A 113,351-nucleotide genomic window follows, 5' to 3' on the forward strand; every position below is an offset into this window, starting at 1 on the left:
GTGCCGCTGATGGTGGACGCCAACCAGCAGTGGTCGCGGGCCGACGCCCAGCGCATGTGCCGGGCCTTCGAGGAGTTCGGGCTGGTCTGGATCGAGGAGCCGCTGGACGCCTACGACTTCGAGGGCCACGGGCGCCTGGCCGCGACCTTCGACACCTCCATCGCCACCGGGGAGATGCTCACCAGCGTCGCCGAGCACGCCGAGCTGATCCGCCACGGGGGCGCGGACATCATCCAGCCCGACGCGCCCCGGATCGGCGGCATCACGCAGTTCCTCCAGGTCATGGCGATGGCCGACCGGCGCCACCTCCAGCTGGCCCCGCACTTCGCGATGGAGGTCCACATCCACCTGGCCGCCGCCTACCGGCACGAGCCGTGGGTGGAGCACTTCGAGTGGCTCGACCCCCTCTTCAACGAGCACCTGGAGATCTCGGGCGGGCGCATGCACCTCTCCGACCGGCCCGGCCTGGGGGTGACCCTGAGCGACCAGGCGCGCGCGTGGACGGTCGACACCCACCGCGTCAAGGCCTGACCGCAGCGGTGTCCGGGCCGGGGCGAGCCCCGCCCCGGACACCGGTCCGCGGGTGCCGGTCCGATGGTGTGAGGGCCGGGAACAGTTCGACCGCCGCCGAAGTGTCGGCCTCCTAGAGTCCCGGTCATGACCACCGACCAGCGAACGGCCCCGGGGCACGCCGCCGCGCCCCTCTCCCACCGCACCATCCGACCGCGCATCCTCTACTTCGGCACCCCCGTGGTGCTGCTCTCCACCGTCAACGAGGACGGCACCCCCAACCTCGCCCCGATCTCCTCGGCCTGGGCCCTGGGGTACCTGCTGGTGCTGGGTCTGGGGGCCACCGGGCAGACCGCGCGCAACCTGGCGGCGCGCCCCGAACTCGTGGCCAGCTTCCCCGCCGCCGAGGACTGGGCCAGCGTCGAGCGGCTGGCCCCGCTCACCGGGCGCTCGCCCGTGCCCCCGGGCAAGCCGCCGGGCTGCCGCTTCGAGGCAGACAAGTTCGCCGCCGCGGGCCTGACCCCGCAGGAGTCGCAGCGGGTCGCGCCGCCCCGCGTGGCCGAGTGCCCTTTGCAGCTGGAGGCCCGGGCGGTGCGCGTGGACGCCGACGCCTCGGGCGACTTCACCGTGGTCCAGGCCGAGGTGCTGCGGGTGCACGCGGACGAGCGCCTGGTGGTGCCCGGCACCGACCACGTCGATCCCGCGCGCTGGAACCCGATGATCTACAACTTCCGCCACTACTTCGGGCTGGGGCGCCAGTACGGGCACTCCCACCGCTCCGAGACGCCCGGCTCCTGACGGCCACGAACATGTCGGCGCCCCGTCCCGCCCCTTCGGCAACGAGGAACGGCTCTTCGACGCGGTCTTCCTCGCCTCGCTGGAGCGCGTCACCAACGTCGCCCCCATCGACGCCGACGACCTGGCCGACTGGGCCGTGCGCCTCTACGACGAGTACCTCGCCCGCCCCGACCTCATCCGCCTCGCCGCCTGGGCCCGTCTGGAGCGGTGTCCGGAAGGACACCTCGTCGCGGAGCACGAGCGCCACGACGACCACAAGCTCCGCGCCATCGCCGAGGCCCAGGCCGCCGGGCGGGTCAGGCGGGGCGACCCCCTCGACGTGATGGCCGTGGTCATCGCCATGTCGATGGCCTGGTCGCCGGTGAGCAACGTCTACGCCGCCACCGCGACGGAGCCCCCGGACGTGCACGACCGGCGGCGGGCCCTGCTGCGGGACTGCGTCCGCCGCGCCGTCGCTCGGAACAGGCGGCGACCGAGGGAACGTGAGCCGGGGCCGACCGCCCACGGCGTGGTTCCCCGCCCCGCCCCGCACCCGGTTCGGCTCTCCGCCCCCGCGCCACTACCCCCGCAGGTCCCCGAGGCCGCGGCCGACACGGACGCAGGCCAGGGCGCCCGCCACCGCCCCGACCGCGGTCAGGACCAGGGCGGCGCGGACCGCGCCCGCGGTGTCCCCGGCGACGGCGGCCCCGAACAGGGCCATCGCCCAGTAGCCGGGGGAGAACGGGGCTGCGGCCTGCGCCCAGGCGGGCATCATGGAGAGCGGTGCGAGGGCCCCGCCGAGGGCGCTCACGGCCAGGGCGCCGACGGCGCAGACGGCGGCAGCCACCACTCGCCTGCCCACTCCCCGACCGCGCACGCCGCCAGGGCCTCGTCCACCCCGGGCCGGTCGCCCGGCTTCTTGGCCAGGCAGGCTGCCAGGAGGTTCCGCAGTCGGTCGGGGACGGCCGACCGCGACCGGCGACGCTCCCGGGCGTGCGGGTGACACGGGGCGGGGAGCAAGGTAGAACAGCACGAGCGCCCCGAGCACCGGAGCCCGCCCGGCCGAGAACCCTGACGCCGCGGAGTCCGGCGCGTGTTCCACAGCTCCGCCGCGCACCACCGCGGGGGAGCGGGGCCGGTAACGACGAACGAGGAGCACGATCCTTGACCGACAACCCGTTCCTGTCCCCGAGCGAGCTTCCCTACCGGCTCCCCGACTTCGCGGCCATCCGCGAGGAGCACTTCCTGCCCGCGTTCGACAAGGGCGTGGCCGAGCACCTCGCCGAGGTGGACGCGATCGTCCGCGACCCGCGGCCCCCGACCTTCGACAACACCATCGCGGCACTGGAGCGCTCCGGCGCGCTCCTGGCCAGGGTGGAGACCGTCCTGCACACCCTGGCCGGTTCCGACGCCACCGACGGCATCGAGGAGATCGAGCGGGAGATCGCCCCGAGGGCCGCACAGCACCGGGACGCCATCTCGCTGAACCGGGACCTGTGGGAGCGCGTGCGGCAGGTCACCGCCTCCGACCCGCAGGAGGCCTGGCTGCTGGAGCGGTACCGCCTCGACTTCGTCAAGGCGGGCGCCGACCTGGACGACGACCAGCAGGCCCGGCTGCGCGAGCTCAACACCGAACTCGCCGGACTGAGCACCGAGTTCTCCCGCAACGTGGTCCGGGCCACCCGCGAGGCCTCCCTCGTCACCGGCGACGTCTCCGACCTCGACGGCCTGGACGAGGCGCACATCAGCGCGATCGAGCGGGACGGGGAGTACGTCCTGCCCCTGCTCAACACCACCGTGCAGCCCGCGCTGGCCCAGCTCACCAACCGCGCCACCCGTGAGCGGCTCTACACCCTGAGCGCCGAGCGCGCCCCCGAGAACCTCGACATCGCCGCGCGCATGGCCGTCCTGCGCGCCGAGCGGGCCGCGCTGCTCGGCTACCCCGACCACGCGGCCTACACGGTCGCGGACCAGACCGCCAAGACCGTCGACGCGGTCGAGGAGCGGCTCGGCCAGCTCGTCGGACCCGCCCGGCGCAACGTCGAGAAGGAGGCCCGGGCCCTGGCCGAGCACGCCGGGCACGACATCGAGCCCTGGGACTGGCCCTTCTACGCCGAGCAGGTGCGCAGGGAGCGCTACGACTTCGACGACAGCGTCCTGCGCCCCTACTTCGAACTCGGCAGGGTGGTCCGGGACGGCGTCTTCCACGCCGCGACGCTGCTGTACGGGATCACCTTCGCCGAGCGGCCCGACCTGCGCGGCTACCACGAGGACGTGCGGGTGTGGGAGGTGTTCGACCGGGACGGCTCGCCCCTGGGGCTGTTCCTGCTGGACCCCTACGCCAGACCGACCAAGCGCGGCGGCGCGTGGATGCACAACCTGGTCGACCAGTCCTTCCTGCTGGACGAGCGGCCGGTGGTGGTGAACAACCTCAACATCACCAAGCCTGCCTCGGGCCCCACCCTGCTCACCTTCGACGAGGTCGAGACGGCCTTCCACGAGTTCGGCCACGCCCTGCACGGGCTGCTGTCGGCCGTGCGGTTCCCGCGCGTGCAGGGCACGAGCGTGCCGCGCGACTTCGTGGAGTTCCCCTCCCAGGTGAACGAGATGTGGGCGACCTGGCCGGAGGTCCTGTCCCACTACGCCCGCCACCACGAGACCGGTGAGCCGGTGCCCGCCGAACTCGTGGAGCGCCTGACGGCCGCCCGCCAGTTCAACCAGGGCTTCGCGACCTTCGAGTACCTGGCCGCGGCGCTCCTGGACTGGTCGTGGCACCGCCTGGCCCCGGGCGAGGCCGTGGGGGACCCGGCCTCCTTCGAGGCGCGCGCCCTGGAGGCGGCGGGGGCCCTGCACCCCCTGGTCCGTCCGCGCTACCGGTCGGCGTACTTCATGCACGTGTTCGCCAACGGCTACAGCGCGGGCTACTACTCCTACGTGTGGAGCGAGGTCCTGGACGCCGAGAGCGTGGAGTGGTTCACCGAGAACGGCGGCCTCACCCGGGAGGGCGGGGACCGCTTCCGGGAGAGGGTGCTGTCCGTGGGCGGCGGTGTGGACCCCATGGAGGCGGTCCGCGACTTCCTGGGCCGTGAGCCCCGGATGGAGCCCCTGCTGGTCCGCCGCGGGCTGGTCTGACCCGGGGCCGGGCGCACCGGGAGGCGGTGCGCCCGGCCCCTGCGGTCCGTGTCCCGCGGGCCCGGCCGCCGACCGCGCGGCCGGGCCCCGGCAGGGGCGGGCCGCCGACCGGCGGGGCCTTCGACGGGCCCGCGGAGGAGAGGATGCGGGCCCGCCGACGAGCCCTACTCCTCGGCCTCCTCCCGGAGCAGCTCCGCGTAGGCCTCGGCGTCGAGCAGCCCGTCCACCGCCCCCGGGTCCGAGGGCCGGGCCCGGTAGAGCCAGCAGTCGTAGGGGTCGTCGTTGACCTGCTCGGGTTCCTCCGCGAGTTCGGTGTTGACCTCGACCACCTCGCATCCGAACGGCGCGTAGAACTCCGACACGGCCTTGACCGACTCCACCGTGCCCACCGCCTCCTCGGCGTCGAAGCTGTCCCCGGCTCCGGGCAGCTCCAGGAAGACCACGTCGCCCAGTTGCCGCTGGGCGAAGTCGGTCAGTCCGACGGAGACCGTGCCGCCGGGCTCCCGGCGGACCCATTCGTGGGTCGTGGTGTAGAGCAGGTCGCCCGGAATGCTGGCCATGGCAGAACCCTTCGTGTCTTCGCGTCTTCGAAGCGCGATCGCCGCTGCTGGGCGACCGGCAAGGCCAGTGTGCTGGACCGGCGGGCGCGCGTGGGCGCCTTTGGCGCAACCGGGGGAGGGGAGTCGGCCGTCGGCTTCGGCCGCACGCCGCGCGCGTGGTGCGGGTGAATCCCAGTGCCCGGTTCGTCCGTTTCGCGTCGCACGCGCGTTCGGGAGGGGGCGGTCGCCCGCGGTTGTCCTACTCGGCGGTAACATCGTGGCCGGTCACACCGAACGCACGGGAAGGCGTCCGATGAGCGAGGAACTGTCCGTCCGCCTCGACGGCCATGTCGCCGTCCTGGAGATCCACCGACCGCCCAACAACCACTTCGACCACGCCCTCCTCAAGGAGCTGGCGGACACCGCCGAGGAACTGGTCGCCACCGGGGACCGCCGCGCCCTCGTGGTGTGCTCGGAGGGCAAGAACTTCTGCGCCGGGGTGGACTTCGCGGCGGGCGGGGTCGGCGACACCCCGGTCCGGACCCTCAGCGCCATCTACGGTGAGGCGCTGCGCCTGTTCGCCCTGCCGGTGCCCGTGGTCGCCGCCGTCCAGGGCGCGGCGGTGGGCGGCGGCCTGGGCCTGGCCTGCGCGGCGGACTTCCGGGTGGCCGCGCCCTCCACCCGCTTCCACGCCAACTTCGGTCTCCTGGGCCTGCACCAGGGCTTCGGGCTGAGCGTGTCCCTGCCCGCGATCGTCGGCCGCCAGAAGGCCGCCGACATGTTCTACACCGCCCGCCGGGTCACCGGCACCGAGGCCCACGCCATCGGCCTGGCCGACCTGCTGGTGGACGAGGCCGCCCTGCGGTCGGCGGCCGTGGACCACGCCCACCGTATCGCCGCCTCCGCCCCGCTGACCGTGCGCTCGATGAAGGCCACGCTCCGCGCCGACCTGCTCGCCGCGCTGCCCGCCGCCCTGGACCGGGAGATCGTCGAGCAGAACAAGCAGCTCGGCACCAAGGACCACGAGGCCGGGGTCAGCGCCTCCCTGGCCCGGGTCAGGCCCTCCTTCACCGGCGAGTAGCCGCGGCGGCCACGCGGACACGGCAGGGGCACCGACGACCGTGGCTGGACTGTCGCTGGCCGGGGACACACTCGGTGCCATGAGTTCTCGGATCGGAGCCAACGAGCCCCGTAGCTCCCTTACGTGGATCGAGTCCATGGGCGGCCCGCTGCTCGCCATCCCCGTCTCCCTGCTGCCCGCGTGGGAGGGCTGTACCGAGACGGGGATGATCTGGGGGGAGACGGACACCCCTGACGACTACGACCGGGCCTGCACCGTGGACGGCCTGGCCGGGGTGATCGCCGTGGGAGACGGCGACGGGCGGGCACTGGTCCTGGGGGACGGCCCCGACCCCGGCTGTTACCTGCCTGAGCACCGTGCTTTCCTGCGCTGGATCGCCGCCGACTCCGAGGCCGACCTGAGAGCCGCGGCCGAGGCGGTCCTGGCCGATTCCGCCGTGGAATGGGAGGAGTGCGGTGTCTGGGTGACGGACGGCCCCGTCGTCCTCATGGACTCCGTCACTCCGGGGTCCTCTCCAGACACCGTCCACCCCGGAGAAGGGTCGCCCGAGCGTGCTCCTGTCCCGCTGCCCGCCGGTCGGTGGAGAGTGAGCGCCGCCCACGCCCGGACCGACGAGGGGACTCAGGTCAGCCTGGTGCGGCTCCTGCCTGCCGGGGACCTTTGAGGCCGGGCCCGGTCACGGGCCCGCGGCCGATGGTGCGTGCGGCGTCTGGGAGCGCGGACTCCGGATTCCCGGTCCCACGGCGGCCGCCGGTCACTACACTGTTCGGACTCGGATCAGTGTGCGGACAGGGGGTCGCGATGGGCGCACCCGATGTGACGGCGTCCACCCAGTGGTGGCAGGGGCTCAACGCGGCCAAGGCCACCTCCACCCCCGCCGACCGGGTCCGGGCCCTGGTCAGGGAACACCAGCGCTGGTACCCCAGGGCCGACGTGGCGCTGCTGAGCCGGGCCTACGCCGTGGCCGAGCACCTGCACAAGGAGCAGAAGCGCAAGAGCGGCGAGCCGTTCATCATCCACCCGGTCGCCGTGGCCACCATCCTCGCCGAGATGGGCCTGGACACCGCGACGCTGGTCGCCGCCCTCCTGCACGACACGGTGGAGGACACCCCGTTCAGCCTGGCCCACCTCGCGGCGGAGTTCGGCACCGAGGTCGGGGTCATGGTGGACGGCGTCACCAAGGTGGACCGGTCCATGTACGGCAGCGCGGCGGCGGGGGAGACCTTCCGCAAGATGGTGGTGGCCGCCCGCGACGACCTGCGCGTGCTGCTGATCAAGCTCGCCGACCGGCTCCACAACCTGCGCACCCTCCAGTTCCAGCCCCCGCACAAGCGCGTCAAGATCGCCCAGGGCACCCGGGAGCTCCTCATCCCCCTCGCGGAGCGGCTGGGGGTGTACCGGCTCAAGCGCGACCTGGAGGACCTGTGCTTCGAGTACCTGGAGGGTGAGGACTTCGAACGGGTCAGCACGCGGGTGGCCCGGGTCCGCGAGGGCTGCGCCCACGAGATCGACGCGCTGCGCGTCTCCCTGCGCGACGGCCTGGCCTCCTTCCGCGTCAAGGCGCGGGTGGAGGTGCGCTCCCGCCACCCGTACTCGGTGTTCACCTCCGGAACCGGCCTGACCGGCGACCCCGACCCGCTGGACACCGTCCGGTACGTGGTCGTCGTCAAGGGCGACGAGCGCAACGCCTACCTGGCCCTGGGGGCGGTCCACGGCAGGTGGAAGCCCTACCCGGCCAAGTTCCGCGACTTCATCGCCACCCCCCGGTACAACCTGTACCGGGCGCTGCACACCACCGTCCTCACCGAGTCCGGCCGCCGCGTGCAGATCATCATCTGCGACTCCCACGCCCAGCAGGTCTCCGAGTACGGCATCATCGCCGACATCCGCCAGGCCACCGGCAGGGACGGCCGCCTGACCACCGAGCGCACCACCGACCCGGAGTGGCTGACCCGGCTGCTCGGGTGGCAGGAGCAGGCCTCGGCCGAGGAACTCCTGGAGGGCGTGCGCACCGACCTCGCCGACAGCATCACCGTGCTCACCGGGCAGGGCCAGGTCCTCACCCTCCCCGAGGGCGCCACACCGGTCGACGTGGCCTACGCGCTCGGCGCCGACACCGGCGACCGCTACTCGGCGGCGGCCATCGACGGCCGCCTGGTCAGCCCCGCGACCCGGGTCCGCGAAGGGGAGACGGTGCACATCATCACCAAGTCCGTGCCCGCCCCCGACCGCGGGTGGCTGGACTCGGTCAGGACCGGCAGGGCGCGGGTCGCGATCGCCGCCTGGCACCGCACGCGCGCCCACGAGCAGGCGGAGCACACCGGCCGGGAGCGGATGATCGCCCTGGTGGGGGCGGACCGGCTCATCGAGGCCGAGTCGTCGGGGGCGATGACCGGGGTGGCGCGCCGTTCGGGGTACCCGTCCCTGGAGGAGCTGTACGTGGCCCTGGGCTACGAGCAGGTCAGCTCCGAGGACGTGGCCGCCCTCCTTCCGGCGTCGGCCTGAGTACGGCCGTCCTGATGGCGGTCGGGCCGGGACGGCGCTCCGGGCGTCCCGGGGGTCCCGGGACGCCCGGAGCGGTTACGGCTGACGCGTTCGTGGGCGGCGCCCGTCACGGGCGCCGCCCACGAACGGGTTCCCCGGTGCCGGGAGCGCAGGGGAAGTCCGCTCCCGGCACCGGTCACGCCGGAGCCCGCGCGGGGCCTTCGGCGCTTCCGACGGGTTCCTCCTGTGCGGCGGACCCGGAGCCGTGTGGTCCGGGCCGCGCGGCCCGGACCCGCCCGGTTCAGGCCCCGCTGGCGACGCGCGGGCGGCCGACCGCGTAGCCGTACTGCTCGGGCCAGTGCGAGTCGGCGCCCAGCTCCTCCGCGGCGCGGTGGGCCCAGTAGGGCTCGCGCAGCAGCTGCCGTCCCAGGAACACCGCGTCGGCGCGGCCCGAGGCGACGATCTCCTCGGCCTGGGCGGGTTCGGTGATCGCTCCGACCGCGCCGGTGGGCAGGCCGGTGGCACCGCGGACCCGCTCGGCGAAGGGCACCTGGTAGTTCGGGCCCACGGGGATGAGGGCGTCGGCGACCAGGCCTCCGGTGGACACGTCGAGGAGGTCCACGCCCCGGGCCTGGAGCTCCTTGGCGAGCAGGACGGTGTCCTCGCCGGTCCAGCCCTCGCGCTCGTCGGCCTCGTTCTCCGTCAGCCAGTCGGTGGCCGAGGTGCGGAAGAACACGGGCAGGTGCTCGGGCCACACCTCGCGCACGGCCTCGACGACCTCCAGCGCGAAGCGCATCCGGTTCTCGGGGCTGCCGCCGTACTCGTCGGTGCGGTGGTTGGTGGCGGGCGACAGGAAGGAGTGCAGCAGGTAACCGTGCGCGCCGTGCACCTCGGCCACCTGGAACCCGGCGGCCAGCGCCCGCTCGGCCGAAGCCGCGAAGTCTCGGACCAGCTGCCGGATCCCGTCGGCGGTCAGCTCGACCGGCGCGGGGTAGCCGGGGAAGGCCTCAGTGCCGGGACCCACCGTCGGCCAGCCGCCCTCGGACTCGGGGACGTACTGTCCGCCCAGCCAGGGCTTGTCCGTCGAGGCCTTGCGCCCGGCGTGCGCGAGCTGGATGGCCGGTACCGCGCCGTGGGCGCTGATCGCGGAGGTCACGCGTTTGAAGGCCTCCTGCTGGCGGCTGTTCCACAGGCCGAGGTCCCAGGGGCTGATCCGCCCGTCGGGCCGCACGCCGGTGGCCTCGACCATGACCAGACCGGCCCCGCCCGCGGCCCGGTCGGCCAGGTGCGCGAGGTGGAAGTCGGTCGGGGCGCCGGCGTCGGGCCCTTCGGAGGCGGCCGAGTACATGCACATCGGGGACATCCACACGCGGTTGGGGATCTCCAGCGACCTCAGCTTCAAGGGGGTGAACAGCGTGCTCAAGGGGTGTCCTTCCGTCTGCGGCAAGTGGTCGGTGTCCATCGGGGAGCGGGTCCGGCGCACGGAGGCCGAACTCTAATACGATGGATGTCGTACTACGGTAAGCAACGTACTACGAGGATTGTCAAACTACGACCGTCCTCGTACTTTGTGGTGGAAGTCGCACGGCGCACGGCAGCGGAGGTCATGGCATGCCCGGCAGGGAACGAAGGGTCCGAAGCGGTCGGCAACTGGAACACCCGCCCGCCGAGGAGATCCGGGTGGAGACGGTCATGCACGCCCTGGCCGACCCCGTGCGCCTGCGCATCGTGCGCGAACTGGCCCGGGGCCACGACGACATGGCCTGCATCGCCTTCGAACTGCCGGTGAGCAAGTCCACCTCCACCCACCACTTCCGCGTGCTGCGCGAGGCGGGGGTCATCCGCCAGTACTACGAGGGCACCTCGCGCATGAGCTGTCTGCGTACGGAGGACCTCGGTGCGCGCATGCCCGGACTCCTGGAGGCGGTCCTGCGGGCCGCGCACATCGCCGAGGGCGACGCCGCCGGTGGGTCCGCCGCCAGCGATTCCGCCGGGGGAAGCCCTGACGGGGCCGCCGCCGGGGTGAGCCCCTCCGGCCCGGCTTCCTGAGCGGAAGGGGCAGGGCGGGCGGCCACGGTCGGCGGGCCACGGGCCCGCCCGGCTGATCCCTCCTTCGAAGCAGTGGCGCCGTCTCCTGGGCAGCGGTGCCGTGAGCGTGTTCTGGCCGGGTGAGGGCCCCGCCCTCCGGGGGCGCCGGAGGACGGTCCGGCGCCCCCGGTCGGGCGGGGAGGGTTCAGTCCGCGACGCGCCCCCGCGCCTCCGTGGTGCCGAGGGCGGCGCGCGCCGCCGCGGCCGCCCCCGCGTCGGCGGCGATCAGATCCGCGTTGAGCGCTGCCCCCGCCTGCGTCCCCGACGCCGCCGCGACCGGGACGTTCGCCGTCACGTCGGCGACGTTGCCCGCGGCCCACACCCCCTCGACGCCGGTGAACCCGCCCGCCTCCACGGCCAGCTGCGCGCCCATCCCGGTCGGGTGCTCCGTCAACGCCAGTCCCAGGTCGGAGAGGAAGTCCGCGCGGGCGGTGAACCGCGGCGCCACCGCCAGCGTGTCCACCGCGATCTCCTTGCCGGAGGCCAGACGCACGCCCGCCAGCCGGTCCCGGTCGTCGACCTCCAGGCCGCGGACCCCGCCCTCGACCACGCCGACGCCCAGCGCGGCCAGCTGCTCCCACTGCTCGTCGCCCAGGTCCACGCCGTTGTGCAGGAACAGCGTCACCCGCGACGACAGCTGCCGGAACATCAGCGCCTGGTGGAACGACCCCGGCCCGGTCCCCAGCACCCCGACGGCCGTGTCGCGCACCTCCCAGCCGTGGCAGTACACGCAGTGCACCACGTCCCGACCCCACAGCCGGGCGAGGCCGGGGACGTCGGGCAGCTCGTCCACCAGCCCCGTGGTCAACAGCAGCCGCCGGGCCGCCGCGCGGCCCCCGTCCTCGGTGCTCACCACCAGGTTCCCGTCCTCCCGGCGCACGCCCGCGACGCGGCCGGACACGATCCGCCCGCCGTAGGAGGCGACCTCCTCGCGCCCCAGCCGGAGCAGTTCCAGCGGCGGGATCCCGTCCCGGGACAGCAGGCCGTGCGCCCCGGCCGCCGGGGCGTTGCGCGGTTCCCCGGCGTCGACGACCAGCACCGAACGGCGGACCCGGGCCAGCGTCAGCGCGGCCGACAGTCCCGCCGCACCGCCCCCGACCACCACGACGTCCCACGCCTCACCGGATGCCGGTACCAACTCGTTCTCGCTCATACCGCCACGATGCGGCCGCGGCGCCGCGTTGCCAAAGTCCTTTGCCGAACCGGCAAAAACGGGGTGGTCCAGAGGACCGCGGGCCCCCGGGCCACGGCCGCGGACCGCCGCGCGCCGGTGGTGTTCTCCCGGGAAAAACGGCATCCTGGCGCGATGACGGATACGTGGTACCGCGGTTCGGGGCCCTACTGCTACTCCAACTGCCTGGTCATGATGCTGGGTGGGGACGCGCCCGACGCCGCGGTGGTCGAGACGGTCACCGGCAGCCCCTTCGGCGTCCAACTGGAGGACGGGCTCGCCTTCTTCGACCCGTGCGGCTGGAACCCCGGCATCGGTGTGGACGAGGCGCTGACCGCCCTGGGCTGGACGGCGCGGACCACCAGCGGCGGCGACGCCGACACCGCGTTCGGCCGTCTCATCGCGGCCCTGGACGAGGGGCCGGTCATGGTCGGCCCCGTCGAGATGGGCCACCTGCGCCACCAGCCCGGCATGACCGGGCCGATCGGGGCGGACCACTACGTCGTCGTGCTCGGCGCCGACGACACCCACGTGACGCTGCACGACCCGCAGGGCCACCCCTACGCGCGGCTGCCGCGGGCCGCCTTCGCCGCCGCCTGGCGGGCCGAGAGCGTCGCCTACGCCGAGCCGTACACCATGCGCACCGAGTTCACCCGGGTCGGACGGGTCGACGCGGCCCGGGCGGTCGGCGCGGCCGTCCCCCGGGCGGTCGACTGGCTCGGCGGAGCCAACGGCGACGCGGCACTGGCCCTCGCGGACCTGGTCGGGCGCGGCTGCGACCCTGAGCTGCGCGGCCACCTGGTCGGCTTCGCGGTCCGGGTCGGCGCCCGGCGCCTGGCGGACGCGGCGGCCTGCCTGCGCGGCGTCGGCCACGCGGACGCGGCCGCGACCCTGACCGGGCAGGCCCGCCTGGTCGGATCGTTGCAGTACCCACTCGTCACCGGCGACGACGGCGCGGCCGCCGCGGTTCTACGGGACCTGGCCCCCACCTACGGGGTCCTGCGCGACCAGCTGGCCGGGTTCCGGAACCGGGAGGGCGCGTCTACCGCCGCCCCGGGCGGGTCCGGCGGTAGATGAGCCGACGGAGCAGATACTCGGCCGGGCCGGGGCGGCCGGCGCGCTCCAGGGCGTAGGCCGCCACGACCGTGACCAGCCACACGGCCAGCGCGAACGCCGCCATGGACGCGCTGTTGAGGTGGGCGCCCAGCCCCAGGCCCCAGGCGGCGAGCAGCGGGGAGAAGAGCAGCGAGTGGGCCATGTAACCCGACATGGAGCGCCTGCCCAGCGCCGCGACCGCGGTCACCGCCCGGCCCGCGCCGGTCCGGCCGACGCCGCCCCGTCGCGACAGTCCATGCGCGGCCAGGGCGAACAGCGCGACGTAGCCCAGCCCGCAGGCCAGCCCCGTGGCGGCCTGGACCGCGGGCAGCGGTCCCCCGTCCCCGACCGCGCCCGGGGCGGCCCCCACCAGCCCCGCGTGGACCAGCGCCGACGGCAGCCCGCCCAGCCAGCCGACCGGTATCCCCACCGCCGCCGTCCAGCCCAGCAGCCGCAGGTGGCGGTGCGGCTCCTCCAGGACGCGCCGCCGCGCCGCCCAGAAGCCCAGCAGGATCATGGCGAACCCGCCGAAGGACAGCAGGCCGCCCGCCAGGGTGACGAACGCCCAGGTGAGCAGCCGTGTGCCCGCCGCCGCCAGCGGGTCCTCCTCCTGGGCGGCGTAGGCCAGGTAGGACGGCTCGGCCCCCGCGCCGCCGACGCCCTCCAGCCCGTGCGCCGCCAGGCTCCACGCCGCCTGTGCGGCGGGAACCGCGATGAGCAGGGCGAACACCGCCGCCCCCGCCAGCAGGACCCGGTCCCCGCGCCGGATGAACAGCCACACCAGCACTAGGCTCGCCACCCCGTAGGAGCCGATGATGTCGCCCGCCATGAGCAGGGCGGCGTGCGCGAACCCGAACACGACCAGCCACAGACCGCGTCGGCGCAGCAGCGCCACGGCCGTGCGTTCGGAGGTCCCGTGCGCCCTCTGGCGCAGGAACAGCTGCATCATCCCGTAGCCGAACAGGAAGGCGAACAGGGGATAGGCGCGCAGGTCCAGGCCGACGATCATGGCGAACCGGACCGCCCGGTCCAGCCACGAGCCGTCCACCGGGTGCCAGCCGGAGGGTCCGTGCTGGGCCGCCCACAGGTGGAACGCGGTGTTGGACAGCACGATGAGCAGCAGCATCATCCCGCGCGCCAGGTCCGGGGCCAGCGCGCGCTCACCCGGCAGGACGCCGCCGCGCGGGGCGCGTCCCGCGCCGCCGGGGCCGTCGCCGTCCTGTCGCCTCCGGTACCGTGCCGCGCCCCCGGCGCCGCCGTGTTCCTCTTCGTCCGTGGATCCGCGCATACCGCGACCCTAGGAACCGGGCCCGGTCCGCGGCCTCGGCCGATCGGCCCGGTCGCGTCGCCGTTCGGCCGCTTCCCCGGTCCGGGAGACGGAGGCGGCCGGTCCCCGGACCCCGACGTCCGGCCACCGCCGGCGCGACGGGCGCGGGGACGCCCCCTCTTTGCCCTCCGGTGGTATTCCCGCGCGCGCCGTCCGGGTAGCCGACGGGAGTCCGCCGCACGAGCACGCGAACCCGGGAGGAACCCATGGCCGACCTCAACCCCATCGAACTGCAGAAGGCGCTCAAGGGCGCCGACTACCCCGCCAGCCGCGACGACCTGGTGTCGCTGGCGAAGGGCAACGGTGCGGGCGACGACCTGGTCCAGAAGCTGTCCGACGCCGGTACGAGCCGGTTCGACGGCCCCGACGACGTGCAGAAGGCCCTCTTCGGCGAGTAGCGGCGCCGCCGGCCGGGGCAGCCGGGAAGCCGCCGACCCGCGCGGCTCCCCGGCACCCCCGCCGACAGCCACCGGGCCCCGTGCCCGCACCCGACGGCCTCGCCCCGCGCCCCGCGCCCCCGCCTTCGCCCCCGCCGCTCAGGCGTGGGAGAGCGCGAAGGAGACCAGGAACCCGCAGACGGTGATGACGCCGATGGCCAGGTGGGTGTCCTCGAAGGCCTCGGGGATCATCGTGTCGGCGATCATGGCCAGGATGGCCCCGGCCGCCACGGCCGTCACCGTCGCCACCACGAACGCGGGCAGCCCGCCCACCACGGCGTAGCCCACCATGGCGGAGACCATGCTGGCGGCGGCGATGGCCCCCCACACGCCGAAGACGTACCCCTTGCCGCGACCCGCCCGCCGCATCCCCGCCGAGCTGGACAGCCCCTCGGGGATGTTGCTGATGAACACCGCCGCCACGGTCACCATGCTGACCGCGCCGCCCTGGGCCAGGCCGACGCCGATGACCGCCGACTCCGGAACGCCATCCAGCAGCGCCCCCAGCGCCAGCGCGAGGCCCGACCCGGCCTGCTGGCCCTCCGAAGGCTGCTTCCCGGGCTGGTCGGAACGCTTGCGGTGCCGCGCCCCCCGCCGGGCCAGCGCGATGTTGCCCACGGTGTAGGCGCCCGCGCCCGCGAGGGTGCCGACCACCGCCGGGACCAGCCCGGCCTCCGCGTGCGCCTCGGCGATCAGCTCGAACGAGACCGCCGACAGCAGCACCCCGGCGCCGAAGGCCATCACCGAGGCGACCACCGGGCGCGGAATCCGCAGGGCGTACCCCAGCACCGCGCCCACCAGCAGCGCAGACCCGGCCAGCAGCCCCCAGGCGCCCGCCTCCACCACTCCCGACATTCCCAGCCCCTCCCGCTACCGGCGCACAGCCGAACAGCACGCCTTCCCTCACGGGTGGTAGCAGGAAGGGGCGCCGGGTGCCGCGCGGCGCGCCCCTCAGGTCCGCGAACGCCCGCGCGCCAGGGAAGACGGCCCGTCCGCACCCGGGGGCGCGGGCGCGAAACTGTACCGGACGTAAGGTAAATTTCGGCCCATGGGCTCACATCAGACGCACGCGACGGCCATGACGGCGACACGCCGGTGGCTGCTGCTGGTGACCGTGGCGGCCGGACTGCTGCTCGTCACCGTGGACAACACGATCCTGTACACCGCCCTGCCGACCCTGACCGCTCAACTGGGGGCGACGGGCGCGCAGAGCCTGTGGATCATCAACGCCTACCCGGTGGTCATGGCTGGTCTGCTGCTGGGCAGCGGCACGCTGGGCGACCGGATCGGCCACGTGCGCATGTTCGTGGTCGGGCTGGTGGTCTTCGGCCTGGCCTCGCTGGTCGCCGCGTTCTCCCCCACGGCCTGGGTCCTCATCGCCTCGCGCGCGCTGCTGGCGGTGGGCGCGGCGGCGATGATGCCCGCCACCCTGGCGCTGATCAGGATCGCCTTCCCCATCGAGCGCGAACGCAACATCGCCATCGCGGTCTGGGGCAGCGTCTCGGTGGTCGGCGGCGCGCTGGGGCCGATCGTGGGCGGGGTCCTGCTGGAGTTCTTCTGGTGGGGGTCGGTCTTCCTCCTCAACGTGCCCGTGGTCATCGCGGCGCTGGTGGCGACCGCGCTGATCGCGCCGCCCAACGTCCCCGACCCCGGCAAGCACTGGGACCTGGTCTCCTCGCTCCAGGCCATGGCCGGGCTGGTCGCCTCGGTGCTGGCGATCAAGGAGCTGGCGCACACGCCGCCGCGCTGGCCGCTCTTCGCCGCCGCCGTGGTCGTGGCCGTGGTGGCCTTCGTCCTGTTCACGCGCCGCCAGCGCCGTCTGGAGGACCCGCTGCTGGACTTCGGGGTCTTCCGCAACCCCGCCTTCACCTCCGGTGTGCTGGCCGCGGCGTTCTCGATGTTCGCCATCGGCGGCATCCAGCTCGTCACCACCCAGCGCTTCCAGCTGGTCGTGGGCTTCACGCCGCTGGAGGCCGGGCTGCTGGTGGCCGCCGTGGCGGCGGGTTCGCTGCCGACCGCGCTGCTGGGCGGGGCGTTCCTGCACCGGACCGGCCTGCTGCCCCTGATCGCGGGAGGTCTCGCCGCGGGCGTGGCGGGTGTGGTCGTCTCGCTCCTGGGCTTCCAGACGGGCATCGGCTGGCTCGTCGCGGGGCTGCTGCTGACCGGCGCCGGACTGGGTGCGGCGATGTCGGTGGCCTCCACGGCGATCATCGGCAACGCGCCCGCCAGCCGCGCCGGGATGGCCTCCTCGGTGGAGGAGGTCTCCTACGAGTTCGGCAACCTGACCGCGGTGGCCCTGATGGGCAGCCTGGTCACCTTCGTCTACGCGGCCGCCGTCCAGCTGCCGCAGGGCGCCCCGGAAGCCGCCGGGAGGAGCCTGGCCGACGCCCTGGCCTCGGCCGGGGGCGACGACGCGGTGGTCGCCGCGGCCCACGCCGCCTTCGACACCGGCTACCTGGTGGTCATGGTCGTGGTCGCGGCGGTCCTGGCGTGCGGCGCGGCCCTCACCTGGCGGCTGCTGCGCCACCATGGTCCCGGCACGTCCTCGTCGGCGTACGCGGACCACTGACACCGGGGGAGAGCATGCGCAAGAGCAACCGGACACAGATCCTGGACGCGGCCTTCCGCGTCGTCCAGCGCGACGGCGTCAGGGCCCTGACCTACGAGTCGGTGGCGGCCGAGACGGGTCTGACCAAGGGAGGGCTGCTCTACCACTTCCCCTCGCGCGAGTCCCTGCTCCAGGCCCTGCACGAACACCTGGCCCAGGGCTGGGACGACCACCTGGCGGAGGCCGCGGGGAGGAGCGCGGACCGGGCCACGCCCCGCGAGCGCCTGGCGGCCTACGCCCGCGTGGCCGCGCACAGCTCCACGCGCGCCGAGCTGCTGCTCCTGCTGGAGACCGCGAACGAACCGGCCACGCGCGCCCCCTGGGACGAGGTGATGGGGCGCTGGACGTCCGAACCGTCCGCCGGGCCGCTGACGCCGGAGGAGATGGAGCTGTTCGTGCTGCGCCTGGCGGCGGACGGCCTGTGGCTGTACGAGTCGCTGTCCAGCGGCACGCTCCCGCCCCCGCTGCGCCGGCAGGTCGCCGAGCACCTGGCCAGCGCCATCGCGCCCGGACAGGACCGGGACGCGGAGCCGGACCGGGAAGCACCGGTTCCCGGTCCGGACGCTTCGCACGCCCCGGACGCGGAACCGGAACCGGGCGCCGGGGCCCGCTGACCGGGGATCGAGGTCTCCTGGCCGGGCGCGCGCTCCTCGCCGGGGAGCGCACGCCGGTCCGCCGTCCCTCAGGCCCCTCCGCTCACCAGGGCCTCGCCCAGCGGCGTGCGCGCGTGCATCACCCGTGTGCTCTCCCGGCGACCATCCACCAGCCCCGACCGCCGCAGGATCGACAGGTGGTGCGAGGCCGTGGAGACCGCCATCGCGCAGTCCCCGGCCACCTCCGACGTGGACCGGGGCCCGTCCAGGGCCAGCAGGACGCGGGCGCGCCCCGACCCGAGCAGTTCCTCCAGCGCCTGCGCGGCGGCCGTGCCCTCACGCGTCCACGACGCCGACAGTCCGTGCACCGGGTAGAACAGCGTCGGCTGCACGGGCGGCTCGGTGAGCACCGAGCAGCGCGGCGTGCTCATGACGGAGGGCGTGAGCACCACGCCGCTGCCCTCGCAGGCCACGTCCTCGTCGTGCTTGCGCATCCCGACCTCGATCGCGTCCCGGTGCCAGCCCACGGACTCGTGCAGCGTGCCCACCATCGCGGCCACGCCGCCCGCGCCCATGCGCCGCACCCGCAGGTCGATGTCCGCGCCCAGCAGACGCCGGATCTGCGGCCAGTGCGGGGCCAGTGCGGCTTCCCAGACCGCCGTCCAGGCGTCCGAGACCAGCGCGCGGGTGCGCTCGGGGTGGGCGAACATGTCCGCCACCAGGGTGTGGCGGCGCCCCCGCGAGCGCGCGAGCACCTTGGTCAGGTCGGCCCGGACGGCTTCGGGCGGCACGCGCCGCAGGCGCTCGACTTCCTCCTCGGGGGTCATGTCCCAGGACGGGGCGGCCGTGAGGAAGTCGGGGAAGTAACCCTCGTGGCCGATCACCGTGGCCAGGTACTCGAACGACCGCCTCGGCAGCGACCCCCGCACCGCGCGCAGCCAGCCCCACTGGAGCGGGTGGCTTGAGGGGTCGAGCAGGACCCGGACCGCGTGGCACAGTTCGTGGCCCGGTGAGACGCCGAACCGGATCGCCGAGACGTCGGCCGCCCCGATCCGGAAGCGGACCCTGTTTCGACGCACATCGAAAGTGTAGAGCGCGGCGTGCCCGCCCGGCCATGGTGGAGCCACACCGAGACGGGCACAGTGAAGGGACACCGCGATGAGGTCCGCACCGCTCCACCACCATGAACCCGCCGCTCCGGGCGGCGGGGCCGAGGCGTCCGACCGGTACGCCTTCGACGGCCCCCCGACGGCCCCCCGACGGCCCGCTGGTCCGTCGACGTCCGCCCCGTGACCGGGTTCGAGGAGTGAGCACCATGGAGAGCACGACACACGACCGGGTGGTCCCCGCCGACGAACTCCGGATGGGCGGCTCGCGCACGCTGCGCTTCGAGGGCCGCCCCCACGGCTCGGGGATCTCGTTCTTCCTCGTGGACAACGACCCCGGGCAGGGGCCCGGCTTGCACCGCCACCCCTACACCGAGACGTGGACCGTCCTGGAGGGCGAGGCCGCGTTCGCCGTCGGCGACCGCCGGTTGGCCGCCGGGGCGGGCGACACCCTGGTCGTCCAGCCCGGGGTGTGGCACGGCTTCACCAACACCGGCACGGGACGGCTGCGCGTGATGTGCGTACACGCCTCCGACACCATGATCCAGGAGTGGAAGGACTGACTCCGGCCGGACAGCATGCGCCGCCGGGCCCGGGGCCCGGCGGCATATCCGGCATAAACGGACAAAAGTGAATCTACGCCGTAAAGGAGCTGCGTTCCAGGCGGAACCAGTGAACTGACGACGAGATCACGAGGCCAGGTAGCGGCCCGCCCACCGTGCGAACGGCTCGCCGTGGCGGTCCCGCGCGCCCTCCAGCACGGCGGAGACCTCGGCGTCCGTGGGCAGGCCGCGTCCGAAGTGCTCCTGGAGCCAGGCGCGGTACCGGGCGCGCCGGGGCCCGTCCTCGTCCTGGGGCTCCCCGCGCAGGTAGGGCGGGTAGCCGTGGTCGACGCCGATCTCGGAGTCCGCACCCAGGAGCAGGACCAGCCCGCGGGGGTTCTCGGACACCACCGCCACGGCACCCTCGTCGCCGAGGACGACGACGGGCAGGTCGGCGGGGTCCTCGCGGTCGTCGTGGCGCCACAGGGCGTAGACGGAGCCGGAGCCGTTGGCCAGGGCGAAGGGGATGAGGCGGGACCGGAACGCCGGGTCCTCCGGCCAGCCGGCCAGCTGTTCCGGGTCGTCGTAGTCGAGCGTCTCGAAGCCGTCCGCGACGAAGTCACCGGCGGCCCGCTCCTCCAGTGCCCTGAGCAGGTTCAGTTCCGGTACGGGCGAGTAGGGGTCCACGGTTCCTCCTGGGCGGTGCGGTGCGCGGGCCCGAGGAACGTACCGCGCCACCACGACACCCGGGCGGCCCGGCGGGCGCCCGGGGGAGGGGCGTGCGGCCCTCCCCCCGGAGCGGACGCGGCGTGTGCGGGCCCCGTCGGACCGCTGAGCCTATGGGAGCGGAACCCCCAGTCCCGCCGCGCCTACCGGGGCGCGGGACGGAACCCGGCGATGGGGTTCTCCAGCGTGCCGACCAGTTGCAGGCCCGCGGACGGGTCCTCCAGATCGACCATCTGGCGGTTGTTGCGCAGTTGCAGCCGGTTCAGGCACGAGAGCGCGAAGCGTTCCGCGAACAGGTCGTCGCGCGCGAAACGGTCGGCCAGGTGGGGCGCCGACGCCTGGTAGTCGGCGACGCAGGCGGCCACGGTGCGCCAGAAGTCGGTCTCGGACAGGACGCCCTCACCGGCGAGGATGCCGTTGAGGAAGCGCAGGAAGCAGTCGAAGACGTCGGTGAACAGCGACAGCACCCGCATGTCGTCGGGCACCGCGCCCTGGACCCGCTCGACCCCGGGGGGCAGTTCGGCGTCGTCGTTCATCACCGCGATCTCCTCGGCGATGTCCTTGAGCAGGACCCGCTGTGGCACCCCGTCGCGCAGGACGAGGATGACGTTCTCCCCGTGCGGCATGAACACCAGGTCGTGGGCGTAGAAGCAGTGCAGCAGGGGGACGAGGTAGGCGTCGAGGTAGCGGCGCAGCCACTCCGCGGGCTCCAGGCCCGACTCGGCGATGAGCTCCGCGGCGAGGGACCTCCCCCGGGCGTCGGTGTGCAGCAGCGAGGCCATCGTGGCCAGGCGCTCGCCGGACCGCAGCCGTGTCACCGGGCTCTCGCGCCACAGCGCGGCGGTCATCTTCAGGTAGGGCGACTTCTCCGTCGAGGCCTGCGCGTAGTGCGTGGTGCGGTAGCCCACCGCGGCCAGCTCGCGCAGGATCTCCACGCGCGTGGCGCGCAGGACGGGGTCGTCGGCCACGACCGAGGCGACCCAGTCGTTGATGGCCGGGGTGGCCTCCATGTACTTGGCGGACAGCCCGCGCAGGAAGCCCATGTTCAGCACCGACAGGGCGGTCTTGACGTAGTGGCGTTCGGGGGCCGAGGTGTTGAAGAAGGTCCGGATGGACTGCTGGGCGCGGTACTCGTCGGGGCCGTGGCCCAGGCACACCAGGTCGCGGCGGGCGACGTCGGCGGCGAAGGTGACCGCCAGCCGGTTCCACCACTGCCAGGGGTGGACCGGGATCAGGTGGTAGTCGGCGGGGTCCAGGCCCATGTCGGTCAGCCGCGCGTCGAAGACGGCCAGGGTCTGGGCGCCGAGTTCACCGCGCAGCAGTTCCTCGCGGTCCAGGTCGGCGGAGCAGCTGAAGACCGTGCGCTCGCGCCGCGCGGCGACCCACACCAGCCGCACCGGGGCGGCGGCCTCGGGGGCGTAGGCGCGGTACTCCGCGGCGTCGAAGCCCAGGCGCCCGTTGTTGGCGACGAAGCACGGGTGGCCCTCGGTCATCCCCGCCTCGATCTCCTGGAACCCGGCGCGCGCCAGCTCGGCGGCGCCGGGTCGGGCGCCCGACATGCGGTAGGTGCTGCTGGCCAGGGTGCTGGTGATCTCCTCCAGGTAGACGGGCAGGACGTCCTCGTCGAGCGTGAGCGTCTTGCGCAGGTCCAGGATCAGGTCGAGGGCGTCCAGGGGCAGGTGCGCGCCGTCGCGCCGCAGGTCGCGGCGGACGATGCTGTCGGCCTCGATCCGCCAGTGCTCCAGGGCCATGACGCGGGCCGCGAACCGGTACTCGACGCCGCCGTCGTCGCTGGTGACCGAGAAGAGGCCGTCGGGGCCGGGTTCGGGGGTGATCAGCCGTTCGTGGGCGAACTCGGCCAGGGCCTTGCGCACGAGCAGCCGGTTGGCGCGCTCCCACGTCTCGGGGGCCAGGTGGGCGACCGCGTCGCGGGGGTCGGGGAGGCGGGGCTGGCGGGCGTCGAATCCGGTGGTGGGCGTGGTCATCGGCCGATGCCTCCTGTGGTCGGGGCCGCGGCGACGGCGGCGCGGAACTGGGCGCGGGTGCAGGTGCTCAGGTGGGCCTCCTTGTCCTTGAGGGTCACGGTGGTGAGGACACGGAAGCCCATGGCGGCGTTGAGCGCGTGGACGGCGGTGTTGCGCACGTCCGGTTCGACGACGACGCGTCGGGCGGCGGGGTCGGAGAGGACGAGTTCCATGACGGTGGTGATCACGGCGCGGGTGAAGCCGTGCACGGGCGTGTCGGTGGGCGCCACCAGGAAGTGCATGCCGGTGTCGCCGGGGAGCACGGGGTAGTGGTCGGCGAGTTCGCTGTGGCCGGGGTCGTAGCGCTCGACCAGGAACCGGGGGGTGCCGCGCCACTCGCCGACGTAGGCGTGTTCGTACGGGGAGGCGGCCATGGTGCGGTAGCCGTGGGCGACGTCCTCCTCGGTGGCCTCGGACATGAGCCAGAAGTGGGATTTGGGGTGGGTGAGCCAGCGGTGCAGGAGGGGGGCGTCGGCGTCGGGGTCCACGGGGCGGACGCTGAACTCGCCGAGTTCGGGGTCGGTGCGGGTGAAGACGGCCGCTGCCGCCTGGTCGGGCGCGGTCCGTGCCGGTGCCTGGTCCCTCATCGGCGCGCCGCCTTCCGTGCCGGGCCTGAGGCCGGGACGGCCGCCTCCGGCGTGCCTTCCCCGGTCGGGCCGTCGCCGCCCCGGGCGTCGGTGTGCGGTGCGCCCTGCTCGGGTGCGCCGAACTCCTGGAAGGCGATCGAGCGCTCGACGGCGTAGGGTTCGCGGCCCAGCATCGCGCGCAGGATGCAGGAGTTGCGGTAGGCGCCCATGCCCAGGTCGGGGGAGACGAAGCCGTGCGTGTGCAGTTCGGCGTTCTGCACGAAGACGGCGCCGCGGGCGAAGCGCGGTCCGCGGCCGTCGTCGGGGGAGCCGTCCGCGCCGGGCGCGTCCTGCCCGGCGGGCGGCGCGTCGCGGTCGACGCGGTAGTCGCGGCGCACCGCGAAGCGCCCGGAGTCGTCCCAGGCCAGGCGGTCGGTGATGGGTTCCAGGAAGTCCGGCATCCGGTACTGGTAGCCGGTGGCGAGGACCAGTCCCTCGGTGTCGAGGGCGAAGTCGCGTCCCTGGTCGGTGTTGCGCAGGTCCAGGGTGTACGCGCCGCTCGCCGCGTCGTGGCGGGCGCCGGTGACCTCGGTGCCGGTCATCAGGCGTACGGGCGGCCGACCCAGGCGGCTCTTGACGTAGAGCAGGTCGTAGATGGCGTTGATGAGGTCGGAGTCGATCCCCTTGTACAGGTTCTTCTGCGAGGCCACGAGCCGGTCGCGGGTGGGGGCGGGGAGCGCGTGGAAGTGGTCGGCGTACTCGGGGGAGGTCATCTCCAGGGTGAGCTTGGTGTACTCCAGCGGGAAGAAGCGCGGGGAGCGGGTGACCCAGTTGAGCTGGTAGCCGTGTTCGTCCAGGTCCTGGAGCAGGTCGTGGAAGATCTCCGCGGCGCTCTGCCCGCTGCCGACGACCGTCACGCTGCGCTTGTCGCGCAGCCGCCGCGCGGCGGGCAGGTAGCCGGAGCTGTGCACGGCGTCGCCGGGCAGGTCGCGGCAGGGTTCGGGCAGGTAGGGGGGTGTGCCGGTGCCGAGCACCAGGCGCCGTGCGCGGTGGGTGTGCCGGGCGCCGGTCGCGGTCTCGGTGCTGTGCAGCAGGTAGAGGGCCCGGTCGGGGTCGTACTCCACGGACTCCACGCGCTGGCCGAAGCGGACGGCGTCTCCCAGGCGTCGGGCGGCCCAGCGACAGTAGTCGTCGTACTCGGCGCGCAGGGGGTAGAAGCGCTCGCGGATGTAGAAGGGGTAGAGCCTGCCGGTCTCCTTGAGGTAGTTGAGGAAGGAGAAGGGGGAGGTGGGGTCGGCGAGGGTGACCAGGTCGGACATGAAGGGGGTCTGGAGTTCGGCCTCCTCCAGGAGCATGCCGGAGTGCCAGGAGAACTCGGGTTTCTCGTCGAGGAAGAGGCCGTCCAGGCCGGGGATGGGCGCGGTCAGGCAGGCCAGGCCGAGGTTGAAGGGGCCGATGCCGACGGCGGCGAAGTCGTGGACGCGGCCGGGGTCGGCGGCCGGGGCGGGCTGGCGGCTGGTGGTCAACGGGACCTCCCGGTGGTGGTCGGCAGGGCGGAGGCCGCGTGGGCCGCGGTCGTGGTCGGGGCGGGCGGGGCCGGGCGGTCGGGGGTGCCGCGTCCGTTCACGAAGTGGTCGACGTGCGCGGCGATCAGGTCCAGTACCTCGGCGACGTCCTCCCGGGTGGCCCTGGGGTTGAGCAGGGTGAGTTTGAGGTGGGGCCTGCCGTCGACGGTGGTGCGGGCCACGAAGGCGCGGCCCGAGGCCAGCAGCGCCTCGCGTGCGTAGCGGTGGGCGGCGTCGGCGGTGTCGGGGTCGGCGCCGGGTACGGCGCAGCGGAAGACCAGGGTGCTCAGGCTGGGCCGGGTGACCACGGTGAAGCGCGGGTCGGCGTCGAGCAGGGTCCAGGCGGTGGCGGCCAGGTCCAGGACGCTGTCGAAGAGGGCGCCCACGCCGTCGGCGCCCATGACGCGCAGGGTGAGCCACAGTTTGAGGGCGTCGAAGCGGCGTGTGGTCTGCAGGCTCTTGTCGACCTGGTTGGGGGAGAGTAGGGGGGTGCTGCCGTCCGAGCGGGAGTTGAGGTAGTCGGCGTGGTAGGTGACGTGGCGCAGGACGTCGCGGTCGCGGACCACGATCGCGCTGGAGCTGACCGGTTGGAAGAAGGACTTGTGGAAGTCCACGGTGACCGAGTCGGCGCGTTCGACGCCCTCCAGCAGGTGGCGGTGGCGCGAGACCAGCAGGCCGCAGCCGTAGGCGGCGTCGACGTGCATCCACACGCCGCGCTGTCGGCACAGGTCGGCGATGCGGGGCAGGGGGTCGATGCTGCCGAAGTCGGTGGTTCCGGCGGTGGCGACGACGGCTATGGGCAGGAGTCCTTCGGCGCGGCATCGGCGCAGTTGGGCGGCGAGGGCGTCGGGGCGCATGCGGCGTCTGTCGTCGCAGGCCACGGTGATGACGGATTCGTAGCCCAGTCCGAGGAGGGCGGCGGACTTGGCGACGCTGAAGTGTCCGGCCTCGGAGGTCAGGACGCGCATCCGGGGCAGGAGTTCGGCCAGGCGGGTGTCCTGGCCCTCCTGCGCCTTGGCGCGGTGGTGGGCCTCGTCGCGTGCCATGAGCAGGGCCTGGAGGTTGGACTGGCTACCGCCGCTGGTGAAGACGCCGTCCGCGGTCTCGCCGAAGCCGACGCGCTCGCACGTCCAGTCGATGAGCCGCTGTTCGATCAGGGTGCCCCCGGCGCTCTGGTCCCAGGTGTCGAGGGAGGAGTTGACGGCGGACAGGACGGTCTCGCCGAGCAGGGCGGGCAGGACCACGGGGCAGTTGAGGTGTCCCATGTAGCGGGGGTGGTGGAAGTAGACGGCGTCGTCGAGGTAGACGCGTTCGAGTTCGTCCAGGGCCGCGGTGGGGTCGTGGAGCGGCTGGTCGAGGTCGACCTTGTCGATCTGGGGGCGCAGGTCCTCGGCGGTGGCTCCGGTGAGCGGCCGGTCGGCTCCGGCGATGCGTCGGGCGACGCGGGCCGCGGCCTCCCCCGTCAGGTCGCGGTAGCGTTCGGCGCTCCGGGCGTCGAACAGCTGTGTCCGGGGGTCGTCGGGGTCCTGGCCGGAGGGGGGTGTGGGCCTGGTGCCGAGGGCACCGGCGTTCCCGTGCAGCGGGCCCGGTGCGGACCGCGCGAGGGAGCTCATGGATCATCCTCCTGGAAACGGGCATGCCGACAGCATCCGCAAAGCGGATGTGGGCATAGGGTGAGGAACTTCGCGAACACTCTTATGTAGGTCGCCCTAACTAAGGGGAGGCTAGCCTAAGCGTTCGAGCCCGTACAGTGTGAGGAGGGTTACAGTGGCGACCATGGCGGTCGCTCGGAGTGATCGTAGGCCGCTGAGCAGGGCGAACGATCGTGACACAGGGTGATGTGGCCTTCGCGAGGACCGCACATCCGACACGGCGGGCTTTTTCTCGCCGAATGGACGTTTACCCCTCCCGGCGCCTCCGTGGCGCTTCGGGAGAGGTCCGTGACCCGGCCCCGCGCCGGGGAGCGGTCGGCGTCGTGACGGGGCGGCCGGGCGAACGCGGACGAGCGCGGCCGCGCCGGTCAGGCGGACGCTCCCTTGCCGGTGGCCATGACGGCGGTGCGGACCGCGTTGCGCAGTCCGGGGGCGGCGGCGTCGAAGCGCTCCTGGACCGCCCTGACCGCGGGCCGGTGCCGCCAGCGCTCGTTGGGGGCGAACACGGTCCACACGTCGCCCTCGGTCGCGATCGCGACCAGGGCCGCGTCCTGGAGGGGCACCGCCGCCGGGTCGCCGCCGCCCAGGACCGCCTCGCGCGTGCGCTCGCGCAGCCGGTCCGCCTCCTCGGGACGGTTGGGGGTGACCGTGCGGGTGGGGAAGACCCCCAGCGTCCGGCCGCGCCTGACCGTGACCGACCCGTTCGCGACGAGCCCCTCGCGCACCATCTCCTCGGCCCTGCCCATCTGGGGGTAGAGGAGGTTGATCCAGTGGTGCGGCTCGTTGGGGGACAGGTCGGACAGGACCCGGGCCAGGAACGGGTCCCGGGGCGCCCGGGCGATGGCGCGCGTCACCTTGCCGTCGCGGGGGCGCAGCAGCCCGCCCAGGGTCAGGTCGGCCAGCGCCGCGGCGCACAGCAGTTGGCCGCGGTAGCCGGCGCTGACGGGGTCGAACCGGTTGTTGTCGGTGTCGTAGCTGAGCAGGTAGAGCCGCTGCGGCAGCGTCAGGTCCATGTCGTTCTCCTCTCGAAGGCGTCCTCGCGGGGCGCCCGCCCGCGGCGGGAGCCCTCGCGGGCCCGGTCGGGATCTGTCGTGGAAGTACCCCGTCCGCGTGTGCGGGCGGCCCGCGCCGGGGCCCTCACCTGCGCGGTTCCCAACGGAAGATCCGGGTGGCCGCCGCGACGGCGACGACGACCCAGGCCAGCGTGGGCGCCAGCAGGAACAGGGAGTCGGCGACCGGGACGCCGCCGCTCCAGGCGTTGACGACCAGCTCCGAGGCCGAGCCGCCGGGCAGCAGCCGCTTGAGCAGGGTCAGCTCCTCGGTGCCGGTGAACCCCACCCACCCGGAGACGGCCAGGACGCCGATCATGATGGGCAGCGTGGTCACCTGGGCGTGGTCGGGGGAGTTGGTCAGTCCGGCCGTGGCCAGCCCCAGGCCCGCCATCATGACCATCGTCGCGACGACGGCCGCCACCAGCAGGAGCAGGTTGTCCGGGGCGCCGCCGACCACGGCCAGCACGGTCAGGATCACGGCCACCTGGACCAGCGTGACGGCGGTGACCGGGAGCAGCAGCCCGGTGAGGATACTGGCGTCGCCCGAGGCCGTGGAGCGCAGCCGCTTGAGGAAGAGGTTCTGCCTCCGGGAGGCGAGCGTGGTGACCGAGGTGGTGTAGAGCCCCATGGTCACCACGAGGAACACCAGGATCGAGGCGATGGCGCCCGGGTCCACGGCCTCGCGCAGCGCGGGGAAGGTCTGGTGCATGTAGATGTAGAACGCGCTGGAGGCCGCCGGGACGATGAGCATGGTGACCAGAACCAGCCGGTTCCGGAAGATCTGGATCAGCTCGCTCTGAGCGATCGAGAGCATGGTGCGGGTCCTTTTCCTGGAAGGTGCGGGAGAGCCGGGGCGGTGGACGTCGTCCGCCGCGCGGCGGGGCGCGGGTACCCGGGGGCACGGGTCCCGGAAGAGCGGGCTAGTCGTCGCCGATGGAGCGGAAGACGTCGTCGAGCCGGGTCGGTCCGGCCTCCAGCCCCCGCAGTTCGACCGCGTTGTCCTGCGCCCAGCCGAGCAGGGTGTACAGGTCCTTCTGCAGGCCGAGGGTCTCGACGAGGAAGGCCCCGTCGCCCTGGCGCGCGGCCTGGACCGGCGGCGTCGGAGCGGTGTCGGGCAGGGAGAAGCGGATCGTGGCCGGAAGGGTCTGCGTCAGCTCGGCCACGGTGCCCTCCCGGTGGAGGGAGCCCCTGTGCATCAGCCCGATGCGGTCGGCGCGCTGCTGGGCCTCCTCCAGGTAGTGCGTGGTCAGCACGATGGTCGAGCCGTCCTCGCGCAGCCTGTCCACGGCCTCCCACAGCCCGTCCCGGGACTGGATGTCCAGCCCGGTGGTGGGCTCGTCCAGGAAGATCAGCTCCGGCGACCCGTACGCGGCGGTGGCGAAGTCCAGCCGCCGCTTCTCGCCGCCCGAGAGCTGGGACACCTTGGTACCGGCCTTGGCGGTGAGGCCGACCATGCCGAGCACGCGTCCGACCGTGTCCGTGCGCAGGGTGAGCCCGCCGATCAGCCGGACCGACTCCTTCACCGTCAGGTCCGGGGAGAACCCGCTCTCCTGGAGCATGATGCCCACCCGGGGCCGCACGGCGCGCCGGTCGCGCGGGTCCTGGCCGAAGACCCGTACGGTGCCCGAGGTGGCGGTGCGGTGGCCCTCGACGGTCTCCAGGGTCGAGGTCTTGCCCGCGCCGTTCGTGCCGAGCAGCGCGTAGAGCTCCCCGCGCCCCACCTGGAGGGACAGGTCCCTCACGGCGTGGAAGTCCCCGTACTTGAGGTTGAGCCGTTCGACGTCGATGACTGCTGTGGAGGTCATGTGTCCATTGCAGCGTCCGACGCGCTCCGGGGGCAGTGGGACCACGTCACCACCCGGCCGTGACGTTTGTCGGGGTGAGGCCATGACGCGGTGTCACTGGTGGGCGCGGCGCGATCGGCGGAATACTGGGGCGGACCCCTGCCCTCGAACCCGGAGAGCCGCACATGGACACCCGGCCCCCGCGCACCCCGCCGACGGCGGCTCCGGCCCTCCTGCGGCCGCCCGGGGCGCTGGTCCGGCACGACCCGTCGGCGTCCTACGCCTTCGCCACCGTGGCCGCCCCGCGCGAACGCGTGGCCGACCGCGGCGGCGGGTCGACGGTCGGACACGACAAGGGCCGGTCCCCGACCGCCGCGCAGTTCCCGCGCCCGGCCCCGGCACAGCGCACGACAACGCGGAAGGACAACCGATGACCACCGTGGTACTCGCCGACGACGAGGCCCTCCTGCGCAAGGCGATGGCCGCCCTGCTCCCGCTGGAGGGGGAGATCACCGTGCTCGCCGAGGCGGAGGACGGGGAGGAGGCCGTGCGGGCCACGCTGGACCACCGGCCCGACGTGCTCGTCATCGACCTGGAGATGCCCAACGTGGACGGGCTCGGCGCCGTCGAGCGGATCCGCCGTGAACTGCCGGACCAGGTGATCCTCATGCTCACCCGCCACGCCAGGCCCGGGGTGCTCCGCAAGGCGCTCAAGCTCCGGGTGCAGGGGTTCGTCAGCAAGTCCGCGGAACCGGCGCACATCGCCTCGGTCATCGCCAACCTGCACCAGGGCAGGCGGTGGATCGACCCGGACGTCTCCGCGCTCGCCGTCATCGACGACTGCCCGCTCACCGACCGCGAGGTGGACGTGCTGCGGGCGACCAGCGAGGGCTACTCGGTCGCCGACATCGCCGCCCAGCTCCACCTGGCGGAGGGCACGGTGCGCAACTACCTCTCCAACGCGATGCAGAAGACCCAGACGCGGACGCGGCACGAGGCGGCGCGGTACGCGCGCGAGCACGACTGGCTGTGAGCCTTCGGCGCCGTTTTCCCGGACGCCGCCTTCCCGGACGCCGCCTTCCCGGCGTCGTGGGCCCGTGACACCGGCCCGCGGCGCCGCTTCTCCGGTGTGCCCGGGCCGGTTCGGGACCGGGGCGGGCCCGTGTGCCTCCCAGCGGAGGGCGGCCTCCCGTCTCCCCGCGGGAGGCCGCGGACTTCCGTGCGCCCGGGGAGCGCCGGGGGGACACCCGGGCGCCGGGGCGGTCGTGACACATCGGTGACCTCGTGTTTCGCGTTCCACCAGTGACACCACGTCATGGTCGGTCGCAGCGCGACGTCATGGCGAAGTGGTGACGCCGTCGCACTGCCCGAGGAGCGCGCGCACCGGTGGAATAGGGGTCATGAGCTTCACACCGGCCACCACCGGAGGACACCCGGAGCGAACGCGAAGCACCTCGTCGCCCCTTCCCCGCACGGGGGCGGCCCGGATGCGACCGCGACCGCGACGGAGCGCCGACCCGGCGGCGGAGCCGGTCCCGGACCCGAAAGAGAGGAACGACATGGCACGCAGCGACACGACCGCAGCCCAGAACCTCCTCGACTCCCCCGAGCACACCGACCCGAACACCTCCCCGGACGGAGTGACCATGACCGAGCACCTCCCCGCCCAGCCCCGGCAGTCCCCCGGCCCCGCCCAACCCGTCAGCGCCAAGCAGGCGGCGATGGACGCCGCGGGCGGCCCGTGGGGCATGGTCCTCTCGGCGATCCCGGCCCTGGTCTTCGCGGGGGCCATCGCCTTCGTCCCGCCGCTGGTCGCCGTCGGGATCGCGATCGCCCTGGCCGTGGTGATCGCCGTGGTGCAACTCTGGCGCGGCAAGCCCTTCAGCTCCGTGTACGGCGGGGTGCTCGGCGTCGTGATCGCCGGAGGCATCGTCGCCTGGACCGGTTCGGCCAACGACTTCTTCGTGATCGGGATCTGGGCCGCCCTGGCGCTGGGCGCGGCTACGCTCGCCACGACCCTCATGAACCGGCCGGCGACCGGCGTCATCTGGAACGCCGTGCACGGCGGCACCCACGCCTGGCGTGAGGACCGGCCCACGCTGGTCGCGCACCACGCCGCCACGTTCGCGGTGCTGGCCATGTGCGTGCTGCGCTTCGTGGTGCAGGGCTGGCTCTACCTGGCCGACTCCACCGCCGGGCTGGCGATCGCCGACACCCTGATGGGCTTCCCGCTGACCGCCCTGGTCGCCGTGGTGGTTATCTGGGCGTTCCGCCGCTCCACCAAGCGCCTGATCAAGTCCTCCGGCTCCGAGGCCGCCGAGCGGAGCTGACCGCCCCCGCCGGCCTCCGGACCGCCCGTCCGCAACACATCCCCAGCGCCCCGCCGCGCGGGCCGATGACCCCCGGCCCGCGCGGCGGGGCGTTCGGTACACGGCTCCGGCACGCGGCGGGGCGGGCGGAGGCCACCGCGGTACATGCCGTCGCCCCGCTGTCCCGCAGCCCTACGGCCGCGCCCCGGCGCTGGGCCGTCCCACCTCTGGGCCGCCCTCCCGCCGCGCCTGGCGGGGTCTCTCCCTTCCGTGGGGGAGCGCCTTCCCCCGGGGCGCGCGCGTCTTCGGTGCCGGGGGCTTTCCCTTTCGTGGGTAATACCGCCCGTAAGGGGAGAATTCGGTCATTCGGTTGGGGACGTGCGCACACGGTGTGGATAGCATCGGTGCGAGCAGTTTCCCCGATCACGGCGGTATTCCGGCTCCGTGAGCACCGGGGGCTGCGTTCCGTGACGTCCGCCCCCGTCTATCGAGGTAGATGCCCAGATGACCGACGATGCGTCCACTCCCGCCTCCGCCGAACGCCCGCCGCAGATCGACACCACCCGGACCCACTCGGCCCGGATCTGGAACTACTGGATGGGCGGCAAGGACCACTACCCGATCGACCGGGAGGCGGGCGACGCGGTCGCCGCGGGCTTCCCCGAGATCGTGGACCTGGCCCGCACCAGCCGGGAGTTCCTGATCCGCGTCGTGACCCACCTGGCGGGCGAGGCGGGCGTCCGCCAGTTCCTCGACATCGGCACCGGCATGCCCACCGCCAACAACACCCACGAGGTCGCCCAGTCGATCGCCCCGGAGGCCCGCGTGGTCTACGTGGACAACGACCCCCTCGTGCTCGCGCACGCCCGCGCGCTGCTGGTCGGCACCCCCGAGGGGGTCACCGACTACATCGACGCCGACCTGCGCGACCCCGACGCGATCCTGGAACGGGCCGCCCGGACCCTGGACTTCGACCAGCCCATCGCGCTCATGCTCATGGGCGTCCTGGGCCACGTGCCCGACGACGAGGTCCTGCCCGTCGTGCGCCGCCTGGTGGACGCGCTGCCCTCGGGCAGCTACCTGGCCAGCTACGACGGCACCAACACCAGCGAGGCCTACAACGAGGCCATCGAGGTGGGCAACAAGCAGGGCGCCGTCCCCTACCTCCTGCGCAGCCCGGAGGAGGTCGCCGCCCGCTTCGAGGGCCTGGAGCTCCTGGAGCCGGGTGTGGTGCCCTGCCCCCTGTGGCGCCCCGCCCCCATCGAGGTCGGCTCCCGGCGCGGCATGGACCAGTACGGCGGCGTGGCCCGCAAGCCCTGACACCGCACGGACGCCCGACGCCGCCCGTGGACCCCCGCGCCACGTGCGTGCCCGCCGCCGGTACCGGGTGGCGGAGGCGGCCGGGGCGGGCGGCCCCGCTTCCGCGCGGGGCCGCCGGCGCTCGGATGTCGCGGCCCCGCCGCCGCACACGGGCGCACGCCGGATCCGCCCGCGGCCGGGCCGTGAGCGGATCCGGTCGCGCTCAGGGCGCGGGGTAGACCTCCGCGCGGTCGACGGTGACGATGGCGTCGCTCGACCCGGCGGGCCGGTCACCGGTGACCGTGACGGTCAGGGTGTGCTCGCCGGGGCCGAGTTCGGGGCTCAGGTACACGCGCTGCTCCCCGACCCGGAACGGGTGGTGGTAGCTCACCGGCTCCGAGGGCGGCCCGCCGTCCACCGAGAACGTCGCGTAGCCGTGGTCGGTGTCCAGCGACCCGTACACCGCGATCCGCGACCCGGTGAAGTGGTAGGTGGCCGTGGCCCCGGCCTGGGCGGTGTAGTGGTCGTCGCCGTGGAAGCAGTGCGCCCCGCACCGGTCCCCCGTGGTCCAGTCGCCCTCGTAGGAGACCCGCGGCCCGCCCCGGCCGGTGTCGGTGTCGTTGACCGCCGTGCTGCCCGCGCCCGGGTCCCCGGAGGGGAGGCGCTGGGTCGCCCCCGCCGCCAGCGGCCGTCCGAGGTCGGGGGTCCCCTCGGGGGTCCAGCCGATGCGCTGGGCGCGCGTGGACCGGAAGGAGTAGGTGTACTCGGGCGTGTTCTTGGCGTGGTAGGCGATCCAGTCCTCGGTGCCGTCGGGCGAGCGGAAGAAGAAGTGGTGCCCGGGCCCCCAGACCCCGGCCGCGTCGTCGCGGCTGAACAGCGGCCCCGGCAGCTGCTCCCAGGCGTCCGCCGACAGCGGGTCGGCGCCCCCGTCCAGCGCGATCGACCAGATCTGGTAGTCGGGTTTGCCGGTGTCGCAGGTGGAGTAGGTGAGGAAGGTCCGGCCGTCGCGGTACAGCGGGGTCGGCCCCTCCCGGACCTCGGGGCAGCCGCCCTCGTTGGGCAGCGCGACGGGTTCCCCCTCGATCGTCCAGGGGTTGCTCATCCGCGCGGCGTAGAGCTGCTGGGGGCCGCCGTCGAACCCGCGTCCGGGGCTGCTCCAGGCGAAGTAGGGCTGCCCGTCGTGCACGAACGGTTCGCCGTCGATGGCGTAGGTGCCGGTATCGGCGATCCGGGCCTTGAACTCGTAGGGTCCGGCCGGGTCGTCGCCGGCCGACTCCAGGACGTAGAGCCGGTGGCTGGCGTCCCGCTCCACGGGGTCGGTCAGCCTGCTGTCGGCGGCCGTGTAGTAGAGGTACCAGCGCGGCCCGTCCCCGGTCTGGAACCGGTGCAGCGCCGGGGCCCACAGTTCGGTGTCGCGGCTGGGATCGCTGTCGCGCCACACCTCCACGGGTTCGGCGGTGGCCAGGGTGGCCAGGCTGGGCGAGCTCCACACGGAGATGCGATCGCCCTGGGTGGTGGACAGGTGGTAGTTCCCGTCGTGGTGCACGATCGTGGGGTCTGCTCCGGCGTTGAGGGGGTTGCGGAACGTTCCCTCCTGGGTGGAATCGGCGGGAACCGCCTGATCTGCCGGTCCGGCGGCATCGGCCGCCGTGGCGGCGGTACCGCTGGAGGACGCGGCGGTGGCGGTGGTGGCGAGGGGGAGTACGAGCAGCGCCAGGCTCAGGGCGCCGAGAGCCGTCAGGTGGTGTCGCGGGCGAGGGGACGTGCGTGGTGACATCGCTGTTTCCCGTCCGGTGAAGTGGTGCTCTTCCTGCTTCTTACGTCGTTGTCGTCGTGCGGTGGAGCCCGCGCGCCCGCGGCCCCGGCGACGCGCGGTGCGCCCTCGGGCACGCCCCGGCCGGTCGGTCCCGGGCGCGCGGACCGGTTCTCACTGGCCGCCCAGACCCGTCGTGGCGACGCTGTTGACGATCTGGCGCTGGAACAGCATGAACACGACCACCATCGGCGCCGCCGCCACCATCGACGCCGCCAGCTGCGAGGCGTAGAAGGTGCCGTAGGAGTCCAGGATGTTGGGGATGCCCACGGGCAGCGTCATCAGGGCCGGGTCGGTCGTGATGATGAACGGCCACAGGTAGTTGTTCCAGGCGGTGATGAACACGAAGATCGACGCCGCCGCCAGGATGGGCCGCGACAGCGGCATGATCACCGTCGTGAACAGCCGCCAGTAGGACGCCCCGTCCATGCGGGCCGCCTCGTCCAGCTCGCGCGGCACCGCGTCGAAGAACCGCTTGAGCACGAACACGATGACCGGCGCCACCAGCTGCGGCAGGATCACCGCCGCGTAGGTGTCCACCAGGCCCAGCGACACCATCTGCTGGAACAGCGGCACGATGAGCAGCTGTGGCGGGACCACGATCGCCGCCACCGTGAGGGCCATCAGCGCCGCCCGGCCCCGGAAGTCCATGCGTGACATCGCGAAGGCCGCCGGGGCCGCCACCACGATCGTGAGCAGGGTGACCAGCACGGCGACGACCAGGCTGTTGAACAGCCACATCTGCACGTTCCCGGCCTCGAACAGGTTGCGGTACTGCTCCAGGGTGAACCCGGTCCCGGGGATCAGGGTCGGGGGCAGCGCGACCGCGTCCCCCTCGGTCTTGAACGAGGTGACCAGCGCCCACACCATGGGGGCCAGCCACAGCACCGCGAGGACCGCCAGCGCCGACACGGCGGCGATCCGCGGTCCGCGGCCCCCGCCCAGCATCAGGTCGCGCTGCCTGGCGCGGTCCAGGGCCGCCTCGGCCCGCCGCGTCGAACGCATGCTCCGTGTCGCCATGTCAGACCCTTCTCCGCGCGCTGATCCACAACTGGAGGGCGGCCACGCCCAGGACGAGCGCCAGGAACAGGTAGGAGACGGCGGCGCCGTACCCGAACCGGTAGCCGGTGAAGCCCACGTCGTAGATGTAGAGCAGCAGCGAGCGGGTCGCCTCGCCCGGGCCGCCCCCGGTGAGCAGGTAGATCTGGTCGAAGACCTTCAGCGAGGCCAGCACCTGCAACAGCAGGACGACCACCGTGGTGCCCCGCAGTTGGGGGAGGGTGACGTGGCGTAGGCGGGCCCACGCCCCCGCTCCGTCCAGCGCGGCGGCCTCGTACAGGTGGCCGGGGATCGACTGGAGGGCGGCCAGGTACAGCAGGAAGTTGAACCCGACCGTCCACCACACCGTGGTCAGCGCCACCGACCACATCGCCACGCCCTCGTCGGTCAGCCAGCCCAGGCCCTCCATCCCCAGCAGCCCCAGAGCGTGGTTGAGCAGACCGAAGTCCTCCACGTACAGGAACTTCCACACCAGCGCCACGGTGGCCACCGGCAGCAGGAACGGCAGGAAGAACGACAGCCGCCACAGCCACTGCCCGGGCAGGCCGGTGTGCACCAGGACCGCCATGGCCAGTGCGACCACCACCAGGGGGACGGTGGTGATGAGGGTGAACAGGACGGTGTTGCCCAGGGTCCGCCACACCATCGGGTCGCCCAGCGCCTCGGCGTAGTTGTCCAGCCCGACGAACGCGCCGCCCGCCCCATTGAGGGCGGTGTCGGTGAAGCTCATCCACAGGCCGCTCACCAGCGGCCAGGCCAGGAACAGCGCGTACACCAGGAGGAAGGGCAGCAGGAACACCAGGGGCGAGTCCGCCAGGCGCCGCCACAGCAGCCGCGCGCCGCCGGGGCCGCCCGGCGGGGAGCCCGCGCCCGCGCGGGCGCGGACGGGGACTCGGGTGGTCACGCTCATTCCTGGCCTCCCGGGTTGGTGCGGGCGGCCCAGGAGTCCAGGGTCCGGCCCAGGTGGTCCACCGCCGCCTCGGGCCCGTCGCCGGTCAGGGCCGTGCGCAGCGCCTCGCTCACGTCGGAGTGGAACCGCGATCCGGCCCCGGCGAACCACACCTCGGGGTCGAGCACGGGGGTCTCACCGGCGGCGGCGTAGTCCGACTGAGGGTCCAGCGCCAGGTACTCCGGAGACTGGGCGATCGGCGAGTAGGCCGGGATGTGGCCCGCCTCGCCCCAGATCAGGCTGTTGCGCACCATGAGCGCCACGAACTCGTGGGCGGCGCGCACCCGTGCGGGGTCGGGGTCGCCCTGGCGGGGCAGCACGAAGGCGTGGGAGTCGGCGTACCCGCCGGGCTGGTCGAAGACCGTGGGGAAGGGGGCCGCCCCTAGGTTCTCCACGTGTTCCGACAGGTAGGGCAGCTCCCACTCCCCGCACACGAGCATCGCCGAGCGCCCCGAGGCGAAGGCCGCCAGGGCGGTGGGGTAGTCCAGGTTCGGCTCCGATGTCCGGCCGTCGAGCAGTTCGGCGAGGAAGGAGTACACGCGCAGCGCCGCGTCGCGGTCGAACACCGCCGGTCCGCCCTCGGGCAGCTCCATGGACGCGCCGGTCTGGTTGTACAGCATCCAGAACAGCCGCCACCCCTGGGAGTCGTCGTTGACGTGCCCGTAGGAGACGCCGTTGCCGCCCCCGGCCTCGGCCAGCGCCCGGGAGGCCGCGAGGAACCCCTCGGGGGAGTCCATCCCGGTCAGCTTCCCGTCCCCGTCGAGCAGACCGGCCCGGTCGGCGACCCCGGTGTCGTAGAAGACGATCACCGGGTGGGTGTCCAGCGGGACGGCGTAGGTGGCGCTGTCGTGGATGCCGCGTTCCCACAGGTCGGGTACGAAGTCCTCGGCGGTGACCCCGAACTCGGCCAGCAGGTCCAGGTCGAAGGGTTCGAGCAGCCCGCCGGGGGCGTACCCGGGCAGGCGGGACAGGTGCAGCACGGCCGTCTCGGGGGCCCGACCGCCCACGGAGGCCACCGCCAGCTTGGTGTAGTACGGCGGCCCCCAGGCCAGCGTGCTGGGGGTGACGTCCAGGTGTGGGGCCTGTTCGCGCACCGCGTCCAGCATGGTCTGCACCCGGGCGCCGTCGCCGCCCTGGAACAGGCTCCAGAACCGCACCTGCGTGGTCGATCCCGAACCGGGGGCGGGGGCGCATCCGGCGGCGCCCAGGGCCGAGCCCAGGGCGAGGGCTCCCGTGCCCAGGAGCACGCGGCGCCGCGAGAACGGCGGAGGCGGCCCGGTCGGTGGGCTGGATCTGCGTGGTGGGTGCGGCATCGGCGGACTCCAAGGGGAGGGCGGGGGGTGGTGGGGGGCGGTGGTCCCCGGGGCGTCCCGGGGACGCACTCACTCGGGCCGACGATCGGCCTTCTCGTACGCGGCGGTCCTGCGCTGGGCGGCCGCGATGCGGGCGGTGTCGAGCTTGTCGCCGCGGTCGAACCGGTAGACGCCGTTGCGTTCCTGGAACACGTCGGTGAGCTGCGTGTAGCAGTAACCGAACATGTCCGGGTCCTCGAGCAGCACACCCGTCAGACCCTCGAAGCGGGTGTGGAACTCCTCCGCGGTCCTGGGGTCGTCGCCGTACCCCCACGACTGCTCGCCGCCGTCGGTGCCGGGGTCCCAGCGGATCCCGCCGAACTCGCTGCAGAAGTAGGGCTGGCCGCGGTAGGGCACCGACCAGTCGCGGCCGTCCGCGCCGCGGTTGACGTAGGGGTCGTCCTGGGCGAGGCCGCTCATCTGCTCGCGGAACGCCTCGGGGTCCTGCTCGTAGCTGTGGGAGTCGTAGACGTCGGTCTCGGGGACCCGGTGGGCGTATCCGGAGGCGTCCACCACCGGGCGGGAGGGGTCGATCGCCTTGGTGGCCAGGAACATCGCGCGGGTCACGTCGTCCAGCGCGGTGAAGCGGTCGTGCAGCCGTTGGAAGGTCTCGTTGAGCGGGCACCACCCGACGACGCTGGGGTGGGAGTAGTCGCGTTCCACGGCCTCGGTCCACTGGGCCACGTAGGAGGCGTCCGGCCGCTGGTTGTCGTCGGCGGGGCCGCCGTGGGCCGCGCACCCCCAGTCGCCGAACTCGCCCCAGACCAGGTAGCCGAGCCGGTCGGCGTGGTAGAGGAAGCGCTCCTCGAAGACCTTCTGGTGCAGGCGGGCCCCGTTGAACCCGGCCCGCAGACCCAGTTCGATGTCGCGCACCAGGGCGTCGTCGTCGGGCGCGGTCATCAGCCCATCGGGGTAGTAGCCCTGGTCCAGGACCAGGCGCTGGAACACGCGTCGGCCGTTGATCAGGATCGCCTTGCCCTGGACGGAGACCGACCGCAGGCCCGCGTAGGACCCGGCCCGGTCCACCACCGCGCCTTCGGCGTCGAGCAGTTCCAGGCGCAGCGTGTACAGGTGCGGGTCCTGCGGCGACCAGGCACGGCGCCGCTCCACCGGTACCGCCAGGGTCAGCCGGGGCGCGGTGTCCAGGTCGGCGCGGGCCTCGGCGGCGGTGACCTCGCCGTCCCCGTCCTCCAGGACGGCACGCACCCGCAGGCCTTCGCCGCTGCCGGACAGCGGAAGGAGCAGGTGGAAGGCCCCGTTGGCCAGGTCCGGGGTGATGCGGGGGCGGCGCAGGTGCGTGTCGGGGACCGGTTCCATCCACACGGTCTGCCAGATCCCGGTGGTGCGCGTGTAGTGGCACCCGGTGTTGGCGTACCAGGTGGCCTGCTTGCCGCGGGCCTGGAAGCCGTGTCGGCTGTCGCGGGCGCGCACGACCACCACGGCCTCCTTGCCGGGAGCGGCGACCCCGGACAGGTCGGCGGTGAAGGGGGTGAACCCGCCGCGGTGGCGGACGACCTCCGTGCCGTTGACCCACACGGTGGTGTCGTGATCGACGGCCTGGAAGTGCAGCAGGACGCGCCGTCCCGCCCAGGCGTCGGGGACGCGGACGGTGCGCCGGTACCAGACCGCCTCCATGAAGTCGGTGTCGCCCACGCCGGACAGCTCCGACTCCGGGCAGAAGGGGACGGTGATGGTGCCGGAGAGTTCGGCCTCGCGCAGGCCCCGTTCGAGCCCGCTGTCGCCGCGGTCGATCTCGAAGTCCCACGTGCCGTTCAGGCACAGCCAGTCGGGTCGGGTGAACTGCGGGCGCGGGTACTCGGGGCGGGGAGGGGCGGTGGGCCCGTCCCCGCGCTGTGAGCGCTGGTGCGTCGGCACGGAGGTGTTCTCCTTCTCACGGCGTCGTCCTGTGACTGGCGTCACGCCACATGTCAGCACATTTTTACATCGATGTAAATACCTCGATCCGAAGGTCAGGAGGCTCCCGAGGCCGCCGGGAGGGCGGCGGCGGAACGCGGGCTAGGATGGCGCTGATCGGGGGTGGACGTGGGCACGAGGCCGCGTATCAAGGACGTCGCGCGTCAGGCCGGGGTCTCGGAGAAAACCGTTTCCAACGTTATTAACGACCATCCGCACGTCCGGCCCGCCACGCGCGCCGCCGTGGAGGCGGCCATCGACGCGCTGGGCTACCGGGTCAACCTGGCCGGACGCCACCTGCGCCGCGGCCGGACCGGCGTGATCGCGCTGGTCGTGCCCGAACTCGACCTGGGCTACTTCGCCGAACTCGCCGACCTGGTCATCCGCGAGGCCGAGCGCCTCTCGCGCACCGTCCTGGTCCACCAGAGCGAGGCCCGCCGCGAGCGCGAGGAGTCCGCGCTGGAGGGGTTCGGCGCCGACTTCGTGGACGGGGTCATCCTCAGCCCGCTCGCCATGGACGACGCCGCCCTGCGCACGCACCCCTCCCGGCTGCCGGTGGTGCTCCTGGGCGAGCTGCCCCGCACGGTCCGGCACGGCCACGTCGCCATCGACAACGTGGCCGCCGCCCGGGAGGCGACCGAGCACCTGCTCGACGGCGGGCGCACCCGGATCGCGGTGGTGGGCGGTCGGCCGCCGGGCCCCTCCGGCACGGCCGAGCTGCGCACCCGCGGTTACCGCGAGGCCCTGGAGGCGCGGGGGAGGAGCTACGACCCCGAGCTGGTGCGACCGGCCGGGCACTTCCACTGGAGGGACGGGGCGGAGCTGGCCGCCGAACTCGTCGCCGGACCCAGGCCGCCCGACGCGCTGCTGTGCATGAACGACCTGCTGGCGCTGGGGGCGATGCGCGCGCTGCACGACGCAGGGGTGCGGGTCCCCCGGGACGTGGCGGTGGTGGGGTTCGACGACATCGCCCCCGGGCGCTACTCCGTGCCGAGCCTGACCACCGTCGCCCCGGACAAGCCGGGCCTGGCCAGGGAGGCGGTGCGGCTGCTGCTGGAGGAGGTGGAGGCCCGTCGCGGCGCTCCGGACGCGGAGTCCGGGGCCGGGGCCGACCGGGCCTCGGCCAAGGTCGTCGTCGGCCACACCCTCCTGGTGAGGGAGAGCAGCGCCAGCGTGCTCTGAGGCCCGTCCTCCTCGGAGAGACCGGGGCCACCAGACGCGCAAGCCGCTTTACGGAAATGCATGGAAATGGTCTGGTTTTCTGTTCATGCTTGCGTAGGCGAATGAGAATGGACCCCACGGCATGGCGGCGGTGGGGTCCGTCGCCGTGTCACTCTTCCTGTTCGTTCGCACGCCTCCACTCGCTTCGGCGGGGGAGTGGTGGTGCTATCTGTGTGGCGGTTTTGTTCCATTCGGGCAGTTCGGGTGGGGTCGAGGTTCCCGCACGGGTGCGGATGAGGTCGTCCACGACCAGTCCGGCGAAGACGCGGGGGTGGGTTGTGCAGCCCCCGTAGCCTTCCAACTGCGGGTGTATCTGTGCAGGTACACCACGGCCGCCTTGTAGACGGTCACCTCCGGCAGCGGCTTGTTGGTTTCCATGTGTCTTACCTGGCCCGGGCTATCCACGAAGATGTGCGGATCCGGATTATGGCGGCTCTACGGGGTGGGGTCGAAATTCTCCGGTTGGTTCAGTAGGGCGGCGATGTGTTCTTTGGGGTAGCGGCGTGCTCCGCCGGGGGTGCGGAAGGGTTTGAGGACGTTGTCCCATTCGCCTCGGTGGAGGCTGCGGGGTCGGATGTTGAACAGGGCGGCGACTTCGCTGGGTGTGAGGACGTCGGGGCGGCCGTCGAGGAGGTAGCTGTAGTCGGGCATGAGGGGCTTTCCGCTGGTGTTCTGTGAGGTCGATGAGGGCTGGCCGAGGAAGGCGCGGACCTCCCCGAGGTAGTGGAGGATCGCGGTGTCTCCGTCAAGCGAGGTGAGCGCGTACACCGCTCCCAGCAAGCGCTTCTGGCGGGTCAGGACATAACCCTGCTGGGCGGCGCGCCACCGGGAGTCGTCGAAGCCAGCCGGAGCACGGATGGCCAGAGGGCGGGAACGGGTGCGTCGCGGGAGCCTCATTCACTCCTCCCTGGCACGCGCGGGAGTTCGGCGAAGGTCCCGGTTCCTGCGGGCAACCTGCCCCAGCCGGTGGTGAGGGCGTCCACGAGCACCAGTCCCCGGCCGTGCTCGGCGGTGAGGGCGGGGGTACGGCACAGCGGGGTTCGGCCGGAGAGGGGACCGGCGTCGCGCACCTCCAGTCGCATGCGGTCGGGATAGAGCAGGAGGCGGGTAGCGAACTGCCCGCCCGGCAGGCCGCTGTGGGTGTGGGCGATGGCGTTGGAGACCAGCTCCGAGGCCACCAGAGTGAGCACCTCCGGGACGCGGACCTGCCACTGTGCGCAGGTCTGCTCGACCCAGACGCGGACGTGCGCCACCGAGTCCGGGACTCCAGGGAAGGACCTGCGCGCAACCGCCTGCGCCCTCCGGGGGCGGATAGCGGCCACAACAGCCTCACCAGCCGACAGGCCGACTTCCGGGGTGGGCTGCACTTCACCAGCCCGCTGGAAGACATTCGGACGCTCTCCGGGAAACCGGACTCCGTCTTCTTGCGGACGGGTGTACGGAGTGCTGGCGGGAATCTCTGATTCGGTAGGATTTGCCACGTTCTCACCTCTGGAGTGTTCGGTGGGAGCCGTTCCCGGGGCTGGTGGCACAGTCGCCGGGTTTCCTCTGTCCGGCGCTTTCCGCCGTGGTGCCCATCGTCCAAGGTAAGGTGCTCCGCCTCAATGCCTTTACGTGCATCGGCTGCTATTTGGTGGAACCCGTACAGGAATGTAGAGAGCCTCTGTAAAGTTCTACCCATGCCTGAGAAGACACTGTCATCATGGATCACCTTCGGGAGGGAGCTCCGCAGGCTGCGTGACCGACGTGGACTTACGCTGGATCAGGTGGCCGAGGCGACCGGATACGGTGCGTCAACCATCAGTAAATATGAGAACGCCTATAGGGCACCAAAAAGGGATTTTCTCAACGAGGCGGAGGCCTTGTTCGGTACGAACGGCGACCTTCTCCGTCGTTGGACAGAGGCGAAGCGGGCCGAGGAGGACCCCGACTGGCACCGAAAGATCGTCACGGCTGAAGAGCAGGCGTCCGGGATCCAGATATGGAATCCCGCCCTTGTCCCGGGTATGTTCCAAACGCCCGACTACGCGCGTCAGATCTTCCGCGACGGTCGACCCCTGGACACGTCCGAGGAAATCGACCGGCTCGTGGACCTGAGGATCAGCCGCCTCGACGCGCTGAGGGGCATGAACAACCCGCGTCTGGTCGCGATCCTCGCCGAGACGGTCGTTCGAGCCCGTGTCGGCTCATCCGCGGTGATGAAGGAGCAGCTGGGTCATCTCCTCGATCTGGACTCCGCAGGGGTCGTGAGAATCTTGATCCTGCCAGCGGACACCCCGTACTACGGGGGAGCCTCTGGCCCGTTCCGGCTGCTGTCCTTCAAAGAGCGCGAGACGCTTGTCGAAGTCGAGCACGCCTCCGGCGGCGAGCTGCTCGGCGGAGACACCGTGACGCGGCTGCTGGCCGTGTACGGGGAGCTGCAAACGTGGGCGCTACCCCCTGTAGCCTCACATGATGTGATTTCGAGAGCCATGGGAGGCTTGGAGTGATCGACCTGACCAGCGGGTGGCACAAGTCCAGCTACAGCGGAGCCCAGGGCGAGTGCGTCGAGGTCAACGAGACTGCGGTTCCGGAGGCTGTCCTCGTCAGGGACACGCAGAACCGGGACCTGGGCTGCCTGTCCTTCTCCGGCGGCGAGTGGAGCGCGTTCCTCGGTGCTGCGTTCTCCCGGTAGCCCCAGGAGGAGTGGATCGCCCCCGCCAGGAGACGGGGGCGGTTCTGTCGCGCTGACACCCCGCTCAACCGGTTCCCCGTTCGGGGGAGCGGGGGCGCTCACGACAGCGCGACGTAGACGGTGTTGGACGCGTCGTGGTCCTGCTGGGGGTTGGGGAAGTCCACGACCTCCGCGCGGGCCGTGGTGAAGACCTCCGCCAGCAGCTCGGTGAACTCCTCGTCCGGCGCGTCGTTGGACCACAGCGCGAAGACGCCGCCCGGCGCGAGCAGGCGCTCGCGCAGGCGGCGCAGCCCCTCGGCCGTGTACAGACCGGCGTGACTCGGGTGGAGCAGGTGGCGCGGAGAGTGGTCGATGTCCACGATCACCGCGTGGAACGGCTCCGCGCCCAGGTCGGGGGCGGGCCCCGTCCCGGCGCCGACCGAGGCGAAGAAGTCCCCGTGCTCCAGGCGGCAGCGGGAGTCGGAGACCAGCGCCGCACCCGAGGGGATCAGTCCCTCGCGGTGCCAGTCGATGACCTCGCCCAGCGCCTCCACCACGACCAGGGAGCCCACGCGCGGATCCTCCAGCACCGTGTGCGCGGTGTAGCCCAGGCCCAGACCGCCCACGGCGACGCGCAGGCTGTTCGCCGAGTCTGCCCCACCCGTCTCATCCGCCCCGTCCAGTTCGGCCAGGGCCAACCGGGCCAGTTCGACCTCGGCCGCGGTGAACAGGCTCGACATCAGGAAGTCGTCGTCGAGTTTGATCTCGTAGACCTCCTTGCGGAAAAGGGGGTCGTGGCGGCGCCGGAGGCTGAGCTCCCCCATCGGGGTCGCCCGCCAGTCCAGTTCCTGAAAACGGGCGCTCATCTGTTCTCCTGCTCGTCGTGGTCCCCGGGTCCCCTTCGTACCACGTACCAGCGGGGTGCCGGGCGGCGTTCGGGACCAGTCGGTGGAAGCCCGGGCCCGGCGGGTCAGGGCCCCGTCGTGGTCCGGGCGGTGAGGCCGTCCAGCACCACCTCACCCGCGTAGGCCCGGCTCGGATCCTCCTCCAGCAGGTACACCCGCGAGACCGTGACCGGGTGCCCGACGTCCTCGGGCACCTCCAGGCGCACGTCGCGCCAGCCCTCCCAGTCCACGGCGGGGCCCTCCAGGGAGTGGCCGACACCGTGCGCGTCGGTGAGGCTGAGCATGAGACGGGCGCCGTTGCCGTCGCCGCGCACGCCCACCGTGAACGCGAAGGCCTGGCGGTCCAGGGCGAGCGGCTCGGGCGGGTGGGCGGAGGCGGTCCGGGTGCGGATGTCGCGGGTGAAGTCGTAGGCCAGGGCCAGACCGGGGCCGTCGCGCCCGGCCACGGGGCGCACCTCTGCCCCGCCGCGCGCGGACCGCGCCGTCCACTCCCGCGCGTCCTCGAAGTCCGCCAGGGGAGTCGTCCGCGTACCGATGGAGAACGGTATCCGCGTGCTCACCCCGCCCGCGGTCACCGTGAGGACGCCCGTCCCCTCCCCGGCGCGCGGCCGCACCTCGAAGCCTCCGTCGCCCCGGTCCACGACCTCGACCAGGTCGGGGACGGCCTCGACCCGTGCGTCGACCGGTTCGACGGGCGCCCGCCGCCCGTCCTCGGTGGCCCCGGTGAGCACGAAGGAGGCGGTGTCCTCGGCGGAGGCCATGCCCAGGCGCCGGGGTGCGGCGAGGAGCGTGTCCGGGGCGGGCAGCACCTCCAGGTCGACGGTGTCGCTGACCCGGCCCGCCCGCCCCGTGACGGTCACCGGTCCGGGGTCTCCCGCCACGAACCGGGGGCCGTCGCCGTGTCCGGTGGGCGCGGACAGCTCCAGCTCATCGGTGCGGTCGTCGGGGGAGCGGGGCGCGCCGGGCCCAGACGGCCCGAAGGCCTCGTCGTGCCCGGTGGCGGCCAGGGTGCGGTGCATGCCGGTGAACACGCGTCGGGGGTCGGCCTGGGGCGGCACGGGGGAGCCGTGTTCGGGCCGGGGTTCCAGGGCGGGCCGCAGCCACAGGCCCGAGGTCCGGGCCGAGCCCTCGGTCGCCGTGATCACAAGGCCGTCGGGGACCTCCCGGAGTTGGTCCCCGGCGCGGTTGCGCAGCACCGGGGAGACGCCCCCGGGTTCGCGCACGAGCAGGGTCGAGGATCCGCCGCCGTCCAGCTCCAGGGCCTGCTCGGCCCCGGACGCGGCGAGCAGTTCGGCGACCTCCGCGAGCGTGGATCCGGCGTGGCCGCGGTTGCGCCCGTCCGCGGTCACCACGTGCATGACCTCGCCGTCCTCGGAGAACCCGATCGCGGTACGCGGCGCGCGGGAGACGTCCTCGACGGGGACGGGTTCGCCGTCGCGCACCAGCACGTGCCGTCCGCCCACGACGACGCGGGGTTCGGCGCCCTCGGCCGTGAGGGTGTGCTCCACCTCGACCGGGTCGCCCTCGGACAGGTCGGCGATTCGCTCCGCCGCGGAGCCGCGCGCCACCAGGACCTGTTCGTCCTCCTCGATCGGGCCGCTGCCGGGGGTGACGCTGACCCGCTCGACGGCGCCCTCGGAGACCACGGCCTCGGCGACGGCCGTGTCCCCGGGGCTGGTCCCGGGTTCGTACACCACGTGTGCGCGGGGGTGGCCGCCCCAGTCCGACGTGTACAGACCGAGGCCGTCCGCGGGGACGGCGGAGGTGTTGAGGGCGTCGATGTCGAGGTCCCCCGACGGCAGGGACGCGGTCCCTTCGAAGGCCACCTGGCGCACGCTGCCCCTGCCCCCGGCGTCGATGACCACGGCGTTGGCGAACCCCGGGTCGGGCGAGGTGAGCAGGCGCCCGTCGCTCATCCCGGCGCCCAGGGGGGCCTGGGTCGCGCCGATGTCGAAGTAGCCGCCGTTGACCGCGGCGACCACGGTGGACCCCTCCGGGGGCTCGACGGCGGCGGCCATGTCCGCGACCGTCGCGGGGGAGGTGAGGCCGCCCCCGTCGACGTACTCGACCCCGACACCCTCGGTGAGGTCGACGGTGAGGAGGCTGGCGAACTGCTCCCCGCCGCCCCCGGCGCCCGGGACGGGACCGGAGGCGAGGTCCACCCCGGCGGCGATCCGCTCCTCCACGGCCCCGGCGATCCCGCCCGCCGGCGCGGCGACGTCGGCCGTCACCCGGGACGACGGCGCGGCCAGGACCATGGGCGCGACGAGCACGGCGATGACGGGGAGCGCCGCCGAGCGGACGGGGCCCGGGGGCCTTGGGCGGGACAGGTTCACGGGGGCACCCCTTCGCGTGAGGGCTCGTCTGGGCGGTGGGTGACGCGCCCGGTGTCCGGGCCGTGCACATCCTCCACGACGGGTGCTCTTTCCAACGGTGGTACACACCGGAGGGTGAGGACATGAACACGGGGAGAACAGGGGGGTGCGCGGCGGCCGGAGCCCGGGAAGGGGCCCGTTCTCCGGACTCCGGCGCCGCGTGGTCCGGAGGGAGGGCGCCGCAGGACGCCGCGCACACCCCGCCGGGTCCCTCCGCGGGGCCCCGGGTCCGGGAGATCCGGCCCCGGGTGTCCCGGGAACACCCAAGGGCTCCGGGAGCCCCCAGGTGTTCCGGGGCCCCAGGAACTTCGGGAGCCCTCAGGAACTCCGGGAGTCCTCGGGCGCCCCGGTCGCGGCGACGGCCGCACCGGCCTCCTCCGCCGACGCGGAACCGGTCGCGCGCCGCAGGCGGCCCTGGACCTGTGTGGTGACGACCGCGAAGGCCGCGGTCGTCACCAGGGTGACCGTCATCCACACCCGCCAGTCGCCCACCGCGACCACCTGCGGAGCGAACAGCACCGCGGCGAGGATGAACAACCGGCTCACGAAGTGGTTGAGGCCGAAGGCCACCCCCTGGGCGTCCGGGTGGACCTCCTCGGTGTACTCCGAGAAGCTGGCCATCCACGGGCCGAGGACGGCGCCGAGCGAGAGGCCGACGCCGGTCAGCAGCACGATGACCAGCGGCAGTGAGGCGGACGCCCCCGCGCCCATCGTGACGACGAGCGCCCCGAGCAGCAGCGTCGCCGCCAGCGCCCCGAGGACCAGGAACGGCTTGCGGTTCTGCGCCCTGTCGGAGAGCCGGGCGAAGACCAGGCTGGCCGCCAGGTTGCTGACCCAGAACGACATCACGATCGCGGACGCCGTGCGCACCGCGACGGCGAAGTGGTCCACCAGCATGGTCTGGCCGTAGGCGTTCATGGTGGCGAGCAGGACGTAGAGCAGCGACATCGCGGCCACGTGCGCCCAGACGACACGGCGGCGCAGGAGCAGCCGCAGCCGCTGCCCGGCGGGGGCCGCCCCGCTCCCGCGGGTCGCATGCTCGGTGAGGCGGATGGTGCGCCGCAGGTTCGGAGCCAGGTCGCGCAGGGTGAGGGCGACGACCGTCGCGCCCACGAAGGCCAGGCCGGACATCACGAAGATCTGCGCGCGCCAGGAGTTGTCGAACAGGTCGAGCGTCAGCGCGGCGACGGCCGCCGCGAAGAAGTTGGCTCCGACGGGGCCCCAGCTCCAGAACGCGAAGGCCTGGGCCCGTCCCATCCGCGGCGTGAAGTCCCGGATCAGGGGCTGGGTGCCGGCCATCGCCACACCCTCGACGAAGGCGAGCAGGATACGCGCGGCGGTGAAGTGGACGACCGTCTGCGACAGCGCCATGAACAGGCACGCCGCCGCGGACAGGAACATGAACGGCACCAGTACGCGGACGCGGCCGATCCGGTCGACCAACTCGCCGCCCAGGTAACCGGACACGGCGCCGAACAGCAGCGACACGGCGGTGATCAGCCCGTAGACCTCCAGGGACAGCCCGAGGTCGGCCAGCAGCAGGGGCAGGACCGGTGCGAGCTGTCCTTCGAAGGCCGAGATGAACAACGCCAGGACGACGACGGCGAGCAGGAGCCGGCGCCGGGCTCCGGTGGGGTACTCGTGGAGCAGTCTGCGGTACGACGGCACGGCACCGACCCTTCTCTCATTCCTGGACAGAACGTCCGATAACGTTCTGTGCGTCCAGAACATAAGGGCAGTGACCCGCGCCACACAACCCCTACGTGGGAACCGAGTCGAAACCCGTCGCCCAGTAGCGTCCGCGCCGGGACAGCTCGACCAGCGTCTCCACCACCTGTTCGGCCCCGGGGCGCGGCGCGGGCAGCTCCAGCCACCACAGGAGCACCGAGACCTGCTCTCCGACCCAGGCTCGCGCGATGACGCGCAGGTCCACCCGCGGGCTGATCCGCTGGGTCCGCGCCCGCTCGGCGAAGATGTCGTGGGCCGCCGTGGTCCACGCCTCGACCAGGGCCCGCAGGCCGCGGCCGTCGCCCTCGCCCCGCAGGATCAGCCGGTAGACGTCGGGCTGCTCGGCCGCGTGGCGGAAGAGCTCGGCCACCGGCCGCCCGGTGAACCCGACGCCCTCCCAGTCCGCCGGGGTCATCCGCTCCCGCAGCTCGGCCAGGACGACCTCGACCACGTGGTCGTAGAGGGCCTCCTTGTCGCGGAAGTGCGTGTAGAACGTCGCCCTCCCGGTGTCGGCCGCCGCGGCGATGTGCTCCACCCTGACCCCGGCGTATCCGTGTTCGAGCACCTGGGCGACGAACGCCGCCCGCAGTGCGGCCCGCGTGCGCAGGGTCCGTCGATCCTCGTTTGTCATGAGGCCTTTCTAGCAACGTTCGCACCCCTGGACAGATCCTGGACAGTATGTCTAGTATCTTCGCGTTCGCTCGTCGTCTCTGGAGGGTCCGTGAACCTTGGTGGCTACCTCACCCGAAGCGCGTCCTACTGGCCGGAGGCGCAGGCCCTGGTGTCCGGGGACCGGCGCTGGAGCTACCGTGATCTCGAACAGGAGGCCAACCGGCTCGCCTCCGCCCTGCTCGCGCGCGGTTACGGCCTCGGCATCGCCGTCGCCACCCTCGCGGGCAACCGTGGCGAACTGGTCGTCGCCGAGATGGCCGTCTGCAAGGCGGGGTGCCTGCGCGTGCCGATCAGCGCCCGACTGGCGGCGGCCGAGGTCGAACACGTCCTCCTGGACGCGCGGGTGCGGCTGATCCTCGTCGACGGGGCCAACCTCGGCGCGGTGCGCGAGATCGTCGACGGGCGCGCGCTCGACTGCCTCGTCGTCGCCTTCGACGACGGGGCCGACGCGCCCCTGACCTACACCGCCCTCCTCGCCGAGGGCGACCCCGCCCCGGTGGCCGTGGACCTCGACCCCCACGCTCCGGCGGTGCTGAACTTCACCTCCGGTTCCACCGGCACCCTCAAGGCGGCCGTCCAGACGGTCGAGAACCGCCTGTCCAACATGCGCAAGCTGGCGATGAACCCCCAGGGCTCGGTCGGGCCGGACTCGGTCTACCTCGCACCCGGCCCCATCACCCACGCCAGCGGCATGGGCATCCTCGGCTGCTTCTTCCGCGGCGCCACGGTCGTGGTGCTCCCGTCCTTCGACGCCGAGGCCTACCTCGACGCCCTCGAACGCGAGGGCGTCACCCACACCTTCCTGGTGCCGGTGATGCTCAACCTGGTGCTGGCCTCACCGACCGCGGGGCGCCGGGACCTGTCCCGGCTGCGCAGCGTCACGGTCGGCGGCGCGCCGGTGAGCCCCGCGCGCCTGCGCGGTGCCGTCGAGCTGTTCGGACCCGTGGTCAACCAGGGCTACGGGCAGGGGGAGACCACGAGCGCCATCACCTTCCTCACCTCGGAGGACGTGGTACGGGGGATCGAGTCCGACCCCGAGCTGCTGCTCTCCTGCGGGCGCCCGGTCTTCGACACGGAGGTCCGTGTGGTCGACGACGGGGGAGAACCGCTGCCCGCGGGCGAGGTGGGCCAGATCGTGGCGCGGGGGCCCGACTGCGTGCGGGAGTACTTCCACGCCGCGGAGGCCACGGCCGAGACCTTCCGCGACGGCTGGGTGTACACCGGCGACCTCGGCTTCCAGCGTCCGGACGGCTACCTGTTCATCGTGGACCGCCAGAAGGACATGATCATCTCCGGCGGCTACAACGTCTACTGCACCGAGGTGGAGGCCGCCCTCTACGAACACCCCGCCGTCTTCGAGGTGTGCGTGGTGGGCGCCCCGGACGAACGGTGGGGGGAGACCGTCAAGGCGTTCGTGGCGCTCCGACCCGGCGCCGGGGCCAGCGGGGAGGAACTGCGCGAGTTCTGCGCGACCCGGCTGTCCCGGGTCAAGCTCCCGCGCGTCGTCGAGTTCGTCCAGCAGCTCCCGCGCAACCGCAACGGCAAGATCGACCGCCGCGCTCTTCGCCAGCGCGAGTGGGCGGGCACCGAACGAAAGGTGGGGTGAGCGGGCCGTGACCTTCATGCTGCGACCGGGCCACCACGACAATCCGCGCCTCGACGCGCTGGTCACCGGGCTCCGGGACTACCTGTCCGGAGAGCTCGCCGACTACGAGGAGGAACTCGGACTGACCCCCGAGGCCGAGCTGCGCCGGTCCATGCTGGAACCGGTGTGGCGGCGCAGCCGCGAACTCGGCTTCTACGGCGTCCACCTGCCCGAGCACCTCGGCGGACAGGGACTGTCCCACACGGAACTGGCGGCGCTCAAGGAGGAGGTGGGCGCCTCCGGCCGCGTGCTGGCCACGAGCGTGCTCGGCGACATGGGCGGACCGCTGCGGATCGGCGCGATCTTCGAGCACGCCACCGAGTACCAGACGGAGAAGTACCTGCTCCCGGTCGTCAGGGCCGAGCGCGCGTGCTGCTTCTCCATGACCGAGGACGACGCGGGCTCCGACGTGCGCCGTATGCGCACGACCGCGACCCCGGTCGCCGGCGGCTACCGCGTCACCGGGCACAAGGTGTTCAGCACCGGCGGCACCTTCGCGGACTTCTCGATCCTGGTCGCCCGCCTGGACTCCTCCGACGACCGGTACTGCGCGTTCTTCGTCGACCTGGACTCCCCGGGTTGCCGCGTCACACCCGGCAGGACGCCCCTGTCGGGCCAGAACATCGAGAGCGACGTCGTCCTCCAGGACTGTTTCGTCCCCTCGGAGAACCTGCTCGGCGAGGAGGGGCAGGGCCTGCGCATCGCCCTCGGCCGGGTCACGACGAACCGGCTGCTCCACTGCCCCACCGCGCTCGGCGCGGCCCGGCGGGCCATCCGCCTGGCCCTGGACTTCGCCGCCACGCGCCAGGTGTCCGGCGGACTCCTCATCGAGAAGCAGGCGATCCAGCACAAGCTCGCCGACATGGCCACGGACTTCTACGCCGCCCGTTCGATGACCTACGACGCCCTCGCCGCGCTTGACGCGGGGGAGCGGCCCCGGGTGGAGTCCTTCATGTGCAAGCTGTTCGTGGCCGAGCGCGCGTTCGCCATCGCGGACCAGGCGATGCAGATCCACGGCAAGGCCGGGATGGTGCGCGGCGCCCCGGTGGACGTGATCTGGCGGCAGCTGCGCATGTTCCGCGTGCTGACCGGCGCGTCGGAGATCCAGCGCAACGGCATCATCCGCGAACTCGCCAGAGCCGAGGGGGCCCCGGCATGACCGACGCGAAGCCACCGGAGCGGGACCTTCCCGCCGAGGACGGGCAGGACACGCGCGACGCCGAACGCGGCTTCCTGGGGACTCTGGAGCCCGCACGCGTCACCGACGCCGCCGGACGCGTCGTGTACGACGCCGACGCCTACGCCTTCCTGGACGCACCGGCGCCCGCGACGGCGAACCCGAGCCTGTGGCGGCAGAGCCGGCTCGCGGCCAGGCACGGCCTGTTCGAGGTCACCGAGGGGATCTACCAGGTCCGCGGGTTCGACCTGGCCAACATGACCCTGGTCGAGGGCGACTCCGGCGTCATCGTGATCGACACGCTGACCTCGACCGAGACCGCCGCCGCGGCGCTGGCGCTCTACCGGTCCCACCGGGGCGACCGGCCGGTCACGGGCGTGGTCCTCACCCATCCGCACGCCGACCACTTCGGCGGTGCGGGCGCCGTCCTCGCGGACGCGGCCGACGACGTCCCGGTGCTCGCGCCCGAGGGCTTCATGGAGCACGCGGTCTCCGAGAACGTCTACGCCGGTCCGGCGATGGCCCGGCGGTCGGGTTTCATGTACGGCACCGCGCTCGAAGCCTCCGCCACGGGGCACCTGGGCTGCGGCCTGGGGCAGCGCCTGGCCACCGGCACGATCGGACTGGTCGAGCCCACCGAGTCGATCACCCGGACCGGCCAGGTCCGCGTGGTCGACGGCGTGGAGATCGAGTTCCAGCTCACGCCGGGGACGGAGGCGCCGGCCGAGATGAACATGTACTTCCCCGCTCGGCGGGCGCTGTGCCTGGCCGAGAACGCCGTGCACACGATGCACAACATCATCACGCTGAGGGGCGCCCAGGTCCGCGACGCCCGGCAGTGGGCGCGCTACCTCACCGAAGCCCTCCAGCTCTTCGGCGGCCGCTCCGACGTCGCCTTCGCCACCCACCACTGGCCCACCTGGGGCGCCGACCGGATCGAGGGGTTCCTGACCGGGCAGCGCGACCTCTACGCCTACCTGCACGACCAGACGGTGCGCCTGATCAACCGGGGCCTGACCCCCCGCGAGATCGCGGAGGAGCTGACGCTGCCGCCCGCCCTGGACCGGCAGTGGGCCAACCGCGGCTACTACGGGTCGCTGAGCCACAACGTCAAGGGCGTCTACCAGCGCTACCTCGGCTGGTTCGACGGCAACCCCGCCCACCTGTGGGAACACCCGCCGGTCGAGGAGGCCAGGCGGTGGATCGGCCTGCTCGGCGGTGTCGACCGGGCGCTCGCGCACGCGGACGCCCTCGTCGAGGAGGGCGACCTGCGCTTCGCGGCCACCCTGCTCAACCACGCGGTCTTCGCCGAGCCCTACCACAGCGGGGTGCGGCAGCGGCTGGCCGACGTCTACACCGCGCTCGGCCACGGCTGTGAGAACGCGACGTGGCGCAACTACTACCTCACCGGAGCCGGGGAACTCCTCCACGGACCCGGGGCCGCGCGCCGCTCCGGCGGCTCCCGGCTGCTGGCGGCCCTCGACGTCGGGCAGCTGCTCGACTCCCTCGCCGTGCGGGTCGACGGGCCCGCGGCCTGGGAACTCGACCTGCGCATCGACCTGTGCCTCGACAACGACGACGCCCTGTGGCACCTGCGCCTGGCCAACGGCGTGCTCGTGCACTTTCGCGACCCCGACCCCGACCCGCGGGCCCAGCTGACGCTCACCACGACCAGGGGACAGCTGGTCGCCGTCATGACGGGCCGCGGGTGGGAGGAGGTCGAGTACGAGGGCGACCTCCGGGTGCTCCGGGCGCTGCTCGACGTGCTGGAGGCGCCTGACCCCGCCTTCGACGTCGTACGGCCCTGACCCGCCCGGCCCGGACCCGTGGCCGCGCCTGCGGCCGGCCACGGGTCCGCCGTTCCCCCGCCGGTGCGGACGGCCTCCTCCCTACTGCCCGAGCACCGGGTGGCCGCTGGCGATCGAGATCCGGTTGAACGCGTTGATGAGGGTGGTCGTCCACTCCACCGCGGAGATCTGGGCGGTGGTCAGATGGGCCGCCGCGCGAGCGTTGACGGCCTGCCGGTCGACGGTCGGATCGAGCACCGTCAACGACTCCGCCAGTTCGAGCGCGGCCCTCTGCTCGTCGGTGAACAGCCCGGCCTCGCGCCAGGCCGGCAGCACGTCCAGGGCGCCCTGCTTCACCCCCGCCTTGCGCGCCTTGGGGAGGTGGACGCTCAGGCAGGTCGGACACCCGTTGATCTGGGACACCCGGATGTTGACCAGTTCGATGGTGTCGTCGCCCAGGCCCGCCTCCCGCGCCGCGGTTCTGGAGGCCGCCGCCGCCTTGAGCATCGCCCCGTAGACCTCGGGGTGCTCCTTGTCGATGTAGGGGCGCTCCGCTCTCACGCGCCGCCCCCCTCGACGGTCTCCTTGACCAGGGCGAGGTCGGCCGGCCTGGGCCGACGGAACCGTCCGCCCCGGGCCGTGTACTCGTCGCCGTGCTCCCGCAGGTGCTTGGCGAAGAGCGGGCACACGGGGACGACGGTGAGGTTGCGGCGAGCGCTGTCGGCCAGCGCCTCACCGACCAGTAGCTCGGCCAGACCCCGGCCGCCGAACTCCGGTGCGACCTCGGTGTGGAAGAAGACGCGCTCGCCGGGTGCCTGGGGCGGGTCGACGAAGTCCGCGCGCCCGGCGGGGGTGCCGTCCTCCAGACTCACGGTGTAGGCGCTGACGGCGCGTGTCTCGTCCAGCGCGACGTGGACGACGGCGCCGGTCCTGTCTGTTCGCGGCTCTGTCACGGAAGGCCTCTCTGGTGGGGACGGTGTTCGGCTCGGTCGGTGGCGGACACGGCGGCGGTCCGGACCGGAAGTGGACGCCGGTCCGGGCCGCCCGGGGCGGGCACGGCGGCGGGTTCTCGCCGCGACCGGAACGGGAACCCGCCGTGGGGATCGGTCGTCGCGCCTCAGCCCGTCGCTGTCGCGGAGGCGTTTCCGGTGTCGCGGGCGGAGAGCAGCGAGGCGTGGGTGGGCGCGTCGGGCACGTGCGCGGGCCGCCCGGCGGCGAACTCCTCGCGCAGCACCGGCACGACCTCCTCGCCGAGGACGTCGATCTGCTCCAGGACCGTCTTCAGGGGTGTCCCGACGCCGTCGACGTTGAACAGCTGGCGCTGGTAGTGGCCGAAGCTGTCACGGAAGGCGAGGGTCCTGTCGATGACCTGCTGGGGGCTGCCGACGGTCAGCGGGGTCTGGTCCATGTACTCCTCCAGCGACGGTCCGCCGCCCATCAGGGGGTGGTGGTCGAAGTAGGGGCGGAACTCCCTCACCGCGTCCTGGGAGTTCTTGCGCATGAACACCTGTCCGCCCAGGCCGACGACGGCCTGCTCGGCCCTGCCGTGGCCGTAGTGCTCGAAGCGGCGGCGGTAGAGCGAGATGAGCTTCTTGGTGTGCGTGGCGGGCCAGAAGATGTTGTTGTGGAAGAAGCCGTCACCGTAGAAGGCGGCCTGCTCGGCGATCTCGGGGCTGCGGATGGAGCCGTGCCAGACGAAGGGGGGCACCCCGTCCAGGGGGCGGGGGGTGGAGGTGAAGCCCTGCAGGGGGGTGCGGAACTTGCCCTCCCAGTCCACCACGTCCTCGCGCCAGAGCCGGTGCAGCAGGTTGTAGTTCTCCAGCGCCAGCGGGATGCCCTGGCGGATGTCCTGGCCGAACCAGGGGTAGACGGGGCCGGTGTTGCCGCGGCCCATCATCAGGTCCACCCGGCCGTCGGCCAGGTGCTGGAGCATGGCGAAGTCCTCGGCGATCTTGACCGGGTCGTTGGTGGTGATCAGCGTGGTGGAGGTGGACAGGATGAGCCTGTCCGTTCGGGCCGCGATGTAGCCGAGCATCGTGGTCGGTGAGGAGGCCACGAAGGGCGGGTTGTGGTGCTCGCCGGTGGCGAAGACGTCCAGGCCGACCTCCTCGGCCTTGAGCGCGATGGTCACCATCGCCTTGACGCGCTCGGCCTCGGTCGGCGTACGGCCGGTGGTGGGGTCGGTGGTCACGTCACCGACGGTGAAGATCCCGAACTGCATCGCACCCGTCTCCCTGTGGTCGCTGTGCCGACTGCCGTGGCGAACGCGGTGCCGGGCGTGGTCGCCCCCGTCGCGGCATCATCGTCTTTTTGTTGATGTATCAACCATAGTAGCCCAAGTGAAAGTTGATCAATCAACGGAATAGCGCGGTATTCCCCGGGGCCGCGCGCCGCCCGCTCAGTCCGGCTGCTTCTCCATGTGGTCCACGACGCGCTGGGAGAGCCGGGCGAACGTCCTGAGCTGGTTGGGGGTCAGTGCGTCGACGAACAGGCGGCGGACGTGCTCGACGTGCAGGGGCGCGGCCTCCTCGATCGCCGCGTATCCGGCCGGGGTGGCGACGATGAACGCCCCGCGGGCGTCGTCGGGGCATTCCTCCCTGGCCACGAGCCCGCGCTTGGCCATCCGCCGGACCTGGTGGGACATCCGGCTCTTCTCCCAGTTCACCATTTTGGCCAGTTCCAGGAAGCGCATCCTGCCGTCGTCCGTCGCGGTGAGGTTGACGAGCACGACGTAGTCGGAGGCGGACATCCCGGAGTCGGCCTGGAGGTGACGGGACAGCCGCCCGATGAGCGTCTCCTGCATGCGGATGAAGCCGTCCCAAGCGGCCTTCTCGTCCGCCTCCAGCCAGCGCGGCGTCTCGTTCATGGGCGCAGTGTAACGAAGAAGTTGACGTCTCATCCACTTGGGACGAAGCGGCCGGGACGCGGCCCCGCGTCGGGCCGGGCCCTCCGAAAGAGCGGAGGGGACCCGTCGACGGGGGCCGTCATCCCGACCCGGTCCGTCCCGTCGTCCCTCAGGACGCGGGGGTGCCCTGCCACCGCAGGGGGTCGTCCTCCAGCGCGGAGCGGTCCCAGTTCCCGAGGTTCGCGGCGGCCTCGTAGGTGGTGCGCAGGAACTCGGCCACCGCGCGGTCGGGGTCGGGCGCGGTGCGGGCGGCCTCGTAGGGCAGCAGGAACTGCTGGAACTCGGTGCTGTAGTACGCGCCCTCGGGGCCCACCGGCTGGTCGGCGAACCCGTCGGGTGCGGGGTAGGCGTAGGAGTAGAAGGCGCCCTCCTCGCCGCCGCCGGGCCAGAAGCCGCAGCTGGACAGCTCCCGGGAGTAGCCCTCCACCATGACCCAGTCCCCGCAGTTGGGCGCTCCGCCCGGGTGGGGCGGGGCCGTCCGCCCGGAGAAGCGGGTGCAGGCCAGGTCCATCGCTCCCCAGAAGAAGTGCACCGGGCTGACCTTGCCCACGAAGTGCGACCGGAACTCGCCGATCACCCGGTTCGCCTGGAGCAGCTGACGCCAGAACAGGGCGGCCGCCTCCCCGTCGTAGGAGGCGTGCTCGTGGTCCTCGGCGAAGGGGATCGCGGGCTCGACCTCGTTGGGACTCGGCCGGATCGGTGCCTCGATCCCGAGTCGGCCGAGCATGTCCATGATCCGGGTGTAGAACTCGGCGACCGGCATCGGCCGTAGCGCGAAGCTCCGCTCGCCGCCGTCGCTGCTGCGGATCCGGAGCTGGTGGTCGACGAAGTCGAACTCGATCTCGAAGGCCCCCGTGCCGTACGGGACGGCCGAGGTCGTCAACCCGCGCGGGCTGACGTAGAGGGTCACCTGCCACCAGTGGTTGATCAGCGGAGCGTGGGCCATGCGGATCTTGCCCACGATCTGGGTCCACATGTGCAGGGTGTCGCGGGTGGGGGTCCAGTCCGAGACCCGCAGGCTCGGCCAGTTCGTGGCTGAAGGGCTGGTCATCGCTCACTCACTTCCTTCTGTACGCCAAGGGGCGGAGGCGGCCGTGCGCCGCGGACGGGTGTCCTGACCCCCGTCCCTCCCGGAGCGAGGCGGGCCGCGGTCCTGCCGGTCCCCGCCGCACCCCCGGCGGCCGACGGCCTCCGGAGGGGCGGCGCCCCGCGTCGCCTGTGGGTGCGAGACCCCCGCTGGTCGTTGATACATCATCCGGACAGTAGGTGACAAGTCAACTTGCTGGTAGGCGATCCGTGTTCGGTGGTGGCGGTGGATCCGAGTCCTGGTTTGGTTGACACATCATCCAATGATGCTAATTTTGGTGATGCGTCATCTAACTCACCGGAGACGCGCCGTCACTGGCGCGGAGGGCCGTCTCCCATGCGGAGAGGTCGCGCTGGTCCGCGCAGCGGTGTCGGCCGACGCCGCGTGACGTCGGCCGGTACGGGCGGCACGGGCACGGGCGCGTGCGCCCGTGCCGCCCGCACGGCGGCCGGCGGTGTCCCGGCCGAGCCCCCAGAGCACGAAACCCCTGAGAGGAACCCCCTGTGAGCACCAAGGCCAAGAACGGACTCCAGGCGCTGCTGACGCCGGAGGAGAGCATCCTCGTCCTGATCGACCACCAGCCGTTCCAGTTCGCCAACCTCAACAGCCACGAGCCGTCCATGGTCGTCAACAACACCGTCGGCCTCGCCAAGGCCGCCAAGGCGTTCGGCGTTCCGACCATCCTGACGACCGTGCTGGAGGAGCGCGGCGGCTACCTCATCCAGGAGCTTCAGGACGTGTTCCCGGAGCAGAAGCCGATCGACCGCACGTTCATCAACACCTGGGAGGACGAGCGCGTCGTCGACGCCGTCAAGGAGACCGGCCGGAAGAAGGTGGTCATGGCCGGTCTGTGGACGGAGATCTGCCTGGCCATGCCGGCGATCCAGGCGGCGGGCGAGGGCTTCGAGGTCTTCGCCGTCACCGACGCGTCGGGCGGTGCCACGGCGGAGTCCCACGACATGGCCGTGCGGCGCATGGTCCAGGCCGGCGTGGCGCCGATCACCTGGCTGGCCGTGGCGGGCGAGTGGCAGCGCGACTGGGCCCGCGAGGAGACCATGCAGGGCATGGTCGACGTCCTGACCCAGCACGGCGGTGCCACCGGCATCGCCTTCGCCTGGGAGACGCAGATGCTGGCCAGCCGTGCCGCGAACGGCGCCTGAGGACACGACCGCGCGACGGGGCCGGTCCGCGGCGGGCGCGGCCCGTCCCCGACCGGTCCCGTCGCCGACGAGGACACCGCCGGTCAACGGCGTGAACAGGCTGACACACCAACACGAGGGGAGGACCCGTGGCGGTCCAGGTGGGCGACGTGCCCCAGGCCAAGCGCTATGAGGCCCGCGTCGACGGAGAACCCGGGGTCGCGGGCGTCGCGGAGTACATCCGCACGCCGGAACTCGTCGCGTTCGTGCACACCGAGGTCGCGCCGGAGCACGAAGGCAGAGGAGTCGGGTCCGCGCTGGCACGCACGGCCCTCGACGAGGCGCGGTCCGCGAACCTGCGCGTGCTGGCGACCTGCCCCTTCTTCGCGGGCTGGATCGCCCGTCATCCCGAGTACCAGGACCTGCTGTACCGGTCCCGGAGCAGGGTCAGCGACTGAACGGTCGGCCACGGCGGTCGTCGACGTCCCCCCGACCGGGGATACGGCCGCGTCGTCGGAACGCCTCCCTGACCGAAGCAGCCGCTGACGGTCGTCCCGGGGTGTGAACACGTATGCGCGGGAGGGCGGAGCCACGGCTCCGCCCTCCCGCCGCGCTGCCCGGAAACGACTCAGGCCGGAGCGTGTGCTCCGGCCTGGGAAGGTGGTGGGCGATACAGGATTCGAACCTGTGACCTCTGCCGTGTCAAGGTGGTCCCGGCTCCGCAGCGACCTGCGCCGATGAGCATCCACCCAGGTCGGAGCGTTCCGTTGAGGGATCTTCACGGCGATTGGGAGCCGTTGGGAGAGGTTTCCGGTCCCGTGAAGGCCCCTCGGTCACCGGGAAAGGGCGATCGGGACGGAGTCCTCCCGCTGGTCACGATGGGTCACCATCGCGGCTGTTCTGCTGCTCGCGGGCATCGCCGCGGTGGCCGACCCCACGCTGTGGTCGCGGATCATCCACGCCTGGCCGAGCTTCGCGCTCATCGGTGCGTACGAGCTGCTCATGAGGGAGTTCCGCACGACGGCGAAGAGCGTACGCACCGCGTCCGCAGACGATGGACAGACGACGAAACCGATATTCGAAGACCGAGGAGGCTCAGGGCTCCATCGCGTCGGAGCGCCGATGGCGGTGGGCCGACACCCGGAGTGTCAGGGCGTCCCCGCCCGCCACTGGACGTGCTGGGGAACGACGTCGTCGGCGTGCCAGCGCAGCTCGGAGTCGACGGCCACCACGCCCTCGATCTGCCGAACGCGGTGGATCAGCTTCTCGACGTCGCTGCGGTGCTCCACATCCCCGGTGAGCCTCACCACCCCGTCCTTGACCGTGGCGGCGGGTTCCGGCAGGACCTCCCTGATCACGCCCCGCGTCTCCTCGGCGATGTCCTCGTCCTCCCGTACGAAGACCGACAACAGGTCCCGCCTGCTGACGATCCCGAGCAGGTGCCCGTCCCCGTCGACGACCGGCAACTGTTTGACCCCGTGCCGCTCCATCAAGCGGGCGGCGAGGACCACGGACGCGTCGGAGGACACCGTGACGGCGGGGCCGGTCATCAACTCGGCCGCGTTCCTCGCCGTGGCCTTGTCGCCAGCGCTGCCTCCCGAACCCAGCCGGGCGCGCAACCGGGCGCGCAACGGAGGAGCGTAGTCCCCTCCTGTGAACTCCTCCTTGTGGAGCAGGTCCTCATCCGAGACCACGCCGACCACACAGCCCTCTCCGTTGGTCACGGGCAGAGCGCTCACACCGTGCGTGACCAGCATCTCGGCGATCTCGCGGTAGCCGGTGTCCCCGGTGACGGAGAAGACCTCGGTCGTCATGACGTCGCTCACAGTGTGCATCGCGAACTCCCCTCGTGTACCGTCCCGGACGGCGGTCGGCACGGTCCTGTTCTCACGGGAACGCTCCTCGGACGCTCCGGCTCCGCTCCGGTCCCCCTCCCAGCCTTCTTCGTAGGCGACCTGCCCACCAGGGTCCTGGGCCCCGGCTGCGTCGGGCCCTACGGCTCCTCCCGGCAGGGACCCGCGCTCTCGGCCTGGTCACGGAGCCGCGGCTCCGGCGACGGTCACAGCGGTCGGAGCGCGCGCAGGTACGGGTCCCCGTGCGGATACCTGGCCACCCGGACGCGGGCGTCGACGCACACCGCCGACGAAGGACCGATGACGACCGGGTTCATCTCGAGTTCCGCGATCTCCGGCAGGTCCTCGACCAGCTTCGAGAGCCTCAGCAGGGGTTCCCGCAGTACCGCGGGGACCGCACCCCTCTCACCCTCCCGTTCGCCCAGGCGTCTGAGCTCGGGTACGGACCGGATCATCTCGTCGGCGTCGGCGTCGGTCAGCGGAATGAGCCGGGACGCCCCTGAGCCCAGCACCTCGGCGTAGCTTCCGCCGGGTCCGCACGCGATCACGGGGCCGAAGTCGGGCTGCTGGACCGAGCCGATCAGGGCCTCGAAACCGGGAGGGGCCATGCCTTGGACGACGAAGCCGCGGACCCTTCCCCGGAACCGCTCCGCCAGCGCACGGTAGGCCTTCCGGAACCGCTCCTCCCCGGTGAGGCCGAGGTACAGGGCTCCGGCGCGGCCTCGGTGGACGACGCCTGCCACGTCCGCCTTGAGGGCGACCGGCCCGGGGATCTCCGCCGCCGCTCGCAGCGCCTCCTCCTCGTTACGTGCGCGGCGCCACGGAGCTAGGTGTACTGACCACGGAGGTTGGTAACACCCACCCCGCCTGACACACACAAAGAGGGCCTCCGGTATCGGTGTGGATTGCGACATCTACCACCGAACCGGAAGGCCCTCGATGCCCCACACTACCCACGCCAACGCCACACTCACACCCGCAGGGCGCCTGGCGTTGGCCCGCTGCGTGGTCGAAGACGACTGGCCGCTCAGGCGTGCCGCCGAACGCTTCCAGACCAGTACCACCACCGCCAAACGCTGGGCCGACCGCTACCGCACCCAAGGCCAGGCCGGGATGGACGACGCCTCCAGTCGCCCGCACCGCTCACCCCAGCGCACCCCCGCCCGCCGCGAACGCCGCGTGATCAAACTCCGCTGCACCCGCCGATGGGGCCCGGCCCGCATCGGCGGCCACCTGGGCATGCATCCCTCGACCGTGCACCGGATCCTGACCCGCTACCGCATGCCCCGACTGTCCCACCTGGACCGGGCCACTCACCGGGTAGTACGCCGCTACGAGCGCGCTCGACCGGGCGAGCTCGTGCATGTGGACATCAAAAAGCTCGGCAACATCCCCGCCGGGGGCGGACACCGTACCCAGGGACGCGCTCAAGGCCGCCGCAATCGCACCACCACCGCGCACGCCCCGCGCAACAACCACGGCAACCCCAAGCTGGGCTACGGCTACCTGCACACCGCCATCGACGACTACTCCCGCCTGGCCTACACCGAGATCCTGGCCGATGAGAAAAAGGAGACCGCCACCGGGTTCTGGGAGCGAGCGCACGCCTACTTCGTCTCAGCGGGGGTCGTGGTGGAGCGGGTGCTAACCGACAACGGGGCCTGCTATACGTCCCACCTGTGGCGCGGCCTGCTCTATGGCCAGGGCATCAAGCACAAACGCACCCGCCCCTACCGGCCCCAGACCAACGGCAAGGTGGAGCGCTTCCATCGCACCCTGGCCGACGAATGGGCCTACGCCCGCCCCTACCAATCCGAGAGCGAAAGGCGGGAGGCGTTCCCCGGGTGGTTGCATCACTACAATCACCACCGGTTCCACACCGCGATCAGCGGCCCTCCCGCCTCCCGCGTTCCTAACCTCTCAGGTCAGTACAGCTAACCCCGATTCCGGATCCTACCGTCTCGGTGAGGCCGTACCCGAACTACTCGTTCCCAGTGGTTGGGCGAGCCGCGCGGTCCGGGGTGGCTTCGGCCTGATAGGTGGATCCCGCCAGGACCGTCGAGAGGACGCGTTGTCGTGCGCGCTGGACAACAGCTTCGTGGCCGGTACACGGGTGTTGATGGCAGACGGGACGCACAAGGCGATCGAGGACATCCGGATCGGTGATCAGGTGTGGGCCGCCGACCCCGAGACCGGGGAGGAGGGTCCGCGCACGGTTCTGGCCACGATCGTCGGCGAGGGAGTCAAGACCCTGGTCGAGATCACCGTCGACACGACCACGCAGATCGATGCCGACACTTTGGGCGCAGCAGACCTACCCCAGGAGCCGTCGCGTCCGGGGCCAACGGTGTTGGGTGAGAAGATCGTCGCCACCGACGGCCACCCCTTCTGGGTTCCGTTGTTGGGCGAGTGGGTCGACGCCGTCGACCTGGTGCCGGGGATGTGGTTCTTGTCCTCTGAGGGCACTCTGGTACAGGCCACAGGTACCCGGGTCTGGGCCGAGCCGGAGTGGGTCTACAACCTCACCGTCCACGACCTCCACACGTACTATGTGCTAGCAGACGAGACATCGATTCTCGTACACAATTGCAATGCGGACCCTCAGAGTGCCCCTGGGGGACAGAACGGCGCTGCCGTTAGCATCAAGCAGGGGAAAATGGCACTGGGGAGGGCTGGTATGAGTGTTTCCCAGTACGACATCGTGCACGTGCCAGAGATCCGTACGGCAGGAGATGGCCTGCCTGCCTATGGAAACAGTCCTCACGATGGGAGTGGGAAGCCGAACCTGGGCCCGCGAGGGCGTCCGGTAATTCAGATCTCAGACATGGGGCTTGCGGACATGGACACGGCCGTGGCAACAATATTTCACGAGGTCTACCATCACCGGATGTATGCAAATTGGCCAGGATCCATGGGTGGAACAGAGTCCGCTGCGGAGGCGTACGGGCAAGCTATGCTTGGTATTTTCAGGAGAAGGACAGGTTCATGATTCAGATCACTCGATTCACTCCCTCGGAAATTGAGGTGCTCGGGCAAGATAGGAATTTTCTCCGAGATCAATCGGAGTGGGTTTGCCCTTCATGTGGTGAGGTTTCGGTTCGTACATACCTTAGGAATTCACAACATGCGAATCGCCCTGCCGTCATTAGCTACACATGGTGTGCTTCTTGCCGCAAGATGTCTGGATCAACTGGGCCTCTGCCGCCCGGATTGATTATTTCCGATCCATGGCGGGAAATTAATAGGGGGGAGTGGGAGGAGTTTGACGTTAGTCTACCCAAGCTCTTTGCTAGGCTTGACCGGCTTTGGGAAGATGGAGTGCTGCCACAGTGCATCAAATGGGTGGGGCGGTAGAGCGTTATTAGCTTTCTGGCGCGAGCAAGTGGAAGTCCCGCCAGGACCGACCTGGCGGGGCTTGGGAATCAGTTGAAGGAAAAATTAGCGAGGAAAAATTGTAGTGGTGCGGTTCGCAACTGGCACATCTACCCGTTCTTTAGACTTCGGTTTGCAGTACGTTGCTGAGGGCTTCTGGGTCACTGCTGGAGTCGAAATGAAGATAGAAATGGGCTTGTCTGGTAGTGGCGGAGCTGGTGCGGGCGGCGGTGGAGGCCACCGCGTCGTAGGCGTTGTGGGGATCGGCTTCCCCATCCCCGTTGCCGTCCACCCCGTAGTCCGACCAGTTCGCGGGAAGGTGCTGAGTGGCTCTGACCGCGGCGTCGAACTCGGCGTCGCCATCCCAACGCCCGCCGTCGGTGTCGTAGTGGGGAGTCCAGTTGTTCCCCGCGCCGGTGCCGTCCGGGACAGGACCGATGACGGGCGGCTCGGTGTCCCGTTCTGACTGATCCGGCTTCCCGCAGCGTGGTCAGACTCCACCGAGCCGATCCCGGCGAGGATCTGCCAGCGCATTCCTGTGCACTCGGGGTGGAGGCCTGCGAGCCTTCGCGCTCCCTGGACGTAGGCGTCCAACAGCACGGGGTGGACGCCGTCGACCTCGTCGGGGACCGTGCCGGCGTGGGGATCGTCCACCACCACACCGGCGAGTGAGGACAGCAGTCCGAGAACGACCGGAACGGCGACGAGCACCGCACAGCCGCACCCGAGCGGGCTAGCCACCGTGCTCCTCCCACTCGGGCAGCGGCGGCTGTACAGAGCGGCTGGGGGACAGTTCGGAGAGCCGGAAGCGCTGCCCGGTGGGGTCGTCCAGCAGCGCCCACACCGCGTCAGCCGGGTGGGAGCCGTGCACGGCGGTGGCGGCGGGGACCGGTGGCCGGAGGATGCGGTGGCGCACGTTCGCCTCGCGCTTGGCCGAGGGCAGCCAGAACAGGACGATGCCCCGGTGGGTGGTCACACGGGTGAGTTCGGCGTAGGCATCGAGTTTGTCCACCAGACGGCGCAGGCTTTCAGTTCCGGTGTCGTACTCCAGGTAGAACTCGGTTACCTGCTCGCCCTCGCGCCAGCGTCCGGCGGCGTCGGGGCGTACGATGTCGCCCCATCGCGCCTGGCACTGGGCCGCGGTCCACCACCGCAGGCGGGCGTCGTGGTCGCGGGTGTGCGCGGCCAAGGCCACGAAGACGTCGTTGACGCCCACGGTGTGGGTCAGCGAGGAACGGTAGGCCAGGGTCAGCGCTCTGCCGCGCCGGTAGCCGAACTCCGCCACGGTCTGGTCGGCCTCGGCGGCCAGGATCTCCGCGCCGGGAAGGTCCAGGACGTAGTGCCAGGGGGCGGACCCCTGCGCGATCCAGGGACGGAACCGGTCCATGGCCCGAAGCCGGTAGAGCGTGGCCAACCGCTGCTTGGCGGTGCTGTAGGAGGAGAAGAGCAGCCGTGCGATCTGGTCGGTGGTCAGGGTGCGGTGCTCCCACACCAGGCGCATGATCTCCCGGTCGCGCGGGGTCAGGCGCCGGATCAGCGTGTGCAGGGTCTGGGCGGAGGTACGGGCGCGGACGGGCGCGCGGTGGTCGGGCCGGGTGTGCGTACGCAACGGGATCCCCCCTGTTGTGGTGGTGTGCTCTCACCTGCGTGCGGTGGAGGTGGAATGGCGGCGGGCGGCCTTGCGCACAGCGGTCGCCCGGCCCTTGACCGGGGGAGGCAGAGGCCGGGTGCGCAGGGTGAAGGAGGGCGACAGCGCCCCGTGGTTGACGAGCCGGGCGGCGGCCTGGAACGCGGCGAGGTGGCTCAGGTCGTGTTCGCCCAGGTTGGGGCGTACATGGCGGGCCAGTACCCTGGCGTCCTCGGGGGAGACGTCGAAGTAGACCTTGGACCGGGCGTTGGCCGAGACCGCCTCGCGCAGGTCCCGGGGCAGTTGGGACAGGTCCTGGTGGGCCAGGATGAGCCCGGCGCGGTAGGCGCGGGCCTCGGCGAGCATGTCGTCCACCCCGTAGGGCAGCGTCAGGAAGTTCTGTGCCTCGTCCAGGTAGATGGCGATGTCGGCCCGGTCGGCCTCGGCCTGGCGGGCACGGGCCAGCACGGCGTTCCACACCTGGGACAGCAGCAGCGACCCCAGCAGGCTGGAGGTGTCCTCGCCCAGCACGCCCTTGGGCAGACGCGCGATGACGATTCCACCGGTGTCCAGGTGCGTGCGCAGGTCCAGGCCGTGGGTGGTGGTGGCCAACAGGTCCCGGGCGAATCCCCGCAGCAGGACGGACCTGAGCTTGTTCATCAGCGGCGCGGTGGCGTGTGCGCGGGCCGGTCCGGACTGCTGGTCGAACCACTCCCAGAACCCCTTGAGCACGGGGTCGGTGATGGAGGTGGTAACCCTGTTCCGGAACGAGGAGTTCTCCAGCAGGCGGGGGATGTTGGCCAGCCCGGCGTTCTCGGTCCCGGCCAGGGTCATGCACGCCGACCTGAGGATGTCCTCGGTGCGCGGCCCCCAGGAGTCGGTGAAGATCCGCCGGAAGATCCCGGTGATGGTGTCGGCGGAGCGGCCGCGGTCGTCGGAGGCCAGGGGGTTGAGCGCCGGAGGAGGGGCGTTGTCGTCGGGGTCAATGAGCACGACCCGCTCGACCGCCTCCTCCGGCATCCGCGACAGCAGCATCGCGGACTCGCCCTTGGGCTCGATGAAGACCAGCCCGCGACCCTTGCGGATGTCGTCCAGGGCCATGTTCAACAGCAGGGACGTCTTGCCGGTACCGGTGCCGCCGATGATGTGCGTGTGGTGGCGGGCGTCCGCCGCTCGCTGTCCCACGGTCCGGGGCGGGCCGCTGTCGGAGCGCCCCAGGACCCGGGCACCGGCTTCGTCCTCGGCGAGCCCGGGCGGCGGCGGAACCGGACGGGCCGGAGCCCGCTCCAGGCCGGCCACGGCCTCGTCCAGGGGAAGATGCGCGACGGCGGCCAACTCCTTCGCGGACAACAGGTCGCCTCGACCAAGGAACCGCAGACGCGACAGCACGGCCGCGACCAGGGGCGTGCGGCGGCGCTTGTAGTGGTTGTGCAGACTGAAGGCGGAGAACGCCCCCGTGATCGCGTGGGCGCGCCCGCGACGGCGCTGCCGCCCCTGAGGCTGCTCAGCGGGGGTGGTGACCAGGTACCGCACCACCGTGTCCAGCCTGGGGCGCACACTCTTGGCGAGGATGGCACGCACTTCACCGGACACCTCGGGGCGCAACGCGGCCCAGGAAGCGCTGCGCCGGTTGCCGCCAGGGGTGATCGCGTCGAACAGACCCGCCTGCACACTGTGCGCGGACCGCAGCCGAGCGGCGGCCTGGTTCGCCTTGTGGAGCCGTAGCCCGGTTACCGGGCGGGCCGCCACCTGCACCAGGACCTTCTCCCCGGGCACCGGAGAGCCAGAGGCACCGAGAAGCCCGCGCAGGGGATCCTCCTCGTGGGAGGCGGCGATGGGGTAGTGGTCGGGGCGCGCCAGACGCAGGACTCCACCATGCGAACCCACGCCGACGACGGGTGAGGGCACGGGGATGGTGGTTGTGGACGCGCCGGGCCACGCGGCCTCGACCGCGCGCTCTACCAGGTGGGGCGGAACGGAGCCGGGCACCCATAGGCGGATACGCAGCCCGGTCTCGTCCGTCTCGTACTCCCACACCACGTGCGGTTGGCCGAACAGGGCACGCTTCCACGCCGGGTGCAGCAGGCCGAGCATCTGCGTCCAGAACGCCTCCGCGCCGGCCATTTCAGCGGTGGGCGGCGGCAGGATCTCCACCAGCCGGGCGTTCCGGCTCCATCGCAGGTGGCGCGTCCACACCAGGATTTTGCGGCACACGACCAGCACGGCTCCGACCACCGGCACCCACCACAGCGGTGCCAGGACACCGAGGAGGAGCCCGAAGAGCGTGGCGATCATGTCCACAACATCGGTCACGGCGCTGTTCACAGCAGGTCCTCCCCGTCCTCGTCCTCCAGCCAGCCCAGGCCCGCAGGAGAGTCCGGTGGCGCGTGGGCGGCGAGCTCAGCGGGGTTGGTCGTGACCAAGGCGTGTTCGGCGTTGCTGGCCACCACCCGGTAGGCCACCCGCAGACCCGAACCGTTGCACGGCAGGACATCGCCGAGGGAGGCGGTGAGCAGGTACTGCTGCTCGTTTTGGTGCGCCGCCGCACCTGGATTTCCCCCGAGGACTGTGAGGTCGCCTTCGGCGACTTCGCCCAGACGTGGCGCGGGCGTCCTGCTGGGGCACCGGGTGCCGGGGATGGCCCGGGTCTACGAGCACGTGACCCCGCAGATGAGGCGGCGTGTACTCAGCGTGCTGGAGAACCGGTGGGGGGGAGCGTGACGGCTCTCACGGCCCGGGAGCGCGCGTGGCTCTTCGCCGTGGCGCCGACGCTCGGAGAGCACTACCGTGGAAACAGCGAAAGCGGGCTCCGAGAGGAACCCGCTTCGAAGACGATCTCCCAGATATCTCCCAGTCTGGGCCGACCGGTCTTCGCTCACATGTCAGATAAACCCTCTGACCTGCGGTGATGCTGGTGGGCGATACAGGATTCGAACCTGTGACCTCTACCGTGTCAAGGTAGCGCTCTAACCAACTGAGCTAACCGCCCGCGTGTAGCGATGGGGAGGTGGAGACGGGATTCGAACCCGTGTAGACGGCTTTGCAGGCCGCTGCCTCGCCTCTCGGCCACTCCACCGAGTTGCACGTAAGGCGCCGGGGCACCTCGCGTCTCCTCCGAGCGGACGACGGGATTCGAACCCGCGACCCTCACCTTGGCAAGGTGATGCTCTACCAGCTGAGCCACGTCCGCTTGCTGCCTGGCGTCCGGCCCGTGGGCCCCGCCGTGCTGCTGGTAAGAACTCTAGCGGAAAGTCGGCAGACGGCAAATCGGCGCTGGGAGGGGCCGGTTCGGCGCTCCCGGCGCGGGTAGGCGGCCGTGCTGTCGGAGGACGCGCCGGGGCCGTCGGAGCGGACGTTGACGTCCGCGTCATGCGCCCGGGTGGACAATGGAGGACACCGGCGTGACGAGGGGGAGACGGGTATGGGAGCGGGCGGCTGCACCGGGGGACACGGCGGGCACCGGTCGTGGCCGCGGGCGCGGGAGGCCGCCCGGCTCCTGGGCGGCGGCAGGCCCCCGGCTCCGCGGGAGCTCCCCCTGGAGGACGCCCTGGGCGCCGTCCTCGCCGCGGACGTGCACGCGTTGACGGGCCTGCCCGCCTTCGACGCCTCGGCCATGGACGGCTTCGCGGTGTCGGGCCCGGGGCCCTGGCGGCTGGTCGGCAGGCGGCTGGCCGGGGCGGCGGAGGCACCCGTGGGCCTGCGCCCGGGCGAGGCCGTCGAGATCGCCACCGGCGCCCGTGTGCCCAAGGACGCGGAGTGCGTCGTGCCCTACGAGCTGGCCGCCGTCCGGGACGGGACGGTGGACGGGCCCGCGGAGGCGGGCCGCCACGTGCGCTGGGCGGGGGAGGAGACCGCCCCCGGCGAGACCGTGCTCGAACGGGGAGCGGTGGTCGGCCCCGCCGCGCTGGGTCTGGCCGCCAGCCTGGGCCACGACACCCTGCCGGTGCTGCGCCCCCGGGTCTCGGTCCTGGTCACCGGTGAGGAGATCACCACATCGGGGCTGCCCGGCGACGGCAGTGTGCGCGACGCCATCGGTCCGGCGCTGCCCGGGGTCGTCGAGCGCGCGGGCGGCCGGATCGCGTCCCTGCGCCACCTGGGCGACGAGCGGCGTCCGCTGCTCGACGCGCTGGAGGGCGCGGACGGCGACGTGGTCGCGGTGTGCGGTTCCTCGTCCCGGGGGCCGGCCGACCACCTGCGTTCGGTCCTGGAGGAGCTGGGCGCCGAGGTCGCGGTGGACGGGGTCGCCTGCCGCCCGGGCCACCCGCAGCTGCTCGCGCACACCGACCGGACCGTGTTCGTGGGCCTTCCCGGCAACCCCGGGGCCGCCCTGGTCGCCGCGGCCACCCTGCTGGTCCCCCTGCTGGCCGCCATGACCGGACGCCCGGACCCCGGAACGGGTCTGGCCCGAGCCGTCCTGGAGGGCGCCGTCACCGCTCACCCCAGGGACACCCGGCTGGTCGCGGTGCGCCTGGACGGCGGCCGGGCGCGGCCGGTGGGCCACGACCGTCCGGGCAGTCTGCGCGGCGCCGCGCTGGCCGACGCCTACGCGGTGGTGCCGCCGGACTGGGACGGCGGCGAGGTGGAACTGCTCCGCGTGCCCTGAGACCGTCCCCGCGTCCGCTCGGAGACCGGTCCGGCGTCGGCTCAGAGGCCACTCCCGCGTCCGCCCGGCGGCCGCCCCCGCTCCCCGTCCAGAGACCTGACCAGGGGTCCTCCCGCCTCCACGACGTCGGGGCGACCGAACCGCGTTCTCATGCGGGGACCGTACAGAACCCCGCGGCGCGGCTCCAGGGGTGTGACCCGGAAGGGGCGGACACGCGCCGGGCCCCGGAAGGCGTCGCCTTCCGGGGCCCGGACCCTCGCGTGCTAGCCGTCGGAGCGGTTCCGCTCCGGCGCGGCCTGGGTGTCACCGGCCGCGGGGTCGGCGGCCACCGGAGCGGGCTCCTGCCCGGCACCCGTGGTCCCTCCGGCCTCCTCGGCGCCCGCGGCCTCGGCGGCCACCGTGGCCCCCGCGGTCCCGGCGGTGCCCACGGCCTCGACCGTCTCCTCCAGGGCTCCCTCGGCGGGGCCCTCCACCGGCTCCACCGCCGGGTTGCCCCGACCGCGCAGCAGCACCCACGCCTGCGCGGCGGCGGCCAGGACGATCACCACGGCGATGACGCTGGTCAGGTGCATGCCGTCGGTGAACGCCGTCCGCGCGGCGAGCATCAGCGCGTCGCCCGCGGCGCCGCCCACCTCGGCGGCGGCGTTCGCGGCCCCGCCCAGGGTCTCCCGGGCGGCGTCCACGGCCCCAGAGGGCACGCCCTCCACGGCGGTCAGGTTCGCCCGGTAGGACGCGGTCAGCACACTGCCCAGCAGCGCGACGCCCAGCGCCGCGCCCAGCTCGTAGGCGGTCTCGGAGATCGCCGAGGCCGCGCCCGCGCGCTGGGGCGGGGCCGCCGCCATGATCGCGCCGTTGGTCAGCGTCTCGGCGAACCCGGAGCCGGTGGCGATCAGCGCGAAGCCCGCCGTCACGAGCACCACACCGGTCACCACGTTGCCCTGCGGCGCGAAGACCAGGACCGCGAACCCCGTCGCGGTCACCAGCAGGGACCCGCCGATCACCGTGGCCAGACTCAGGTGGCGCGACAGCCGCACCGCCACCAGCCCCGCCAGCACCGACAGCACCAGGCCCGGCACCAGCACGAAACCGGCCCGCATCGGTGAGACGCCCAGCACCAGCTGGAGGTACTGCGTCAGGAAGAACAGCGACGACACCAGCGAGAACACGATCATCAGGTTGGTGGCCACCGCCACGCTGAACACGCGGTACCGGAACAGGCCCACGTCGATCAGCGGGTCGTCCAGGGCCTTCTGGCGCCGGACGAACAGGTAGCCCAGGCCCAGGCCGACCGCCAGGGAGACGACCGGGACGACCGCCAGGCCCTCGGTGGCCAGGTTCTTGACGCCGTACACGACGGGCAGGATCGCGGCCATGGACAGGACCACGCTCAGCGGGTCCAGGCGGCCCGAGTCGGGGTTGCGCGACTCGCGCACCAGCAGCGGGACCAGCACCAGGATCAGCGCCATCACCGGCAGGTTGATCAGGAACACCGAGCCCCAGAAGAAGTGCTCCAGGAGCCAGCCGCCCAGGATCGGGCCGAGCGCCGCGCCGCCGGAGAACCCCGACGCCCACAGGGCGATGGCCAGCAGGCGCTGGCGCGGGTCCAGGAAGATGTTGCGCAGCAGCGACAGGGTCGAGGGCATCAGTGAGGCGCCCGCCAGGCCGAGCAGGGCGCGGGCCGCGATGAGCACCTCGGCGGTGGGTGAGAACGCGGCGAGCAGCGAGGCCGCGCCGAAGGCGGCCGAACCGATCATGAGCAGGCGTCGCCGGCCGATGCGGTCGCCGAGCGAGCCCATGGTGATCAGCAGTCCGGCAAGGACGAAGCCGTAGACGTCGACGATCCACAGCAGCTGGCCCGCGTCGGGCCGCAGCTGCTCGCTGAGCGCGGGGACGGCGAACCCGAGCACGGTGGAGTCGACCGAGATCAGGATCACCGGGAGGACCAGGACGGCGAGCGCGGTCCATTCGCGCGGGCCCGCGAGGGCGGGCGCCGCGCCGACGGTGCCGTTTCCGGTCTGGGCGGAACTCATCTTTCCTCGTTACGTGTCGCTTGTGTGCGCGCCGCACGGCTGTGAGGGCGCGTTCGGACCGGCGGGATGCGGAGGGCGAACGGCCGGGCGGAAGGACGGGAAGCCTGGTCGACCGGGGGCGTACTCCCGGGACTCTTCAACCGTCCAGACGGTACAGTACCGTCCAGCCGGTACAGTGTCAATCGTGAACGCTTCGAACACCCGCGACCGCATCCTCGACTCCCTACAGGACATCCTCGTCGGTGAGGGTTATTCCGCGGTGACCCTGGAGGCCGTGGCCCGTGACGCCGGGGTGTCCAAGGGAGGACTGCTGTACCACTTCCCGTCCAAGGCCGCCATGCTCACCGGGCTCATCGAGCGCCTGCGCGTGCTGGCGGAGGAGGAGTTCCGGGAGGCCGTGGAGGGGGAGGAGGGCGTGGTCCGCGTCTTCCTGCGCACCTCGCTGCCGCGCAGCCCCGAGGAACGGGAGCTGTACTGGGCGGTCATCGCGGCCCTGCGCGGCCAGGAGGACATGCCCGAGGAGGCCGTCCGCACGGTCCAGGGCCTCTTCAGCCGCTGGGGCGACCTATTGCACGAGGAACTCACCGACCCGGTCCTGGCCGAGATCATCCTGCGCGCGGGCGACGGGCTGTACATGGCGGCGATCGCCGGGCTGCCCCAGCCCGACCCGGCGCTGACGCAGCGGATGATCGACCGCCTGGTGGAGGCCTCCGACAAGGCGCGCCGCGAGCGCTGAACGTCCGCCGTCCGGGCCGGTCGGGTCGGTTCAGACCCGGTACTCGAACATCTGGACCTCGGTGCCGCCCACCGGCACCCGTTCGACCGGGGTGAACCCCTGCCCCTCGTAGTAGCGCACCAGGGCCCCGTCCCCGCCCGCCCAGCAGTCCACCCGCACCAGCCCGATTCCGCGCTCGCGCGCCCGCCTGCGGGCGAAGGAGAGCAGCTTGCCGCCCACGTCGCGCCCGGAGTAGGCGCGCGAGACCAGCAGCAGGTGGACGTAGAGCTCGCGTTCGCGCACCCGCGGCGCGTAGCCGGGAGCCCGTTCGGTGACGGTGAGGAACCCGGCCGTGCCGTCCCCGACCTCGGCCACCCACAGGCCCTCGGCGACCAGCTCCTTCACGCGCGCGACCCGTCGGGGATCCTGTGACCAGGGGCGGTCGCCCCACTGCGCGGAGCGCCCGTGCTCGACCAGCCACGCCACGGTGGCGTCGAAGGTCTCCAGTACCGCTGACAGGTCCGCTGGTCCGCCCTGGCGCAGCCTCAAGTGTCCGCCTCACACGTCGGGGAACAAACACGACCAGTGCACGTTAACCGGTCGTCCGTCCGTCGGGTACCCCGGTCTCCCAGGGGGAGAGGGGGAGAGGAGGGCCTCGGCGGCGCGGCGGGGGAGGCCGCTCCAGGGGCGGGCCGTGGCACCCCGGGCGCCGCTGCGGGACAATGGCGGAACCCCGCCGGGGGAGCGCGGGGCCCGTGAGCCGCACGTCCGCCCGGTGGCGGCCGGTCGCCTCCACGGGCGGTCGGCACGGGGTTCCCGCCGCGTCGCGGGAGGTCCGGCGCCTCGCCGGGCGGAAGAGGAGGAGGTCAGGATGTGGCGCTGTTCACGTGCTTCCGATCATGGTTTACTTCCCAGTAACTTCGTTGCCGCAGCCGGTACCCGTGTTCGTGGGGTGCCCGCCCACCCCGCGAGGTGAAGTGTGCACTACCTCAAGGCGCGGGGCGCGCCGTGTCGACCGGGACAGCGCCCTCCACGAGACTGTTGCAGCCTCGCCGGGGTGTCCACGGGGTGAGAACACGCAGACGGGAAAGCGGGGGGCGCATGCACAGGCTCACCAACCAGGTAAGGCCTTACGCCTGGGGAGCGCGCACGGCCATCCCGCGGCTGCTGGGCGCCGAACCCGACGGCACGCCCCAGGCCGAACTGTGGCTGGGGGCCCACCACGGCGCGCCCAGCACGGCGCACTGCGAGGACGGTCCGCGCCCCCTGCCCGGCCTCATCGCCGACAACCCCGACCGCGTCCTGGGGCGGCGCACCGCCGAGCGCTTCGGCGGGCGGCTGCCCTTCCTCCTCAAGGTCCTGGCCGCCGAGGCGCCCCTGTCCCTCCAGGTCCACCCCGACGCCGTCCGCGCCCGCGCCGGGTTCGAGGCCGAGGAACGCGCGGGCATCCCCCTGGACGCCCCCCACCGCAACTACCGCGACCCCCACCACAAGCCCGAACTTCTCCTCGCCCTGGAGCCCTTCGAGGCGCTGTGCGGCTTCCGCGAACCCGCCGCCGCCCGCGCCGACCTGCGCGGACTCACCTGCGAACTGGCCGTGGCGCTGCGCGGCGACCTCGCCCTGACCGACGCCGGAACCGCGCTGCGCGGCGCCCTCACCCGCCTGCTCACCCTCACCGAGGGCGAGCGCGCCCGGCTGCTGGACGACTTCGTGCGCGAGTGGTCGGACTCCGGCCCGCGCGGATCCCACGGCGCCATCGTCGCCGACCTGGCCGAGCGCTACCCGGGCGACCCCGGCGCGGTGGCCGCCCTGCTGCTCAACCGGGTCACGCTCTGGCCGGGCCAGGCCCTGTTCCTGCCCGCGGGGAACATGCACGCCTACCTCCAGGGCACCGCGGTCGAGGTGATGGCCAGCTCCGACAACGTGCTGCGCGCCGGGCTGACCGGCAAGCACGTGGACGCGCCCGAACTGCTGGACGTGGTGGACTTCTCGGTGCTGCCCATCCCCTACGCCAGACCCGGGGTCTGCGAGGGGCGCCGGGAGTTCCGCACGGCCGCCCCGGAGTTCGCGCTGCACGAGATCGGCCCCGGCCGCATCACGGCCCACCTGCCGGGGGAGGGGCCGACCGTGCTGCTCGCCCTGCACGGGCAGGTGGAGTTGGTCGCCGAGGTCGGTCAGGGGATGACCCTCCAGCGCGGTGAGTCGGTGTTCGTGCAGGCCGACAGCGGGCCGATCAAGGTCGAGGGCCACGGCCACGTCATCGCCGCCACCGTCGGCGAGATCTGAGACCTGGGCCTGCGGACCCGAGACCGTACACCCGAGATCCCACAGCCGAGACCGGGCGTCCGAGACCCCGCACCAGAGATCCAAGACCCGAGACCTCACACCCCGGACTCCACAGCGGAGATCCGGAACCCGAGGTTCCACGCCCGAGGCCCGGGATCCGAGGCCCGGGACCCGACTCCCCGGACCTGAGACCCCAAGCCCGAGTTTCTCGACCCCAGACCCCAGACCCGGGTTCCCACACCTGGGTTTCGAGACCCGAGGCTCCGGGCCTGAGAACCGAGGCCCTGATTCCCAGACCCCGGATTCCAGACCCCAGGTTCCAGAGCCCATTCCCCAGCCTCCAGACCTCAGGCTCCAGGTCCCAGCCTCCAGATCTCACATTCCAGGGCCCGGACTCCGGAACTCGGGCCGGAGACCGCGTCAGGGCAGCGCGAGCGCGCCACAGAGCACCCGGGCGGGGCGTCCGTTTTGCTCCAGGAGGTTCCCGTGCACCGATAGCCTGGGCCCCTCTGTTCACTGTGACCACACGAGGGGTACCACCATGGCGCTTGAGCGTCCCGAGATCGACTTCATCGAGGGCCCGCCGCCCGCCGAGCTGGAGGTCACCGACATCCAGGTCGGTGAAGGCGCCCAGGCGGGCCACGGCAGCACCGTCCAGGTCCACTACGTGGGCGTCGCCTTCTCCAGCGGCGAGGAGTTCGACGCGAGCTGGAACCGCGGCACCCCGCTGAGCTTCCGCCTCGGCGCGCGCCAGGTCATCGCGGGCTGGGACCAGGGCGTCCTGGGCATGCGCGTGGGCGGCCGCCGCAAGCTGGTCATCCCGCCGCACCTGGCCTACGGCGAGCGCGGCGCCCCCGGCGCCATCGCGCCGAACGAGACCCTGATCTTCGTCTGCGACCTGGTCGGCGTCAGCTAGGGCCGTCGCGTCTGGCGTCCACGCCTGCTGTGACGCCCGGGCCCGCCGGGACTCCCTGCGTCTGCCGGGGCTCCCAGCACCCGCCGGGATGATCCTGCTCCCAGCGCCGCCCTCGGCGCTGACGGTGGTGCCAGGAGCAAGGTCACGGCGGGCCGGAGCCCCCGTGCACCGCACCGGACGTCCCCGCGGCGACCGGTCGGGACACGCGCCCGCGCCGGTCAGGGGCACATACCCGCTCCGGCCGGGGCGGACGTGCCCGCTCCGGGCACACGCGTGCGGAAGGGACCCGTGCCGCGCTCCCACGTGCGGCACGGGCCCCTCGTCCCGCCGCTAGCCCAGGGTTGCGCCCACCTTGACGTGGCCCTTGAGCAGGTCGCGGGCGATCGTGCGGCGCTGGATCTCGTCCGTGCCCTCGAAGATGCGCAGCAGCCGCACGTCGCGGTAGAAGCGCTCGATGGGCAGCTCACGGGTGTAGCCCATGCCGCCGTGGATCTGCATCACGCGGTCGACGATCTCGTTGGCCTTCACACCGCCGAAGAGCTTGGCGATGGACTGGGCGTGCCGCGAGTCCCGGCCCACCGACACCTGCCACGCGGCGTGCAGCACCAGCAGGCGCAGCGCCTCGATCTCGGTCTGGGAGTCGGCGATCATCCACTGGATGGCCTGCCGGTCGGCGATGGGCGCCCCGAAGGTCTCGCGGGTGCGCGAGTACTCGATCGCCATGTCCAGCAGGCGCTCGCAGCTGCCGAGCGCGCGGGCGGGCAGCAGGTAGCGGCCCTTGCCGATCCACTTCATGGCCAGCTCGAAGCCGCGGCCCTCCTCGCCCAGGATGTTCTCGTGCGGCACGCGCACGTCCTGGAAGACCAGGGAGGCCGGGCGGCGCTCGCCCATGGTGTCGATGGGCTCGGAGGTCCAGCCCGCCTCGCGGTCGACCAGGAAGCAGGTCACGCCCCCGTCGGCGCCCCTGTCCGGGTCGGTGACCGCGAAGACCATGGCGAAGTCGGCCTCGTTGCCGCCGGTGATGAAGGTCTTCTCGCCGTTGACCACCCACGTGTCGCCGTCGCGGACCGCGCGCGTGCGGATGGCCTTGGCGTCGGAGCCCGCGCCGGGCTCGGTGATGGCGAAGCAGGAGCGGCGCTCACCGGCGATGGTGGGCAGCAGGTAGCGCTCCTTCTGCTCCTCGTTGGCGTGGTAGAGGATGTTGTCGGCCTCGCCGCCGAACTTGAAGGTCAGGAAGGTCCTGCCCAGCTCGATCTCGATGATCGCGGCGGTGACCGGGTCCAGGCCCATGCCGCCGTACTCCACCGGGGTCTCCACGCCCCAGAAGTCGGACTTGCGGGCCAGCTCGCGCAGCCGGGTGCGCTCCTCGGCGTTGAGGCCGGGCGGCTGCCCCTGGCGCTCGCGGCGCAGCACGTCGTTCTCCAGCGGCATCAGCTCCCGCTCCACGAAGGTCCGCACCCAGTCGCGGACGGCGCGCTGCTCATCGCTCAGTGAGAAATCGATCACGGCCTGTCTCCCCAGTAACCTAACGGCGTTCGGTTTGAGGGTACGGTCTCGCCCGGGGTGCGTGCAAGAGGTGCGGCGGAACGGGAGGAGACGGGTGCGTGGCCCGGTTCCGGCAGACGCCAGCACCGGGTCGCGCGGGGCCGGAGGCGGGCTCCCGGGTGCGCGGACACCGCCGAGGGGCCGCACACGGTGAGCCGACGTGCGATGATCGGGCCGGACGCCGGAGGGTCCGGTTCGTCCGCCGCAGTGGAGAAGGGGACCCCTCCGTGGCCCGACCCAAGACGCCGATCCTGAGCCGTCCGGGCATCCGCCGCGCGGCTCTCGCGCTCATCGACCGCGACGGGCTGGACGGCCTGTCCATGCGCAAGCTCGCCCAGGAGCTCGACGTGCAGGCGGCCTCCCTCTACAGCCACTACCGCACCAAGGAGGAGCTGCTCACCGAGGTGGCGGACGAGGTCACCTCGCGCATCGACGTCTCGGGGTTCGAGGGCGGGGACTGGCGCCGGGGCCTCACCGTCTGGGCGCGCTCCTACCGCGACGCCCTCGCCGAGCACCCCCACCTGCTGCCGGTGGTCTCCTCCGGGCCCGGGCGCCGCGAGGAGGCGCTGCGCCGCGCCGACGCGGTGCACGGCGGCCTGGTGGGCGCCGGATGGCCGCCCCGCTACGCCACGATGATCGGCGCCTCCACCAAGTACCTGGTCGTGGGGGCCGCCACCAACTCCTTCGCGCGCGGGTTCGACGACGACGTGCGCGTCTACCGGGACCGCTACCCGAACCTGTCCCAGGCCCACCGGCTGCCCGAGCACGCCGCCGAGATCGACGACGCGAGCTTCGAACTCGCGCTCTCGGCCTTCCTGGACGGTTTGACCGGCGTCTTCGACAGGGTCGGGAACCGGGACTGAGCGCGAGGGGCCCGGGGGCGGTCGCCACCGCCCCCGGGCCCCTGGAACGCGTGCGCCTCAGCGCCGCTCGGAGGACACCCGGTCCGTGTCGTCCTCCTTGCGGGAGGGCGAACCCGTGTCCCCGGCGGCCGACGCGTCGCCGGTGGTTCCGTCGCCGTCGGTGTCCCCGCCGGTCCCGGCCCCCTGCTCACGCGGGTGGCGGCGCTCCAGTGAGGCGCCCTCCACGTCGATGTCGGGCAGGATCCGGTCGAGCCAGCCGGGCAGCCACCACGCGGCGTTGCCCGCCAGGTGCATCAGCGCGGGGATCAGCGCCATGCGCACGACGAAGGCGTCGATGAGCACGCCGAAGGCGAGCGCGAAGCCGATCGAGCTGATCATGACGCTGTGCGAGAAGACGAATCCGCCGAACACCGAGATCATGATGATCGCGGCGGCGGTGACCACCGAGCGTCCGGCACGGAAGCCCTGCACCACGGCCAGCCGCGAGGGCGAACCGTGCACGTAGGCCTCGCGCATGCCCGTGCCGATGAAGAGCATGTAGTCCATGGCCAGGCCGAACAGGATCCCGACCAGCAGCGTCGGCAGGAAGTTCAGCACCGGTCCGGTGTTCTCCAGCCCGAAGAGGCCGCCCAGCCAGCCCCACTGGTAGACGGCCACCACGCCGCCCAGCGCGGCGAAGAAGGACAGGATGAACCCGAGCGTGGCCACGACCGGCACGAAGACCGACCGGAACACCAGCAGCAGGATCACCAGGGACAGGCCCACGACCACCGTGAGGTAGGTCGGCAGCGCGTCGCTCAGCGTCTCGGAGATGTCGATGTTGCCGCTGGCCATGCCCGCGACGCCCAGCGGACCGGTGCCCTCGATCGGCTCCATGTCGCGGAGGGTGTGCACGAGCTGTTCGGTGGAGGCGCTGGCCGGGCCCTCGACGGGCACGACCTGGAAGATGGCCAGGGTGTGGTCCTCGGAGACGCCGACGGGGGCCACCGCCGCCACGTCGTCGTGGGCGTAGATCTCCTCGGCGACCAGCGCCTGCTCCTCCTCGGCGTTGCGCTCCGCGGACTCCTCGTCGGGTCCGCCGGTCAGCTCGGCCACGACCAGGAGCGTGCCGTTCTGCCCCGCGCCGAAGTTCTCCTCCACGGCGGTGAAGGCCCGGTACTGGGTGGAGTCGGTGGGCTCGGAGGAGCCGTCGGGCATGCCCAGGCGCAGGTCCAGCGCGGGCAGGGCGACCACGCCCAGGGCGATCACGGCCACCGCGGCCTGGGCCAGCGCGCGGCCGGTCGACATCGGCTTGACCCGCTCCGCCTCGTGCGCGCCCCGGCCGGAGGCGGAGGCGCTCCCGGCGAGGCGGGCGCGCTCGCGGCGCGACAGGATGCGCGCGCCCACCAGCGACAGCAGCGCCGGAACGAGCGTGATCGCGATGAACACGGCGATGGCGATGGAGACGGCGGCCACGCTGCCCATCAGGCCCAGGAACCCGATCCCGGTCAGGTTCAGGCCCAGCAGCGCGATGAGCACGGTCGTGCCCGCGAAGACCACGGCGTTGCCCGCGGTCCCGTTGGCCAGGCCGATGGAGGAACCGACGTCGACGCCCTGCTTGAGCTGGCGGCGGTGCCGGTTGATGATGAACAGCGCGTAGTCGATACCGACGGCCAGGCCCAGCATCAGGCCCAGGATCGGTGTCACCGAGGCCATCTCCAGCACCCCGGACAGCGACATCGCGATCAGGGTGGCCACACCGACGCCGACGAGCGCGGTCAGGATCGGCAGGCCCGCGCCCACCAGGGTGCCCAGCATGACCACCAGGACCACGCCAGCCACGATCACGCCGATCACCTCGGCGGTGCTGACCAGGGAGGGCATGGTCATGGCCATGTCGTTGCCGAAGTCGACCGTGGTGCCGGGCACGGGGTCGCTCTCGAAGACCTCCATGACGGCGTCGCGGGTCTCCGGGGTGATCTCCGTCTGGCTGTCGGTGAAGGCGACGCGGACCAGGGCGGTGTCGCCGTCCTCGGAGACCGAGCGGATCTCGGAGGCCATCTCCAGCATGGCCTCGCCCCGCTCCAGCTCCTCCAGGCCCGCCTCCAGCTCCTCGCGGTTCTGGTCGATCACGACCTGTTCGGCGTCGAGCCCGGGGCCGGCCTGGTCGATCATCCCGGCGGCCTCGGCCTGCTCGCGGCCCGCGTCGAGCTCGGCCTGACCGGCTTCGAGCTCCTCCAGGCCGCTCTCCAGCTCGTCGCGGCCCTCCTCCAGCTCCTGCTGCTGGTCGGCGCGCTGCTCCTCCGTGGCGAACGGGTCGATCACGTCCTCCACGCCGGAGAGCCCGGCGGCCTGCTCGGCCCGGTCGGCTATCGCCTCCCGCTGCTCCCGGGTGAAGTCCGAGCCGTCCTCGGTCTGGTAGACGACGGTGCCCGCGCCGCCGCCCATCCCGGAGAACTCCTGCGACAGGAGCTGTTCCACCTCGTCGGTGGGCGTCCCCGGGATGGAGAAGCTGTCCTCCAGCTCACCGGAGAAGAGGAAGAAGGCGGTGCCGGAGGCCACCAGGAGGGCCAGCCAGACCGCGATGACGGTTCGGGCGCGACGTGCGCACGCACGCCCGAGTCTGTAGAGAAATTCAGCCATGGTTCCTGCAAACGGAGTGGGTGGGAGGGAGCGCGTGTGCGCTCAGGAGGTGGGTGATCCGGCGTTCCCGTAGCCGTCACGGGTCACGGCGAGCATGCGGTCCAGCAGATCGGCCCAGACCCGGCGGGAGTCGTCGTTGTCGACCCCTCCGGTGGTCCGCTCCCAGCGCTGGACCGTGATCGCGCCGCCGCTGATGACCGCGCCGCACATGAGGTCGACCACGAGCGGGTCGGCGTGCGGGTGGCGGCGCGTCATGATGGCCGCCAGGCGGACGCTCAGGTCGTTGATGGCCCGCTCGAACAGCGCCGACTGGCTCGGGGCGGGTTCGTTCCCCTGCTGCCGGAGGAGGCGCTTGAGCCGGGTGATCGGGGTGACCAGGTCGGTCCGGCGGATCGCCGCCGCGAGCTCGTCGAACATGTTGCCCGCCCGGTCGCCGGTGACGGCGGGGAGGTTGGCCTCGATGCTGTCGACGAACGCCTCCAGCATCTCGCCGAACACCTCCAGGACGATGTCGTCCAGGGACCTGAAGTGGTTGAACACGGTCCTTCGGGAGACGTCGGCCCGTTCGGAGAGCTGGTCGACGGTGAAGCCGGTGTCCCCGCGTTCGGTCATCAGCGCGGTGGCCGCGTCCACGATGGCGCGGCGGTGGCGTGACTTCAGTGCCTCACGCCGGTCGCGTGGGGGCGGTTCGTGCTGATTGTCCACGTCTCCACATTACGGAGGTGGTTGCACAAAGTGCAACGAAGCACTGAGTGCACCCAGTCACACTCGGGGCGCGGGCTCCCGACAGCCATGAGGACGGCGGATGTCCGGGGAAGAGGCGGTGCCCCGTGGCGCCGCCAGGCGTCGAGCGCATCCGGTCGCACCCGTAATGCGGGCTCCCGTCAGCTACGGGGGTTGGCGGTGCGGTGTCCGGCGCCGCCGGGAGGAAGGGCCGAGTCGGTGGGGTGGGCGGCCGGTCCCGCCGGGGGCGGCCCTTTGACGGGAAGCCCTCGCCGTGGGGGAGCAGCTCGTCCCGCCGGTGGGAGGACGGTCCCGCCGGGCGCTGCCCGCGCACGTGGGAAGGCGGCCGCGCGGCCCCCGTCCCGGGTCGCACGGCCGCCGACCCCTCAGGAGCCCGTGGGCTTGGTCTCGGAGTTGCCCTCGATCGCCGAGCGCTCCAGGCGGTCCAGCCAGCCGCCGCGCTCCGGCACGGTCTGGAGCGCGACCTCCCGGCCGTAGCGGATCCGGGTGAAGGTCTCCGGTAGCCGGGCCTCCAACCTCCGGTAGGCGACGCGGCCCAGCAGCCAGGCCACGAACCCCCCGTTGAGCACACCCACCGGCACCGCCAGCCACGGCAGGCCCCACAGAGACAGGAACACGGCGGCCAGCACCGAGGGCGCGCACAGCACCGGCAGCGCCGCGAGCGCGATCCACACCTGCACCGTGTTGTCGCCGGAGTCGTTGGCGTCCACCCGCAGCTGCGGGTCCACGCCGGGGGAGAGCGCCACCACCGACAGCAGCAGCGCCAGCCCGCTGCCCACCCCGAAGAACGCCGCCAGCCCCGTGAGCACCAGCGGCCACGCCCAGTGGGCTCCGGCGGCCACGATGAACACCGCGCTCAGCACGGTCGCGGCAGGGGCGATCAGCAGCAGGATCGCGATCTGGCGGCCGCGCACGTCCGCGCGCAGCGTGTCCCGGTCCTGGCCGACCACCGACAGCCACAGCGCCGTGCCGTCGTGCCCGTACATGTTCGAGGTGGCCAGCGCCATGACGAAGGCCGCGATCACCCCCGCGAACGGGGAGAAGAACGCGTACAGGTCGGTGGGCCAGGCCAGCAGGCCCGTGAACAGCGCCGCCCACAGCGACGCCCGCAGCTCCAGGCCCCGCCACGGGTCGCGCCACCACTGGCGCAGCTCCCTGGCGACCACCGCGCCCAGGGGGGAGTCCGGCAGCAGCGCGAACGCCCGGCGCGTGAGCGCACCGCCCCCGGGGCCGCGGCGCCGCCGAACCCCGCGCGCCGCGACCCGGGGCGCCAGCAGCACGCAGGTCACCGTCACCATCGCCGCCGTGAGCAGGGCGAACCCGCCCAGCCAGGCCGCGGCCGCGGGCCAGGAACCGGCCGCGGCGGCCTGCACGGCCAGCACCGGCCACGAGGTCGGCAGCGCCGCCAGCACGGTGCCCACCACGCCCTCGCCCAGACCGTTCTCGCGCAGGCTCAGCGTCGCCTGGAACGCGGGCTGCACCGCGATCCACCCGAAGAAGAGTCCGACCAGGATCAGCCCCCACTGCACCGACGCGATCTCCATGCCCAGCCGCGAGTGCATGGCCGCGCCCAGCGCCCGGAACACCAGCCGGGACAGCGTCACCACGAACACCCACAGCACCAGGACCCCCGGCACCGCCACCACCAGCGCGGACGGGTCCAGCGCCAGCGCGTGCCACACGAGCGCGCCCAGCGCCAGCAGAGTGACGGCGGGACCGACGTCCACGAACATCGTCACCAGCAGCAGGGCGCCCACCCGGCGCCGGTCCAGGGGCAGCAGCGCGAAGTACTGCGAGCGCAGCACACCCGTGCCGTTGGCGACGGTGGGGCCGAGCATCCAGCCCACCGCCCACACCGCGAACGCCAGGCAGAGCAGGTCCGCGCGCACGCCGTCCGAGGCCGCCGCCACCGCCAGGTACCAGGTCAGCGCGGTCCCGCCGACGACCAGGGCGATCCCGAACAGCCGCATCCCCGTCACCGAGTGCCGCAGCAGGGTGAACTTCAACCGGATCAGGAGGCCAGCCACGCCAGCTCACCCTCCTCCATCTCGCGTGCGCCCACCAGCCGCACGAAGGTGTCCTCCAGGGTGGTGTCCACGCCGCGCACCTCCTCCAGCGCCCCGTCGGCCAGCACCCGGCCGCGGGCGATGATGGCCACCCGGTCGGTGAGCTGCTCCACCAGCGCCATCACGTGGCTGGAGATCACCACCGTGCCGCCGCCGTCGGTGAACCTGCGCAGGATCGCGGTCAGCACCCGCGCCGAGACCGGATCCACGGCCTCGTAGGGCTCGTCCAGGACCAGGACCTCGGGCGCGTGCAGCAGCGCCGTGGCCAGCCCGATCTTCTTGCGCATGCCGGTGGAGTACTCCGCCACCAGCACCCCGTCCCCCTCGGCCCGGTCCAGCTCCAGCACCCGCAGCAGCTCCTCGGCGCGCGCCCGCGTCACCTCCCGGCCCAGCCCGCGCAGCTGCCCCCAGTAGTTCAGCAGTTCCCCGCCGGTCAGCCGCTCGGGCAGGGCCAGGCCGTCGGGCAGCACGCCGAGCAGGCGCTTGGCCCCGACCGGGTCCGCCCACACGTCCACGCCCAGCACCCGGGCCGTCCCGGCGTCGGGGCGCAGCAGCCCCACCGCCATGGACAGCGAGGTGGTCTTGCCCGCCCCGTTGGGGCCGACCAGCCCGAGCATGGCTCCCCGCGGCACGGACAGGCTCACGCCGTCCGCCGCCGTCGTGCCGTTGAAGACCTTGGTCAGCCCGTCCATCTCCAGGGCGGGCGCGTTCTCACTCATACCGCCACCCTCCCCGCGTTCCCGTTCCGGGCGCATCCGCCGAACGGTCACGGCCGCCTGTCCGGTCGGCCAGGTCCGCTCCGGTGCGGCGGCCCGTCGGCCGAGGCGGCGCGGGTGCGGCCGTCCTACTCTTGGCGTGAGGGAGGGGGAGCCACGTGGACACGACACCGGCCGCGGACGGCGGCACCGCGTCCGGCAGCGCGACCGGGGAGCGCCGGGGCCCGCGGGGATGGGCGGCGGACGCCCTGCTCTTCCTCGTCGCCGGGCTGGTGTGGGCCTACTACGTCCTGGCCTACAGCGTGGGCCTGCACCCGTACGTGCCCTCCTGGCTCGTCCTCCCGGACCTCGCCCTGGGCGCGGTCGGCTGCCTCGCGCTGTGGTGGCGCCGCGGCCACCCCCTGGGCGTGGCCGTCCTGCTGTGCCTGGTCCAGAGCGCGTCCAGTTCGGTGACCGCGGCCCTGGTCGTCGCCCTGTTCAACCTCGCCGTCCGCCGACCCTGGCGGCAGGCCGTGGTGACGGCGATGGCGAGCCTCATCCTGGGCCTGCCCTGGATCGTCATGGTCCCGCCCACCCGCGGCGACAGCGTCGTCGTCCTGATCATCGCCGCACTGCTCTTCACGGGCAGTATCGGCTGGGGTGTGGCCATCCGGACCCGGAGCCAGCTCATCGAGCGGCTGCGCGCGGACGTGCGGCGCGAACGCGAGGACCGGGGGCGGCGCCTGGCCGCGGCCCGGACCGAGGAGCGCCAGCGCATCGCCCGCGAGATGCACGACGTGGTCGCCCACCGCATGTCACTGCTGTCGGTGCACGCCGGTGCGCTCGCCTACCGGACCGAGCGCGCGGAGCGGGGCGAGGCGCCGCCGCTGGAGAACGCCGAACTCGGCGCGGCCGTGCGCGTCATCCGCGACAACGCCCACCAGGCGCTGGAGGAACTGGGCGGCGTCCTGTCGGTGCTGCGCGCGGCCGACACCGCCCCGGGGGAGGAGGGCGACCACGCGGGCACCGCCGCGCCCCAGCCGCCCGCCCTGGCCGAGGTGACCCGTCTGGTGGAGGAGGCGGTCCGGGCGGGGCAGCGCGTGCGGTCCGTCCACGACGTTCCCGAAGGAGCCGAACCGCCCGGCCAGGTGCGCCGCACCGCCTACCGGCTGGTCCAGGAGGGGCTGACCAACACCCGCAAGCACGCGCCCGGGGCCCGGGTGGACGTGCGGATCAGCGGTGCCCCCGGTCGCGGCCTGGAGGTGTCGGTGGTCAACCCGCTGCCGGTGGGGGTGGCGCCCGCCGAGATCCCCGGGGCCGGGGCGGGCCTGACCGGCCTGTCCGAGCGGGTCGCCCTGGACGGCGGAACCCTGCGCCACGGGCCCGAGGGCGGGGAGTTCCGCCTGCTGGCCGCGCTGCCCTGGCCCGAGACGGCGGAGGTGTCATAGTGGTGCCCGTGAACACTCCCGTGCGCGTCCTGCTCGTGGACGACGACCCCCTCGTCCGCTCCGGTCTGCGGATCATGCTCAGCGGTGGCGGGGACATCGAGGTCGTGGGCGAGGCCGGGGACGGCGCCGAGGTGCCCGCGGCGGTGGCCGAGCACCGTCCCGACGTGGTGCTGATGGACGTGCGCATGCCCGGCACGGACGGGATCGCGGCGACCGAGGCGCTGCGCGGCGACGGGAGCGGGCCCCAGGTCCTGGTGCTCACCACCTTCGACGCCGACGCCACCGTGGTGCGGGCGCTGCGGGCCGGTGCCGCCGGGTACCTGCTCAAGCACACCGCGCCGGAGCGGATCGTGGAGGCGGTGCGCCGCGCGGCGGCGGGCGAGCCCGTGCTCTCGCCCAGCGTGGCCCGCGCGCTCATGGACCGGGTGGCCGGAACCGATCCGGTGGAGCGCACCGAGGCGCCCTCGCGACGCGAGCGAGCCCGGGATCGGCTGGCGCTGCTCACCGAACGCGAGCGCGAGGTGGCCGAGGCGGTGACCGCCGGGCTGTCCAACGCCGAGATCGCCGAGCGGCTGTACATGTCGATGGGCACCGTGAAGGCGCACGTGTCCAGCGCGCTGACCAAGCTGGACCTGTCCGGGAGGGTGCAGCTGGCGCTGCTCACCCACGACGCCCGCACCCCCGACTGACGTGGTACGGACGAGCTCCGCGGGGAAGTGATGTTGGCAGTGCTGTGGGCCAGTTCGGCCAGTCAGGACGAGCAACGACGAGGGAGACGATTCCATGCCGCTCGAAGGCGAGTACGAGCCGAGTCCGACGGAGTGGGTGCGCAACCAGGTTGAGCAGATCGAGCGGTCCGGCGGGAGGGAGGGGATGACCCTGCGCGGAATGCGGGTCATCCTGCTCACCACGCGCGGGGCCAAGAGCGGCAAGCTGCGCAAGACGCCGCTGATGCGGGTGGAGCACGAGGGGCGCTACGCCGTCGTCGCCTCGCTCGGCGGTGCGCCCAAGCACCCCGTCTGGTACTTCAACGTCCTCGCCGAGCCCCACGTGGAGCTGCGGGACGGGACCGTGAACCAGGACATGGTGGCCCGCGAGGTCACGGGCGAGGAGAAGGCGGTCTGGTGGGAGCGCGCGGTGGCGGCGTTCCCGGACTACGCCGACTACCAGAAGAAGACCGATCGCGAGATCCCGGTCTTCGTGCTGGAGCCCGTCGCCGAGAAGTGACGCGTCTGGAGGGCGGACCGGTCGGGGAAGGCGCCCCGGCCGGTCCGTTCGTGGTGGGGGCGTTCGCGCTCACGCCAGCCCGTGGGGGCGGGGAGGGCGCGACCACACATCCCCAACCCTCAAAAGCGTGGAAACCAAGGCCTTATGAAAGCTGACGCGAGCGCCACCGCTTGAGGGTTGGTCTCAGGCCCCTCGGTTCGGTCGTCAGTCCGCGCTCTGTGTCCGCTGGCGAAACGGTGAAGCAGAAACAAGGGAAATTCTGTGCTCTGATGTCTCGGATTGGATTACGGAAAGCCGAAAACCACACGAAAATACCTTAATCCGGCCTTCCGTCTCCGGTTTCGACCTTGACCCCGCGGTGCCCGGACCCCGTTGGTAGCGTTGTGGTCCGGGTCCCGGCCGGGACGGTGAAGGTGTTCGACGAGGAGGGCGGCCCCCGTGGCGAGAGAACGCGTGATCTGGGCGAAGAAGCTTCCCGAGGTCTACGGCAAGCTGGACGAGATCGACAAGGTCATCTCCGGGCACCTGGACGGCGCCCTGCTGGAACTGGTCAAGCTGCGCGCCTCGGTGCTCAACGGGTGCTCCTTCTGCATCGACCTGCACACCCAGCGCGCCCTGGAGGCGGGGGAGTCCCAGCAGCGGCTCTTCCTGGTGTCCGCCTGGTACGAGGCCGGTGAGATCTTCACCGACGCCGAGCGGTCCGCTCTGGCGCTCACCGACGAGATCACCCGCCTGGGCGAGCACGGGGTGTCCGACGAGGTCTACGAGGGCGCCGCCGAGCACTTCGAGGACCAGGAACTGGCCGCGCTCATCGCCGGCATCGCCATGATGAACCTCTACAACCGGCTGGCCGTCACCAGCCACCTGCACCCGCGCAAGCGCTGAGCCCGCCCCGCTCCGGGCCGCCGGCCCCTCGGCGCCCGGAGCGGGCACCCGTTTCCTGGGTAGGGATGAGTGCACCCGACCCCCGTCGGCCGTGCACGGAGATCCCGGACCCAGGAGCGCCCATGCCCCCCACCGGACGAACCCTTCCGAGCCTGCTCGCCCGCAACGCCGCCGACCGCCCCGACGCGCCCGCCCTGTCCTGGCGCGCGCCGGACGGCGGCGACTGGACCACCCTGACCTGGTCGCGGGTGCGCGACCGCGTCGCCGCGCTCGCCGAGGGCTACGCCGCCCTGGGAGTCGGACCCGGCGACCACGTCCTGCTCATGATGGGCAACCGCCCCGAGCACTGGCTGTCCGACCTCGCCCTCGTCCACGCGGGCGCCGTTCCCACCACGGTCTACGACACCGCCGCCTCCGAACAGGTCGCCCACGTCGCCCGGCACAGCCGCGCCCGCCTCGCCGTGGTGGGCGACACCGCGACCGCCACCGCGTGGGAGGGCCTGCTCGCCGACCCCGAGGTACCCCTCGCCGCGCTGGTCGTCGTGGACGGGGCCGACCCCGACCGCGGCCACACCGACTACGCCCTCCTGGAGAGCACCCCCGCCGGCACGGCCTTCGAACGCTGGCGCGACCTCACCCCCGACGACCTGCTCACCGTCGTCTACACCTCCGGGACCACCGGGGACCCCAAGGGCGTGGCCATCACGCACCGCGACATGCTCGCCAACGCCACCGCCCTGGACGCGGCCGTCGCCCTCCCCGAGCACCCCGACCACGTGTGCTACCTGCCCCTGGCCCACATCGCCGAACGCATGCTCGGCCTCTACCTGCCGGTCTTCCGCGCCTCCCACGTGTGGATGTGCGAAAGCCTCCGGGACCTGCCCGGGGTCCTGCGGCACGTGCGCCCGCCCCAGTTCTTCGGGGTTCCCCGCGTGTGGGAGAAGTTCGCCTCCGCCCTGCGCGCGGGGCTCGCCCGCATGCCCGAGGAGACGCGCGCCGCCGTGGACGCGGCCACGGCCGTGGCCGCCGAGCACGTCGCCCACCGCGAACGCGGCGAGGAGGTGCCCGCCGAACTCGGGGAACGCTTCGAGCGGGCCCGGGCCGAGGTCCTGCTTCCCCTGTTGGCCCAGGTGGGCCTGGACCGGGTGGGCTGGGCATCCAGCGCCTCCGCGCCGATGCCGCTGGACGTGGTGCGGTTCTGGGCCGGGTTCGGGATCGTGGTCATGGACGCCTGGGGCCTCACCGAGTCCGTGGGCGTGGCCACCGTCAACAGCCCCGCCACCGGGTTCCGGCTGGGCTCGGTCGGCCGCCCCCTCGCGAGCGTGCGGGTGCGGGTGGCCGAGGACGGCGAGGTGTGGCTGCGGGGGGAGTCGGTCTTCGGCGGCTACCTCCAGCCGGACGGTTCGGTGCGCCCGGCCACCGACGCCGAGGGGTGGTTCGCCACCGGCGACGTCGGCCGCCTCGACGGGGACGGCTACCTGTGGATCACCGACCGCAAGAAGGAGCTCATCGTCACCTCCCAGGGCAAGAACGTCGCGCCCGCGCCGGTGGAGAACGCCCTCAAGGAGCACCCCATCGTCGGCCAGGCCTACGTGCACGGGGACCGCAGGCCCTACCTGGTGGCGCTGCTGGTACCCGACCGCGAGACGCTTCCGGTGTGGGCGGCGGCCCGGGGCATCGACACCGGCGGGGACTGGGAGGCGCTGGTCGCCCACCCCGAGGTGGCGGCGGAGGCCGAACGCGCGGTCGCGGCGGCCAACGCCCGGTTCAGCCGCGCGGAGGGTGTCAGGCGCCACCGGCTGCTTCCGGGCGAGTGGGGCCCGGACACCGGTGAGCTCACCCCCTCGCTCAAGCTCCGGCGCCGGGTCGTCCGGGAGCGCTACGCCGACGCCCTGGCGGAGCTGTACCGCGACTGACCCCGGGTCCGGTCAGTCGTCGTCCATGCCCGGAACCTATCCGGCCGGGACCCGAGCGCGGCCGCCCGCCCCCTGCGGGCGACGCCTCAGGCGCGCACCCCGATGGCGTTGGCGCCCCGTGACAGCTCGGGAAGCTGGGACAGCAGCTCCTCGGGGCTGGTCCTGTCACTGGTGGTCACCAGGTTGACGGCGCCCAGGGTCTCGCCCTCGGAGTCGTACAGCAGCCGGGTCAGGCTGAGGGCGCCGGGCTCCCGCTCGGACTCGGCGAGGTGGTAGCCGACCTCCCGGATCCGCTCGATCTGCGCCCGGAGGTCGGCGGCGTCCTGGGTTCTGCCCGAGGCCAGGCGCACCTCGGCGTGGTCGGCGAGGTAGGCGTCGAGCTCCTCGTCGTCCCAGTCGCTGAGCAGCACCTTGCCGCCGCCGATGTTGAGGGGCACCCTGCGCCCGATGGGGAACTGGTAGCGCAGCGGGTCGGCTCCGTCCACGCGCGCGATGAGGATGCGCTCCTGTCCCGAGCGCACGTAGACCGACGAGGTCAGACCGGTCGTGGCCGACAGTTCGGTGAGGATCGGCGTCGCGACGCTGCAGAGGCGGTCGTTGACGACGAAGGAGTGCGCCAGGGACAGCACCACCGGCCCGAGCGAGTAGCCCAGGCGCTCCTGCTGGACGTATCCGCGCCGTACGAGCTGGTTGACGGTGCGCTGCGTCGTGGCGAGGTGGAGCCCGCTCTCCCGCGCGATGTCGCTGAGCCGCAGGGGGCCGCGCGCCCGCTCCAGGCACTCCAGCACGTCCAGAGCCCGGTCCAGGGTGCGCCCCTGGTTGCCACCCCCAGCCGTCGCTCCCATCCGTGCCCTCGCCCGCCCTTCCGTCGTCGTTCGCCCTGTCCCGGGAGGGGGCCGATGTGCCCGTCCCCAAGGCGATGCGCGCATCGCCGCCCTCCCCTCAACGTAGCGGACGGGTTTCCGGCAGGTTGACACCGCGAAGCGTCGCAGGTCACACTCGCTATCAACAGGCAACAGAAACTATCACTCAATGATAGAGGGTGGGATTATGAAGGTCGCGGTGCTCGGGCTCGGAGAAGCCGGTGCCATCTACGCCGGCGCGTTCGCGGCCGCCGGTTGGCAGACCGTCGGCTACGACCCCTCGCCGGAGGCGCGGACGCCCGAGGGGGTGGCGCGGGCCGCCTCGACCGGCGAGGCGGTCGCCGACGCCGACCTGGTCCTCAGCCTCACCACGGCCGCGTACGCGGTGACCGCGGCCGAGGACGCACGGCCGGTGCTGCGCCGTGACGCGGTGTACGTGGACCTCAACGCCGCCGCCCCGGCGACCAAGACCGAGGTGGAGGCGGTCCTGGGGGAATCCGCCCAGGTCGTGGACGGTGCGATCATCGGTTCGGTGCTCAGGTACGGCGCCGAGGTCAACGTCCTGCTCTCCGGCCCCGCCTCCGGGGACGCCGCCCGGCTGCTCCGGGCGGTGGGCTCCGACGCCGAGCCCGTCGGCGGCGAGGTCGGGGCCGCGTCACGGCGCAAGCTGCTGCGCAGTGTCTTCATGAAGGGCCTGGGAGCCCTGATCACCGAGGCCGTGGACGCCGGGAGGGCCGCGGGGGAGGAGGCGTGGATGCGCACACAGGTCGCCGACGCGCTCGCCGACGGCACCTCCGCGCTGGAGCGCCTGGACAAGGGCACGCGCCTGCACGCCCTGCGCAGGGCGCACGAACTCCGCTCCAGCGTCGAACTCCTCGGTGAACTGGGCGTCGAGGCGCCGGTGAGCACCGGGGCCGCCGACCGCCACCTGTTCCTGGCGCGCTCGGGCGGGGAGGACGCGCGCGGGCTGGCCGACGCCTACGCCGGTGTCCCCACCGCAGCCATCGGCGACGGCCGCGACCGGCTCGGCTTCGTCTCCTCGCGGGTCCGCCCGGTCTGGCCCGGGGCGAGCGTCACCGGACGGGCGCTCACCGTCCTGACCCGCCCCGGCGACAACCGCGCCCTGCACCGGGCTCTGGCCCTCGCGCGGCCGGGGGACGTCCTGGTCGTGGACGGCGGGGGCGACACCTCACGCGCCCTGCTGGGCGAGCTCATCGCCGAACGCGCCCTCAACCGGGGCGTGCGCGGCATGGTGGTCGACGGCGCGGTCCGGGACGCCGACGAACTCCGCGACCTGGGCTTCCCCGTCTGGGCGGCCGGGATCTCGCCCGCCGGACCCTACAAGGACGGCCCCGGGCACGTGGGCCGGACGGTCTCGGTGGGCGGCGCGGTCTGCTCCACCGGGGACATCGTGGTCGCCGACGGCGACGGGGTGTTCTTCGTCCCCCGCCTGGAGGCGGAGCAGACCCTGCGCGCGGCCCGCGAGGTCGTCGCGGAGGAGGAGCGCCGCCGCGGCGCCATCCGGGCGGAACGCCGGTGAGCGCCCGCCCCGCCGGTTTCCGGCCGGATCCGTCCCCCGCCGCACCCGGCCGCCACCACTCCCCGACTCCCCTCCCGAAGGTCCACCCATGCCCATCGCACTCCTAGCCCTGGCGGCCTTCATCGCCGTGATCATCGTCTGGAACGTCGTGTTCAAACGGAACATGGGCGAGGCGATGCTGCTCGGACTGGTCGTCACCGCGCTGTTCGCCGGGGCGCAGGCGCCCGCGTACCTGCTGCGGGGGCTGGTCGACGCCCTCACCCACGAGGTGCTCTACGCGGCCCTGGCCTTCGTGTTCATGGCCTACCTGATCGACGTCACGGGCCTGATCCAGCGGATCCTGGCCATCCTGAACTCCCTCTTCGGACGCGTCCGCGGCGGCCCCGCCTTCATCGACACGGCCGGTTCCGCGGTCTTCGGCGCCCTGTCCGGGTCCAACTCCGCCAACACCGCCTCCAGCGGCTCCTTCACCGGCCCCTGGATGGTGCGCACGGGGTGGTCCCCCACCCGCGCCGCCACGGTGATGGCCGGCAACGGGGGGATGGGCGCGGCCCTGCCCCCCAGCGCCTCCATGGTCATCATGATCGGCTTCGCCGGGGGCATGGTCAGCACCGGCCAGGTCTACATGGGCCTGCTCGCGGCCGGGACCTACCAGATCCTGCTCAGGTTCGCCCTGATCGCGTACTTCGTGCGCAGGGACGGCATCCCCAGGGCCGACGAGACCGACCTGCTGCCCCTGCGCGAGTCCCTGCGGCAGGGTGCGGGAGCCCTGACCATCTTCCTGGGCGCGCTCATCCCGATCGTGATCACGGCGGGGCCCCTGGCCGACTACCTGGAGAACTCCACCCCGCTCGGCGGGGCCGTGGGGAAGATTTCGCTGCTGATCTGGATCCCGATCCTGATCATCGTGTTCTCCCTCGTCGCCGGACGCGACCGCCTGCCCCGGAACCCGCGGGACTGGTCGGCCCTGCTCGACGGCGCCCTGCCCAAGTTCGCCACCATCGGGGCCCTGCTGTTCTTCGCCATCGCGGCCAGCGAGATCCTGGCCCGCCTCGGCCTCGCGGAGGACGTCAACACCCTGCTGGAGAACCTGCCGGTCAACCGCGTCCTGCTGGTGGTGGCCGTCGGACTGGTGGTCACCCTGGTCGCCGGGCCGCTCTCCTCCACGGCGACCCTCACCGCGGTCGGGCAGATCTCCTTCCTGGCACTGGTGGGCGTGGGGGTCGACCCGCTCCTGGCGGTGATCGCCATCCTGGTGTTCGCCTCCACCGAGGGGGCCTCCCCGCCCGCGTCCGGGTCGATCTTCGTGGCGGCCGGACTGACGGGCGCCCGACCCGAGAGCACCTTCCTGCCGCTGATCGTCTACTACATGATCCCGATCTTCCTGATCGGCTGCCTCATCGGTTGGGGCGTCCTACCGGTCTTCGGAGGCTGAACATGACCACCATCAGATCCCGCGCCCTCGTCGTGGTGCGCACCCTGTTCAAACTGGGCCTCGTCGCCTGCTTCCTCCTCGGCGTCCTGCTCGTCGCCGGTCAGCTGGCCGGGGTCATCGCGCGGCGGCCGGACTGGATCACGACCACCTCGGACCTGTTGTTCGTCCCCGCGGTCGCGGCCGCGGCGGCCTTCGGGGTCCTCGGGTTCCTGGCCAACTACCTCACCGAGGACGAGGGCGGGGGCGAGGACTGAGGCGCTCCGAGGGGGAGTGACCGACCCGCCGGGGGCGGTGGCCGAGGCCACCGCCCCCGGCCGTGTCCGCGGCGGCCGTCCCCAGGTGCGCGAAGGGGTCTTCTCCGGTCCGGCAGCCCCCACCGGCCGCGCGCGGGCGTGCGCAACCGCCCCCGTCCTGGGGAACGGGGGCGGCCCGGGAGGGGCTCTCAGTAGTTCTGCCCGGTGGTCTGCTGCGGTCCGGCCGCCTGCTGCGGCGAGCCGGTGCTCCCCTCCGGCGACTGCGCGGGCCTGGGCGCCGCGTGGGCGGCGTTGTACCCGCTCTGGTAGGCGCCCTCGTGGTGTTCGGTGCGCCCGGACTCGCGCTCGCGGTCGGGCCAGCCGGCGGTCAGGCCGTAGATCACCAGCAGGTCCACGGCGATGGCCACCATCGACCACAGCGGCATCGCCATCACGAAGCCCAGTTGGGCGATGGCGTTCACCGAGGCGAGGACCAGGGCGAAGCCCCGGGCCCACGTGCTGCGGGACAGCACGGCCAGACCGGCGACGATCAGCACCGCCCCCCACAGGCCCAGCAGCACGCCCCAGGAGGTGTAGCCCACCAGGAGCACGTCCGTGCTCTCCACGGCGTAGAACTCGGGGGTCAGGAGTGCCACCAGCCCCTGGATGACGTTGACCGCCCCGATGACGATCAGCAGTGTCGCGACGAAGAACTGCCAGCCGTTGGCTGCCTGCGTTCGCATGTTCCGGATCCTTCCCGGCCGTCCCCGCTGGCCTCTGCGCGGTCCGGGACGTGGGAACGGCCGCTCGGGTGTCCCTCTTGCGGATGCGCGATCCGCGCGCCTTGTCTTCATCATCCGACCCGGCGGGTCAGCGACACCCCACCCGTTCCTACGGATCGGGCAAAGCTCCCGGGCCTGCTACTCTAAAAGTACGTAATTACGGAAAAGTATGTAAGGTGGAGGTGCGGTGGACAGGACGACGGAGGAGCGCCTGGCCGAGCTGGAGGCGCGGGTCAGCGCCCTGGAGGCGGCCGGCGAACGCGCGACCGAGACACCCCGGGCGGAGGCGCTCGGAGACGTGTTCTTCGCGCTCAACGCCCTGCGGGAACGCGTCACCGGACACGGCGGCGTGGTCTTCGCGGGGATCGTCCGCGGCGGGGAGGGGGAGGAGGACACGCTGGAGTGGCAGCAGGGGCTGCCGGTCGAGCGCCTGGAGGAGTCCGACTGGGCCCGCCACGCCGCCAGCCTCGACGCCCTGGGCAACCCCGTCCGGCTCCAGTTGCTACAGGCGGTCTGGAGGGGAACCGGGACCGTCGCCGCCCTGGCCGAGCGTTCCGACTTCGGCACGACCGGCCAGATCTACCACCACGTCAACCTGCTCGCCGCGGCCGGATGGCTCACCACCGTCCGGCGCGGCCACTACGCCATTCCACCGGAACGCGTCGTCCCCCTGCTCGCCATCCTCACGGCGGCCGGGGGAGCACCCCAGTAAGGAGGGCTCCGTGAGAGCCAGAGGAAGAACTGTCGCGGTCGCCTGTGCGGCGGCCGCCCTGGTCGTGGTGCTCGGGGTCGCCGCACGGCCGCACACACCCGCCCTGTCCGCCGAGGAGTCCGGGGACCCCGGACTCCTCGACCGGGCGCGCCCGCTGCTGTCCGAGGGCGTGCGCGACCGCGTCAGCGTCGTCGAGGTCGACGGCGGACGGGTGAGCTTCGCCCACTTCGGAGCAGACGACGGCACCGACTACGAGATCGGCTCGGTCTCCAAGACCATGACCGGGATGCTGCTCGCCATCGCCGTCGAACGCGGCGAGGTCACCGCCGACACCCGGCTCGGGGAGCTGGTCGAGCTGGACGGCGCCCCCGCCGCCGACGTCACCCTGGCCGAGCTGACCAGCCACCGCTCCGGACTGCCCCGACTCTCCACCCGCGTGCCCGACATGGCGGTCTCGGTGGCGGCCTCCTACCTGGGCAACGACCCCTACCCCTACGACTACGACGACCTGGTCGCGCAGGTGGCCGCGGCGGAGCTGGCCGACCGCGGCGAGTCCCGCTACTCCAACATGGGCACCGCGATCCTGGGCCACGCCCTGGCCAACGCCGCCGGGACCGACTACGCCACCCTCCTGCGCGAGCGGCTGCTCGACCCCCTGGGCATGGACGACACGACCCTGCCCGAATCCGGGGACGACCTGCCCGAGGACGCGACCCGGGGTTACACCGACAGGGGGCGCCGGGCCGACCCCTGGCTGGCCCACGCCTACGCTCCCACCGGGGGCGTGCGCTCCACCCCCGCCGACATGGCGCGCTTCGCCGGGGCGCTGCTGGAGGGCGCCGCGCCGGGCGCGGCGGCCCTGGAACCGCGCTGGGACGGCGGGCCGGACCACCGGATCGGGTTCGCCTGGGTCACACAGGAGCACGGCGGCACCGAGGTCACCTGGCACAACGGCGGTACCGGGGGTTTCGCCTCCATGGTCGCCCTGGACCGGGAGGGCGGGCGCGCGGTGCTGGCCTTCGGCAACACGACCACCGGACTGGAAGACGCCGTCCTGGAACTGCTGACGGAGGACGCCCGATGAGCGTGACGGACGTGCTGACCTACGCCGGGGCCGCGTTCCTCAACGGCATCTGCGTCGTGAGCGCGGCGGACGTCCTCCTGCGGTTCCGGGGCCGGGGCAGGTTCCGCTTCGCGGACCGCTGGGACGTGTTGAACCGGACGGCCCACACGCTCTTCTTCCTGGTGCTCTCGCTGCTGCTGACCACGTGGGCGTCCTTCCCCGTGGCGGTCTGGTACCTGGACGTGGCCCTGAGCGCGGGGGCCGCCGCGGCCGCGGTGCTGTGCTGGCCCGGCCTGCCCGCGCGCGCCGCCGACGCGGGCGCCGCCTCCCGACGCCACTCCGCGATCGGCGCGCTGGTCTTCCTGGCGGTGGTCCTCGCGGTCTTCCTCCTTTTCTCCTGAACCGAGCATCCGCGCGAAAAGCGCGCAATGCAGGGGTATGTCAGAATTAAGAAGAGCGGAAAAAGCGGGATGCCGCACTTCTCCGCCGTCTGACCGGGGTTCCTCGCGAGAAAGCCCACGTGCCTTTCGCCCGTGGTCTACGGTGATTTCCGTCCGCCCTCGAATTCCCCGGGGGAAACCGGGTGGACCTCCCCTGCCCGGAGACCGGGCGACGGGACCGGGCACGGCCCGCTCCCTTCGCGCGATTGCCCCGCGAGGAACCCGCCCATGCCAGTTCACCCGTCCGACCGACAACGGCGGCCACCGCGCCCCGGACGACAGGCCCTGTTCGCCCTGGTCGCCGTGACCGCGCTGGCGGCCCCAGCCTGGTCCTGGGCGGTCGTCACGGCCCACCCCGACGCCCGACAGAGCGTGGCCCTGGCCGTCGGAGCGGCCGGAGCCGCCCTGTGCGCCGCCGTCACCGCGGCGGCGCACCAGGCCGCCGCGGCCCGCGCCGCGCGCGAGCACGGCACCCGGGTCGACGCCACCGCCCAGGCCCTCGAACGCGAGGCCGAGCACCTGGTGGACCAGCTCCTGCCCGCCCTCACCGAGGGCCTGCGCGCGGGCCGCACCGCGCGCGAGGTCCTCGCCGAGCACCCCCAGCCCCGCCACGTCGCGCTGCACCGGCTCACCCACGCCGTCACCGCCGAGCTCGACACCGCGCGCGTGCGCGCCGCCGACGCCCTCGCCCGGTGCACCGCGCTGGAGGAGCAGATCGCCGACCTCGACCGCGTCGGCCTGCCGCTCATGGTCGCCCGCGTGCGCGAGGACCGCGTCGGCGCCGCCGAGACCCTGCGGGAGGAACTGCCCCCCGTCCACGGCGCCCTCGCCCGCCTGCGCGCGCACACGCTGGAGGAGCTGCTGGCCGCCGCCCGCCGTTCCGCCTCGGCCATGGAGACCGCCGCCGCCTCCGGCGCCCGCATCCAGGCCCACCTGACCTCCCTGCTGGCCAGGCTCCGCGAACTCCAGGACCGCTACGGCGACAACCCCGGTGTCTTCGGCGACCTCCTGGACGTCGACCACGGGGTCTCCCGCACGGGCCGCCTCGCCGACGGCCTCGTCGTCCTGGCCGGGGGCCGCTCGGGCCGCCGCTGGACCCGGCCCATCGTCATGGAGAGCGTCCTGCGCGGCGCCATGGGCCGCATCAACGCCTACCGCCGCGTGCGCCTGCACAACACCAGCACCGCCTCCATCGCCGGGCACGCCGCCGAGGGCGTCATGCAGGCCCTGGCCGAACTCATGGACAACGCCGCCAACTTCTCCGCCCACGGCACCGAGGTGCACGTCTACGTCCAGGAGGAGGACACCGGCCTGTCCGTCACCGTCGAGGACAGCGGACTGGGCATGCGCGTGCGCGAGCGCAGGCTCGCCGAGAGCCTGGTCACCGAGCCCCGCGACCTGTCCACGCTGCGCGGCACCCGCACGGGCCTGGCGGTCGTGGGCCGCCTCGCCCACAAGCACGCGCTCGGCGTCAGCTTCCGTCCCTCGGCCCGCGGCGGCGTGGGCGTCGTCGTCCTCGTCCCGCCGCACCTGGTCACCGAGTCCCAGCCCGCTCCCGGCGGCCCGCGCGCCGGGCACCGCCCCCGCCGCTCCGCCGGGCCCGCGCCCGCCGCGGGACCGGGCCCCGGTGCCGGTACGGCGGCCCCCGGGCCCGACAGCGCCGCCGCGCCCGCCCGCGCCGCCTCCGGGCTGCCCCGGCGGCGGCGCGGCCAGACCCTCGCCGCGGCGCTGCGGGAGGAGCCCGACCAGCTCTCCGCCGGTCCGGTCACGCCCGGACCCGGCGGCGACCCCGGCACCAGGTTCGCGTCCTTCCGCAACGCCCGCCAGCCACAACGAGCCGAAGAGTAGAGAAGAGAAACGGAGGGAGGGGCACGGACCGGGCCCGCGCGCGGCTGCCCCGCGACCCCGATGAACACCATGGACACCAGCCTCGACTGGCTTCTGGAGAACCTGCGCCACGGGACACCGGGCATCCGCCACGTGCTCGTGCTGTCCAGGGACGGACTCAGGATGTGCCACACCCGCGAACTGCACACCGACCGCGCCGACCAGCTCGCCGCCATCGCCGCGGGCATCCAGAGCCTGTCCCTGAGCGCCTCCGCCGAGTTCGGCGACCGCGGCGGCGCGGGTCAGGCCATGGTCGAGTTCGGCGGAGGCGTCCTGCTCATCATCCGCGCCGGGGAGGGCGCCCACCTGGCGGTGATCGCCGCCGGGGAAGCCGACGTCGGCGTGATCGGCCACAGCATGAACGCACTCGTCGAACGGATCGGCGGCTTCCTGACGGCCGCCCCGCGCCGGAGCGAGCGGGTCCGAGTGGGCGCCGAGCAGCGGTGACCCACCACGACTGCCTCCGGGGAGAGTCCCCCGACCGCCTGTACACCGTGACCGGCGGGCGCTCCGACGCGGACACCCGCGTGTTGGACTCGGTCACCCTCGTCGTCGCCGAGTGCGACCCCGTGCCCGGCATGCAGTCCGAGCACGCCGCGATCCTGCGCCTGTGCGCGTACCCGACCGCCGTGGTGGAGCTGTCCGCGGAGCTGCGGCTCCCCGTCAGCGTCGTGCGGATCCTCCTGCTGGACCTGCTGGACACGGGGCGGGTGACGGCCCGCCACCCGGCGGCCCTCACCCGGCAGGAGGCCGGGCACGACCCCGAGACCCTGAAGCAGGTGCTCCTTGCCCTCCAACGCCTCTGAACGGCCGGCCGGGCCGCACCGGGCCCCGCTCGCCGCGACGGCCGACAACGCGCTCAAGATCGTCGTCGTCGGCGGGTTCGGCGTCGGCAAGACCACCCTGGTCGACTCCGTCAGCGAGACGCGCCCGGTGAGGACCGAGGAGGTCATGACCCGGGCCGGTGTCGGGATCGACGACCTCAGTGCCGTCCGCGACAAGCGCACCACCACCGTGGCCTTCGACTTCGGGCGCATCACCGTGGACGAGCGGCGCGTGCTCTACCTCTTCGGCGCCCCCGGCCAGAAGCGGTTCTGGTTCCTGTGGAACCAGCTGTTCGAGGGCAGCCTGGGCGCGGTCGTCCTCGTGGACACCGACCGCATCCGGGACTCCTGGTACGCCGTGGACCGGCTCGAACACCACCGCACGCCCTTCGTGGTCGCGGTGAACCGCTTCGGCCCCGGACCCGCCCTGCCCGAGGTGCGACGCGCCCTGGACCTGTCCGGGCGGGTCCCCGTGGTGGACTGCGACGCCCGCAGCCGCGAGTCCAGCCGCGACGTCCTGATCACCCTCGTCCAGCACGTGTCCGGACCCGTCGCCGGGTACCCGTCCGCGCCGACGACGGCGTTCGCGCCCGGGTCAGGGCGGGAGTCCGCACCGGCGCCGATGTCCGGCTCCGCGTCCGCACCCGCGCCGCCCCAGGAGGAGACGACGTGAACCACAGCCCGGGTCCGGAGGCCGCGGCACCGGCCAGCAGCGGCCCGCCGCCCCCCTCCCCGGACCACGCGGGCGCCGCCCGCCTGTACGGCCCCGACATCGCCCGCGACCCGGCCGGGCTCTACGAGGAGCTGCGCGGACGCTACGGCCCGGTCGCGCCCGTGCTGCTCGACGGCGACGTTCCGGCGTGGTTCGTCATGGGCTACCGGGAGCTGCACCACGTCACCAGCAGACCCGAGTGGTTCGCCCGCGACTGCCGCCGCTGGAACCAGTGGGACCGCGTCGGCCGGGACTGGCCGCTCCTGCCCTACGTGATGTGGACGCCCTCGGTCATGTTCGCCGAGGGGGCCGAACACCAGCGGCGCGCGGGCGCGATCGGCGACGCCCTGGACGCCGTGGACCGCGCCGACCTCAGGACCCTGTGCCAGCGGGCCGCCGACGGCCTCGTCGACGCCTTCCGCGCGGAGGGCGAGGCCGACCTGGTCTCCCAGTACGCGCACCGCATCCCCGCGATGGTGGTCGCCCGGCTCTACGGCCTGCCGGAGGCGGAGGTCCCGGCGCTGGTGCGCGACGTCGTGCTCTCGCTCGACGTCGCCGCCGACGCGGGCGGCGCCCACCGGCGCCTGCACGCCCGCCTGGACGCCCTGGTCGCCGACCGCCGCGCCGCGCCGCGCGACGACGTGCCCTCGCGGCTGCTGCTGCACCCGGCGGGCCTGAGCGACGCCGAGGCGGTCATCGACCTGCTGGTGGTCCTCGCCGCGGCCCAGGCGCCCACCGGCGACTGGATCGGCAACACCCTGCTCCTGATGCTCACCGACGACCAGTTCTCGCTCACCCTCCAGGGCGGGCGCGGCAGCGCGGGCGAGGCCCTCAACGAGGTGCTGTGGAAGGACACCCCCACGCAGAACTTCATCGGCCGGTGGGCCGTGCAGGCCTGTGAGCTGGGCGGGCGCGGCATCCGACGCGGCGACATGCTGGTGCTGGGACTGTCGGCGGCCAACGCCGACCCCCGCCTGCACGCGGGGCTCCCCGACGTCCACAGCGGCAACCGCGCGCAGATGTCCTTCGGCCACGGCGAGCACGGGTGCCCCTTCCCGGCGCCGGAGATCGCGGAGACGATCGCCCGCACGGCGGTGGAGAGCCTGCTGGACCGGCTGCCGGACGTGCGGCTGGCGGTGCCTTCGGAGCGGCTGGAGTGGCGGCCGTCGCTGTGGATGCGCGGACTGTTCGAGCTCCCGGCGCGCTTCACGCCGCAACGGTAGGGGGCGGCAGGAAGTGTTGCCGGCGTGACGCGAGGGGTCTGACCACGGGAACCGCTGGATGGAATATCACGAGTTCTCCGGGTGGAATTCCTTGTATGGGAGGTATGTCGATTGCGGGACTTCGGTGATCATTCCGTGCCGCCGTCCACGGGGCGCGGTCCCCGCGGACGGCGGCACGGGCCGCGACCGGCCGCCGCTCAGGCGAGGGCGTCCTCCCCGGTCAGCTCGGCGGAGAACGCCCACAGGCGCTCGGCCTGCGCGGGATCGGCCGCGTGGTCGCGCACGCCCTCCACGCCGGGCTCGGTTCCGGCGGGCACGGCCACGTCGCAGTCCTCGCAGTACACCCCGCCCATCCCGGCCAGCCGCGGCGAGGTGGCCGCCCACACCTGGGTGGCCGCGCCCTGCTCCGGCGTCTTGAACCGGGGGTCGATCAGCTCACCGTTCCCGTCGACCCACCCCGCGTCGACCATCTCCCGCCGCGTCATGTGCCGCTGCAAGGGGGTGAGGATCGCGCCCGGGTGCAGGGAGAAGGCCCGCACCCCGAGGGGTTCTCCCAGCCGGTCCAGGTGGAGGGCGAACAGGGCGTTGGCGGTCTTGGACTGCCCGTAGGCCAGCCACCGGTCGTAGCCCTGGGCGAACCACGGGTCCTCCCAGCGGATCGGTGAGGCCTGGTGCGCGCCGGAGGACACCGAGACCACCCGCGCCCCGCCCTCGGCCAGGGCCGGCCAGAGCCGGTTGACCAGGGTGAAGTGCCCCAGGTGGTTGGTGGCGAACTGGTACTCCCAGCCGGGTCCGGCGACGGCCTGGGGGCAGGCCATCACCCCGGCGTTGTTGACGAGGACGTCGATCGCGCGCCCCGTCCTGAGGAAGCGTTCGGCGAAGGCGCGCACGTCGCCCTGGTCGGACAGCTCCAGGCCGTCGACCTCCACGCCCTCGACCCCGGCCAGGGCCTCGGCCGCCGCCTCGGGCCGCCGCGCGGGCACGACGACGCGGGCGCCCGCCTCCGCCAGGGCCCGGGTGGTCTCCAGCCCGATGCCCGAGTACCCGCCGGTGACGACGGCCAGCCGTCCGGTCAGGTCGATTCCGTCCAGGACCTCGCGCGCGGTGCTGCGCCCGCCGAAGCCCGAGCCGATCCTTCGCTGTGGTGTGGTCATGGACCGGAGCCTAGGTACTGGAGCGCGCTCCACCTCAAGCGGCGCAGGTGGGGAGGGTGTTCCCGCCGGGGACACGGCCGGCTCCCGCCCCCGAGGGAGCCTGGAGGAGCCGGACCCGCCGGTATAGCGTGGCTGTGCCCCCACCCCTCAGCGACGAGGAGCGCGTACGCCATGAACGTGGAACACAGGGACGTCGAGGTCAACGGAATCCGTCTGCACGTCGCCGAGCAGGGCAGCGGACCGCTCGTCCTGCTCCTGCACGGCTTCCCCGAGAGCTGGTACTCCTGGCGCCACCAGTTCGCCCCGCTGGCCGGGGCCGGGTACCGCGTGGCCGCCCCCGACCAGCGCGGTTACGCCCGAAGCGACCGGCCCGAGGCGGTGGACGCCTACACCCTGCCCCACCTGGTCGGCGACGTCGTCGCCCTCGTCTCCGCGCTGGGGGAGGAGAGCGCGGTCGTGGTCGGCCACGACTGGGGGGCGCCGGTGGCCTGGGCCACCGCCATGATGCGCCCCGACCTGGTCCGCGGCGTGGCGGGCCTGAGCGTTCCGCCCGTTCCGCCCGCCATGATGCCGTCGGTCTCGTCCTCCCGCGCCGTCTACGGCGACGGCTTCTACCAGGCCTACTTCCAGGAGCCGGGCGTCGCCGACGCCGAGTTGGCCGCCGACCCCGCCTCGACCCTGCGCCGCCTCCTGGTCGGGGCCTCCGGCGACGCCCCCTTCGACCAGCCCCGGCTGTGGATCGTGCCCGAGGGCGAGAGCGCGCTGGGCTCCCTGCCCGAACCGGAGGAGCTGCCCTCCTGGCTCACCGAGGAGGACCTGGCCGCTTTCACGGCCGACTACTCCGACCCCGACGCCTTCACCGGTCCGCTCAACTGGTACCGCAACATCGACCGCAACCAGGGGCTCATGTCGCCCTTCCAGGGGCGCGTCATCGACGTGCCCGCGCTGTACGTGGGCGGTGACAAGGACCTGGTCAGGGCCATGCGCGGCGTTCCCGAACTCCTGGAGAACCTGTCGCTGGTCGCACCGGGGCTGCACGCCGGCGTCACCCTGCCCGGTTGCGGCCACTGGACCCAGCAGGAGCGCCCCGAGGAGGTCAACGCGGCCCTGCTGGACTTCCTCGCCGCCGTCCACGGGGGCTGAGCCGTGCCCGTGCGCGCCGGCTCCGGCGCGCACGTCCACGGTGGCGGCACAGGTGCGCCGCTCAGGCGCGCACCCCCTCGACGACGCTGGTCCCGAAGCTGGGCAGGACACGGGTCAACTTCAGTCCGGCCTGCTCGAAGAGGTCGGCGAACTGGGACCTGGTGCGCTGCTTGCCGTCGCAGTGGGCGAGCATGCTCAGGTCCATGAACTTGGCGGTCCGGGCGGGACCCGGGGAGTCGGGCACCACCACCTCCGCGAGCAGGACGCGCCCGTCGCGGGTCATCGCCTCACGGCAGTGGGAGAGGATCCGCGCGGCGTCCTGGTCGCCCCAGTTGTGGATGACGTTCGACAGCAGGTAGGCGTCGCCCCCCTCGGGGACGGAGGAGAGGAAGTCCCCGCTGACGACGCGGCACCGCTCACGGACGCCCTCCAGCACCGGTCCGGCGTGGGCGACCACCTCGGACCGGTCGAAGAGCACGCCGCGCAGACCGGGATGGGCCGACAGCACGATGGCCAGCAGCCTGCCCCGGCCCCCGCCGACGTCCACGAGGGTGTGGTGCGCGCCGAAGTCGTAGCTGCCCGCCACGCCCCGGGTGAGCTGGGCGGAGATGTCGGTCATGCCCTCGTCGAAGACCGCCGCGGTCTCGGGGTGCTCGTCCAGGTAGGCCCAGGCCGTCCGGCCGTGCACCTGCTCGAACACCGAGCGCCCGGTCCGCACCGCTTGGGCCAGGTGGGCCATGGTGGACCGCTCGGCCTGGCTGCCGACCCACCGGGCGTAGCCGCGCATGGAGTCGGCCGCGTCCCCGCGCAGGGCGCGGCCGAGCCCGGTCAGGGCGAAGTGCCGCCGCGGTCCCTCCTCGACGAGGTCGAGGTCGGCGCAGGCGCGCAGGAGGCGGTGGAGGGCGTCGGCGTCGGCGCCGATCCTCTCGGCGATCTCGTCGACGGGCAGGGGTTTGAAGGTCATGGCGTCGGCGACGCCGAGTTCGGCCGCCGCGCTCACGGCGGCCGCCACCCAGCTGGCGGTGATGAGCTCGAACAGTTTCGTGGCCGAAGGACTCGGGGGTGCGGATGCGGACATCGCGGTCCTTTCAGGTGGTGCCCCTCCGGGGGTGCGGAGAGGGGCGGCCAGATGCGCCTATGCGGCATCGATGGAGCCGTATAACAGGGTAAACTACGGAGCGTGCCTAGAAAATCGCATACTGTGGACACAGGTTCGAGCGAGCCGGATGCGAACCGGTGCCTCTCTCAGCGGTCATCACACGCCCTACAGACCCTGACCACCCGCCGTGCCGTACGCGCCTTCGCCGACCGGCCGGTGGACGACTCCCTCCTCGACCCCATGCTGGACGCCATGCTCGCCGCCCCCTCGGCGTCCAACAAGCAGGCGTGGGCCTTCGTCGCCGTCCGCGAGCGGCGGGCGCTGAGGCTGCTGCGCGCCTTCTCCCCTGGAATCATCGAACTCCCGCCCCTGGTCGTGGCGGCCTGCTTCGACCGCTCCCGTGCCGTGGGGGGCTCAGGCAACTCCACGGACTCCGGGGACTCCTGGGACGAGGGCATGCTCTGCGTCGCGATGGCGGTGGAGAACCTCCTCCTGGCGGCCCACTGCCTGGGGCTGGGCGGATGCCCGTCCGGGAGCTTTCGGAGGGGCCCCGTCCGCAGGCTCCTGGGCCTGCCCGACCACCTGGAACCCCTGCTCCTGGTTCCGATCGGGCACCCCGCCCGGCCACTCGCACCCGCACCCCGACGAGACCGGAACGAGGTGGTCAGCCATGAGCGCTGGGGAACCTGAGGTCCGACAGGTCGGCGAGGAACTCCTCCTGCTCGCCGCCTACCTGCTCAGCAGCGGCCGCGGCCTGCTGGACGAGCCACGGCAGTACGGCACGTTCCGCTGCCTGGACGCCGCCCGGCGCGTCCTCGCCCTCGCGGCCGGAACCGGCCCGCACCACCCCGAACTCGACGCCCTGCGCGGTCGGATGGACGACGTCATGTGCGGGCCGATGGGCGACCACGAACTGGACACCCTGCTCGACCAGATGTGCGAGCGGCTGGCAACCGTCCTGGAGGATCCCGATGTCATCTCCGACTGAGTTGGAGCCGCCCCCAGAGCCCGAGGACGCCTTCGACGTCCTGCCCTTCACCGGTTCCTGCCGCCGCGTGTTCGAGCGCGGAGAGCACGCGCTCATCGGGATCAGCGCCGGGAACAGCTACTTCAGCCAGGAGCGGATCGCGCAGCTCCTGCGGTGGGCGCAGCGGCACTTCGCCGAGGTCGACGTGCTCTACGCCGACCTGCACCTGGACACCATGTACATGGCGTCAGGCGGCAGCAGGGAGCACGCGTCGTCGCGGGCGAACAGGGCGCTCAAGGACGTGCGGCGGCGCATCCGGCGCGCCGTGGAGGCGGCCGCCCCAGACGCGGGGAACGTGCGCGTGCGCGCCCTGTCCCAGTGCACGGGCCTGCCCGGCTACCGCGACGTCGCGTACCGCCTCGACCGGGAGCACGCCACCGACCCCAGAGTCCGCCGCGCGTGCGAGGAGCACGTACGGCACGTCATCGGAGCCCAGCCGGACCCGGACGGGGCCAGGTTGCGCGCCGGGCTGGCCTACCTGCGCGCCGAACTGCCCCTTCTGCTCAGTACCCCGAGGGTGTTGGGGTTGCCCTCCTCGGTGTGCTGCTACCACGCCCTGATGCCGATCCTGTCCAGGTTGCGCGGTGCCACCTCCTGCTTCCACCCGGGGCAGGGCCACGTCATCCTCCGCCCGGTCGGTCGGCATCTGGCCTCCCCGGAGACGGTGGGATCCCCGTGACCGCCGCGCGGTGGCGCCCCGAACGGGAGCGCCACCGCGCGGAGCGGTTCCGAGCGGGGCGTGCTCCCGGGCGGGGCGGGGCCCGCTACGCGCGGCGGACGTCCATGACCGACTCCCCGTCCTCGACCCGGTGCACGGCGTGCAGCGCGAGGTCGGCCTCGGCGAACAGTTCCCGGTACTCCTCCGCCGTGCGCAGCGGGGCGCCGTAGAGCACGAGCATGTACACGCTCATCGCCTGGAGGAAGGGGGTGGCGCCCTCCCGCTGCGGAAGGTGCCCGACGATCAGCAGCCGGGACCGCTCACCCATCGCCGCGCGGACGTTGCGCAGGATCCGTACCGCCTCCGGCCGGGGCCAGTTCTGCATCACCCGCGCCATCAGGTAGACGTCCGCGCCCGTCGGCACCCCGTCGAAGAAGCTGCCCCCCACCACGGCGCACCGGTCCGCCACGCCCCGCTCCCGCAGCAGCGGCCCGGCCTCGGACACCACGTGCGGAAGGTCGAACAGCACCCCCTCCATGCGCGGGTGGTGCCGCAGGAGGGCGGCCAGCAGCGAGCCCTGGCCGCCCCCGAGGTCCGCCACGCGTTCGGTCCCGGACAGGTCCGCGTTCTCCAGCAGGGTGTCGGCGGCCACGGACGTGTCCATCGCCCTGTGGAACAGGGCCGCGGCCTCCTCCTGCTCCTCCAGGTAGGCGAACAGCGGGTGGCCGGTGTGCGCCTCGAAGGCGGTACGGCCGGAACGCAGCGCCTGCGGCAGGCAGGTCCACGCCTGGAGGAAGGCGCCGTGCGTGCACATGCGGAAGAGGCCGTACAGGCCGCTGGGGTCCCCGGCGCGCAGATGCTGGCCCGCCGCGGTCAGGGCGAACGACCCGGGCGCCGGCTCCGAGAGCAGCCCGCTCACCGTCCCGGCCCGCAGCACCGCCGCCAGGGACCGTTCGGGGACCCCGGCGCGGCGGGCCAGGTCCGCCACCGGACGCGGCCCCTCGGCCAGATCCTCCACCACGTCCAGTTCGACCATCGCGACGACGGCGTGCATGAGCATCGCCGACGACACCAGTCGGTTCAGCGGCAGGTCTGTGCGCACCGCGCGTACAGCGGTCTCGTCCGTCACACCCACAGTCGGTCCTCCCCGGGGGACGTCGTTATCGGGGCCGACGCGGCGTCCCTCCCGGGACGCGGCGCCGACCTCCCAAGACTACGGGGAGTACGCGGATCTGTTCTCCGGGTTGTGGAAAACGGGCCGGAACGGGAACGGCCCCCTCCGCGGCCGGGGCGCGGCGGCGAGGGCCGCGGGCCGGGGGCCGGCGGCCCGATCAGACGGAGGCGGCGCCCTCGGCCTCGTAGGCGCGTACCAGGGCGATGAGCACCTCGGAGCAGCCCGCGTCGACGGTGAGCGCGGCGACGTCGTCGGCGCGGGTGGCGCCCCGGTTGAGGATCACCACCGGCTTGCCCTGCTCGACGGCGCGCTTGACGTAGCGCCGCCCCGAGAAGACGGTCAGGGACGACCCCGCCACCAGCAGCGCCCGCGCGCCGTCCACCATCGCGTAACCCGCCAGCACGCGCGCCTTGGGCACGTTCTCGCCGAAGTAGACGATGTCGGGTTTGAGCACGCCGCCGCAGCCCTCGCAGTCGGCCACGCGGAACCCCTCGGTGGAGGCCAGGACCGCGTCGGCGTCGGGGGCGATCTCCACGTCGGGGACCCCGTCGGCGAAGTCGGGGTTGAGCGCGCTCAGGCGCGCGGCCAGGCTCTCGCGGGAGGTCACGGACGAGCAGGCCAGGCAGACGACGCGGTCGTAGCGGCCGTGCAGGTCGATCACCCGCCTGCTGCCCGCCGCCCCGTGCAGGGTGTCCACGTTCTGGGTGATGACGCCCGCCAGGGCGCCGCCCGCCTCCAGCGCGGCCAGCGCGCGGTGGCCGTCGTTGGGGCGGGTCCGGTGCACGTGGCGCCAGCCCACGTGGTTGCGGGCCCAGTAGTGGCGTCGGAAGGCGGCGTCGCCGACGAACTGCTGGTAGGTCATGGGCTTGCGCGGGGGTGAGTCAGGGCCGCGGTAGTCGGGGATGCCCGAGTCCGTGGACAGGCCCGCGCCGGTCAGCGCTACCACCGGGCCCGAGCCGAGGACCTCGCGCATCCGGGCCGCCAGGGCCGCCGGGTCGTCGAGCGTGTTCCTCACGCCTTCGAGGGTACGCGGCGCCCCGGTGTGGGCACCGTCACCTTCGCCGGGCCCGGTCGCCGTCCCGCCGGTCACCCCCCGGCGCGGCTCCGGCCCCGCCGTGTCAGGCGGCGCGCTCCAGCTTCTCCACGGCGCGGGACAGGATCTCCTCGAACTCCTCCTCCATCAGGGCGTCCCTCTCCCTGTCCACCTGAGCCCGGTGGGCGTCCCGGCACTCCTCACTGAAGTCGTCTTCCCGGCACGCCTCCATGAGCTCCGTGGACGACACGTCCGAGTAGCCGCTCGTGCGCATCCCCACGAGGACGAAGTACACCTCCCCGACCTGGCCCCACGCGGTCCTCGCCGCCATGTGCGAGCGCTCGCCGTACAGGGTCACGGAGAACATGCCCCCGCCCTCGGGAAGGGCGGGCGAGTCCCTGGAGACGAGCGCGCCCTCGACTCCGCCGTTCGCGGACACGCTCATCCTGGAGCAGGTGTCCAACAGGTGCCCGAACCCGGTGCCCTCGACCGGGGCGTCGCCGAAGTCCCCCGAGACCAGGACGTAGCCGTAGACGGCCGAGCCCTCCGCGGAGCCGGGCGGGGTCGCGATCTGCGCCGCCCCCTCGACGGCACCCGCGGGCAGCCGCCCGGTGCCACCGTTGAGGACGGCGGCGCACTCGGCCGGTTCCACGTCACCGAAGTCGTCGGCGCCCGCCTCGCCGCTGAAATCCACCCCCTGGATCTCGTCGACGTCCAGATCGTCCACGTCGAACCCGTCGGGGTAGGCGTTCGGGGAGGGCAGCAGGGCCTCCAGGCGCGGGCTGTCCCGGAGGTCGAGCTGGGGGCCGCAGCCGGTGGTCAGGACCAGGGCGGCGAGGAGGGGCAGGGCGCCGTGGCGGTACAGGGGAGCCAAAGGGGGAGCCTTCGTTTTCGTGTCGGCGGTTTACCGACACGTTCCGACGCCGCCGGGCCACGCGCGGTTCCGCCCTCCCGTGGCCGGATCCGGCCCGGTCCTCGCCCGGTGCGGAGGAACCCCCGCCCGAGCCCCCCGGACGGACCCCGCCGGAGCCGTCCTCTCCCCGCCGGGACCCCGGCCGGGAAAAGGGCCCGGCGGGCACCCGTAGGCGCCCGCCGGGCCCGAACGGACCGGACGTCCGGCTCAGCCGAGGCAGACCAGCAGGTCGCCGCCCTCCACCTTCTGCACCCGGTCGACCGCCACCCGCGTGACCGTCCCCGACACGGGCGCGGTGATCGCGGCCTCCATCTTCATCGCCTCGATGGTGGCCACCGTCGCACCGGCCTCCACCGCCTCGCCCTCGGCGACCGTCAGGGTCACCGCGCCCGCGAAGGGCGCCGCGACCTGGCCGGGGTCGCTGCGGTCCGCCTTCTCGGCGGACCGCACCTGCGAGGCCAGGGCCCGGTCGCGGATCTGGAGCGGGCGCAGCTGGTCGTTGAGCGTGGCCATCACCGTGCGCACGCCGCGCTCGTCGGCCTCGCCCACCGCTTCCAGCTGGATGAGCAGCCGCACGCCCGGCGACAGGTCCACCGCGTACTCCTCGCCCGCGCGCAGGCCGTAGAAGAAGTCCGCGCTGGAGAGCACGCTGGTGTCGCCGTAGGCCGCCCGGTGCTCCTCGAACTCCCGCGTCGGACCGGGGAAGAGCAGCCGGTTGAGCGTGGCCCGCCGGTCCTCGGCCAGTCCCGCGCGGTCCTGCTCGCTCAGCTCCTGAGCGGGCCGCGCCTCGGAGCGCCCCTGGAGCGCCCGCGTGCGGAGGGGCTCGGGCCACCCGCCGGGCGGGACGCCCAGCTCACCGCGCAGGAACCCCACCACCGAGTCCGGGACGTCGAAGCGCCCGGGGTCGGCCTCGAAGTCGGCCGGGGAGACCCCCGCGCCGACCAGGTGCAGCGCCAGGTCGCCCACGACCTTGGAGGAGGGGGTGACCTTCACCAGGTGCCCGAGCATCCGGTCGGCGGCGCCGTACATCGCCTCGATCTCCTCGAAGTGCTCGCCCAGCCCCAGCGCGACCGCCTGCGTGCGCAGGTTGGACAGCTGCCCGCCCGGGATCTCGTGGTGGTACACCCGGCCCGTGGGCGAGGACAGCCCGGCCTCGAAGGGCGCGTAGACCCGGCGCACCGCCTCCCAGTACGGCTCCAGTTCGTTGACCGCGTCCAGGCTCAGGCCCGTGGAGTGCTCGGAGTGGTCGAAGGCGGCCACGATCGCCGACAGCGACGGCTGCGAGGTGGTGCCCGCCATCGACGCCACCGCGCCGTCCACGGCGTCCGCCCCGGCGTTGACCGCCGCCAGGTAGGTGGCCAGCTGCCCGCCCGGGGTGTCGTGGGTGTGCACGTGCACCGGCAGGTCGAACTCGCTGCGCAGCGCCGTGACCAGCTTCGCCGCGGCCGGAGCGCGCAGCAGACCGGCCATGTCCTTGATCGCGAGCACGTGCGCGCCCGCGTCCACGATCCGCTCGGCCAGTTTGAGGTAGTAGTCCAGCGTGTAGAGCTTCTCGCCGGGGTCGGACAGGTCCGAGGTGTAGCACAGTGCCACCTCGGCCACCGAGGTCCCGGTCGCGCGCACGGCCTCGATGGCCGGGCGCATCTGCTCGACGTCGTTGAGCGCGTCGAAGATCCGGAAGACGTCCACGCCCGTCTCGGCGGCCTCGCGCACGAACGCGTCGGTCACCTCGGTCGGGTAGGGGGTGTACCCCACCGTGTTGCGCCCGCGCAGCAGCATCTGGAGGCAGATGTTGGGCACCGCCTCGCGCAGCGCCGCCAGCCGCTCCCAGGGGTCCTCGGCCAGGAAGCGCAGCGCCACGTCGTAGGTGGCGCCGCCCCAGCACTCCAGGGACAGCAGCTCGGGCAGCGTGTGCGCGACCGCGGGCGCCGCGGCCAGCAGGTCGTGGGTGCGCACCCGGGTGGCCAGCAGCGACTGGTGCGCGTCGCGGAAGGTGGTGTCGGTGACGCCCAGGTTCGGCGACTCGCGCAGCCACCGCGCGAACCCCTCAGGGCCCAGTTCGGCCAGGCGCTGGCGCGAACCCGGGGGCGGCGGTCCGGCGGGCTCGGGCAGCGGCGGCAGCTTGGTGGCGGGGTCCACCAGCTGGGGGCGCTCCCCGTGCGGCTTGTTCACCGTGACGTCGGCCAGGTAGGTGAGCAGGCGCGTGCCGCGGTCGGCGGAGGGCCGCGCGGTCAGCAGGTGCGGGCGCTCCTCGATGAAGGAGGTGGTGATCCGCCCCGCCTGGAAGTCGGGGTCGTCCAGCACCGCCTGGAGGAAGGGGATGTTGGTGGCGATGCTGCGGATGCGGAACTCGGCCACGGCCCGGCGCGCCCGGCTGACCGCGGTGGCCAGGTCGCGGCCCCGGCAGGTGAGCTTGACCAGCAGCGAGTCGAAGTGCGGGCTGATCTCGGTGCCCGCCGCGGAGGTGCCGCCGTCCAGGCGGATGCCCGAGCCGCCGGGGGAGCGGTAGGCGCTGATGGTCCCGGTGTCGGGACGGAAGCCGTTGGCGGGGTCCTCGGTGGTGATGCGGCACTGGAGCGCCGCGCCGCGCACGTAGACGCCCTCCTGGGAGATGCCCAGGTCGGACAGGGTCTCGCCGGAGGCGATCCGCAGCTGGGACTGCACCAGGTCCACGTCGGTGATCTCCTCGGTCACCGTGTGCTCGACCTGGATGCGCGGGTTCATCTCGATGAAGACGTGGCTGCCGTCCGCGCCGACCAGGAACTCGACCGTGCCCGCGTTGCGGTAGCCGATCCGGCGGGCGAAGCGCACCGCGTCCGCGCAGATGCGGTCGCGCAGGTCCGGGTCGAGGTTGGGCGCGGGGGCCAGCTCGATGACCTTCTGGTGGCGCCGCTGGAGGGAGCAGTCGCGCTCGTAGAGGTGCACGACGCCGCCCTCGCCGTCGGCGAGGATCTGCACCTCGATGTGGCGGGGGTCGACCACGGCGCGCTCCAGGAACACGGTGGCGTCGCCGAACGCGGCGGAGGCCTCGCGCATGGCCGCCTCCACCGCCTCGCGCAGCCGCTCGGGCTCCTGGACGCGGCGCATGCCCCGCCCGCCCCCTCCGGCCACGGCCTTGACGAAGAGCGGGAAGCCGATCCGCTCCGCGGCGGCCACCAGGGCCTCCACGTCGTCG

The 113,351-nt window shown here is 72.8% G+C and carries 104 protein-coding genes, 3 tRNA genes and 1 pseudogene (2 of these 108 running past the window's edge); 52 read left to right on the forward strand and 56 right to left on the reverse strand.

The genetic code is table 11. From position 1 onward, the window contains the following. From UIS43_RS27030 to UIS43_RS27040, 3 genes and pseudogenes are all read left to right on the forward strand, one after another. Positions 1-531, forward strand: partial view of a mandelate racemase/muconate lactonizing enzyme family protein gene (locus UIS43_RS27030; RefSeq protein WP_013152100.1) — the 3' portion only. The gene continues 615 nt to the left of window position 1, outside the view; only the last 531 of its 1,146 coding nucleotides appear in the window; its start codon lies beyond the left edge, outside the window; it ends in the stop codon at positions 529-531. A gap of 126 nt (positions 532-657) precedes the next feature. Beyond that, positions 658-1,308 (forward strand): flavin reductase family protein, encoded by a 651-nt coding sequence (locus UIS43_RS27035; RefSeq protein WP_370012045.1) that lies wholly within the window; start codon positions 658-660, stop codon positions 1,306-1,308. A 136-nt stretch (positions 1,309-1,444) separates the two neighbouring features. After that, positions 1,445-1,696: pseudogene (locus tag UIS43_RS27040) on the forward strand (TetR/AcrR family transcriptional regulator); the annotation flags it as partial. Positions 1,697-1,867: 171 nt separating this feature from the next. On the opposite strand, the gene UIS43_RS27045 reads toward UIS43_RS27040, so the two are convergent. Beyond that, on the reverse strand, positions 1,868-2,137 hold the full coding sequence (locus UIS43_RS27045) for a hypothetical protein (RefSeq protein WP_232051748.1): 270 nt from the start codon (positions 2,135-2,137) through the stop codon (positions 1,868-1,870). A gap of 314 nt (positions 2,138-2,451) precedes the next feature. Here UIS43_RS27045 and UIS43_RS27050 point away from each other — a divergent pair, with 314 nt between their 5' ends. Further along, positions 2,452-4,419 carry a M3 family metallopeptidase gene (locus tag UIS43_RS27050; protein WP_370012047.1) on the forward strand — a complete coding sequence of 656 codons (1,968 nt, stop codon included), beginning with the start codon at positions 2,452-2,454 and terminating at the stop codon, positions 4,417-4,419. Positions 4,420-4,583: 164 nt separating this feature from the next. Here the strand turns inward: UIS43_RS27050 and gcvH are convergent, their stop codons facing one another. Next, positions 4,584-4,979 carry a glycine cleavage system protein GcvH gene (gcvH, locus tag UIS43_RS27055; RefSeq protein WP_013152104.1) on the reverse strand — a complete coding sequence of 132 codons (396 nt, stop codon included), beginning with the start codon at positions 4,977-4,979 and terminating at the stop codon, positions 4,584-4,586. Between the two features lie 292 nt (positions 4,980-5,271). Here gcvH and UIS43_RS27060 point away from each other — a divergent pair, with 292 nt between their 5' ends. From UIS43_RS27060 to UIS43_RS27070, 3 genes are all read left to right on the forward strand, one after another. Continuing rightward, on the forward strand, positions 5,272-6,039 hold the full coding sequence (locus UIS43_RS27060; RefSeq protein ID WP_013152105.1) for an enoyl-CoA hydratase/isomerase family protein: 768 nt from the start codon (positions 5,272-5,274) through the stop codon (positions 6,037-6,039). 79 nt (positions 6,040-6,118) lie between these two features. Next, positions 6,119-6,703: an immunity 21 family protein gene (locus tag UIS43_RS27065; RefSeq protein WP_013152106.1), complete on the forward strand. Its 585-nt coding sequence runs from the start codon at positions 6,119-6,121 to the stop codon at positions 6,701-6,703. A gap of 137 nt (positions 6,704-6,840) precedes the next feature. Further along, positions 6,841-8,544 carry a bifunctional (p)ppGpp synthetase/guanosine-3',5'-bis(diphosphate) 3'-pyrophosphohydrolase gene (locus UIS43_RS27070; protein WP_013152107.1) on the forward strand — a complete coding sequence of 568 codons (1,704 nt, stop codon included), beginning with the start codon at positions 6,841-6,843 and terminating at the stop codon, positions 8,542-8,544. A gap of 280 nt (positions 8,545-8,824) precedes the next feature. Here UIS43_RS27070 and UIS43_RS27075 read toward each other — a convergent pair whose 3' ends face one another. After that, on the reverse strand, positions 8,825-9,946 hold the full coding sequence (locus tag UIS43_RS27075) for an NADH:flavin oxidoreductase/NADH oxidase (protein ID WP_041552410.1): 1,122 nt from the start codon (positions 9,944-9,946) through the stop codon (positions 8,825-8,827). Positions 9,947-10,134: 188 nt separating this feature from the next. Here UIS43_RS27075 and UIS43_RS27080 point away from each other — a divergent pair, with 188 nt between their 5' ends. Then, positions 10,135-10,572, forward strand: coding sequence for a helix-turn-helix transcriptional regulator (locus UIS43_RS27080; RefSeq protein WP_013152109.1), 438 nt, complete (start codon positions 10,135-10,137; stop codon positions 10,570-10,572). 184 nt (positions 10,573-10,756) lie between these two features. Here the strand turns inward: UIS43_RS27080 and UIS43_RS27085 are convergent, their stop codons facing one another. Continuing rightward, positions 10,757-11,764, reverse strand: a complete 1,008-nt coding sequence (locus UIS43_RS27085; protein WP_013152110.1) for an NAD(P)/FAD-dependent oxidoreductase — start codon at positions 11,762-11,764, stop codon at positions 10,757-10,759. Positions 11,765-11,917: 153 nt separating this feature from the next. Here UIS43_RS27085 and UIS43_RS27090 point away from each other — a divergent pair, with 153 nt between their 5' ends. Next, the gene (locus UIS43_RS27090; RefSeq protein WP_013152111.1) at positions 11,918-12,859 is read left to right on the forward strand and encodes a hypothetical protein; all 942 of its coding nucleotides are present in this window, start codon (positions 11,918-11,920) and stop codon (positions 12,857-12,859) included. Here the strand turns inward: UIS43_RS27090 and UIS43_RS27095 are convergent. Next, positions 12,825-14,165, reverse strand: a complete 1,341-nt coding sequence (locus UIS43_RS27095; protein ID WP_071621674.1) for a DUF418 domain-containing protein — start codon at positions 14,163-14,165, stop codon at positions 12,825-12,827. The two genes, UIS43_RS27090 and UIS43_RS27095, sit on opposite strands and share 35 nt — an antisense overlap. Before the next feature lie 245 nt (positions 14,166-14,410). Between UIS43_RS27095 and UIS43_RS27100 the strand changes: the two genes are divergently transcribed. Further along, entirely contained in the window at positions 14,411-14,602 is a 192-nt protein-coding gene (locus UIS43_RS27100) for a DUF2795 domain-containing protein (protein WP_013152113.1), read from the forward strand. Between the two features lie 138 nt (positions 14,603-14,740). On the opposite strand, the gene UIS43_RS27105 is transcribed toward UIS43_RS27100, so the two are convergent. Continuing rightward, positions 14,741-15,496: a ZIP family metal transporter gene (locus tag UIS43_RS27105; protein WP_013152114.1), complete on the reverse strand. Its 756-nt coding sequence runs from the start codon at positions 15,494-15,496 to the stop codon at positions 14,741-14,743. A 223-nt stretch (positions 15,497-15,719) separates the two neighbouring features. Here UIS43_RS27105 and UIS43_RS27110 point away from each other — a divergent pair, with 223 nt between their 5' ends. Both UIS43_RS27110 and UIS43_RS27115 read left to right on the forward strand, forming a co-directional pair. Continuing rightward, positions 15,720-17,210, forward strand: coding sequence for an MFS transporter (locus UIS43_RS27110; RefSeq protein ID WP_013152115.1), 1,491 nt, complete (start codon positions 15,720-15,722; stop codon positions 17,208-17,210). Positions 17,211-17,224: 14 nt separating this feature from the next. Continuing rightward, positions 17,225-17,863 (forward strand): TetR/AcrR family transcriptional regulator, encoded by a 639-nt coding sequence (locus UIS43_RS27115; RefSeq protein ID WP_013152116.1) that lies wholly within the window; start codon positions 17,225-17,227, stop codon positions 17,861-17,863. A 68-nt stretch (positions 17,864-17,931) separates the two neighbouring features. Here the strand turns inward: UIS43_RS27115 and UIS43_RS27120 are convergent, their stop codons facing one another. Then, positions 17,932-18,921 (reverse strand): DUF5937 family protein, encoded by a 990-nt coding sequence (locus UIS43_RS27120; protein ID WP_370012052.1) that lies wholly within the window; start codon positions 18,919-18,921, stop codon positions 17,932-17,934. 236 nt (positions 18,922-19,157) lie between these two features. Here UIS43_RS27120 and UIS43_RS27125 point away from each other — a divergent pair, with 236 nt between their 5' ends. Continuing rightward, positions 19,158-19,511, forward strand: a complete 354-nt coding sequence (locus UIS43_RS27125) for a cupin domain-containing protein (RefSeq protein WP_013152118.1) — start codon at positions 19,158-19,160, stop codon at positions 19,509-19,511. A 126-nt stretch (positions 19,512-19,637) separates the two neighbouring features. On the opposite strand, the gene UIS43_RS27130 is transcribed toward UIS43_RS27125, so the two are convergent. The 8 genes from UIS43_RS27130 to UIS43_RS27165 all read right to left on the reverse strand — a co-directional run bounded on the left by UIS43_RS27130 (position 19,638) and on the right by UIS43_RS27165 (position 28,880). Next, positions 19,638-20,177: a hypothetical protein gene (locus UIS43_RS27130; protein ID WP_013152119.1), complete on the reverse strand. Its 540-nt coding sequence runs from the start codon at positions 20,175-20,177 to the stop codon at positions 19,638-19,640. 182 nt (positions 20,178-20,359) lie between these two features. Next, positions 20,360-22,201: an IucA/IucC family siderophore biosynthesis protein gene (locus tag UIS43_RS27135; RefSeq protein WP_013152120.1), complete on the reverse strand. Its 1,842-nt coding sequence runs from the start codon at positions 22,199-22,201 to the stop codon at positions 20,360-20,362. Further along, positions 22,198-22,827 (reverse strand): GNAT family N-acetyltransferase, encoded by a 630-nt coding sequence (locus UIS43_RS27140; protein ID WP_370012053.1) that lies wholly within the window; start codon positions 22,825-22,827, stop codon positions 22,198-22,200. The genes UIS43_RS27135 and UIS43_RS27140 overlap by 4 nt, the downstream gene beginning before the upstream one ends. Continuing rightward, on the reverse strand, positions 22,824-24,332 hold the full coding sequence (locus UIS43_RS27145; RefSeq protein ID WP_370012054.1) for a lysine N(6)-hydroxylase/L-ornithine N(5)-oxygenase family protein: 1,509 nt from the start codon (positions 24,330-24,332) through the stop codon (positions 22,824-22,826). Before UIS43_RS27145 ends, UIS43_RS27140 begins: the two co-directional genes overlap by 4 nt. Next, positions 24,329-25,984 carry an aspartate aminotransferase family protein gene (locus UIS43_RS27150; protein ID WP_071621677.1) on the reverse strand — a complete coding sequence of 552 codons (1,656 nt, stop codon included), beginning with the start codon at positions 25,982-25,984 and terminating at the stop codon, positions 24,329-24,331. The genes UIS43_RS27145 and UIS43_RS27150 overlap by 4 nt, the downstream gene beginning before the upstream one ends. Positions 25,985-26,391: 407 nt before the next feature. Continuing rightward, complete coding sequence (locus UIS43_RS27155) at positions 26,392-27,036, reverse strand: GPP34 family phosphoprotein (RefSeq protein WP_013152124.1); 645 nt, start codon at positions 27,034-27,036, stop codon at positions 26,392-26,394. A gap of 124 nt (positions 27,037-27,160) precedes the next feature. Beyond that, positions 27,161-27,889 (reverse strand): ABC transporter permease, encoded by a 729-nt coding sequence (locus UIS43_RS27160; RefSeq protein ID WP_013152125.1) that lies wholly within the window; start codon positions 27,887-27,889, stop codon positions 27,161-27,163. A 106-nt stretch (positions 27,890-27,995) separates the two neighbouring features. Then, entirely contained in the window at positions 27,996-28,880 is an 885-nt protein-coding gene (locus UIS43_RS27165; protein WP_041552414.1) for an ABC transporter ATP-binding protein, read from the reverse strand. Positions 28,881-29,044: 164 nt separating this feature from the next. Between UIS43_RS27165 and UIS43_RS27170 the strand changes: the two genes are divergently transcribed. The 4 genes from UIS43_RS27170 (at position 29,045) to UIS43_RS27185 (ending at position 32,488) form a co-directional block, all read left to right on the forward strand. After that, positions 29,045-29,293: a hypothetical protein gene (locus UIS43_RS27170; protein WP_013152127.1), complete on the forward strand. Its 249-nt coding sequence runs from the start codon at positions 29,045-29,047 to the stop codon at positions 29,291-29,293. Next, positions 29,290-29,892, forward strand: a complete 603-nt coding sequence (locus tag UIS43_RS27175) for a DNA-binding response regulator (RefSeq protein ID WP_019610906.1) — start codon at positions 29,290-29,292, stop codon at positions 29,890-29,892. The genes UIS43_RS27170 and UIS43_RS27175 overlap by 4 nt, the downstream gene beginning before the upstream one ends. Before the next feature lie 526 nt (positions 29,893-30,418). Beyond that, positions 30,419-31,189, forward strand: coding sequence for a DUF3159 domain-containing protein (locus UIS43_RS27180; protein WP_013152129.1), 771 nt, complete (start codon positions 30,419-30,421; stop codon positions 31,187-31,189). Positions 31,190-31,672: 483 nt separating this feature from the next. Then, positions 31,673-32,488 carry an SAM-dependent methyltransferase gene (locus UIS43_RS27185; RefSeq protein WP_013152130.1) on the forward strand — a complete coding sequence of 272 codons (816 nt, stop codon included), beginning with the start codon at positions 31,673-31,675 and terminating at the stop codon, positions 32,486-32,488. A gap of 202 nt (positions 32,489-32,690) precedes the next feature. Here UIS43_RS27185 and UIS43_RS27190 read toward each other — a convergent pair whose 3' ends face one another. The 5 genes from UIS43_RS27190 to UIS43_RS27210 form a co-directional block, all read right to left on the reverse strand. After that, positions 32,691-34,244: a glycoside hydrolase family 43 protein gene (locus UIS43_RS27190; protein ID WP_370012057.1), complete on the reverse strand. Its 1,554-nt coding sequence runs from the start codon at positions 34,242-34,244 to the stop codon at positions 32,691-32,693. Between the two features lie 150 nt (positions 34,245-34,394). Continuing rightward, positions 34,395-35,300, reverse strand: coding sequence for a carbohydrate ABC transporter permease (locus tag UIS43_RS27195; protein WP_174546816.1), 906 nt, complete (start codon positions 35,298-35,300; stop codon positions 34,395-34,397). A gap of 1 nt (position 35,301) precedes the next feature. Further along, complete coding sequence (locus tag UIS43_RS27200) at positions 35,302-36,249, reverse strand: carbohydrate ABC transporter permease (RefSeq protein ID WP_370012059.1); 948 nt, start codon at positions 36,247-36,249, stop codon at positions 35,302-35,304. Then, complete coding sequence (locus UIS43_RS27205; protein ID WP_370012061.1) at positions 36,246-37,601, reverse strand: extracellular solute-binding protein; 1,356 nt, start codon at positions 37,599-37,601, stop codon at positions 36,246-36,248. The genes UIS43_RS27200 and UIS43_RS27205 overlap by 4 nt, the downstream gene beginning before the upstream one ends. 69 nt (positions 37,602-37,670) lie before the next feature. Further along, on the reverse strand, positions 37,671-39,515 hold the full coding sequence (locus tag UIS43_RS27210; protein ID WP_370012063.1) for a glycoside hydrolase family 2 protein: 1,845 nt from the start codon (positions 39,513-39,515) through the stop codon (positions 37,671-37,673). A gap of 168 nt (positions 39,516-39,683) precedes the next feature. Between UIS43_RS27210 and UIS43_RS27215 the strand changes: the two genes are divergently transcribed. Then, positions 39,684-40,736 carry a LacI family DNA-binding transcriptional regulator gene (locus UIS43_RS27215; RefSeq protein ID WP_013152136.1) on the forward strand — a complete coding sequence of 351 codons (1,053 nt, stop codon included), beginning with the start codon at positions 39,684-39,686 and terminating at the stop codon, positions 40,734-40,736. Between the two features lie 474 nt (positions 40,737-41,210). Here UIS43_RS27215 and UIS43_RS27220 read toward each other — a convergent pair whose 3' ends face one another. Further along, positions 41,211-41,426: a helix-turn-helix domain-containing protein gene (locus UIS43_RS27220; protein ID WP_370013282.1), complete on the reverse strand. Its 216-nt coding sequence runs from the start codon at positions 41,424-41,426 to the stop codon at positions 41,211-41,213. A 242-nt stretch (positions 41,427-41,668) separates the two neighbouring features. Then, entirely contained in the window at positions 41,669-42,307 is a 639-nt protein-coding gene (locus UIS43_RS27225; RefSeq protein ID WP_370012064.1) for an ATP-binding protein, read from the reverse strand. A 147-nt stretch (positions 42,308-42,454) separates the two neighbouring features. Here UIS43_RS27225 and UIS43_RS27230 point away from each other — a divergent pair, with 147 nt between their 5' ends. Together UIS43_RS27230 and UIS43_RS27235 are read left to right on the forward strand one after the other, a co-directional pair. Further along, a complete protein-coding gene (locus tag UIS43_RS27230; protein ID WP_370012066.1) occupies positions 42,455-43,264 on the forward strand; it encodes a Scr1 family TA system antitoxin-like transcriptional regulator in 810 nt (269 codons plus the stop codon). Next, a complete protein-coding gene (locus tag UIS43_RS27235) occupies positions 43,261-43,449 on the forward strand; it encodes a DUF397 domain-containing protein (RefSeq protein ID WP_370012067.1) in 189 nt (62 codons plus the stop codon). The genes UIS43_RS27230 and UIS43_RS27235 overlap by 4 nt, the downstream gene beginning before the upstream one ends. A 98-nt stretch (positions 43,450-43,547) precedes the next feature. Here UIS43_RS27235 and UIS43_RS27240 read toward each other — a convergent pair whose 3' ends face one another. The 4 genes from UIS43_RS27240 to UIS43_RS27255 form a co-directional block, all read right to left on the reverse strand. Then, entirely contained in the window at positions 43,548-44,294 is a 747-nt protein-coding gene (locus UIS43_RS27240) for a spermidine synthase (protein ID WP_117199564.1), read from the reverse strand. 104 nt (positions 44,295-44,398) lie between these two features. Continuing rightward, positions 44,399-46,669: a phosphodiester glycosidase family protein gene (locus UIS43_RS27245; RefSeq protein ID WP_370012069.1), complete on the reverse strand. Its 2,271-nt coding sequence runs from the start codon at positions 46,667-46,669 to the stop codon at positions 44,399-44,401. Positions 46,670-47,026: 357 nt separating this feature from the next. Continuing rightward, positions 47,027-48,376: an MFS transporter gene (locus tag UIS43_RS27250; protein ID WP_013152142.1), complete on the reverse strand. Its 1,350-nt coding sequence runs from the start codon at positions 48,374-48,376 to the stop codon at positions 47,027-47,029. A 91-nt stretch (positions 48,377-48,467) separates the two neighbouring features. After that, on the reverse strand, positions 48,468-49,067 hold the full coding sequence (locus UIS43_RS27255; RefSeq protein ID WP_013152143.1) for a TetR/AcrR family transcriptional regulator: 600 nt from the start codon (positions 49,065-49,067) through the stop codon (positions 48,468-48,470). 90 nt (positions 49,068-49,157) lie between these two features. Between UIS43_RS27255 and UIS43_RS27260 the strand changes: the two genes are divergently transcribed. From UIS43_RS27260 to UIS43_RS27270, 3 genes are read left to right on the forward strand one after another with little or no spacing between them, the layout of a single operon-like run. After that, positions 49,158-50,714 carry a class I adenylate-forming enzyme family protein gene (locus tag UIS43_RS27260; RefSeq protein ID WP_013152144.1) on the forward strand — a complete coding sequence of 519 codons (1,557 nt, stop codon included), beginning with the start codon at positions 49,158-49,160 and terminating at the stop codon, positions 50,712-50,714. Between the two features lie 16 nt (positions 50,715-50,730). Then, the gene (locus tag UIS43_RS27265) at positions 50,731-51,912 is read left to right on the forward strand and encodes an acyl-CoA dehydrogenase family protein (RefSeq protein WP_013152145.1); all 1,182 of its coding nucleotides are present in this window, start codon (positions 50,731-50,733) and stop codon (positions 51,910-51,912) included. Then, entirely contained in the window at positions 51,909-53,738 is a 1,830-nt protein-coding gene (locus UIS43_RS27270; RefSeq protein WP_071621686.1) for an alkyl/aryl-sulfatase, read from the forward strand. The genes UIS43_RS27265 and UIS43_RS27270 overlap by 4 nt, the downstream gene beginning before the upstream one ends. 81 nt (positions 53,739-53,819) lie before the next feature. Here UIS43_RS27270 and UIS43_RS27275 read toward each other — a convergent pair whose 3' ends face one another. The 5 genes from UIS43_RS27275 to UIS43_RS27295 form a co-directional block, all read right to left on the reverse strand. Then, positions 53,820-54,278 (reverse strand): carboxymuconolactone decarboxylase family protein, encoded by a 459-nt coding sequence (locus UIS43_RS27275; RefSeq protein ID WP_013152147.1) that lies wholly within the window; start codon positions 54,276-54,278, stop codon positions 53,820-53,822. Next, positions 54,275-54,670: a GNAT family N-acetyltransferase gene (locus tag UIS43_RS27280; RefSeq protein WP_370012072.1), complete on the reverse strand. Its 396-nt coding sequence runs from the start codon at positions 54,668-54,670 to the stop codon at positions 54,275-54,277. Before UIS43_RS27280 ends, UIS43_RS27275 begins: the two co-directional genes overlap by 4 nt. 164 nt (positions 54,671-54,834) lie before the next feature. After that, complete coding sequence (locus tag UIS43_RS27285) at positions 54,835-55,938, reverse strand: LLM class flavin-dependent oxidoreductase (RefSeq protein WP_370012074.1); 1,104 nt, start codon at positions 55,936-55,938, stop codon at positions 54,835-54,837. A 177-nt stretch (positions 55,939-56,115) separates the two neighbouring features. Continuing rightward, positions 56,116-56,583: a MarR family winged helix-turn-helix transcriptional regulator gene (locus UIS43_RS27290; RefSeq protein ID WP_117197984.1), complete on the reverse strand. Its 468-nt coding sequence runs from the start codon at positions 56,581-56,583 to the stop codon at positions 56,116-56,118. A 148-nt stretch (positions 56,584-56,731) separates the two neighbouring features. After that, entirely contained in the window at positions 56,732-57,673 is a 942-nt protein-coding gene (locus UIS43_RS27295; RefSeq protein WP_013152151.1) for a DUF5996 family protein, read from the reverse strand. 539 nt (positions 57,674-58,212) lie between these two features. On the opposite strand from UIS43_RS27295, the gene UIS43_RS27300 reads away from it, so the two are divergent. Together UIS43_RS27300 and UIS43_RS27305 are read left to right on the forward strand one after the other, a co-directional pair. Further along, on the forward strand, positions 58,213-58,869 hold the full coding sequence (locus tag UIS43_RS27300) for a hydrolase (protein WP_013152152.1): 657 nt from the start codon (positions 58,213-58,215) through the stop codon (positions 58,867-58,869). Positions 58,870-58,997: 128 nt separating this feature from the next. Continuing rightward, on the forward strand, positions 58,998-59,306 hold the full coding sequence (locus tag UIS43_RS27305) for a GNAT family N-acetyltransferase (protein WP_013152153.1): 309 nt from the start codon (positions 58,998-59,000) through the stop codon (positions 59,304-59,306). A 375-nt stretch (positions 59,307-59,681) separates the two neighbouring features. Here UIS43_RS27305 and UIS43_RS27310 read toward each other — a convergent pair whose 3' ends face one another. The 3 genes from UIS43_RS27310 to UIS43_RS27320 form a co-directional block, all read right to left on the reverse strand. Further along, positions 59,682-59,852: a hypothetical protein gene (locus tag UIS43_RS27310; RefSeq protein WP_156910828.1), complete on the reverse strand. Its 171-nt coding sequence runs from the start codon at positions 59,850-59,852 to the stop codon at positions 59,682-59,684. A 144-nt stretch (positions 59,853-59,996) separates the two neighbouring features. Then, positions 59,997-60,683, reverse strand: coding sequence for a CBS domain-containing protein (locus UIS43_RS27315; RefSeq protein WP_013152154.1), 687 nt, complete (start codon positions 60,681-60,683; stop codon positions 59,997-59,999). A 224-nt stretch (positions 60,684-60,907) separates the two neighbouring features. Further along, entirely contained in the window at positions 60,908-61,615 is a 708-nt protein-coding gene (locus UIS43_RS27320) for an acetate--CoA ligase family protein (protein ID WP_370012077.1), read from the reverse strand. Positions 61,616-61,640: 25 nt separating this feature from the next. Here UIS43_RS27320 and UIS43_RS27325 point away from each other — a divergent pair, with 25 nt between their 5' ends. Both UIS43_RS27325 and UIS43_RS27330 read left to right on the forward strand, forming a co-directional pair. Continuing rightward, positions 61,641-62,639, forward strand: coding sequence for an IS481 family transposase (locus tag UIS43_RS27325; protein WP_013152848.1), 999 nt, complete (start codon positions 61,641-61,643; stop codon positions 62,637-62,639). A gap of 160 nt (positions 62,640-62,799) precedes the next feature. Continuing rightward, positions 62,800-63,690 (forward strand): polymorphic toxin-type HINT domain-containing protein, encoded by an 891-nt coding sequence (locus UIS43_RS27330; RefSeq protein ID WP_370012078.1) that lies wholly within the window; start codon positions 62,800-62,802, stop codon positions 63,688-63,690. A 504-nt stretch (positions 63,691-64,194) separates the two neighbouring features. Here the strand turns inward: UIS43_RS27330 and UIS43_RS27335 are convergent. The 7 genes from UIS43_RS27335 to UIS43_RS27365 form a co-directional block, all read right to left on the reverse strand. Next, positions 64,195-64,365: a hypothetical protein gene (locus UIS43_RS27335; protein WP_358456343.1), complete on the reverse strand. Its 171-nt coding sequence runs from the start codon at positions 64,363-64,365 to the stop codon at positions 64,195-64,197. 441 nt (positions 64,366-64,806) lie between these two features. Beyond that, positions 64,807-65,682, reverse strand: coding sequence for a replication-relaxation family protein (locus UIS43_RS27340; RefSeq protein WP_370012079.1), 876 nt, complete (start codon positions 65,680-65,682; stop codon positions 64,807-64,809). Between the two features lie 30 nt (positions 65,683-65,712). Further along, a complete protein-coding gene (locus tag UIS43_RS27345; RefSeq protein WP_370012081.1) occupies positions 65,713-68,013 on the reverse strand; it encodes a type IV secretory system conjugative DNA transfer family protein in 2,301 nt (766 codons plus the stop codon). Positions 68,014-68,021: 8 nt separating this feature from the next. After that, the gene (locus tag UIS43_RS27350; RefSeq protein WP_358456334.1) at positions 68,022-68,162 is read right to left on the reverse strand and encodes a hypothetical protein; all 141 of its coding nucleotides are present in this window, start codon (positions 68,160-68,162) and stop codon (positions 68,022-68,024) included. Between the two features lie 450 nt (positions 68,163-68,612). Further along, positions 68,613-68,689: transfer RNA gene (locus UIS43_RS27355), tRNA-Val, on the reverse strand. A 16-nt stretch (positions 68,690-68,705) separates the two neighbouring features. Continuing rightward, positions 68,706-68,776, reverse strand: a tRNA-Cys gene (locus tag UIS43_RS27360). 41 nt (positions 68,777-68,817) lie between these two features. Next, a tRNA-Gly gene (locus UIS43_RS27365) sits at positions 68,818-68,890 on the reverse strand. 231 nt (positions 68,891-69,121) lie between these two features. On the opposite strand from UIS43_RS27365, the gene UIS43_RS27370 reads away from it, so the two are divergent. Next, a complete protein-coding gene (locus UIS43_RS27370; protein ID WP_370012082.1) occupies positions 69,122-70,303 on the forward strand; it encodes a molybdopterin molybdotransferase MoeA in 1,182 nt (393 codons plus the stop codon). Between the two features lie 263 nt (positions 70,304-70,566). Here the strand turns inward: UIS43_RS27370 and UIS43_RS27375 are convergent, their stop codons facing one another. Beyond that, a complete protein-coding gene (locus UIS43_RS27375; protein WP_071621703.1) occupies positions 70,567-72,333 on the reverse strand; it encodes an MFS transporter in 1,767 nt (588 codons plus the stop codon). A gap of 184 nt (positions 72,334-72,517) precedes the next feature. Between UIS43_RS27375 and UIS43_RS27380 the strand changes: the two genes are divergently transcribed. Beyond that, positions 72,518-73,069, forward strand: a complete 552-nt coding sequence (locus UIS43_RS27380; protein ID WP_041552428.1) for a TetR/AcrR family transcriptional regulator — start codon at positions 72,518-72,520, stop codon at positions 73,067-73,069. A 30-nt stretch (positions 73,070-73,099) separates the two neighbouring features. On the opposite strand, the gene UIS43_RS27385 is transcribed toward UIS43_RS27380, so the two are convergent. Continuing rightward, on the reverse strand, positions 73,100-73,597 hold the full coding sequence (locus tag UIS43_RS27385; protein ID WP_013152163.1) for a GNAT family N-acetyltransferase: 498 nt from the start codon (positions 73,595-73,597) through the stop codon (positions 73,100-73,102). Between the two features lie 552 nt (positions 73,598-74,149). Between UIS43_RS27385 and manA the strand changes: the two genes are divergently transcribed. Continuing rightward, positions 74,150-75,334, forward strand: a complete 1,185-nt coding sequence (gene manA, locus UIS43_RS27390) for a mannose-6-phosphate isomerase, class I (RefSeq protein ID WP_071621704.1) — start codon at positions 74,150-74,152, stop codon at positions 75,332-75,334. 541 nt (positions 75,335-75,875) lie between these two features. Beyond that, positions 75,876-76,250 carry an FKBP-type peptidyl-prolyl cis-trans isomerase gene (locus UIS43_RS27395; protein ID WP_013152165.1) on the forward strand — a complete coding sequence of 125 codons (375 nt, stop codon included), beginning with the start codon at positions 75,876-75,878 and terminating at the stop codon, positions 76,248-76,250. 330 nt (positions 76,251-76,580) lie between these two features. On the opposite strand, the gene UIS43_RS27400 is transcribed toward UIS43_RS27395, so the two are convergent. Further along, entirely contained in the window at positions 76,581-77,756 is a 1,176-nt protein-coding gene (locus UIS43_RS27400) for an acyl-CoA dehydrogenase family protein (RefSeq protein WP_370012084.1), read from the reverse strand. 266 nt (positions 77,757-78,022) lie between these two features. On the opposite strand from UIS43_RS27400, the gene UIS43_RS27405 reads away from it, so the two are divergent. Then, a complete protein-coding gene (locus tag UIS43_RS27405) occupies positions 78,023-78,658 on the forward strand; it encodes a TetR/AcrR family transcriptional regulator (protein WP_013152167.1) in 636 nt (211 codons plus the stop codon). 57 nt (positions 78,659-78,715) lie between these two features. On the opposite strand, the gene UIS43_RS27410 is transcribed toward UIS43_RS27405, so the two are convergent. The 4 genes from UIS43_RS27410 to UIS43_RS27425 all read right to left on the reverse strand — a co-directional run bounded on the left by UIS43_RS27410 (position 78,716) and on the right by UIS43_RS27425 (position 84,809). Continuing rightward, entirely contained in the window at positions 78,716-81,280 is a 2,565-nt protein-coding gene (locus tag UIS43_RS27410; protein ID WP_370012086.1) for an MMPL family transporter, read from the reverse strand. Positions 81,281-81,322: 42 nt separating this feature from the next. Beyond that, entirely contained in the window at positions 81,323-81,985 is a 663-nt protein-coding gene (locus tag UIS43_RS27415; protein WP_013152169.1) for a TetR/AcrR family transcriptional regulator, read from the reverse strand. A 404-nt stretch (positions 81,986-82,389) separates the two neighbouring features. Then, the gene (locus UIS43_RS27420; protein WP_370012088.1) at positions 82,390-84,051 is read right to left on the reverse strand and encodes a hypothetical protein; all 1,662 of its coding nucleotides are present in this window, start codon (positions 84,049-84,051) and stop codon (positions 82,390-82,392) included. Next, positions 84,036-84,809 carry an ABC transporter ATP-binding protein gene (locus tag UIS43_RS27425; RefSeq protein WP_013152171.1) on the reverse strand — a complete coding sequence of 258 codons (774 nt, stop codon included), beginning with the start codon at positions 84,807-84,809 and terminating at the stop codon, positions 84,036-84,038. Before UIS43_RS27425 ends, UIS43_RS27420 begins: the two co-directional genes overlap by 16 nt. A gap of 155 nt (positions 84,810-84,964) precedes the next feature. Here UIS43_RS27425 and UIS43_RS27430 point away from each other — a divergent pair, with 155 nt between their 5' ends. From UIS43_RS27430 to UIS43_RS27450, 5 genes are all read left to right on the forward strand, one after another. Then, on the forward strand, positions 84,965-86,233 hold the full coding sequence (locus UIS43_RS27430; RefSeq protein ID WP_117197961.1) for a histidine kinase: 1,269 nt from the start codon (positions 84,965-84,967) through the stop codon (positions 86,231-86,233). Continuing rightward, positions 86,233-86,922, forward strand: a complete 690-nt coding sequence (locus tag UIS43_RS27435; RefSeq protein WP_198662372.1) for a response regulator transcription factor — start codon at positions 86,233-86,235, stop codon at positions 86,920-86,922. The genes UIS43_RS27430 and UIS43_RS27435 overlap by 1 nt, the downstream gene beginning before the upstream one ends. Before the next feature lie 94 nt (positions 86,923-87,016). After that, positions 87,017-87,460: a nitroreductase family deazaflavin-dependent oxidoreductase gene (locus UIS43_RS27440; protein ID WP_013152174.1), complete on the forward strand. Its 444-nt coding sequence runs from the start codon at positions 87,017-87,019 to the stop codon at positions 87,458-87,460. Between the two features lie 438 nt (positions 87,461-87,898). Further along, positions 87,899-88,345 (forward strand): carboxymuconolactone decarboxylase family protein, encoded by a 447-nt coding sequence (locus UIS43_RS27445; RefSeq protein WP_013152176.1) that lies wholly within the window; start codon positions 87,899-87,901, stop codon positions 88,343-88,345. Between the two features lie 122 nt (positions 88,346-88,467). Beyond that, a complete protein-coding gene (locus tag UIS43_RS27450) occupies positions 88,468-90,261 on the forward strand; it encodes a long-chain fatty acid--CoA ligase (protein ID WP_013152177.1) in 1,794 nt (597 codons plus the stop codon). An 86-nt stretch (positions 90,262-90,347) separates the two neighbouring features. Here UIS43_RS27450 and UIS43_RS27455 read toward each other — a convergent pair whose 3' ends face one another. After that, on the reverse strand, positions 90,348-91,106 hold the full coding sequence (locus UIS43_RS27455; RefSeq protein WP_013152178.1) for an IclR family transcriptional regulator: 759 nt from the start codon (positions 91,104-91,106) through the stop codon (positions 90,348-90,350). A gap of 205 nt (positions 91,107-91,311) precedes the next feature. Here UIS43_RS27455 and UIS43_RS27460 point away from each other — a divergent pair, with 205 nt between their 5' ends. From UIS43_RS27460 to UIS43_RS27470, 3 genes are all read left to right on the forward strand, one after another. After that, positions 91,312-92,664 carry an NAD(P)-binding domain-containing protein gene (locus UIS43_RS27460; protein WP_071621708.1) on the forward strand — a complete coding sequence of 451 codons (1,353 nt, stop codon included), beginning with the start codon at positions 91,312-91,314 and terminating at the stop codon, positions 92,662-92,664. Positions 92,665-92,752: 88 nt separating this feature from the next. After that, a complete protein-coding gene (locus UIS43_RS27465) occupies positions 92,753-94,099 on the forward strand; it encodes a TRAP transporter large permease subunit (RefSeq protein WP_370012089.1) in 1,347 nt (448 codons plus the stop codon). 2 nt (positions 94,100-94,101) lie between these two features. Then, on the forward strand, positions 94,102-94,353 hold the full coding sequence (locus UIS43_RS27470; protein ID WP_071621709.1) for a hypothetical protein: 252 nt from the start codon (positions 94,102-94,104) through the stop codon (positions 94,351-94,353). 188 nt (positions 94,354-94,541) lie between these two features. Here the strand turns inward: UIS43_RS27470 and UIS43_RS27475 are convergent, their stop codons facing one another. Then, the gene (locus UIS43_RS27475) at positions 94,542-95,075 is read right to left on the reverse strand and encodes a hypothetical protein (RefSeq protein ID WP_013152182.1); all 534 of its coding nucleotides are present in this window, start codon (positions 95,073-95,075) and stop codon (positions 94,542-94,544) included. Positions 95,076-95,301: 226 nt separating this feature from the next. On the opposite strand from UIS43_RS27475, the gene UIS43_RS27480 reads away from it, so the two are divergent. The 8 genes from UIS43_RS27480 to UIS43_RS27515 all read left to right on the forward strand — a co-directional run bounded on the left by UIS43_RS27480 (position 95,302) and on the right by UIS43_RS27515 (position 101,975). Next, positions 95,302-95,826, forward strand: coding sequence for a helix-turn-helix transcriptional regulator (locus UIS43_RS27480; RefSeq protein ID WP_013152183.1), 525 nt, complete (start codon positions 95,302-95,304; stop codon positions 95,824-95,826). 10 nt (positions 95,827-95,836) lie between these two features. Beyond that, positions 95,837-96,910: a serine hydrolase gene (locus tag UIS43_RS27485; RefSeq protein WP_013152184.1), complete on the forward strand. Its 1,074-nt coding sequence runs from the start codon at positions 95,837-95,839 to the stop codon at positions 96,908-96,910. Then, the gene (locus UIS43_RS27490) at positions 96,907-97,290 is read left to right on the forward strand and encodes a hypothetical protein (RefSeq protein WP_013152185.1); all 384 of its coding nucleotides are present in this window, start codon (positions 96,907-96,909) and stop codon (positions 97,288-97,290) included. Before UIS43_RS27485 ends, UIS43_RS27490 begins: the two co-directional genes overlap by 4 nt. Positions 97,291-97,557: 267 nt before the next feature. Further along, positions 97,558-99,177, forward strand: coding sequence for an ATP-binding protein (locus tag UIS43_RS27495; protein ID WP_232833147.1), 1,620 nt, complete (start codon positions 97,558-97,560; stop codon positions 99,175-99,177). Positions 99,178-99,237: 60 nt separating this feature from the next. Next, positions 99,238-99,663 carry a roadblock/LC7 domain-containing protein gene (locus UIS43_RS27500; protein ID WP_013152187.1) on the forward strand — a complete coding sequence of 142 codons (426 nt, stop codon included), beginning with the start codon at positions 99,238-99,240 and terminating at the stop codon, positions 99,661-99,663. Then, on the forward strand, positions 99,660-100,022 hold the full coding sequence (locus UIS43_RS27505; RefSeq protein WP_013152188.1) for a DUF742 domain-containing protein: 363 nt from the start codon (positions 99,660-99,662) through the stop codon (positions 100,020-100,022). The genes UIS43_RS27500 and UIS43_RS27505 overlap by 4 nt, the downstream gene beginning before the upstream one ends. Next, a complete protein-coding gene (locus UIS43_RS27510) occupies positions 100,003-100,713 on the forward strand; it encodes an ATP/GTP-binding protein (RefSeq protein ID WP_013152189.1) in 711 nt (236 codons plus the stop codon). The genes UIS43_RS27505 and UIS43_RS27510 overlap by 20 nt, the downstream gene beginning before the upstream one ends. Beyond that, positions 100,710-101,975 (forward strand): cytochrome P450, encoded by a 1,266-nt coding sequence (locus UIS43_RS27515; protein WP_071621713.1) that lies wholly within the window; start codon positions 100,710-100,712, stop codon positions 101,973-101,975. The genes UIS43_RS27510 and UIS43_RS27515 overlap by 4 nt, the downstream gene beginning before the upstream one ends. Positions 101,976-102,172: 197 nt before the next feature. On the opposite strand, the gene UIS43_RS27520 is transcribed toward UIS43_RS27515, so the two are convergent. Continuing rightward, on the reverse strand, positions 102,173-103,129 hold the full coding sequence (locus UIS43_RS27520; RefSeq protein WP_013152191.1) for an SDR family NAD(P)-dependent oxidoreductase: 957 nt from the start codon (positions 103,127-103,129) through the stop codon (positions 102,173-102,175). A gap of 171 nt (positions 103,130-103,300) precedes the next feature. Here UIS43_RS27520 and UIS43_RS27525 point away from each other — a divergent pair, with 171 nt between their 5' ends. Further along, on the forward strand, positions 103,301-104,272 hold the full coding sequence (locus UIS43_RS27525; RefSeq protein WP_013152192.1) for an alpha/beta fold hydrolase: 972 nt from the start codon (positions 103,301-103,303) through the stop codon (positions 104,270-104,272). 61 nt (positions 104,273-104,333) lie between these two features. Here UIS43_RS27525 and UIS43_RS27530 read toward each other — a convergent pair whose 3' ends face one another. Further along, entirely contained in the window at positions 104,334-105,350 is a 1,017-nt protein-coding gene (locus UIS43_RS27530) for a methyltransferase (protein ID WP_013152193.1), read from the reverse strand. Between the two features lie 195 nt (positions 105,351-105,545). Between UIS43_RS27530 and UIS43_RS27535 the strand changes: the two genes are divergently transcribed. From UIS43_RS27535 to UIS43_RS27545, 3 genes are read left to right on the forward strand one after another with little or no spacing between them, the layout of a single operon-like run. Then, a complete protein-coding gene (locus UIS43_RS27535; RefSeq protein ID WP_210745758.1) occupies positions 105,546-106,061 on the forward strand; it encodes a nitroreductase family protein in 516 nt (171 codons plus the stop codon). After that, positions 106,042-106,359, forward strand: coding sequence for a DUF6092 family protein (locus UIS43_RS27540; RefSeq protein ID WP_013152195.1), 318 nt, complete (start codon positions 106,042-106,044; stop codon positions 106,357-106,359). The genes UIS43_RS27535 and UIS43_RS27540 overlap by 20 nt, the downstream gene beginning before the upstream one ends. Next, positions 106,343-107,077, forward strand: coding sequence for a tRNA-dependent cyclodipeptide synthase (locus tag UIS43_RS27545; RefSeq protein WP_071621716.1), 735 nt, complete (start codon positions 106,343-106,345; stop codon positions 107,075-107,077). The genes UIS43_RS27540 and UIS43_RS27545 overlap by 17 nt, the downstream gene beginning before the upstream one ends. Before the next feature lie 85 nt (positions 107,078-107,162). On the opposite strand, the gene UIS43_RS27550 is transcribed toward UIS43_RS27545, so the two are convergent. The 4 genes from UIS43_RS27550 to UIS43_RS27565 all read right to left on the reverse strand — a co-directional run. After that, positions 107,163-108,191, reverse strand: coding sequence for a methyltransferase (locus UIS43_RS27550; protein WP_013152197.1), 1,029 nt, complete (start codon positions 108,189-108,191; stop codon positions 107,163-107,165). A gap of 196 nt (positions 108,192-108,387) precedes the next feature. After that, entirely contained in the window at positions 108,388-109,245 is an 858-nt protein-coding gene (locus UIS43_RS27555; RefSeq protein ID WP_370012091.1) for an NAD-dependent protein deacetylase, read from the reverse strand. 103 nt (positions 109,246-109,348) lie between these two features. Then, positions 109,349-110,137, reverse strand: coding sequence for a hypothetical protein (locus tag UIS43_RS27560; protein WP_013152199.1), 789 nt, complete (start codon positions 110,135-110,137; stop codon positions 109,349-109,351). A 246-nt stretch (positions 110,138-110,383) separates the two neighbouring features. Then, positions 110,384-113,351, reverse strand: the 3' portion of a protein-coding gene (locus UIS43_RS27565) for a pyruvate carboxylase (protein ID WP_370012093.1). 413 nt of this gene lie beyond the right edge of the window; 2,968 of the gene's 3,381 nt are visible here — the last part of the coding sequence; its start codon lies off the right edge, out of view; its stop codon occupies positions 110,384-110,386.

The sequence above is a fragment of the Nocardiopsis sp. LDBS0036 genome (assembly GCF_041228755.1).
GTDB lineage: Bacteria > Actinomycetota > Actinomycetes > Streptosporangiales > Streptosporangiaceae > Nocardiopsis > Nocardiopsis dassonvillei.

Excerpts from the sequence above, each read along its gene's own strand:
- UIS43_RS27035 (WP_370012045.1), top strand. The coding sequence starts at position 658 with ATGACCACCGACCAGCGAACGGCCCCGGGGCACGCCGCCGCGCCCCTC.
- gcvH (WP_013152104.1), bottom strand. The coding sequence starts at position 4,979 with ATGGCCAGCATTCCGGGCGACCTGCTCTACACCACGACCCACGAATGG.
- UIS43_RS27060 (WP_013152105.1), top strand. The coding sequence starts at position 5,272 with ATGAGCGAGGAACTGTCCGTCCGCCTCGACGGCCATGTCGCCGTCCTG.
- UIS43_RS27065 (WP_013152106.1), top strand. The coding sequence starts at position 6,119 with ATGAGTTCTCGGATCGGAGCCAACGAGCCCCGTAGCTCCCTTACGTGG.
- UIS43_RS27070 (WP_013152107.1), top strand. The coding sequence starts at position 6,841 with ATGGGCGCACCCGATGTGACGGCGTCCACCCAGTGGTGGCAGGGGCTC.
- UIS43_RS27080 (WP_013152109.1), top strand. The coding sequence starts at position 10,135 with ATGCCCGGCAGGGAACGAAGGGTCCGAAGCGGTCGGCAACTGGAACAC.
- UIS43_RS27085 (WP_013152110.1), bottom strand. The coding sequence starts at position 11,764 with ATGAGCGAGAACGAGTTGGTACCGGCATCCGGTGAGGCGTGGGACGTC.
- UIS43_RS27090 (WP_013152111.1), top strand. The coding sequence starts at position 11,918 with ATGACGGATACGTGGTACCGCGGTTCGGGGCCCTACTGCTACTCCAAC.
- UIS43_RS27095 (WP_071621674.1), bottom strand. The coding sequence starts at position 14,165 with ATGCGCGGATCCACGGACGAAGAGGAACACGGCGGCGCCGGGGGCGCG.
- UIS43_RS27100 (WP_013152113.1), top strand. The coding sequence starts at position 14,411 with ATGGCCGACCTCAACCCCATCGAACTGCAGAAGGCGCTCAAGGGCGCC.
- UIS43_RS27105 (WP_013152114.1), bottom strand. The coding sequence starts at position 15,496 with ATGTCGGGAGTGGTGGAGGCGGGCGCCTGGGGGCTGCTGGCCGGGTCT.
- UIS43_RS27110 (WP_013152115.1), top strand. The coding sequence starts at position 15,720 with ATGACGGCGACACGCCGGTGGCTGCTGCTGGTGACCGTGGCGGCCGGA.
- UIS43_RS27115 (WP_013152116.1), top strand. The coding sequence starts at position 17,225 with ATGCGCAAGAGCAACCGGACACAGATCCTGGACGCGGCCTTCCGCGTC.
- UIS43_RS27125 (WP_013152118.1), top strand. The coding sequence starts at position 19,158 with ATGGAGAGCACGACACACGACCGGGTGGTCCCCGCCGACGAACTCCGG.
- UIS43_RS27135 (WP_013152120.1), bottom strand. The coding sequence starts at position 22,201 with ATGACCACGCCCACCACCGGATTCGACGCCCGCCAGCCCCGCCTCCCC.
- UIS43_RS27140 (WP_370012053.1), bottom strand. The coding sequence starts at position 22,827 with ATGAGGGACCAGGCACCGGCACGGACCGCGCCCGACCAGGCGGCAGCG.
- UIS43_RS27150 (WP_071621677.1), bottom strand. The coding sequence starts at position 25,984 with ATGAGCTCCCTCGCGCGGTCCGCACCGGGCCCGCTGCACGGGAACGCC.
- UIS43_RS27155 (WP_013152124.1), bottom strand. The coding sequence starts at position 27,036 with ATGGACCTGACGCTGCCGCAGCGGCTCTACCTGCTCAGCTACGACACC.
- UIS43_RS27160 (WP_013152125.1), bottom strand. The coding sequence starts at position 27,889 with ATGCTCTCGATCGCTCAGAGCGAGCTGATCCAGATCTTCCGGAACCGG.
- UIS43_RS27165 (WP_041552414.1), bottom strand. The coding sequence starts at position 28,880 with ATGACCTCCACAGCAGTCATCGACGTCGAACGGCTCAACCTCAAGTAC.
- UIS43_RS27170 (WP_013152127.1), top strand. The coding sequence starts at position 29,045 with ATGGACACCCGGCCCCCGCGCACCCCGCCGACGGCGGCTCCGGCCCTC.
- UIS43_RS27175 (WP_019610906.1), top strand. The coding sequence starts at position 29,290 with ATGACCACCGTGGTACTCGCCGACGACGAGGCCCTCCTGCGCAAGGCG.
- UIS43_RS27180 (WP_013152129.1), top strand. The coding sequence starts at position 30,419 with ATGGCACGCAGCGACACGACCGCAGCCCAGAACCTCCTCGACTCCCCC.
- UIS43_RS27185 (WP_013152130.1), top strand. The coding sequence starts at position 31,673 with ATGACCGACGATGCGTCCACTCCCGCCTCCGCCGAACGCCCGCCGCAG.
- UIS43_RS27190 (WP_370012057.1), bottom strand. The coding sequence starts at position 34,244 with ATGTCACCACGCACGTCCCCTCGCCCGCGACACCACCTGACGGCTCTC.
- UIS43_RS27195 (WP_174546816.1), bottom strand. The coding sequence starts at position 35,300 with ATGGCGACACGGAGCATGCGTTCGACGCGGCGGGCCGAGGCGGCCCTG.
- UIS43_RS27200 (WP_370012059.1), bottom strand. The coding sequence starts at position 36,249 with ATGAGCGTGACCACCCGAGTCCCCGTCCGCGCCCGCGCGGGCGCGGGC.
- UIS43_RS27205 (WP_370012061.1), bottom strand. The coding sequence starts at position 37,601 with ATGCCGCACCCACCACGCAGATCCAGCCCACCGACCGGGCCGCCTCCG.
- UIS43_RS27220 (WP_370013282.1), bottom strand. The coding sequence starts at position 41,426 with ATGCCCGACTACAGCTACCTCCTCGACGGCCGCCCCGACGTCCTCACA.
- UIS43_RS27230 (WP_370012066.1), top strand. The coding sequence starts at position 42,455 with ATGCCTGAGAAGACACTGTCATCATGGATCACCTTCGGGAGGGAGCTC.
- UIS43_RS27240 (WP_117199564.1), bottom strand. The coding sequence starts at position 44,294 with ATGAGCGCCCGTTTTCAGGAACTGGACTGGCGGGCGACCCCGATGGGG.
- UIS43_RS27255 (WP_013152143.1), bottom strand. The coding sequence starts at position 49,067 with ATGACAAACGAGGATCGACGGACCCTGCGCACGCGGGCCGCACTGCGG.
- UIS43_RS27265 (WP_013152145.1), top strand. The coding sequence starts at position 50,731 with ATGCTGCGACCGGGCCACCACGACAATCCGCGCCTCGACGCGCTGGTC.
- UIS43_RS27270 (WP_071621686.1), top strand. The coding sequence starts at position 51,909 with ATGACCGACGCGAAGCCACCGGAGCGGGACCTTCCCGCCGAGGACGGG.
- UIS43_RS27285 (WP_370012074.1), bottom strand. The coding sequence starts at position 55,938 with ATGCAGTTCGGGATCTTCACCGTCGGTGACGTGACCACCGACCCCACC.
- UIS43_RS27290 (WP_117197984.1), bottom strand. The coding sequence starts at position 56,583 with ATGAACGAGACGCCGCGCTGGCTGGAGGCGGACGAGAAGGCCGCTTGG.
- UIS43_RS27295 (WP_013152151.1), bottom strand. The coding sequence starts at position 57,673 with ATGACCAGCCCTTCAGCCACGAACTGGCCGAGCCTGCGGGTCTCGGAC.
- UIS43_RS27310 (WP_156910828.1), bottom strand. The coding sequence starts at position 59,852 with ATGAGCAGCTCGTACGCACCGATGAGCGCGAAGCTCGGCCAGGCGTGG.
- UIS43_RS27315 (WP_013152154.1), bottom strand. The coding sequence starts at position 60,683 with ATGCACACTGTGAGCGACGTCATGACGACCGAGGTCTTCTCCGTCACC.
- UIS43_RS27320 (WP_370012077.1), bottom strand. The coding sequence starts at position 61,615 with ATGTCGCAATCCACACCGATACCGGAGGCCCTCTTTGTGTGTGTCAGG.
- UIS43_RS27325 (WP_013152848.1), top strand. The coding sequence starts at position 61,641 with ATGCCCCACACTACCCACGCCAACGCCACACTCACACCCGCAGGGCGC.
- UIS43_RS27370 (WP_370012082.1), top strand. The coding sequence starts at position 69,122 with ATGGGAGCGGGCGGCTGCACCGGGGGACACGGCGGGCACCGGTCGTGG.
- UIS43_RS27375 (WP_071621703.1), bottom strand. The coding sequence starts at position 72,333 with ATGAGTTCCGCCCAGACCGGAAACGGCACCGTCGGCGCGGCGCCCGCC.
- manA (WP_071621704.1), top strand. The coding sequence starts at position 74,150 with ATGCACAGGCTCACCAACCAGGTAAGGCCTTACGCCTGGGGAGCGCGC.
- UIS43_RS27395 (WP_013152165.1), top strand. The coding sequence starts at position 75,876 with ATGGCGCTTGAGCGTCCCGAGATCGACTTCATCGAGGGCCCGCCGCCC.
- UIS43_RS27410 (WP_370012086.1), bottom strand. The coding sequence starts at position 81,280 with ATGGCTGAATTTCTCTACAGACTCGGGCGTGCGTGCGCACGTCGCGCC.
- UIS43_RS27425 (WP_013152171.1), bottom strand. The coding sequence starts at position 84,809 with ATGAGTGAGAACGCGCCCGCCCTGGAGATGGACGGGCTGACCAAGGTC.
- UIS43_RS27440 (WP_013152174.1), top strand. The coding sequence starts at position 87,017 with ATGCCGCTCGAAGGCGAGTACGAGCCGAGTCCGACGGAGTGGGTGCGC.
- UIS43_RS27450 (WP_013152177.1), top strand. The coding sequence starts at position 88,468 with ATGCCCCCCACCGGACGAACCCTTCCGAGCCTGCTCGCCCGCAACGCC.
- UIS43_RS27455 (WP_013152178.1), bottom strand. The coding sequence starts at position 91,106 with ATGGGAGCGACGGCTGGGGGTGGCAACCAGGGGCGCACCCTGGACCGG.
- UIS43_RS27460 (WP_071621708.1), top strand. The coding sequence starts at position 91,312 with ATGAAGGTCGCGGTGCTCGGGCTCGGAGAAGCCGGTGCCATCTACGCC.
- UIS43_RS27465 (WP_370012089.1), top strand. The coding sequence starts at position 92,753 with ATGCCCATCGCACTCCTAGCCCTGGCGGCCTTCATCGCCGTGATCATC.
- UIS43_RS27470 (WP_071621709.1), top strand. The coding sequence starts at position 94,102 with ATGACCACCATCAGATCCCGCGCCCTCGTCGTGGTGCGCACCCTGTTC.
- UIS43_RS27475 (WP_013152182.1), bottom strand. The coding sequence starts at position 95,075 with ATGCGAACGCAGGCAGCCAACGGCTGGCAGTTCTTCGTCGCGACACTG.
- UIS43_RS27490 (WP_013152185.1), top strand. The coding sequence starts at position 96,907 with ATGAGCGTGACGGACGTGCTGACCTACGCCGGGGCCGCGTTCCTCAAC.
- UIS43_RS27495 (WP_232833147.1), top strand. The coding sequence starts at position 97,558 with ATGCCAGTTCACCCGTCCGACCGACAACGGCGGCCACCGCGCCCCGGA.
- UIS43_RS27500 (WP_013152187.1), top strand. The coding sequence starts at position 99,238 with ATGAACACCATGGACACCAGCCTCGACTGGCTTCTGGAGAACCTGCGC.
- UIS43_RS27520 (WP_013152191.1), bottom strand. The coding sequence starts at position 103,129 with ATGACCACACCACAGCGAAGGATCGGCTCGGGCTTCGGCGGGCGCAGC.
- UIS43_RS27525 (WP_013152192.1), top strand. The coding sequence starts at position 103,301 with ATGAACGTGGAACACAGGGACGTCGAGGTCAACGGAATCCGTCTGCAC.
- UIS43_RS27530 (WP_013152193.1), bottom strand. The coding sequence starts at position 105,350 with ATGTCCGCATCCGCACCCCCGAGTCCTTCGGCCACGAAACTGTTCGAG.
- UIS43_RS27540 (WP_013152195.1), top strand. The coding sequence starts at position 106,042 with ATGAGCGCTGGGGAACCTGAGGTCCGACAGGTCGGCGAGGAACTCCTC.
- UIS43_RS27545 (WP_071621716.1), top strand. The coding sequence starts at position 106,343 with ATGTCATCTCCGACTGAGTTGGAGCCGCCCCCAGAGCCCGAGGACGCC.